56 protein-coding genes, 3 pseudogenes and 1 CRISPR repeat array are annotated in these 82,912 nt (G+C 44.9%); of the genes and pseudogenes, 17 read left to right on the forward strand and 42 right to left on the reverse strand.

Annotated elements, in window-relative coordinates:
* Positions 1-435 (forward strand): annotated as a pseudogene (locus tag QUA03_RS09360) (IS701 family transposase); the annotation flags it as partial.
* A 15-nt stretch (positions 436-450) separates the two neighbouring features.
* On the opposite strand, the pseudogene QUA03_RS09365 reads toward QUA03_RS09360, so the two are convergent.
* Both QUA03_RS09365 and QUA03_RS09370 read right to left on the reverse strand, forming a co-directional pair.
* A pseudogene (locus tag QUA03_RS09365) lies at positions 451-1,518 on the reverse strand (filamentous hemagglutinin N-terminal domain-containing protein); the annotation flags it as partial.
* A gap of 65 nt (positions 1,519-1,583) precedes the next feature.
* Positions 1,584-4,478 carry a two-partner secretion domain-containing protein gene (locus QUA03_RS09370; RefSeq protein WP_333211515.1) on the reverse strand — a complete coding sequence of 965 codons (2,895 nt, stop codon included), beginning with the start codon at positions 4,476-4,478 and terminating at the stop codon, positions 1,584-1,586.
* 363 nt (positions 4,479-4,841) lie between these two features.
* Between QUA03_RS09370 and QUA03_RS09375 the strand changes: the two genes are divergently transcribed.
* Positions 4,842-5,414 carry a hypothetical protein gene (locus tag QUA03_RS09375; RefSeq protein WP_333211516.1) on the forward strand — a complete coding sequence of 191 codons (573 nt, stop codon included), beginning with the start codon at positions 4,842-4,844 and terminating at the stop codon, positions 5,412-5,414.
* Between the two features lie 247 nt (positions 5,415-5,661).
* Positions 5,662-6,402 carry an ATP-dependent Clp protease proteolytic subunit gene (locus QUA03_RS09380; protein ID WP_333211518.1) on the forward strand — a complete coding sequence of 247 codons (741 nt, stop codon included), beginning with the start codon at positions 5,662-5,664 and terminating at the stop codon, positions 6,400-6,402.
* Between the two features lie 6 nt (positions 6,403-6,408).
* Here QUA03_RS09380 and QUA03_RS29000 read toward each other — a convergent pair whose 3' ends face one another.
* The 15 genes and pseudogenes from QUA03_RS29000 to cas3 form a co-directional block, all read right to left on the reverse strand.
* Complete coding sequence (locus QUA03_RS29000) at positions 6,409-6,660, reverse strand: hypothetical protein (RefSeq protein WP_445304842.1); 252 nt, start codon at positions 6,658-6,660, stop codon at positions 6,409-6,411.
* Positions 6,661-8,721 (reverse strand): ShlB/FhaC/HecB family hemolysin secretion/activation protein, encoded by a 2,061-nt coding sequence (locus QUA03_RS09385; RefSeq protein ID WP_333211520.1) that lies wholly within the window; start codon positions 8,719-8,721, stop codon positions 6,661-6,663.
* Positions 8,722-9,351: 630 nt separating this feature from the next.
* Positions 9,352-10,359 carry a protochlorophyllide reductase gene (locus QUA03_RS09390; RefSeq protein ID WP_333038163.1) on the reverse strand — a complete coding sequence of 336 codons (1,008 nt, stop codon included), beginning with the start codon at positions 10,357-10,359 and terminating at the stop codon, positions 9,352-9,354.
* Positions 10,360-10,751: 392 nt separating this feature from the next.
* Positions 10,752-11,870 (reverse strand): alkene reductase, encoded by a 1,119-nt coding sequence (locus tag QUA03_RS09395; RefSeq protein ID WP_333211522.1) that lies wholly within the window; start codon positions 11,868-11,870, stop codon positions 10,752-10,754.
* A gap of 36 nt (positions 11,871-11,906) precedes the next feature.
* Positions 11,907-12,147: pseudogene (locus QUA03_RS09400) on the reverse strand (transposase); the annotation flags it as partial.
* Between the two features lie 114 nt (positions 12,148-12,261).
* A CRISPR array of direct repeats spans positions 12,262-17,162; the repeat unit is 37 nt; unit sequence GTTTCAATCCCTGATAGGGTTTTAGGTTGTTTTCGGC.
* A 254-nt stretch (positions 17,163-17,416) separates the two neighbouring features.
* A complete protein-coding gene (cas2, locus tag QUA03_RS09405; protein ID WP_333211524.1) occupies positions 17,417-17,689 on the reverse strand; it encodes a CRISPR-associated endonuclease Cas2 in 273 nt (90 codons plus the stop codon).
* Positions 17,690-17,704: 15 nt separating this feature from the next.
* Positions 17,705-18,709, reverse strand: a complete 1,005-nt coding sequence (gene cas1d / locus QUA03_RS09410; RefSeq protein WP_333211526.1) for a type I-D CRISPR-associated endonuclease Cas1d — start codon at positions 18,707-18,709, stop codon at positions 17,705-17,707.
* Between the two features lie 22 nt (positions 18,710-18,731).
* Positions 18,732-19,325 (reverse strand): CRISPR-associated protein Cas4, encoded by a 594-nt coding sequence (gene cas4 / locus QUA03_RS09415; RefSeq protein WP_333211528.1) that lies wholly within the window; start codon positions 19,323-19,325, stop codon positions 18,732-18,734.
* Positions 19,326-19,465: 140 nt separating this feature from the next.
* Complete coding sequence (gene cas6 / locus QUA03_RS09420; protein WP_333211530.1) at positions 19,466-20,299, reverse strand: CRISPR-associated endoribonuclease Cas6; 834 nt, start codon at positions 20,297-20,299, stop codon at positions 19,466-19,468.
* 91 nt (positions 20,300-20,390) lie between these two features.
* Positions 20,391-21,098 (reverse strand): type I-D CRISPR-associated protein Cas5/Csc1, encoded by a 708-nt coding sequence (gene cas5d, locus QUA03_RS09425; RefSeq protein WP_333211532.1) that lies wholly within the window; start codon positions 21,096-21,098, stop codon positions 20,391-20,393.
* Positions 21,099-21,103: 5 nt separating this feature from the next.
* Entirely contained in the window at positions 21,104-22,120 is a 1,017-nt protein-coding gene (gene cas7d, locus QUA03_RS09430) for a type I-D CRISPR-associated protein Cas7/Csc2 (protein ID WP_333211534.1), read from the reverse strand.
* A 68-nt stretch (positions 22,121-22,188) separates the two neighbouring features.
* On the reverse strand, positions 22,189-25,557 hold the full coding sequence (gene cas10d / locus QUA03_RS09435; protein ID WP_333211536.1) for a type I-D CRISPR-associated protein Cas10d/Csc3: 3,369 nt from the start codon (positions 25,555-25,557) through the stop codon (positions 22,189-22,191).
* 203 nt (positions 25,558-25,760) lie between these two features.
* Positions 25,761-26,780 (reverse strand): helix-turn-helix domain-containing protein, encoded by a 1,020-nt coding sequence (locus QUA03_RS09440; protein ID WP_333211538.1) that lies wholly within the window; start codon positions 26,778-26,780, stop codon positions 25,761-25,763.
* A gap of 143 nt (positions 26,781-26,923) precedes the next feature.
* A complete protein-coding gene (locus tag QUA03_RS09445; protein ID WP_333211540.1) occupies positions 26,924-27,061 on the reverse strand; it encodes a hypothetical protein in 138 nt (45 codons plus the stop codon).
* Between the two features lie 219 nt (positions 27,062-27,280).
* Positions 27,281-29,461 carry a type I-D CRISPR-associated helicase Cas3' gene (gene cas3 / locus QUA03_RS09450; protein ID WP_333211542.1) on the reverse strand — a complete coding sequence of 727 codons (2,181 nt, stop codon included), beginning with the start codon at positions 29,459-29,461 and terminating at the stop codon, positions 27,281-27,283.
* Between the two features lie 97 nt (positions 29,462-29,558).
* Here cas3 and QUA03_RS09455 point away from each other — a divergent pair, with 97 nt between their 5' ends.
* Complete coding sequence (locus QUA03_RS09455) at positions 29,559-30,425, forward strand: WYL domain-containing protein (protein WP_333211544.1); 867 nt, start codon at positions 29,559-29,561, stop codon at positions 30,423-30,425.
* Positions 30,426-30,598: 173 nt separating this feature from the next.
* On the opposite strand, the gene QUA03_RS09460 is transcribed toward QUA03_RS09455, so the two are convergent.
* Complete coding sequence (locus tag QUA03_RS09460) at positions 30,599-30,814, reverse strand: hypothetical protein (protein WP_172188518.1); 216 nt, start codon at positions 30,812-30,814, stop codon at positions 30,599-30,601.
* Between the two features lie 251 nt (positions 30,815-31,065).
* On the opposite strand from QUA03_RS09460, the gene grxC reads away from it, so the two are divergent.
* Positions 31,066-31,380, forward strand: coding sequence for a glutaredoxin 3 (grxC, locus tag QUA03_RS09465; RefSeq protein ID WP_333048639.1), 315 nt, complete (start codon positions 31,066-31,068; stop codon positions 31,378-31,380).
* Between the two features lie 44 nt (positions 31,381-31,424).
* Here the strand turns inward: grxC and menD are convergent, their stop codons facing one another.
* Together menD and QUA03_RS09475 are read right to left on the reverse strand one after the other, a co-directional pair.
* Positions 31,425-33,362 carry a 2-succinyl-5-enolpyruvyl-6-hydroxy-3-cyclohexene-1-carboxylic-acid synthase gene (gene menD, locus QUA03_RS09470; RefSeq protein WP_333211545.1) on the reverse strand — a complete coding sequence of 646 codons (1,938 nt, stop codon included), beginning with the start codon at positions 33,360-33,362 and terminating at the stop codon, positions 31,425-31,427.
* Between the two features lie 195 nt (positions 33,363-33,557).
* Positions 33,558-34,925, reverse strand: coding sequence for an IS4 family transposase (locus tag QUA03_RS09475; RefSeq protein WP_333211546.1), 1,368 nt, complete (start codon positions 34,923-34,925; stop codon positions 33,558-33,560).
* Between the two features lie 18 nt (positions 34,926-34,943).
* On the opposite strand from QUA03_RS09475, the gene QUA03_RS09480 reads away from it, so the two are divergent.
* On the forward strand, positions 34,944-35,228 hold the full coding sequence (locus tag QUA03_RS09480) for an antibiotic biosynthesis monooxygenase (protein ID WP_333211547.1): 285 nt from the start codon (positions 34,944-34,946) through the stop codon (positions 35,226-35,228).
* Between the two features lie 52 nt (positions 35,229-35,280).
* Here the strand turns inward: QUA03_RS09480 and QUA03_RS09485 are convergent, their stop codons facing one another.
* Positions 35,281-36,714 (reverse strand): isochorismate synthase, encoded by a 1,434-nt coding sequence (locus tag QUA03_RS09485; RefSeq protein ID WP_333163675.1) that lies wholly within the window; start codon positions 36,712-36,714, stop codon positions 35,281-35,283.
* 406 nt (positions 36,715-37,120) lie between these two features.
* Here QUA03_RS09485 and menA point away from each other — a divergent pair, with 406 nt between their 5' ends.
* From menA to QUA03_RS09505, 4 genes are all read left to right on the forward strand, one after another.
* Positions 37,121-38,017, forward strand: a complete 897-nt coding sequence (gene menA, locus QUA03_RS09490; protein ID WP_333211549.1) for a 2-carboxy-1,4-naphthoquinone phytyltransferase — start codon at positions 37,121-37,123, stop codon at positions 38,015-38,017.
* 133 nt (positions 38,018-38,150) lie between these two features.
* Positions 38,151-38,951 carry a 2-succinyl-6-hydroxy-2,4-cyclohexadiene-1-carboxylate synthase gene (gene menH / locus QUA03_RS09495; RefSeq protein ID WP_333211551.1) on the forward strand — a complete coding sequence of 267 codons (801 nt, stop codon included), beginning with the start codon at positions 38,151-38,153 and terminating at the stop codon, positions 38,949-38,951.
* Between the two features lie 11 nt (positions 38,952-38,962).
* On the forward strand, positions 38,963-39,997 hold the full coding sequence (locus QUA03_RS09500) for an o-succinylbenzoate synthase (protein WP_333211553.1): 1,035 nt from the start codon (positions 38,963-38,965) through the stop codon (positions 39,995-39,997).
* Between the two features lie 76 nt (positions 39,998-40,073).
* Positions 40,074-41,492, forward strand: coding sequence for a 2-succinylbenzoate--CoA ligase (locus QUA03_RS09505; RefSeq protein ID WP_333211555.1), 1,419 nt, complete (start codon positions 40,074-40,076; stop codon positions 41,490-41,492).
* 115 nt (positions 41,493-41,607) lie between these two features.
* On the opposite strand, the gene QUA03_RS09510 is transcribed toward QUA03_RS09505, so the two are convergent.
* The 4 genes from QUA03_RS09510 to QUA03_RS09525 all read right to left on the reverse strand — a co-directional run bounded on the left by QUA03_RS09510 (position 41,608) and on the right by QUA03_RS09525 (position 45,373).
* Positions 41,608-42,579 (reverse strand): putative 2-dehydropantoate 2-reductase, encoded by a 972-nt coding sequence (locus QUA03_RS09510; RefSeq protein WP_333211557.1) that lies wholly within the window; start codon positions 42,577-42,579, stop codon positions 41,608-41,610.
* Between the two features lie 226 nt (positions 42,580-42,805).
* On the reverse strand, positions 42,806-43,231 hold the full coding sequence (locus tag QUA03_RS09515; RefSeq protein WP_333211604.1) for a thioesterase family protein: 426 nt from the start codon (positions 43,229-43,231) through the stop codon (positions 42,806-42,808).
* A 152-nt stretch (positions 43,232-43,383) separates the two neighbouring features.
* Positions 43,384-43,830, reverse strand: coding sequence for a tellurite resistance TerB family protein (locus QUA03_RS09520; RefSeq protein WP_333211559.1), 447 nt, complete (start codon positions 43,828-43,830; stop codon positions 43,384-43,386).
* 238 nt (positions 43,831-44,068) lie between these two features.
* Positions 44,069-45,373: an ATP-binding protein gene (locus QUA03_RS09525; RefSeq protein ID WP_333211561.1), complete on the reverse strand. Its 1,305-nt coding sequence runs from the start codon at positions 45,371-45,373 to the stop codon at positions 44,069-44,071.
* Between the two features lie 125 nt (positions 45,374-45,498).
* Between QUA03_RS09525 and QUA03_RS09530 the strand changes: the two genes are divergently transcribed.
* On the forward strand, positions 45,499-45,822 hold the full coding sequence (locus QUA03_RS09530; protein WP_190735279.1) for a TMEM14 family protein: 324 nt from the start codon (positions 45,499-45,501) through the stop codon (positions 45,820-45,822).
* A 153-nt stretch (positions 45,823-45,975) separates the two neighbouring features.
* Here QUA03_RS09530 and QUA03_RS09535 read toward each other — a convergent pair whose 3' ends face one another.
* Positions 45,976-47,001 (reverse strand): hypothetical protein, encoded by a 1,026-nt coding sequence (locus QUA03_RS09535; RefSeq protein WP_333211562.1) that lies wholly within the window; start codon positions 46,999-47,001, stop codon positions 45,976-45,978.
* Between the two features lie 76 nt (positions 47,002-47,077).
* Between QUA03_RS09535 and QUA03_RS09540 the strand changes: the two genes are divergently transcribed.
* Positions 47,078-48,490 carry a hypothetical protein gene (locus QUA03_RS09540; protein WP_333211564.1) on the forward strand — a complete coding sequence of 471 codons (1,413 nt, stop codon included), beginning with the start codon at positions 47,078-47,080 and terminating at the stop codon, positions 48,488-48,490.
* Positions 48,491-48,740: 250 nt separating this feature from the next.
* Here QUA03_RS09540 and QUA03_RS09545 read toward each other — a convergent pair whose 3' ends face one another.
* Together QUA03_RS09545 and QUA03_RS09550 are read right to left on the reverse strand one after the other, a co-directional pair.
* A complete protein-coding gene (locus QUA03_RS09545; protein WP_333211566.1) occupies positions 48,741-51,242 on the reverse strand; it encodes a protein kinase domain-containing protein in 2,502 nt (833 codons plus the stop codon).
* A complete protein-coding gene (locus tag QUA03_RS09550) occupies positions 51,236-51,682 on the reverse strand; it encodes a hypothetical protein (protein ID WP_333211569.1) in 447 nt (148 codons plus the stop codon). Before QUA03_RS09550 ends, QUA03_RS09545 begins: the two co-directional genes overlap by 7 nt.
* A gap of 513 nt (positions 51,683-52,195) precedes the next feature.
* On the opposite strand from QUA03_RS09550, the gene QUA03_RS09555 reads away from it, so the two are divergent.
* Positions 52,196-53,428 carry a glycosyltransferase family 2 protein gene (locus tag QUA03_RS09555; protein WP_333211571.1) on the forward strand — a complete coding sequence of 411 codons (1,233 nt, stop codon included), beginning with the start codon at positions 52,196-52,198 and terminating at the stop codon, positions 53,426-53,428.
* A 158-nt stretch (positions 53,429-53,586) separates the two neighbouring features.
* Here the strand turns inward: QUA03_RS09555 and QUA03_RS09560 are convergent, their stop codons facing one another.
* The 11 genes from QUA03_RS09560 to QUA03_RS09610 form a co-directional block, all read right to left on the reverse strand.
* Complete coding sequence (locus QUA03_RS09560) at positions 53,587-55,863, reverse strand: FdhF/YdeP family oxidoreductase (protein ID WP_333211572.1); 2,277 nt, start codon at positions 55,861-55,863, stop codon at positions 53,587-53,589.
* A 356-nt stretch (positions 55,864-56,219) separates the two neighbouring features.
* Complete coding sequence (locus QUA03_RS09565) at positions 56,220-61,403, reverse strand: nSTAND1 domain-containing NTPase (RefSeq protein ID WP_333211574.1); 5,184 nt, start codon at positions 61,401-61,403, stop codon at positions 56,220-56,222.
* A 538-nt stretch (positions 61,404-61,941) separates the two neighbouring features.
* Complete coding sequence (locus QUA03_RS09570; RefSeq protein WP_333211576.1) at positions 61,942-62,301, reverse strand: hypothetical protein; 360 nt, start codon at positions 62,299-62,301, stop codon at positions 61,942-61,944.
* A 726-nt stretch (positions 62,302-63,027) separates the two neighbouring features.
* The gene (locus tag QUA03_RS09575; RefSeq protein ID WP_333211578.1) at positions 63,028-63,174 is read right to left on the reverse strand and encodes a hypothetical protein; all 147 of its coding nucleotides are present in this window, start codon (positions 63,172-63,174) and stop codon (positions 63,028-63,030) included.
* A gap of 106 nt (positions 63,175-63,280) precedes the next feature.
* A complete protein-coding gene (locus QUA03_RS09580; RefSeq protein WP_333080704.1) occupies positions 63,281-63,973 on the reverse strand; it encodes a response regulator transcription factor in 693 nt (230 codons plus the stop codon).
* Positions 63,974-64,148: 175 nt separating this feature from the next.
* A complete protein-coding gene (gene map / locus QUA03_RS09585) occupies positions 64,149-64,976 on the reverse strand; it encodes a type I methionyl aminopeptidase (RefSeq protein WP_333211580.1) in 828 nt (275 codons plus the stop codon).
* A 435-nt stretch (positions 64,977-65,411) separates the two neighbouring features.
* Positions 65,412-67,481, reverse strand: coding sequence for a response regulator (locus tag QUA03_RS09590; protein WP_333211582.1), 2,070 nt, complete (start codon positions 67,479-67,481; stop codon positions 65,412-65,414).
* 7 nt (positions 67,482-67,488) lie between these two features.
* Positions 67,489-68,214 carry a chemotaxis protein CheB gene (locus QUA03_RS09595; RefSeq protein ID WP_333211584.1) on the reverse strand — a complete coding sequence of 242 codons (726 nt, stop codon included), beginning with the start codon at positions 68,212-68,214 and terminating at the stop codon, positions 67,489-67,491.
* Complete coding sequence (locus tag QUA03_RS09600) at positions 68,168-68,995, reverse strand: protein-glutamate O-methyltransferase CheR (protein WP_333211586.1); 828 nt, start codon at positions 68,993-68,995, stop codon at positions 68,168-68,170. The genes QUA03_RS09595 and QUA03_RS09600 overlap by 47 nt, the downstream gene beginning before the upstream one ends.
* 151 nt (positions 68,996-69,146) lie before the next feature.
* On the reverse strand, positions 69,147-74,963 hold the full coding sequence (locus QUA03_RS09605; RefSeq protein ID WP_333211588.1) for a HAMP domain-containing protein: 5,817 nt from the start codon (positions 74,961-74,963) through the stop codon (positions 69,147-69,149).
* 292 nt (positions 74,964-75,255) lie between these two features.
* Positions 75,256-77,328 carry an FAD-dependent oxidoreductase gene (locus QUA03_RS09610; RefSeq protein WP_333211590.1) on the reverse strand — a complete coding sequence of 691 codons (2,073 nt, stop codon included), beginning with the start codon at positions 77,326-77,328 and terminating at the stop codon, positions 75,256-75,258.
* Between the two features lie 161 nt (positions 77,329-77,489).
* On the opposite strand from QUA03_RS09610, the gene QUA03_RS09615 reads away from it, so the two are divergent.
* From QUA03_RS09615 to QUA03_RS09625, 3 genes are all read left to right on the forward strand, one after another.
* Complete coding sequence (locus tag QUA03_RS09615; protein ID WP_333211592.1) at positions 77,490-78,002, forward strand: hypothetical protein; 513 nt, start codon at positions 77,490-77,492, stop codon at positions 78,000-78,002.
* 92 nt (positions 78,003-78,094) lie between these two features.
* Positions 78,095-78,859, forward strand: a complete 765-nt coding sequence (locus QUA03_RS09620) for an aldolase/citrate lyase family protein (protein ID WP_333211594.1) — start codon at positions 78,095-78,097, stop codon at positions 78,857-78,859.
* A gap of 201 nt (positions 78,860-79,060) precedes the next feature.
* Positions 79,061-79,729, forward strand: a complete 669-nt coding sequence (locus QUA03_RS09625; RefSeq protein WP_333211596.1) for a 2OG-Fe dioxygenase family protein — start codon at positions 79,061-79,063, stop codon at positions 79,727-79,729.
* A gap of 123 nt (positions 79,730-79,852) precedes the next feature.
* On the opposite strand, the gene QUA03_RS09630 is transcribed toward QUA03_RS09625, so the two are convergent.
* The 3 genes from QUA03_RS09630 to QUA03_RS09640 all read right to left on the reverse strand — a co-directional run bounded on the left by QUA03_RS09630 (position 79,853) and on the right by QUA03_RS09640 (position 82,032).
* Positions 79,853-80,341, reverse strand: coding sequence for a hypothetical protein (locus QUA03_RS09630; RefSeq protein WP_333211598.1), 489 nt, complete (start codon positions 80,339-80,341; stop codon positions 79,853-79,855).
* Positions 80,342-80,702: 361 nt separating this feature from the next.
* On the reverse strand, positions 80,703-81,116 hold the full coding sequence (locus QUA03_RS09635; protein WP_190657739.1) for a nuclear transport factor 2 family protein: 414 nt from the start codon (positions 81,114-81,116) through the stop codon (positions 80,703-80,705).
* Positions 81,117-81,192: 76 nt separating this feature from the next.
* Positions 81,193-82,032: a Uma2 family endonuclease gene (locus tag QUA03_RS09640; RefSeq protein ID WP_333211600.1), complete on the reverse strand. Its 840-nt coding sequence runs from the start codon at positions 82,030-82,032 to the stop codon at positions 81,193-81,195.
* 113 nt (positions 82,033-82,145) lie between these two features.
* Between QUA03_RS09640 and QUA03_RS09645 the strand changes: the two genes are divergently transcribed.
* Positions 82,146-82,724, forward strand: a complete 579-nt coding sequence (locus QUA03_RS09645) for a Uma2 family endonuclease (RefSeq protein ID WP_333211602.1) — start codon at positions 82,146-82,148, stop codon at positions 82,722-82,724.
* Positions 82,725-82,912 lie beyond the last annotated feature (188 nt).

The following is an 82,912-nucleotide window of genomic DNA, read 5'->3' on the forward strand; positions in this document are numbered from 1 at the left end:
GAAGTAGGTAATTTTTATGGTTTAAGAACTTGGGTAGAATATGGTTTGAAGCAAAGTAAAAACGAATTAGGATGGGCCGATTTTCGCTTAACTAATTATCCACAAATAGAAAAATGGTGGGAAATTATTTTTAGCGCTTATTTGATGGTTAGCCTCCACTCTGAACAACTGCTAAAATTACCACCACAATCTGAATCTAATTTTTCATCACATCCTTGGTGGGATCAAGGAAAGGGGTGGAAGAATATTCTTAACAACCTCCGTTTAATACTTCAACCATTTGTACTCTTTAACTTTATTAAACCTTGGCTAGAAGTTTTTACGGTTCCTAAGTTATCCGAGGGCTTTTTTAAACTTCAAATGCTTGTCAATAATTTAACTCCTTCAATTTTTCAAAACCTCAATATCCCTTATTTACACTTTTCCTCTGCGTAGAGTGACAAAAGAGGGATAGTTATCTAATCCAATTCCGTTCATTTCTACTGAGTCGGTAGCGCGGATGTTGACAGCGCCTGCTGCACCACTTCCTGCTGTCAGAGTGAATAGTTGCGCCCCACCTTGGACTCGAAAATTTTGGGCGTTAATGTCGATGCCCCTGCCATCGATATTTCCCAAAGTCAGTGCATAAATTCGCCCACCGTTAAGGCTGACATTTCCACCTCGAATATCAACTTTGCCGCCACCGATTCCACTGGTGTTGATCACTGAGCCGTTGATTATTTCAATATTACCAAAGTTGGAAATCTTGTCATAGTTTAAATTTAATCCAAAAGGCGTTGACCCCAATCCAACCATCCCCGGACTAGCGACGCTACCCAGCAAAATTTGTCCGGTTGATGCAGTGAGTGTTCCCTGATTTAATTCAATATCTCCGCCTACTAGGGCGATAGTTTGTCCGGGAGCAACTGAAGCGCCCATGTGATTGAAAATGGGCGGGATTCCAGCGGGTAATTGGGGTAAATTCAAGGCTGGCGCTGCTGAATAGTTAATGATTTTACCCGGATTTTCTCGAAAATTTAAACCGATAGGTATATTGACATTTAACAGCGGTACTGATTCTGGATTGCGGCTGCTGAATTGATAGCCATTATTGAAAACTACGCTATCAGCAGAACTTGCTAAAAATGAACCACGCAAATCTAACCGCGCATTGGAGCCGAAGACAATTCCTTTGGGGTTAATTAAGAATAAATTGCCGTTTCCCAAAACTCCCAGAGTTCCTAAAATATTAGAAGGGTTGCCACCAGTAACGCGGGTGAAGATGTTGGTGATTCCGCTGGGATTGGCAAAATAGGCTCCCCGTCCTTCACGGATGTTAAATTCGCGCAAGCTGTGAAATAGGTTAACGCCACGAGTTGCACCGCCTTCTATTCTGTCGGATGGTAAGTTATTAATCGTATCGGGCACTGTGCGCGAACTTTCTGCACCCAAGCTATTATCGGGAATGATTTGGGCGATCGCCGGGACAGGAAACAGCAGTAAGAATGCAAAAAATAGGGCATAAGATTGGCACTGCATCTTTTAAATCGGGTTAATTTAATATTATAAAAATAGCGAGGGATTAGCTAAAACATGAAGAGTACCTATCGAGGTACGCAAACACCCGTCGATTTCGGACTGCGAATAGATGCACCACCACCTGAATTATAGGCTACCAGCGTTACTTGTCCTCGATCGTCCATTACCCAACCTTGAGCGGGCATAATTTCTGTTGGTCGAACTTCTATGGATGCTCTTTGACCTTCTATGTGCTGACTTCCACCTACCGCTGGTTCCACCCACGGCAACGGTTCTTCTGCGCTGCTGAGAACCTCGTGAGGGCTTGGTGGCAATCCCCCCCGCCCCGTCACAGTAAACTCGTTCTCGGCCCCTTGGATGCAGGGATTTGCAGCAATTAACGCAGCCGGATTGACCACATTTTGCGGCAGTTCCACTAAACCTTGAACGGGATTCACTCCAACAGAACTAAATGTTACCGCCCCTTGTAAAGCCGCGCCGCCACTTTGGGAAATCGCCGCAATATCGCTGCTGGGAATTAGAGAAGTAGGACTTACTTGCAACGCTGCAAATTCGGCGTCACTGATCCCCAACCTGTTTCTGACTTGTTCGCGACTCGCTGCTGTAAACCCAAAAACATTGGGGACATTGATATTGACGCGGCCGCCGCCTGCTGTGCGCGCGTTGGCTGTGATGTCGCTGTTTTCTTGCGGGAGGGCGACAAGAATGTCGCTGTTGATGTTGATATTGCCGCCGTCAGAAGTGCCTGCATCCGTGGTAATTCTGCTGTTGCGGCGCAATTGGATATCTCGCGCTTGCAGGTTAATATTTGCTCCAGTACCGGATACAGTCGTGCCGTCAATCATCGCTTTGTTATCAAGAGCGATCGAATTTGCGACAATATTGATATTACCAGCGCGTCCGGTTCCCGTAGCCTGCACCGTCACTGTAGCTCCATCTCTGACAATTAGTCGATCGCGCGCATTCAGATTCAACGCACCCGCATTTGCCGTAGCATTGGGATTAGTACCGAATGTCTTGCCCACGGAAGCATCAATTGTACTGACAAACAAACCGTTATTTCCGCTGCCGCTGACTGAAATGCGATCGGCATTAACAGTAATATTTCCCACATCTCCAGAGCCCAAAGAACTCGTAGAAACTATCCCCCCATCCCGCACAGTCAGGCTTGGCGTATCAATCCGAATATCCCCACCCCGACTCGAGCTCAAAGTTCCAGAAGTCAGCGCGCTAGCATTCTGAATTCCGCTAGTCAAAACTTGGGAAATACCTGAAATTTCTACGGATTCAGTAGCCCTAACTGTTAAATTTCCTGCCGGTCCCCCCTCCTGAGAAAACAAAAACCTGCCCACTAAAACACCCGTTCCTAAAGTAAAAGCAGAACCTCCAGAAAGAGTCAACCGCTTCGTATCAACGTTAATATTCCCCGCCCTTCCGTTAGAACCGATACTCAGCGTGCTGATTCCAGTTGACACAACTGTTCGCGGGCCGGTGTTAGACAATTCTATTGATTCAGCAGCTTTAATATTGATATTCCCCGACGGGCCGCTGCTGTAGCTTGTGGTACCTAGAAGAGAACCGTCGCGCATAATTAATCTGGCGACATCAACACTAATGCTTCCTCCCGCACCACTACTTTCTTTAGCTGTTCCGTTGTTAATTCCCGAACCCACCATCTCAAAAGTATTGGCGCGAATGATTAAGTTTCCGCCATTTCCACCACCAAAAGTGATGCCGCTACCTACTACGCCATTGTTGAATAGCAGGCGGCCAGTATCGATCGTAATATCGCCCCCCGAACCAGCGCCAGCACTAGCATTCAACAGCACAAATAGCGGGTCAAACGGGTCTGTAGTTCCCGATACCAAATATTTAATTGCAACCTGTTGATAGCCCTCAACTCCCAGCCCGCTCATTTCTACTGAATCAGCAGCCCGGAAGTTAATATGCCCTCCTGCACCATCTCCTAGAGTCAGGGTAGAAAATTGCGTTCCGTTTTCCACCCGCAACTTTTGAGCGCTGATATCGATACCTCTACCATCAATATTTCCCAGTGTCAGCGCATAAATTCGCGCACCGCTGAGGGCGACATTTCCACCTTTTAACTCTACTCTGCCACCACCAATTCCGCTGGTGTTGATAAGTGTTCCATCGGATATTTGAATATTGCCGAAGTTGTGAATATTGTCATAATTAACAGTTAAATTCCCCTGCGGAGTCAGTGCCAAATTAACTAAACTGGGACTGGCGACGCTACCGAGTAAAATTTGTCCGCCGCTGGCAGTTAAATTGCCACCTTGGAGTTGGATGTCGCCGCCAATCAGTGCTAAAGTTTGACCTGGGTCTACTGCTAAACCAACTCGATCGCTAATCGGAATTGGCACAGCAGAGGCTGGCAGGTTTACCTTTCCTATAGCCGTCGATTGATTGACAATTGCACCGTGATGGTCTCTAAATCTTAAACCAACGGGAATATTAACGGTTAACAGCGGGGATGTTTGCGGGTTGGTGCTGCTGAATTCAAAGCCATTATTAAACACAATACTGTCAGCACTGGAACCGATAAAGGAACCGCGCAAATCTAACCTGGCATTCGGCCCGAAGACAATCCCTTTCGGATTAATTAAAAATAAGTTACCGTTGCCTAAAACTCCCAGAGTTCCTAAAATATTTGAAGAGTTTCCACCCGTAACGCGGGTGAAAATGTTGGTAATTCCGCTGGGATTTTCAAAATAAGCTCCCCGCCCTTCACGGATGTTAAATTCGCGCAAGCTGTGAAATAGGTTAACGCCACGAGTGGCGCCGCCCGTGATTCTATCTGAGGGTATGTTATTGATTGTATCGGGAACTGTGCGCGAACTTTCCGGGCCCAGGGTATTATCGGGAATGATTTGGGCGAAGGTTGTCGAGGGAAATAGCAATAAGAAAACAAACAGTAGGCCGGAAGACAGGCGAGACATAGCTTAAATCCTGTTAGATAAATAATATCGTTTCCGGTTCCATCAGAATTATATATTTGGATTATATCAGTGCGATCGCCCCAGTGTTCTATCGGCTCTCTTTCACCCCTAAAGTGGACTTTTCACTATAATAAAGATAGCTTTTTTCAGTGCGACGGCTTAAGTAATTGAGTCGAATCGTGCGGCGAACTAAATCGAGGAAAGGAGATTCTGATGGGGAGCAAGAAGGGGTTGAGATACCTCATCGATAGGCGGTACTTTTAGACTCTATACAGTATTGTACCGCAACCGCGATACAATTATAAGTTGTGCCGTCGCGCCTGCAACAGAACGCGCTGAGCATTTTGAAGGTACAATTACTTTATGAGCGAAGAAGATATTTTTACTGACGCATTAGTAGATATTTTGTCCCTTAATCTCACGTCTGCTCACGTAGCAAGGAAAATGAGCTTGTTCTACGACTTGTCGATAGATGAGCGTGGAGCCGTTCAGATGGGCGTTGATATAGATACAGGGGAGCCGATTCGAGGCAAAGGAAAAGCTTTCGAGCAAGACATCTTAATTTATGAGAAAGTGAATGAGGCACGTACCTCTATTGTGCCCCGAATAGTCGTAGAGGTGAAGTACACTCATGTCACAACACACGATGTCATCGTTTATTCAGAGAAGGCCAATCGTATTCGCAGAATTTATCCGTATATGCGCTACGGCCTGTTGTTAGGTAAATTCAAAACTGTTCCGGGGCGAGTGTTGAGACTTGGGCAAGAGTTCGATTTTATCTGCACATTACAGCATCCGTTCGTTGATGTACAAATTCAGGATTTCCGGCAACTCTTGATGGATGAGTTTCAAGTCTCCATCTCACTAGGTAAGTTGTTGACTGGCAACATTAAGACCTCAATGGTTCATAGAAAGCTGTTGCTCAAGGGCAGCTAAGCGCATCTTATCAAAAGACAACGGCACAACAAGGCGCTGCACACCGACACCCGGAAGCGCCGTCGTTGGTGCCTCACTCTGGCGCTTCCGGGTGCGGGTGAGCTTGGGCGTTAGGCTGCATTATTCCAATGAATTAGCAGGCACAAGAGATTCCAAAAACTGCAAGAATACACAAAATAGTCAACTGTTATGGCTAAAAAATGACTGGGATGGACTCAACGTTGATAATTTCAAAAGGTTTTGCACTATGAGCAGCTTAATTAAGAAGAAGCATTTTAGATACTTTCTTTTATTTTCCTCTCCCATTTTTACGGGTATTGTTATTGTTTTCAATCCTGATAGAGCTATGGGTGATATTTTAAAGCGGGGTGAAATAAGTTTAGAACTAGCTCAGGCTCCAAATACCTCTACTACAAACAGAGCTATCTGTAATTCGGATAAGAAAACTATTGAGGGACTACTTAAAAAAAGGATTGTAATCATTAGTCAACCTATAAATGATGATTTGGCAAGGACGGTTGTAGCTCAATTGCTTTACCTAGATTCTCAAGCACCAGGAAAAGATATTTATCTATACATAAATTCCCCTGGGGGTTCAGTAGCATCGGGTATGGCTATATATGATACTATGCAATCCCTTCGCTCCGATGTTGTAACAGTCGGTATGGGTCTGTCGGCTTCTATGGGAAGTCTACTGTTGGCTGGAGGTACAAAGGGAAAACGTTTTGCCTTACATCACTCGCGAATTATGATTCATCAACCTTTTGTGGGTGTTCAGGGGCAGGGCAGAGATATTAAAAATCAGGCAAAAGAAATTATCCATTTGAAAAGACAACTCAATCAGTTATTAGCAAATCTTACTGGTCAACCCTTGGAGCGAATCCTAGTCGATACCGCTCAGGATTTTTTTATGTCTGCCCAGGAAGCTAAGGCGTATGGGATTATTGATAAAGTAGTGGATAAACTACCTTTAAGCTGTCAAATATAGTCTCACTCAAATCAAATCCCCTAACACTTTCAATGTAGCTTTTTGAGCGTTTGTCAATTCCGTTGCCCCTCGAAGATTCATCCCTTCATACAGCCGATCGCCCATCAACGTCCTAATACAACATCCGGTTGCGACATCCCACAGCTTAATCGTGCGATCGAGGCCGCCACTTAATAAAATTTGACCGTCACCGCTAAAGATGAAAGTGTTGGGCGAAGCGAAGCGTAGGGTTCGATCGCGCTCAACCCAACCTACAATTTAAAACGCAAAATAATTAATCCGAAAGTATAGGCCTTTTTCCTGCAAAGTTCGATCGCCCGATCGAGCATTGATCAAAGGAATACCATAGTCTAGACGCACATTCAACCGATCGCCCATCTGCCAAACTAGGCCTAAACCCGCACCCAGCAGTTTATCCGACTCAGGATTGGCCTTTTCCTCCGACTGGTTCCACCCTACCCCAAAATCGATAAACGGAGCCACTTGCAACAAACCTTGGACTGCGGGGACACGCCAAACCGGGATTCGCACTTCAGCAGAGGCGATTGCACCGCTATCGGTTAACAGCAAATCTTGGCGGTATCCGCGCACGCTTTGAACGCCACCGATCCCAATTTGTTCGAGGGAAAGCAGGGGGCGATCGGCTAATTGAATGTCAGAACGCACAATCAGCAAGGTTTCTGGTGCTAGCAGCCGCACGTACTGGGCTTGTCCGCGCCACGCCAGAAAGCGACTGTCAGGGCCGCTATCGTTTGCAGTAGCGCCGAACAGATTAGTGCCGAGGGAGAATTGCGATCGCGCCGCGAACACTTGGCTGGAACTCCGCTGCACGTATTCTTGAAAAAAGCGCACAGCCGAAACCCGGGTTTCGCCACGCTCATTTGCTCCCGCTGAAAGCGCAAACTCTTTTCCCGACAGGAATGTATCGCTTTCTTGCCGCGAAAAACTCAGTCCCAAAGCCAAAGTGCGATCGGGCTTTTCGACAATCGGCTGGCGGTAAGTTAACTCGTAAGTCCGCGATTTACCCTCGATTTGTGCACGATCGAACGGTTCCTCGATAATGTTGGTGCTAGCAGCGCTCGCAGCGAAGCCAATCGTGCCGTTGCGCGCGTTGACGGGGACGGTGTAGCTGCCGTTAAATTCATTGCTGCCGTCGGTGTTAGCATAAGATACCTCTAATCCGTCGCCCAAACCGAGCAAATTTGCTTGATTGATGCGAACACCGCGCCGAAAACTGCCGACGCTGGGCGATCGGTTGTTGTCTGCGAACACTTCAGCGCTAAAGCTGTCTGCTTCTTTGACGCGCACTTCTAAGCGGCTGTTTTCCGGGCGGCTTCCGGCTTGCAATTCGGCGGAAATATTGGCAATTAAGGGGTCTAGTTGCAGCAGTTGCAAGGCTTCCAGCAACCGAGATCGGTTGAGGGGCCGTCTGGTGGCGCGTTCTAGGCGCGATCGCACGTAATTGGAATTTAAGCGCCTGTTTCCAGTAATCACAATTTCATCTAATCCGCCTTCTACAATCCGAATTTTCACCACACCTCCTTCTCTCGGAAAGGTTTGGTTGGCGAGAATTACAGCGCCGGAATTGATGTATCCTGCCGCTACATATTTTTGAGTGACGGCTGCTTCGGCTGCGATCAGTTCCGCAAAGGTGATTTCGCGCCCCGCAAACTGTTGCGTAACTTCTGCGAGTTCGCGATCGCTAAAAGCTGTGTTGCCCTCAAATTCAAAGCCAGCGACCTTAATTGTACCCAGAATCCCCGGTCTAATTTCGCTTTCAACGGGTGTTGGTCGGGTGGGTTGGAGGGGAGACGGCCCAGGCGGTTGTGGCGGCTCTGGAGCGGGTAATTCGGGTTCTCGCGGCAGAATTGGGTTGGGCAGTTGACTGAGTTGCGAGGGTCGATCGATACCCAAATCAATTTTTTTTCGGTCAACATTTTGTTCTAGTTTTTGATCTGAGTTAAAAAGCTCGGTTTCTTGAGTTTTTGTGCTGAATGTGCGATCGGCTGAATTTGCCGCTTCTGACTCTAAGTCGGCAGTTTCCGCAGGTGGGGATAAGGGTAGAGTTGTCGCCAAAGCCGATCGTTCTGATTCAGCGGGTAACTGCGTTTCCTCGTCTTTTACGGGCAAGTCTTCGCGTTTGTCAAAAGTGGTATCGGGAAGGAAAGCTCGATCGCCTCTGCTGCTAACTGCGGCCAAATCCTCAACATTTGAGGTCAAAATTTCAACTGTGCTAGCGGATGTTTTCGCTGGTTTTGCCAACAAAACTAACCCAAAAATACCAGCGAATAAAAATAGTTTTTGCGAGCGACAAGCCATAGAATCTAATTATCTCGAATAATTGGGTAAAATATTTTCCGCAATAGAGCACCCTCAAGTAAAAATCAATCTTAACAGCAAAAAAACGAAACAGCCGTCGCAGCTAACAGTTTCGGCGACGCTACAAACCAAAAGGTCGATCGACGGCTGTTGATTTCCCAAGACTTACGCTTCAACCGGGTTCTTATCCGAAAAAATATCGTGTAAGTCGATGGTAAACGGTAAAAAAAACCAAAATTTTTTTGTTGCAAAACCTACGCTTTCATGCTAACGCAGCGACCAGAACATTCCTGCACGCCAGGGTAAACCAGAAACCGGGTTGTGTCCGAAAAGACGCGCTACAACTGAGATATGGCACCCTTCTCAATAATCTTTTTATGAACAGGCAAGATGCCTGTTCCACAAGAGATAAATTTTCTTGTGGAACAGGCATCTTGCCTGTTCTTAAGAATAGTGCAAGATGTGAGTTACAGCCTGCAGAGCCACTAAAAAACCCGGTTTCTTTGATTTTGGTGCATCATACCAAATCCGACTTTAATACCCCCTTTATTGAGTCCGCGTCTACCCACATCCTGTGCGTAGACGCCGTTTCAACCGCCAAGCCTGATCAAGGGGATTTGTAACTTTGAATTATGCAGAGCGGCCCGCACTAGCCGCAGCACCCATTTGAGCTCCGTCAGTCAATCCCACCAACTTAGCGCTCAACTCCCACATCCGCTCGCCTTTTTCATCATCGCGGGCCTGGGGAGAAACCTTTTGCACAAAAGACTTACCATCTTTTTTCTGACGGTTCCCCCAACTCCAGTAAGCCCCAGATTGCTTGTATTCGGGATCAGCAACCACCATCGCCAGCCTTTCCCCCGCCAACTCCTGCGACACATAACCGCCGGTGATATTCTTCTGAAACAGCGGGAACAGCTTCTGAAACAAAGGATAGTGGTTGCGGAACAATGGCGTATCCGCCACGCATCCCGGATACAGCGAAGTGAAAGTAATCCCCGTGGATTCGTGAAAGCGGCGGTGCAATTCCCGCATCGTCAGCACATTGCAAACTTTGCTATCTTTGTAAGCCTTGACCGGTTCAAACTTCTTGCCATCAACCATCGAAATCGGGTCTTTGAAACCCGCTTCAAAACCCTCAAACTTGCCTAAATCCGGGCGCGGCGGAATCTTCCCACCCAACTCGTCTGGATTGTGAGTCACAGTTCCCAAAATCACGATTCTGGCATCGGAATAATAGGAAGGCTTCATATTTTCCATCATCAGGTTACACAGCAGGAAATGACCCAAGTGATTGGTAGTCATCGTCAATTCATAACCCTCCGGGCTCCGCAGCGGTTCCTTAATCAAAGGCATATAAATGGCGGCGTTGCACACCAAAGCGTCCAGAGGCCTGCCGCTGGCCTTAAATGCGCGAGCAAACCGGCGCACGCTCTCCAAATCGCCCAAGTCAATCTCCATGATGGAGAAACTGCCTTCAGGTATGCCCAACTCTCGGGCGGCGTCTCCGGCTTTTCGCACGTCCCGACAGGCCATGACTACGTGCCATCCCTTGTCTGCGAGAGCTTTCGCGCCGTACAAACCGACGCCGGAGGAAGCGCCGGTGATGATAACCGTGGATTTGTGATTTTGTGCCATCTTGTTAAAAGCGCTTCCGCTATTGATTTTTTTCAGGCACTCAAACGCTGAGCTAGCAGCTTGGATGTTTTGAAGTACCCTATGGTTATTAGGATATGAGGAAACGTTCTCGATCTCAACTGGGAGCCTCTCACTTTTGCCGACAAGCTAGAAATTGGAGGGCCGAGACTGCGAGGCAGGGGGCAGGAGGGCTGATACTGCGAGGCAGGAGGCAGAAGAAGTGTTTTTACAAATAATAAATACTCGCTTTCAACTGGCGATAAAAATCAAATATGACTCCAAATCCGACTCCTATTTTGAGAAATTAACCATACATCTTTTAGGGCGAGTTCACCATTATCTATGACGCACATACTCACTATTTATTGATAAACCCGCCCCAACCAATTTAACTAAGAAATAGCTTGAGGTTCATGATAGGTAGGGAAATCGATATAACCTTCAGGGCCAAAAGAATACCAGACGCCCATTTCAGCAGGCGGATTGAGTGGCCAACCATTAGTAAAACGCTCTACCAAGTCAGGATTGCTGATAAAATCCCGACCAAAAGCTACTAAATCGGCAAGTTTGCTGCTCAGGGCCGTTTCAGCCTGTTCTTGAGTATATCCGCAGTTGCCGACGAGCGGCCCTGCAAACACATCGCGAAACTCTGCTATCGTCATCGGCGTTCCCAATTCATGAAAGCCAAATGCTAGACCGTCCACCAAGTGAAGGTAAGCTAAATCATAGGCATTTAACTGCTCTGCGAAATACAGAAAATCTTCTCGATATTCTGGAGAACCCATATCATTAAAATTACCGTTGGGAGAAAGTCTAACTCCCACTCTGTTTGCCGGAAATACTGTGATAATCGCCTCGACAATTTCCTTAAGAAAACGGTAACGGTTTTCAACTGAGCCACCATAGGAATCAGTGCGGTGATTGGTTTGGGTTTGCAGGAATGTGTCAATGAGATAGCCGTTTGCCGCGTGAATTTCTACACCGTCAAAACCTGCCATTTTTGCTCGTTCTGCCGCCTTGCGATAATCTTCTACAACCAGGGAGATTTCATGGGTTTCTAGAGCGCGGGGAGTTTCGTAGGGTTCTTTGCCCACAGGGGTATGAAGACCTTCTCCGTTTATTTTGATGGCAGAGGCTGCAACTGGCAATTGATTGTTTTGATGAAAACTGCTGTGGGAAGCCCGCCCGCAGTGCCAAAGCTGCATGAAAATCGGCGTTTGGTGGGCATGAACCGCAGTCACAATTTGTTTCCAAGCTTCGCCTTGTTCGTCTGAATAAATACCGGGCGTATTGAGCCAACCATTAGCTTGAGTAGAAACCACGGTGGCTTCTGTAATGATTAAACCAGCGGAGGCTCGTTGAGTGTAATACTCTGTCATCAAGGCGTTGGGCATCCGCGCTTCACCGGCTCTGGCTCTCGTTAGAGGTGCCATGACTACTCGATTTTTTAAGGGTAAATCTCCGATTTTGAATGAACTTAGTAGGAATGGAGAAGTTGTTTGAGTGGTCATAATTTTGAGGTTTTGTCAACTGAATAATCTGGTAAATCACATATAGCAACTGCCCGTGTTAGGACGCAAGGCGCAAGACATCCAAGGGTCGCCAAAATGCAAGCAATCAAACTCATCAAGCTGTTTACGAATTTGACTTTTTAGCCAAGACTCTTCTTTGTTCAATTTTGTTAAACTCTGGAGAGTATGGCGGTAAATATAATAGTTTACACCCTGCTGTTTGAATCAATTCCTGAATCCGACCCCTTTTATCAAATGTGAGATTATCCATGACCACTACCTATGCTGTGACAAGTGTTGGAAGTAAATTTGTTTCCGGCGAAGAAAGAGTCAGGAGTCAGGAGTCAGGAGAAGAATACCCTCTTTCCTCCTCTGCTGAATACTTCCGAAGGTTTCAATCCCTGATAGGGTTTTAGGTTGTTTTCGGCCCTTTTACTCAAGTATGTAATTTGCTCTCTCAACTGTTTCAATCCCTGATAGGGTTTTAGGTTGTTTTCGGCTCGCAGGTTCAACGAGAACCGCTTCATGCTGACGTTTCAATCCCTGATAGGGTTTTAAATTGTTTTCGGCTCGGTCAAAGAGCCTCGATAGCTCCCTGGAGGCGTGGTTTCAATCCCTGATAGGGTTTTAGGTTGTTTTCGGCCTGCATTCTTGAGGAAATTCCTCTACCCGATCGTACTCGTTTCAATCCCTGATAGGGTTTTAGGTTGTTTTCGGCGAGAGAGCTAGAAAGAATGGAAATACCGCCGAAGTTTCAATCCCTGATAGGGTTTTAGGTTGTTTTCGGCAGTAGCCGGAACATCAAAAGAAGTATTTGTGTCTGTTTCAATCCCTGATAGGGTTTTAGGTTGTTTTCGGCAAATGCCATCCCTGCTTTCATACCCCAATCCATAGCAAGTTTCAATCCCTGATAGGGTTTTAGGTTGTTTTCGGCTATCAACCACCGCAACATCCGGCTACTGTACGAAGTTTCAATCCCTGATAGGGTTTTAGGTTGTTTTCGGCATGTGTCAATTTTGCTTTCAAGTCTAATTAAATGTTTCAATCCCTGATAGGGTTTTAGGTTGTTTTCGGCTGCAATTGCTCAGTAATCCCATAAAGCCATTCAGGTTTCAATCCCTGATAGGGTTTTAGGTTGTTTTCGGCTTGACCTCGATCCGATGTCGAATGTGATCGCTAACGAGTTTCAATCCCTGATAGGGTTTTAGGTTGTTTTCGGCTTGGAAGGTAATTTTGAGACTGCATCTTTAATGGTTTCAATCCCTGATAGGGTTTTAGGTTGTTTTCGGCTTTTCTGCGAACTACCCATGCCCAAATTCATTCTTGTTTCAATCCCTGATAGGGTTTTAGGTTGTTTTCGGCTTCGGCCCGGATTTGTCCGGTTGATGTCCCGATCTCTCGTGTTTCAATCCCTGATAGGGTTTTAGGTTGTTTTCGGCCTGGACGCAAGCAGAGACAACTCACTCCGTAGCAACATCAGTTTCAATCCCTGATAGGGTTTTAGGTTTCAATCCCTGATAGGGTTTTAGGTTGTTTTCGGCGGTAGGAAACCCCACGATAATAGCTGAAGCTATGGTTTCAATCCCTGATAGGGTTTTAGGTTGTTTTCGGCAAATAATATTTACAACGTTGAATTTATGCAAAATTTAGTTTCAATCCCTGATAGGGTTTTAGGTTGTTTTCGGCCTCAGCATAGTTTCTGTAGAGTGATTCGATGTGGCAGTTTCAATCCCTGATAGGGTTTTAGGTTGTTTTCGGCCTGATATTATCGGTACAATAAAAGGGAACTTTACAGTTTCAATCCCTGATAGGGTTTTAGGTTGTTTTCGGCTTATAAACAGCAGAGCTTGTAAGTCGATACGAGTTGGTTTCAATCCCTGATAGGGTTTTAGGTTGTTTTCGGCTAAAGGGAGGGTTTGACCGCTCGGATATGAATGTTTCAATCCCTGATAGGGTTTTAGGTTGTTTTCGGCTGGTAAGGTTGCCACCAACTCACTGCCTAAATAGCGTTTCAATCCCTGATAGGGTTTTAGGTTGTTTTCGGCGATAGGCAGCCCCAGAAACAGAAGCAGCACCCAGTTTCAATCCCTGATAGGGTTTTAGGTTGTTTTCGGCGATCGCTATTTTTTAGAGGTTTTTATTTATGGTTGTGTTTCAATCCCTGATAGGGTTTTAGGTTGTTTTCGGCGCGATCGTGGTTCGTCAAAGCTCAAGATTGCTTTGTTTCAATCCCTGATAGGGTTTTAGGTTGTTTTCGGCTGCAAGCGCAGCGGCTACCTGTCAAACTATCGGCGTTTCAATCCCTGATAGGGTTTTAGGTTGTTTTCGGCTCAAGTGCTGGAACTCCAGCGGCGGAAAGTTCCGTTTCAATCCCTGATAGGGTTTTAGGTTGTTTTCGGCGTGATATCCCCGCTGATTTGTTTACCGCACTTTATGTTTCAATCCCTGATAGGGTTTTAGGTTGTTTTCGGCGCAATATTATGAATCAAAATCAAATCAAATACTTGGCGTTTCAATCCCTGATAGGGTTTTAGGTTGTTTTCGGCTCTCCTTAAAATTCAGCATCATCAACGGGCAAAAGTTTCAATCCCTGATAGGGTTTTAGGTTGTTTTCGGCACTCAAAAAGCTCTTGAAGCTATTCAAAAATTGCGTTTCAATCCCTGATAGGGTTTTAGGTTGTTTTCGGCGTTTCGGGATAGTGATGAGCCAATACGGTACTGGGGGTTTCAATCCCTGATAGGGTTTTAGGTTGTTTTCGGCTTTTATAAGTTGGTGTGGGACAAGTGCGTCAAGAGGCGGTTTCAATCCCTGATAGGGTTTTAGGTTGTTTTCGGCATTAATGTGGGTAGTTGTAAATTTAATTGATGAGTTTCAATCCCTGATAGGGTTTTAGGTTGTTTTCGGCACAATTGCCTTGATTTTGTTGCAAATTTGGCAGGTTTCAATCCCTGATAGGGTTTTAGGTTGTTTTCGGCCTGGGAAGAGCCGTTAAGTAAACCTATTCCTTGTAGTTTCAATCCCTGATAGGGTTTTAGGTTGTTTTCGGCGGGCGGCAAGCACCCTCACGATATCCACCCCGTCCGTTTCAATCCCTGATAGGGTTTTAGGTTGTTTTCGGCAAGTCGTTTCGCAATTTGCCATGTACTGATAGGGTTTCAATCCCTGATAGGGTTTTAGGTTGTTTTCGGCTGGCACGTCGAGTTTGTGCGCCTCTTCATCTTCAGTTTCAATCCCTGATAGGGTTTTAGGTTGTTTTCGGCTTGAGGCAAAACGGCTACTTCAAGGTATTGTCTGGTTTCAATCCCTGATAGGGTTTTAGGTTGTTTTCGGCCATCTGCTGAATTACCGGATCGCTCAACAGATCGGCGTTTCAATCCCTGATAGGGTTTTAGGTTGTTTTCGGCGATAACCCCCGCCACCGCCGGGGTCGCCAATTCCACGTTTCAATCCCTGATAGGGTTTTAGGTTGTTTTCGGCGCCCGGTCGCCAATCTCGCGAATAAGTAAGGCTGAGGTTTCAATCCCTGATAGGGTTTTAGGTTGTTTTCGGCGCGTGCCGTCCAGTTGGCATAAATTTTTATTTTCCTGTTTCAATCCCTGATAGGGTTTTAGGTTGTTTTCGGCAGAAGATTTTGAAGGTAAGTTTAGCAAGAGACAGCAGTTTCAATCCCTGATAGGGTTTTAGGTTGTTTTCGGCAGCGGCCATTATGCTTTTAAAAGCTGGTGTTGTTTCTGTTTCAATCCCTGATAGGGTTTTAGGTTGTTTTCGGCGCCACGCCATAGATAAATCCCGCGTACTTGCCCAGTTTCAATCCCTGATAGGGTTTTAGGTTGTTTTCGGCTCCCACTCGCGATCGCCCCTGAGCAAAAATTCTTCACGTTTCAATCCCTGATAGGGTTTTAGGTTGTTTTCGGCATTTGCGAGTCGCTGGCTCAAGATAAGTCTGGCGTTTCAATCCCTGATAGGGTTTTAGGTTGTTTTCGGCCTGACGTGTCGGATTTGCGATTGAAGCTTGAAGCTAAAGGTTTCAATCCCTGATAGGGTTTTAGGTTGTTTTCGGCCGGGAAGCAGCGCAAGTTGCAAAAGCAGAAGCAGTGTTTCAATCCCTGATAGGGTTTTAGGTTGTTTTCGGCCCCGCAAAATCGTTAACCTGATCAAAAAGGATCTCAGCGATGTTTCAATCCCTGATAGGGTTTTAGGTTGTTTTCGGCCAGAAGCCGAATATAAAAAATACAAACAGAGTTTGTTTCAATCCCTGATAGGGTTTTAGGTTGTTTTCGGCATTCACCTGCTGCGCCTAATCCGAGTGTGTTTTTGTTTCAATCCCTGATAGGGTTTTAGGTTGTTTTCGGCACGGCGTTGACAAGTTCGTGAATGCCAAGCGGTTCGTTTCAATCCCTGATAGGGTTTTAGGTTGTTTTCGGCAGTTTGACAGCTTTAATTCAATCAGAATCGAGAAAGGGTTTCAATCCCTGATAGGGTTTTAGGTTGTTTTCGGCCTGATTAAAATAGTTGTCTTTGCCGTTGTGGGTTGTTTCAATCCCTGATAGGGTTTTAGGTTGTTTTCGGCTTTTGATCGCAAGTTTGCAGGACGCGAAGACAGCGTTTCAATCCCTGATAGGGTTTTAGGTTGTTTTCGGCTTGGTTAGTGTTGGAAGCTATTTAAAATTAATATGTTTCAATCCCTGATAGGGTTTTAGGTTGTTTTCGGCGTGCATGAACCATTCCAAAACACCTTGTGTCCTGTTTCAATCCCTGATAGGGTTTTAGGTTGTTTTCGGCAGGATGAGCAAGGGCGCGGCGGGTGTTATCAGTATGTGTTTCAATCCCTGATAGGGTTTTAGGTTGTTTTCGGCCGCCACTGCCGGAGCGACAAATCCCAGTACCTGTTTCAATCCCTGATAGGGTTTTAGGTTGTTTTCGGCCGATCACGGCACATCAGCGCATTTTCTCGGCGGCAATGTTTCAATCCCTGATAGGGTTTTAGGTTGTTTTCGGCGCATTAGCGAAGCCTCCGGCGCGTAGGAAACCGAGCAGTTTCAATCCCTGATAGGGTTTTAGGTTGTTTTCGGCCTTACAAGAAGCCGCTACCACTACCGCTTCCGAAAATGTTTCAATCCCTGATAGGGTTTTAGGTTGTTTTCGGCCTTGGGTCTGACTCCCTACGCCGGATTGTATGGCGTTTCAATCCCTGATAGGGTTTTAGGTTGTTTTCGGCCGTAAGATAGCTCGCAGCCGCAACAGTTATGGCTCCGTTTCAATCCCTGATAGGGTTTTAGGTTGTTTTCGGCTGCCGGGGTCTGGGAGGCTTGAAATATAAGGTTCTCAAGGTTCAGTTGCGTCTGACTGCAATCAATATACCGTTTCAGCGATCGCCCTGTCAAGGGGGCAAAATTCAAATAGACCTCAAACTCTCTCCCAGTAAAGCTTTCAGCATTTGCGTCTGACCCGCATGAGGTACAAACCACTGCAAACCCAGTCCTAGTAAAGCTTTCAGCCATTAAAATTCACCCCCTCCGTTCAACACCTACAGCCAGACGCAAAATCAAACCATAAAGATCGTAGTATCGATCGGTGCCCGGCCGCCAATCCGCTCGATCTTGCCCTGACAGCAAGCGCACAAATAGTGAAACAGGATGCTATCTTCTTCCGACTTAATCACCTTACTCAGACGTTGGCGCATCCGGGCATACTGAGTATCCGTCACCTCGCAATGAAACACCGAATACTGCTTCCATTCCCCATAAGACTTGAGAATCTTGTGAATCTTAGTGCGGCGCTTGTCCTCAGATATATCGTAGCAAACCAAAACAAACATAACTTAATTGCCTCCCTATTTCAGAATCAAAGGTGGATACTTATCAACTTCACCCATCAAATACTTAGCCATCAACCGCCCTTGAATTTCAAACGCTTCTTGATAAGTACACAACTTTCCCATCACAGGATGCTTGAACTTTGACTGTTTCTTTTGTTCGTAAAATCGCAAAAAATTGTGCAGCGCTTCTTTTGTTAAAGAAACCGCGCCGCTCAACGGTTCTGCCGTAAAATCATTAGGGGAAACTTTCTGCAAATTGATCGCTGTCAACACTACAGCATCAACTACCAAAGGTCGAAATTCTTCCATCAAATCCAGCGCTAAGGAAGGACGGCCATAGCGCTCAAAATGCAAATATCCCAAATACGGATCGAACCCCACAATATTCACCGCACTTTGAACATCGTGCCGCAGCAGAGAATATCCCAAACTTAACAGAGAATTTACCGGGTCAGTAGGCGGACGGCGGCGGCGAACTTCAAAGCTAAAATCTGGCACGCGAATCAGTTGATTGAAGCAGCCAAAATAAGTCGCACTACCCGCCCCCTCTAATCCTCGCAGAGAATTAATACTCGAAGTTTTGTCAATAGACGCGATGACTTGTTTCAATTGGGCAATGGGTTTTTCAAATTCCTGGGGAGAATATTTGCGCTGATATTCTAACAAAGAATTGCGGTAATTCTTGAGCTTTCCCCGTACAAATCCCCTAACTAAATGTACGGCTTGTTCCGATTCCCCAGCCGCTTGCCACTGAGCTTTTCGCACAAAGATGTTTTTCGTCATTTCCGGTTCCAACCTCCCCAAATAACGTCCGTTTAGCGTCAGAAAACTTAAAGGAATGTGACGTTCCAAAAGTTCCACAACCACAGCCGGCGAAACTGTAGCGCGTCCCAATGCAACAACACCATCAATCTTAATTAATGGCACGTCCAACAGATTTTTTTTGTCAGCTTTAACCGTCAGACGTTCATCGACTTTGCCAATAAAAGCATCTTCTTGAGTAATGTAAACTGTTCCCATTGTGAAATCTCCTATTTGCAGGTTAACTTGCTTCTTGATAGCGGTTGACTTTGGCCGCAGCTTGGGGCAGACATTGGGGAAAAAGACTGCATCCCGTACACCGAGCGGTGTAAACTGGTAAAGGGATATTTCCCGATCGCCAAAGAGCACCGACTTTTTCAATAGTTGCGATCGTATCCTGTCTCAAACCCTCAGAAATCTCGACTAATTGCCGCTGATGCAACTGCGCGTAATACACATATCCAGTCGCAATAGTTTTCCCCGTCATCTCCTCCAAACAAAGCGCTTGGGCGCAAACCTGCAACTCATCATTATCCCATTCCCCCTTCCGTCCCCGCTTATATTCCACTGGGTAAATCTCACCCTCAGCCGACTCAATCAAATCCGATTTACCAATCAGTTTGTAGCGCTCGGATTTCAGCCAAATCGCCCGCACCTGCCAAGTTTCATCGCGATTAATCTCGCCCATCGTGTGAACGCGATCGTGCAAACTTGTCCCTTCTATGGTATACTGATTATCGGTGAATTCTCCAGCACAAGACATTCGCCAACAGCGGTGAGGACAGTAAGAATACTGGTTGAGAGTTGCAATCGAAATGTAATCAAAATCATTCATAATTTTGATGGTTTGTAGGAAATTAGTAATTGGAATTAGCAACAGGCAAGATGCCTGTTCCACAAGAGTTTAGTGTTATTGTGGGGTGGGCATCTTGCCCGCCCAGGAAATCCGGAATCTTGCCCGCCCTCAAAATCCGTTTAACTCTTATTAACAACTATTCTTCGAGTCATTCCCATCCCCATCGGAGTTTTCCTCCCCACCCCGCAGTAAACAGCAAAATCAGCCAAAGCATTAATTTGCTTAATCACTAAAGGCTCGACATCTCCCAAAATCCGATAACTAACCTCCCCAACCATGCCCACAAAATCGCTTTGATAGTTGGTCAATTTTTCACTTCGGATATTGACAAATGTTGAAAAAAGTGCATCGAAGGAAAGATCGGGAATTGCGATCGGGCTGTACTTATTCCAGCGACTGAGGAGACTATTAAAAACGCAGTCTCTAGTAGGAATCACGGAATCAAATTTCCCCTGTCGAAAAGTTGTAGGAGTCGCAAAACTGAAGGCAATTAAACGATTGGTTTCGGAAGCGCGATCGTACAATTGAGAGTAATCGCAAGCATTAGCCCAAGGCTGATCTATTTGGGGCGTTCCGAGAATCTTAGTAATCATCAAATCGGCAGGCCCGAGATGCCACGGCTTCGAGGGATTGAGATTCAGCCAAAGCTGAGTTAACTTGCCAAATAAAGTGTCATCAAGCAGAGTAATCCGCCACCAACACAGCGTGTGTTCTGGAATCGATTCTGTATGTTCCCATTGCAGGGAATGGTGTTTTTTGAAAGGGCATTTTTTAGTTTGCAAAGGGCTGAGAGTGAAGGATTTTTGGGCGGTGGCATCGTGGAGGCGATCGCCGAGTTGTTTGTCAACGGAGCTCACGAGGGTGAGAAAGAGGGCGTGCAGGTGTCTTCCGGTGAGGTATCCGGGGGGAATTGGGGCCAGGGGAAGGATGTTGATGACTAGGCTGTGCGGCATATTGGGTTAATGGTTAATGCTTAAAATTGGTTTAATTTTTATCGTTCCCAGGTTCTACCTGGGAACGCATTTCTAGAGGCTCTGCCTCCTATTAATCTGCCCGAAAGCGGTATTCCATACACGCCGGAATTTTTAGTTTGTCAAACTCGTAATATCGCCCTAGCATTTTGACATTTTGGATGAGGCTAACCGGAGGCATATTAACCACATCGTAGCTAATCACTTGATGGGAAAACATCACATCTAAAGGGTTGAGAAGATAGGGAAAAATGAAGTCTGTTGCTGAGGGCGATCGCTTCACTTCCTTCTGTTCTACGATTTCGACTGCTGCTTTGCTCATCCACTTTCCCAGACGAATCCATTTCGCTAGTTTCAGAGACTTCTCTGAGATTATGAAAAATTCAAATTTGCTTTCCGGCGCAATTTCTTTGGTTCTTCCAAAACTAGGGATATTTTTCTGGGTTTTCTCCATCTCAACGTGATAGTTATTGTTGGCGTATTTCCAAGTGTTGAGAGTGGAGGAGTGAGAAATAGATCGGCCCGGAGTAACATAAATCCCCTGTTGGTTGAGCGCCGTTAAATGCGGCTCGTATTTAGGAACCTGTTCGGGACAGAAATAGCGATAAGAATGTTCTTCCGAAACGGTGGTGGAATAGATTTCGCTATCCACCAAACCGAGGGCGTAACAAAGCGCGTAATTGTGAATTACTGGCTCTGTTTCGTAAAGTCTCCCTATCTCGCGAGTTGCAAAATAAAGGCTATCATGCAACTCGATTTGACAGCGGTAAATAAAAGTCATGGTTGTTACTCCGCTGCTGCTGCTGTAGCTCCTGCCTTACCCTTGATATGCTTCTTCGCGTAAGCTTTAGCCTCGTCATCGGCTTTCTTCAACATTTTTTTGAGTTCATCTTCATTGCCAATAACAGCTTTAACCTCTGTCACTAATGGTGTAAACTTATCCCCAATAAAGTCTTCATGCACGATAAATTCCTCAGACAGTAATGTTTGGATAGCAGCCCTAGCAGCCATAATCACATCATCTTCATTGAGAGGGTTGTTGGAATTAAGTTTATTCTCAACCTGCAATTGGTCGTAAATTGCTTGCGTCCAGCGGAGGTTACTGGTAATTTCGCCGTCGGCAAATACGACACCAATTAACTCATTTCTGACTCGACCTGTGCGGGTGGTTTGAGCGCCATAGTGTCTGGTTCTGAGGATGTTGTTGAAAACATACAAGAAACTAGCTTCTGTAGGGTCTTTCAGTGTGACAATGCTAGGAAAGAAAATCTGGGGTTTGATGTGGTCTTGCTGATTGATGCGACTGGTAACTTCACCAACTTTTGAACCTGCTTCACCTTTGGATGCCATTGTGCCATTCTCAAAGGGAGCATTGAGGGTAAAAGTCTCGTGAGATTCATCAAAAGCGGTAATTGAAAATGCTGTATCAACTACGACTTTTGACTTCTCTGAACCCGACTCACCGATCGCAAATCCGTAGATAATGCAATCAGGGTTATTCATGGCAAACTTGAAATTGTATTCGCAGTCTTCAGCGGTCATAAAACCATAGTTACGCAGCAACTCGCGACCGACTAAACGTTCTGGTGTAGATTGCTTGCGCTTAAACATGGTCAGGCGGCTGATTGGTTTTTGGTCTTGAATTCCTGACCTCACCCGCGCTTTATTCAGTTCTCCATCGGTCTGAAATAGGGGATAAGATTCTGTGACGCGCACAGTCAGGAAATGTACATATTTACCCATTGGTTTGTAAGGGATGTTAGCGTGGAAAAATTTAGAGTCAACTGTTTTCAAGAAAGGCATGATTTGTCTCCTATGTAAAATGTGAGTTTTGTAGTTGGCGTGTAGCTTGTCAAACAAAAACGTCAGCTTTAATTGTCAGCTTCTTCTTGTGAATCTTCAGGAGATTGACCCTCTATAGGGTGATTTTCTTGGTCATTCTCTAAACGGTAAAGGAATTCACAGGTATCTCTAATTAGATTGATTTGTCGGCCGGCTAAACGAGCGCGATCGCCCGCAAATGATTGCTCAAATACCTCCTCAACAAAGTAGCGAGCAAACTCTAAAATTGCCTGTCGTTCTTCCTCCCGCTTGCTAAAAATCCAGCGTCCTTCCGCAGTAGAAGAGTGAACGCGATCCATGAGCTTTGAAACTTCAGCAGCAACTGTCAAGACTAAAGATTCACCTTGACAACTGCGATCGGCTTCAAGGATAGTTTTAGAAGCAATATCAATCGGTTTCAACACAGCATTTGCCTTGGGATTATATCGCTTACTTGCACGGTAAAATCTGCGATACAAATCCGTCAATTTTTGGGGGTGGTTTAAGCTTGATGCGGTTGTCACAATCAATCGTTCCTTTTCATGATTATAGTGGGCATAGGAGTCAAAGCAAGGGTAAAAATGATAAGCATAAAGCTTAATTTTTTGAATTGAGGCCGTTTCATTTTTCTGTTTGCGAACCCATTGATTTAGGTAGCTAAACACATAAAGCGGGCTGGTTTCAAAATCCTTGGCGAGCTCAGTTAATTTACCCCAGTTGGAGTCATAGCCGGACTTCCCCTGTTTCGCATTAACATCAAGATGAATAGCATAAGCAGCAGTTAAGACATTTAAAGGTGCAGGATAAGATTTGCCGTTTTCCTCCCAACCTTCCAGGATATAGTCGAGGCGGAAGCGATCGCGCTTGGTCAATACCCTAAAAGCTTGGGGTACACTGTCAAGAAATACGGTTTCTTCAAACTCTGCACCGTCGTTAAAAGGCGGAATTGGCGACTCTGAAACTACGGTTTTGACATCTAGAATCATGGGAAAAGCAAAAGCTAGCCAAGCTGGCATTACCCAGGATTCGGTATCAGTTGCATCTCGGCCGGGCGGAAGCGCCATGAAGTAAAATGTTAGGGGTTGGTCTTCGGGATAGGAAAGTTTGAATGTGCGGTCTTTTCCTGGTTCGATGTTTTCATCTATGAGGAAAGCATCGATGCTTTGGTAGCGATTGCGTCCAAAATCGGCTTGCAAATCCTTGCTGATAAAATGATTGCGAATGCTGGTATCAAAGCGGGTTTGGAAAATGCTAGTGTAGGCTTTTTGCAGAAACTTATTTGTTTCTGGGGTAAAGTAATATGTGGGATAAAAATAGAGATAGCGATATTTGCCATCTTCAAATTTTTTGCCCACAGCTTGAGTTTGATTCATTAAAATTTGCCTCAGCATCATTTCTAAACCTGCAATACTAGAAATATTGCGTTTGGCGTTAGAACCTCCCAACATTTGTTTGTTAGTGTAAACTTGAGGGGTGAACAAAACGGCTGATTCCATTTGTTCTGTCACCGTGTAAGCTGAATGGGAAATCGAACAGATTAACTGTCTGCCTCTACCCTGTTTCTTAGCGAGTTGGTAGCGTTCCAATTCATCTAAAAAGACGTCACTGGATGCTGTGTCCAATGGTGTATTTCTCGGTAACATGACAACCCGCGTTACCCACAGTCGCAAATCGTCCCAACCGTCGGGCAATTTGTACTGTGAAACAATCGGTTTAATCATTTGGGAAATGCGGGCGATCGCCTGTTCGCAAACTTCCCGCACATCCTCAAGGCCTGGGTGATGTTCTAGGTACTTTGCTGCTAAATAGTACCATTCGTAAGGAACGCCGCCTGTATTGCCTTTTAGTTTAAGTTCTTTGAGGCGTTCATTAATCCGTTGAATTTCTCTCAGGGCTGGCAGATACTCGGACAGGTTCCAAAACTTAGCAATTTCCTCGACAATATCTAGATGAGTTAGGGCGGGTAGTTTTTTGTCTTTCTTGCGTGCCGCTTCGATGGTATTAACCTGTTCTCCCCAAATCTTGCGACTCACTAAGTCGCCAAGTTCAGCAATCTGATCGATCCGAATATCGTCCTCAAAATTGAATTTATAATCAGCAGATAAAACATCCTGACGCTGAAATTTTATCAGATTATCGCTGCGACTTTTGGCAACAGAGTTTTTTCCTATTTTGAGAATGCGTAAAGTAGCATCAACAGCAACTAGCATCAACTCTGACGTATCAAAAAACAGGTTATAATACTCGGCATATTTCATGCCTTTACCATCTCGGCCAAAACCAGTTTGTCGCCGTTGCAATTGTCCGGCGCAGAGTTGTTTAATCTTGCTAACTACTCGTTTGGGTAAGTCTACAATTGAAATAACAGGAGCATCCGATCGAGCTAAGTAAATTACACCTGTTGGTAAATAAAGCAGTGGTTCGTAGTAGGTGCGGTCGTCGGTATTCAGCGCCGTATGCACTTCCATTAAAGCGTTATTGACGACGTTAGTAAGTACGCCTCTGTTTTCAGCGATGCTGTGATAAGTGAATTTTAATTGCCCGTCGCTGAGGCTGTGGATTAACTCGTTTAGTCTGGTATTTTCTGCATCTTGGGGATGTTTGATAATAGATGCTAGGGAATCTGCTAAACAGGTTAAGTCTGAGAGACTGCGGAGAGTGCGATCGCGCAAAACTGGATTTAACCCAAATTCCGAAAAATTCCAGTTAGTATCCCAACGCCGCTGAGCGTTGTAAGCAAGGCAGAGCAAGTCGTCAATGTATTCTCGATAAGCATCTGGATCGTCGGGATTGATGAAGCTATCTATTCCTAACTGTCGCACTTTTTCATCAATAATTTGACGGTGCTGTTCTAGCGGCAACTTGCGACAATCGTTGGGGACATCGGGGAATTTTTCAAAGTCGTGTAGAATAAAGCCAGCAATTACTAACCGCCGTTCTTTTTGTCCTACGGCTCGCCGCACGGTAGTATCGAGTTTTTCTAACCGCTGTTCAATTAAATTAGCGGGAAATAATCCATTTAGCAGATGAGTATTTAGGGACTGATCGCCTGCATTATGCCGTCTCACATTCTCTTTTCCTTGCTTTTTATCGAGTTCGTCAAAAAATTTGCCCCCTTTGGCTGTGACGCCAATGGCAACTCGCAGCAGATTTGGCAAGACATATTCTGCGAAGTCTCCCATGACGCGATCGCCTGGATTTTGACTCTGAATGGCTTCTCGCAAGAGTTTGAGGGTTAGTAAGTCGCGAGTTTGAGGTCCGATTGTGCGATCGGACGTTTGAAAGTTTGACCCTAATTCTTCATCTTGCAACCAGTCATCATCTGGATCGTCCGATTGTTTTGAGTTCAAATTAACTGGGATATCAAATAATGAGAGTTGTTGGTACTCTTCGTCTGGTTTTGGACGTTTTTTAGCCATTTTATGCCTCTACTCTAGGGACTCTCTGCGAACACTCACTTGTCTTTGAGATAATTTTTTGACAAAAAAGCTCTACAGGCTCTTATGTAGTTAAACTACTCCTTTAGAGCCGAACAATTTTTTTGGTACAAGGGTTCTACAGGCTCTCTTTGATTAACTAACCATGAAGAACCCTAATGCTAACCCGAATTTATAGCCTGAATTTAGTTAGATTTCTCCCTATCAGCACAACGGTAGGCAATTGCCCCTGGTGTTACGTTGTACCTCTCAGCTATGTCTTTAATAGGCATCCCATCTTTGAACAAGTTTCTGATTTCTTTTACTTGGTCTGGGTTGAGCTTCAGAGTTTTTGCTGAGAATAGCTTCTCAATATTCACGTCTTCTGGCTCAGGCAATTTAAACTTCCGTTTGGCTGTTTTGATGGCGATATCGTGTGCTTCTTGTAGATCGCCTGCATAAAGATCAGTCGTCATACGTTCAACAAAACCAACCGCTTCTAGTCCTAATGATTCGGCAATGTGATTTCGAGCAATTTGTGGAGAACCATCTATAGTCTGCCACTCCTCGCGCATTTCAGACGCAATTTTACCGAATAGATTTAAGTAAGTGTAGTTAGTCCAGTATGCTGGATTTTCATGAAGTTCGACGACACAACGGGCATAAGGTAGCCGTTCAGCTTTATTCCTCAACCGTGCTTCTAACCATTGATGCAGTTGCTCACTATCAGCTTTTGTGTAAGCTCCCCGAATGATGGTATATGCCTGAGCATAAAAACCTTCAATAGCAAACCATTTGAGAAAGTCTTTGAGCTTTTCCTTGCTTTGATAGGGTAGCCTGATATGAGTTAGAACTTCAAAACACAGATCGATGAACTCTGATGCCTCTATAACTTTGTGGTAATTTATTGTGAGGTTGCCATAACCAAGTTTGTAGTCGCTTTCATCAAATGGCAAATGATGGATTGCAAATTGTTTCTTGCTTTGTGGTAGTTCAAAATACTGAACTGTGTCAGTGTCTGCAAAATCTTCAGGATTTTTGCTCCGAGTTTTTCGTGTCCACTGCACAAATTTGTTGTGAGTAATGCCAGCACACCGTTCTCCCATGCTGAAATTTAGACCAATACTTGGTTTGTTATGCCCGAAAGCATGAGGATTAATGATGATAGCTTCCAATGCACGACCTTTGTACTTCAGGTTTAAACGTTGACCAGCTCGTAGTTCCATTTTTTTTTCCCTAACATGGGTTTGTAGATATAAGAGGGAAGCTCCTTAAGTGCCGCTGTATCTGAGATATGCTTAACGGTTTTATTTGAGCAAGAAGATGTAAGACCAAACCAGTCCTATAGTTATCCACAAACTAACTGCGACTAATAGATAACTTCTGGGGGCATGGGCGGCATATCCATGAACTCACACGCGATCGCTACTCTCAGGGACATAAGGCTTCCATGCTCTTCAGTATAAACAATTATCAGATGGATGTCAATTAGTCTCATGTAGTTCATGGTTATTTAACCAGCTAAGGTCAAATAGCCAAGTAACCAGTTGGCAGTTGACAGTATTCCATCAATGCTATAGTTTTGACACTAGAGGGCGCACCTTGCATACGTGTTAAGGTGTCTAAATCCCTATAAGGGATTGAAACAAATATCCATGTACCCACTGGCGCACGCTCCTCTACTATCTAACTAAGCCAGCCAAAACCCCTATCAGGGCTTGACCTTCTACGCAATCCATACTTCATCCCCCTTGCTCTTGAGCCAGTGGGCCAGCGTGTCCACCAACAGGGCCGACTGGCCAAAAGCTATAGAATAAGGTGCAGTCGCATCGTGGATACTGTACCGATCGCAAATCGGATAAATCTGAAAGTGTACCGGCAGTCGCAGGCGCGATCGCACTTCAGCCACCGGATAACGCAGTACATAACAAACCAATGCTTGCTTCTTCAAACGCTTGTTGATTTCCCCGATCCAATAATTCTCAGGTTGCACAACCTCAATCCCCGTCAAAACCTGAACTTTCCAAGCAGCAGCATTTTCCTCTAATTTTCCCGAATAAGTAAATTTCCAATTCAGTCTTTCCTCCCGATAACTGCGCAACTTCAAAAAAGCAAGACAATGTTTAAATCGACCTTTGGCAATTGGTTGCCCAAGGCGTTCCGATGTCTCGTTCAACATTCGCATAAAGGCAAATTCCGTCATCGGTTCGATTTCCAAGTTGCTCAAAATTCCTGGTAAATCGTAAGTTTTAAATTTGTCGGCCTCATGGGAATCGGTTAAATCGCAGATGCCGCATTGCAGGGGACTAGAACCTCGAAAACTGCTAGCATCTTCAACTATCGGATTTCCCGTCTTATTTCCCGATCGCTCTTGCCACTCTTTACCCCACTGTTTAATATTACCTGCCACTTTCCCCAAGCTAGTTTTAAATACTTTTTGAGCAGCTTCCTGAAAAGCCTTCTGACTTGATGCGTACTGCTGTTTAATTGTCCTGTGCCTTAATTCCCAACAAATTTGAACTGACTGCACCGCACCCCACCGCGAATAATATCCCTCAAAATTGTTGATTTGGCGGTACTTTTCGCGAATTTGTTGATAGAAAAAAGGACGATCGTAAATTCCGTTAGACTCTAAAGTGGCAGTATCACCGACAAACAAGCGTTCAACTAAGAAATTAGGGATGAGTGCTATGGCTGTGAAATTTTTAAACTGAATAAATTCTCCATTGCGATCGCAGCCATCGTGTCGCCCCAACCTTCCTAATCTTTGGATGAAGTTGCCCGCATCGGCGGATTCAAAAATCAGCAAATTGATTTTGAAGTCTACCCCGACATCAATGGTGCTAGTACCGAGAACTAAGTCTGACGAGAGCGATCGCTCTTTTTCCGTCTTTCCCGACAACCCGGTATTTTCGCCGACAACTAAACCGTGAGGCGCGAACAATTCCCGAAAAAATGGTGTCAGCCGCTTGACGGCCGCAATTGAATTCAGAATAATCGCTCCTTTACTTCCCGGATTGTGTTTAAAGTGAGTCAGGATGAGATTTGCGCTGTCCTTCAGCCAAGTTTCAGAAGCTTTTGAAGTTGGTTCTAGGGAAATAAAAGTCAGCGTACTTTCCCTCAATATCTGCCGCCAGGAGTCTGCTTTCAACTGTTCGATTTCAGCAGGGCGATCGGGAAACTGATATTTGCCTACTTTTAAAGGGTCGATAGTTTGACAGCGAAAACCTGCTATTTCTAGTCTGCTAATTAATTGGTCGTCAGGAGTTGCTGACAGGAATACAAACTTTTTTCGGCGGTTTGTATTGCGAATTAACAACATAGTATTGATGACGCTGGCAATCTGGGGAGATGCTAAAACATGAAATTCATCAAAAATGGATAGGTCAAAATCTTTGTCGATGCGACCCCACAGTTTATCGGGGCTATCTTCAGAGCTTAAATACGCTCCTCGGTGGAGATAGTGCAAGATATCAGGGTTAGTTAATAAAATCTCTGATTGACCTGTGCGAGATGCGATCGCGGCTGCTTTTCTAAGTTTTTCATTTTCTGCATAGATTTCTAATTCCGAGCCGCTAAGTCGGACAACGCGGGGTTGATGATCGGGTTGGAATTGTTCGATATAGCGCTGAATTTGAGTCTCCTGATCTCGCGCCAGTTCATTCGTCGGATATAGCGCCACTGCACAACAATTTGTCTGCAATGTTTCTAAAAAAGCGGCTAAACTTTTGCCATCGCTAGTTATAGCAAAGTTGAAAATGACATCAATATTTGGATCGCGAATTGCCTTTAAAGTTTCGGCTTGATGCCAAGAAAGAGTCCAACCTTCCGGTAATTTAACTCCCTTGAGAATTTCCGCAGCGGGACAGGAGTAAACGGATTTGAGAGTAATTTGGTAATCGGACATATGCTGAATCTGTGTCCGTAGAAAGTGGATATCCCCCATATTGACACCGACAATAGAGATAATCAAGCCTGTACAATGAGAAAGTGTCCGTATATTTATGAGTCGCAAAGGTCAATCGATCACCCTGTCGGTTTCTGAACGAGATAAAACTGAGTTGGAAGCCTTGGCCCAAGAATTCGGGAAGACGTGGGGCGATCGCCCGAACATATCCAAACTGATAGAAGCGATCGCCCGCCGCCAACTGACGATCGCCCCCAACCACGACTGGCCGGAAACCCGCATCCAAGCCCTAGACATCGCCCGACAGCAATTGCTTGACTTGGGCAAAATTGATGAAGCGCTGGCCATTGCCCAATTGTTGAGCGATCGCAGCGAACTGACTCTCCCTTTCCGGGCCCAAATCGATCAGTTTTTGAGCAACCCATTACCTACTTGGCGGCAAAAAATCGATAACTTTATCCACAGACAGCAAGCATTTCGCCTTTCCTATCGAGATGCAGCCGATCGCCTTTGGAGTTACACAGTCTTACACGCTCGGATTGTCCCTATTGAAAAGCGACAGTATTTAATGTGTCGCTGCGAAGAATCTGACGGAAATCAAGACGTACCGGGACTCGAACACAACTGGACGCTGCTGCTCGATCGCATTGAAGATGCTGCGGTGATGTCGGTCGATCGAACTTGGTTGCCCGATCTAGAGCGAATTTCCGTAGAATTTCACTTATTTGGCAGGCTTGCCTTTAACTACAGACGCAAGCAGGAAGATGAGGAAGTCAGCGAACCAGAAGGCGATCCGCCTATCAAGCGAGTGATTCGGAATATCTCAAATACCTTCTGGTTTTTTCGCGAAATCGCTCCTTACTGGGAAGATTGCGTCATTGTCTCTCCAGACAGCGTGCGCGATCGCTTCCAACAAAAACTGATCGACCTCTGCCGCCAGTACAACCTCGAAATCCGCGATTAGATCAAAAAAAAGCAGCCGGTAAAGGCTGCTTTGACAAAAAAACCGTTGTTGAGTTAGAGGAGAAAACTTTAAATCGAATTCAAATTACCGCTGTTTCAACTCCTGCCTGAGTTTCCACTATTTTCATCTACCGCTGACTCACCTTGCCTTCAGAACAAAACTTCAAATCCCGATTAGAATGCTGCTGAAAGTTCGTTGACTACTTGGACTCGGCCTCTGAGCACCGCCCGCAGCAGGCGGTTGACACAGCCTCTGTCTTCGTCATTCAGAGAGTCGTCGAAGGTGGCGGCCATCAAACCGTAGCGATCCGCCAGAGTCAAAACGCCTGTATCGGTTACAGAAGCGAGGATTTCAGAGATAGCGCCGGGGAGGAGTTGTACGGGGTGCATGGCAGTGCGCTTGAATTCGATATATTTATCATCTTCTGGTTTCCTCAAAAGATCGGTGATATTAATGAGGCCGCGAAGGTGATTGTCAGGGGTGAAAGCAAGTGATCCGAATAGAGTAAAGTTGTGATTTCGGTCACATGGCGATCGCCCGGCAGCTTAAAACCCACCTCTGGCAGATGCGCCCATACCAGCGGAATTTATACATTGGGTATGATTTCTAAATGAGTTCCACCCTTACCCCCGTACTAAAAATGCTTGATTTTCTCAATCCCATCTTGGGCCGCAAGCCCGATCGCATCAAAGCCAATGTGGAAATCTATACTTGGCAAACCTGTCCCTACTGCATCCGCGCCAAAACTTTGTTGTGGTGGAAAGGCGTAAATTTCACGGAATACAAAATTGATGGCGACGAAGCCGCTAGAAAAGCAATGGCCGATCGCGCTAACGGACGCCGCAGCGTACCCCAAATTTTCATTAATAACCAACACGTAGGCGGCTGCGATGATATTCACAAACTCGATGCAGAAGGAGAGTTAGATTCGCTGCTAGCTCAACCAGCAGTTTAAATTAATGTAGGTTGGGTTTCGTTCCACCTGCTCAACCTACAAATTTACAAATTTTTGGCAAATTTACTTAGATTATCTTGCCGCCATTTAGCATCCGATCGCCTGTCTGTTTGCACTTCTAAGACGCGAATCCCGCTATTTGGCAAAAAACTTAATTTTTGTTTGAACTGTTCCCAATCCTCAATTAGCTCGTGTTCCACGCCATAAGTTGCACACAACTGAGCAAAGTTGATATGCTGCGGGGTGGCAAAAAACTCTTCAAAGGGCGGGTCAAATTTGGCAACGGGCAACATTTCAAAAATTCCGCCACCGTTGTTATTAATTAATATGATTGTCAGATGACCGACAAATTTATTTTTAATTAAAAAACCGTTTGTATCGTGCAAAAGTGTTAAATCGCCTGTTAGCATGATGCTGCTTTGATTGTGGTGAGCAACTCCCAATGCTGTTGATAATGTGCCGTCTATGCCGTTAGCTCCGCGATTGACAAAAGTTTTTATTTCTAAGTTGTTTGGCTTCCAGAAAAACTCTACATCTCTGACGGGCATACTGTTGGCAATAAATATCGGTGTTCCAGGCGGCAAAATTTGGGAAAGCAGCCAGGAAACTTTGGGCTCGATTATGTTGTTAATTGTGGATAGTTTTTGGTCTATTGTTTGTCTGACTTGGATTTCGGTGTTGCGCCAAAGTTGGAGGTATTCGTTTGAGGGAGAGGTTAGAACCCCCCCTAACCCCCCCTTGTTAAGGGGGGGGACTTGAGTTGATTCCTCCTTGCTAAGGGGGGGGACTTGAGTTGATTCGTCCTTGTTTAGGGGGGGGATTTGAGGGGAAATAGCAGTGGTAGCAGGGGCTCGATCCCCCCCTAGCCCCCCCTTAATAAGGGGGGGGACAAGAGTTAATATAGTTGCGAGATTTTCAGGGGAGGTTCGCAGGTGAATTGTTTTGCCGTGTAGCGGATCGAAGTTGTGGTGGCTGGGGTCGATTATGTAGCGTTTTGGTTGGGTTTTGTCTAGCCAGTTTCGCAGTTCTTTGCTTGTGGGTAAGTCTCCGATTTGAATGGCGATTTCTGGGGTTAATTTATTTGCTAGTTCGCGGTTTCGCAGGATTAAATCGTAGGTGGAAATTAGATGGGGGTTTAGTTGGGCGTAGTTTCTGACTGGGGATAATCCTTCTGCTAAAACTGGCCAGTTTAAGGATTTGGAAATTTGGGCGATCGCACTACAGTATTTTTCGGCAAATTGGGGCTGTGCAACGCCGGCAATAATAATCCCTTTATTGCTTCGCTGCCATTGTTGCATGGTACTTTCTTCTCCCCCCCTTAACAAGGGGGGGCTGGGGGGGGTAGAGCTTTCTCCCGCGAAAATGGGTTCTAATCCTGCAAAAAAATCTTCGGGATTGAATTGTGTTTCTAAAGCTTCTACAGCTATGTCTGGAACGGGTACAAGCGGGTCGCGAAAGGGGATGTTGAGGTGGACGGGGCCTGGTGTTGGAAATTGCGATCGCTCCCAAGCATACACGATCGTCTGCCGCAGATAGTCTAGCATTCCTCTGGACGCAGAAGGTATCGCTAATTCGGCTTGCCAGTTCGGATAATTGCTGTATATTTTAACTTGGTCGATCGCTTGTCCGGCGTGACAGTCCCGCAGTTCTGGAGGTCGATCGGCGGTGAATATTAGCAGCGGAATTCGACTTTCTCTCGCTTCTATTATTGCAGGATAAAAGTTGGCAGCGGCGGTTCCAGATGTGCAAATTAGTGCGGTTGACAAATAGGATTTTTTGGCAATTCCTAATGCAAAAAAGCTGGCTGAACGTTCGTCGAGTATGGGAATAGTTTCTATTTTTTTGTTCAGGGCAAAGGCTATTGTTAGCGGTGCCGATCGCGAACCTGGACAAATCACGGCTGTAGTTAATCCCAGTCGTTGCAATGTCTCTGCTAATACGGAAGCCCAGACGGTATTTGTGTTGCGAAAATCTATTGGCATTGCTAAATCTGAGTAGCTCAACTCTGTATTGTGCTACGATATTATACCCAAATAATTGTCAGGATACATTTTTATGATTCTTGAGGCGGTTGTGATTAATGTCAAATCTGGCTGTGAGGGTGATTTTGAGATAGCTTTTAGAGAAGCCTCCAGTCTGATAGCGTCTATAGATCAATGGCACTGAAAAAGGCTTAATCACACCCTCCGTTTAGCTTTCAAGACAGAACGAGGTTCCTGCATTCGAGGATATGGTTTCGGCCTGCGTTTCAAAACTCTAGGTTCAGAACGCTCAGGTCGAATCGTGAGTAAATTAGTTGCCACCTGTTCCAAAAGTAATTGACGCCATTGTCGCTGTTGGCGTTTTCCTGTAGTTGCCAACAGCGTCAATAACAGATTAAACTGCTGCCTAGTTGATTGGAATGAGAGTTCAAAAACTGTATTTTTTGACGAAGATACAGCCTGCCACATAATAGTACGCAATAAAGTGTAAGCTAATAAGTGTGTCCAAATTTCTTTTCTTACCATCACCGGAGTTTTAGCTGTTAACATCTCCATTTTTAACGTGGTTTTGAGATAGCGTAAATTGACTTCTGCTGCCGACCAACGAAACCCATATAAAGAAGTCAATTTTTCAACAGTGTAGCGTTTGGCATCCACTAATGTTGTCACTATAATGATACGCTCAGCTCTGAAGCCACGGCGCTTAATTCGTAAGCATACTTCCCGGACGATGAAACTAGACGGCAATGCCTCGAATTCCTCAAAAGTCATGTGGTTGGGACACTGTTGGGGCTTATTCCAGATGACTTTGTGATCGCCAATTCCCAACTTTTTCCCCCGTCGAAAGTCAGTTTTGCGGAGATGATTTTTACGGAAAACAGCATCTGCTCCTTGCTGTTTCACCAAAACTAAATCGACATAATTACCATAAGCTTGATCTGCCAATATCACATCGTCGGAGACTAAATTTGCATAAATCAAACGGCTCATCACAATCTCACTCGTCGCCAAAGAAGCTATGCCAGCGGCTACCACAGCCCCAGTTAGTAATGAAAAGAGTACCACTATTTTAGCGATGGGAAATCCACACCCAGTTTTTTGATTGCTGTGTTGCGGATACTCAGCTTGATTGGCAGCAGTATCACTCATCAATACAGTTGTGCCGTCTAATACCCGCACCCGTCGTCCACACCATTGTTGTTCTATGGGAACTTGCTTTTCTAGTGCCTCTGCCACTATGGGTACTAACTGTTGGACAAGTCTTTCGGGTAGTCGCTTACGAGCTTTACTGTATGCCCCTGTGTCTGAAGAAGGAGACTTGACTCCGGCCGCACTCAGCCACGTACTCATCCGCTTCACGGCTTGACTCAAACTTTTGTCGGGATCGAGTACCTGGGATATCATCGCCCACAGGGTGACTATGGGTGTGTAGATGCTTTGGTAGTAGGTGATCTTCTCATTCGCTAGAAGCTCACCTACTAAGGAATCTGGCAGCAGCTTTTCCCAAGGTGAGGCAACGCTCTGCAAAAATTGTTGTTTGAGAATGCACGCACGATTTGGCATTGCCGGGAGAGAGATATTTTGGTTTGTAAGGCAATTATCTATGTATATCTTGCCTTACAGATTTTTTTTGGCTCACTTTTTCAGTGCCATTGGTCTATAGATGGATATTTATCTCACGAACTTCATCGCTGCACAGAAGTTCAAGGAAAATATCTATTATTGGTTAGGTGGGAAAATTTAGAAGCTCATACAATTAGATTTAGGAATTCCGCTGAATATCAAGAGTGGAAAAGAATGCTTCACCATTTTTACGCTCCTTTTCCCATAGTAGAACATTTTGAGGAAGTGAAAATTAAACATTAACACAGACTCAATCAATTAGCCCGACCACTCTAGATTCTGCAAATTAGCTGAATTAAACTAAAGCATTTAAAAGTGCCTGCAATTTGAGCTGAATTTCTGCTAGTTCTTTCTCAGGTTCGGAACCCGCCACAATACCGGCACCAGCATAAAGTATAGCCCGATCGCCATCGATTAAAGCCGATCGAATGCCGACGGCAAATTCGCCGTTGCCGGTGCGATCGATCCAGCCGAGGGGTGCTGCGTACAAAGAGCGATCGCAGCTTTCGCAGCCGCGAATTTGCTGTAGCGCAATATCTCGCGGTACGCCCGCCACCGCTGGCGTTGGATGCAGTTGAGCTAAAATCTTTAATAAATGAATATCACGGGGAATTCTAGCCCTTATGGGTGTCCACAAATGCTGAATGTTTGACAGTTGCAGCAGTCTCGGTAGTGGAGAAAAGTCGGGATTGATACCGAGACTCGACAGGCGATCAACTATAAAATCAATTACAACTCGATGTTCTCGAATATCCTTTTCGCTGTTGAGTAAACCTTTGCCTAAATTCGCATCTTCCGCTTCATTTTTTCCCCTGGGTGCCGAACCTGCTAAGGCATCTGTTACTAACTCATTTTTGTGAATGCTGATTAAGCGTTCTGGACTGGCCCCGATAAAATTTTGACCTTTGCCGTTACTGGTGGAAAATACGTAGCAACCGGGATAAGTAAGGCGCAAGTTATTTAATGAATCTATTAAACTAAAAGGGGTTTTGGAAATGACATTTATTGCTTGGGATAAAACAATCTTACTAAAATATTGAGAGTGGATCAAGTCTAAAGCTGACTTGACGGATTTTTTAAATTGAGTGGCATCATTCACAGGAATTTGTTTGAAAAATATCGAGCTGTTTCTAATCGAATTAATTTTTTTGTAAGGTGAAGACGAAATTTTATCAAAACTTTGCCAAATATTATCAGTGATGATTTTAACATTTATATCTCGGTTTATGATTGCATTGGCAACAAGTGTGCAGCTATCTTTCAGGCGAGTAATCTGCCATTTTGGTAAAAATACGGTACCAGGGGGGAAGTAAGAATTGGTGGCGACATTCTCATCAAAAAAAGCAAAGCTACAAAAAAAGTGCGGCCCGCTGAATGGCAAGCGTTCTGTACCGATGGTAATTGTTTTGGCAAGACAAGATTGAATAAAATTTTGAGCAAGGGCAAATCGATCGCTTCCGGCTACTGTTAGATGGATTGCCGAATCTAGGGCGGCGATCGCAAAACTATTGCCTGAAATCGGGTCTCTTTTTTCAAAGTAAAAGTGCCGCTGGCAAGGTTCGGAAATCTCTTGAAGTACAACTAGCGGATCGACGGGGGCAATCTCCTGAGAAATACTAACTATCTTGGTTTGATCTTTTTCGGTTAAAGACTGCTGGCAATCTAACAGAAACTGATGCAGTTGATTGCGGTCTTGTAAAAGATTAGCGCGGTGCGGTATTACTGTCATGAAAGCGAGAATAGCAGATTTGTCAGAAAGAGTGCGGTTTTGTCCCGCTAGAACCCCTATTTCGATCTAAGCACGGGAGGGCGATCGCAAAACATGACCTTTCGAGTTTCCCGGAAAGTTTGGGCTCAGCGGGGGGCAAAAAACAGACGATCTTCTTCGAGGACTTCGCCAACGCGCGATCAATCGAAACATTTAGACATAAAACTTTAAGATTGAGCGACTCAATCTCGAGTCTCATGCGATCAACCTTGCAGAGGTTTGCAGACGGGCATTACCGGACGCGCCTGCGCCCGCAAAGCCTCTCAACGGATGCCCCCCGCGCACTCAACCAGATACAGAGTAGAGTTTCTTCACCAATAAAATTGTAAAATTACTACGCTGCTATCAATTGAATCAAGTTTGTGTGATGACAACAAAGTTAATTGAACGTTCAAATAGTAAATTGTGGCTGGCGGCAATCAAGCCGCCCATGTACAGCGTTGCGGTGATTCCTATTTCAGTAGGAACTGCAATTGCTTTTGCCGAAACTCAAACGATTAATTCGTTAATTTTTTCGACATTTTTAATGTCAGCCATTTTGATTATAGCATGGCTGAATCTCAGCAATGATGTATTTGACTCCGAAACAGGAATCGATAAAAACAAGGCACATTCTCTAGTTAACTTAACCGGAAATAAAGCTTTAATTTTCGGGCTAGCCAATCTGTTTTTAGCAGTTGGAGTTTCGGGAATCTGCGCCATAAGCTGGTGGCAAAAAGACCCAACAGTAATTTTGCTAGTAGTTTTGTGCTGTGCTCTGGGCTACACTTACCAAGGGCCTCCGTTTCGTCTTGGCTATCAGGGTTTAGGGGAAATAATCTGCTTTTTCACTTTTGGGCCGCTAGCCTTGGCCGCTGCTTATTACAGTCAGACTCAAACTTGGTCTGCAACTAATTTTGCGGCTTCGGTAATCGTGGGAATTACTACGAGTATCATCTTATTTTGTTCCCACTTTCATCAAATTGCGGATGATTTGGCGGCGGGTAAAAAATCGCCAATTGTGCGACTCGGTACAAAGAAAGGTGCCCAGTTGTTGCAGTGGTTGTGCGGCAGCGTTTATGCTTTGACTGTGCTATTTGTGGCTGTGGGAATGTTCCAAATTTGGACGCTGTTGATTTTTGGGAGTTTGCCATTTGCGATCGACCTTTGCCGCCATGTCACAGGCTATCATGACCAACCGGGAAAGGTCAGCAACTCTAAGTTTATCGCAGTTACGCTGCATTTTTCGAGCGGATTGCTGCTGGCGTTGGGGTTTGCTTTGTAGATCGGGCGATCGAGAATTTCGGTAAAATGGAGGTATGGTTTGCTAAGTTGAGGGAGTTGGTGGAGTTGGGTGACTTCTCAAAATTTTCTTTAATTTAGCAATCCATACCTCATATTGAATCGTATAATTATATATGGAAAAATTTAATAATTATAACTTTCACTATTCCTTAACTGGCAACAAGAATCAGCCGAAACTTTTATTTTTGCATGGATTCACGGGCAGCAGTCAAGACTTTAGCAGCGTCATTCCCTTACTTCCTAACAGTTATTGCTGCTTAGCAGTTGACCTTCCCGGCCACGGAAAAACCCAAGTCAACGGTGACGAAAGTTGCTACAATATGTCAAATACTGCCCAAGCATTAATCGAGTTATTAGATGATTTACAAATAGACAAATGTTTGTTGTTGGGCTATTCAATGGGTGGGCGATTGGCACTTTACATGACATTACACTTTCCAGAAAGATTCGAGAAAGTAGTGTTAGAGTCAGCTTCTCCGGGATTGAAAACAGAAAAAGAGCGATCGCACCGCCTAGAATCCGATTTACAGCTAGCACAAAAGCTGGAGAATAGCAACATTAAAGATTTTTTATTAAACTGGTACGATCGCCCTTTATTCAAATCTTTAAAAAATTCTCCTAATTTCGACAAACTCATAGAAAGCCGCTTAGCAAACAATCCCTTAGAATTAGCCAAATCTCTCCGCAATATGGGAACCGGCAACCAGCCCTCTCTCTGGGAAAAACTGGCACAAAATCAAATGCCCATCCTCTTGCTAGCTGGAGAATACGATGATAAATTTACAACTATAAATACCGAAATGGCCAGCTTGTGTCCGGCCACTACTCTGGAAATTGTACCAAAAGCTGGCCACAATATCCATTTTGAAAATATTGATAATTTTGGATCAGTTGTGAGAAAATTTTATGATTAACTAAAAAACTAATGCTTCATCAATTCGAGTTTCGCACTTATCAGCGAAAATTTAAGCGTCCACTGCAAACAAGTCACGGCATTTGGGATATTCGCGAAGGAATTATCCTGCGACTTGTGGACGAAAACAATCAAATTGGGTGGGGAGAAATTGCCCCTTTGAGTTGGTTTGGTTCCGAAAGTTTTGAGCAAGCTTTATATTTTTGTCACCAGTTGTCAGGTAATATTTCATCAGAGATGATTTTTGCTATTTCCGCTGAATTGCCGGCTTGTCAATTTGGCTTTGAGTCAGCACTAAGCGAGCAAAATTCACCCCCCCCAGCCCCCCCTTGCCAAGGGGGGGAGAAAAGCGAAAATTTAACTTACCTTTCCCAAAAGGGGGAGAAAATGCAAAATCGGTTCAGCGGTTTATTGCCCGCAGGTGAAACAGCTTTGCAGGCTTTGCAAGTGCTTTGGTTAGAGGGATATCGGACATTTAAATGGAAAATTGGTGTTGCTGCAATTGAGGAAGAATTAAAGATTTTCCAGCAGCTAATCGAAGCAATTCACAATTTGTGCGATCGAGAATCTGCCTTTTTGCGGTTAGATGCCAACGGGGGACTGAGTTACTGGCAGGCTAAAACATGGTTGGAAGCTTGCGACGAGGTAAATGCAACTCCCGACTTTTCCGCAGACATTGAATTTTTGGAACAGCCACTGCCTGTAACACAGTTTCAGGAAATGGTAGAATTGAATGCTATTTATGCAACTCCGATCGCCCTTGATGAATCTGCTGCCAACCTCGATCGCATCCAAGAGTGCTACAGCCAAGGCTGGCGGGGCATTTTCGTCATTAAACCGGCGATTGCTGGTTCCCCATCCCAACTGCGAAAATTTTGTCAAACTCACAATATAGACGCTGTTTTCTCATCAGTATTTGAAACCGAAATCGGCAGACAGGCAGCCTTAAATTTAGCCAAACAATTGTCTTTAAATAAGAGAGCACTGGGCTTCGGCACCGATTGCTGGTTCGACGATAATAATTCGATTTTGGATTTTAGATTTTAGATTTTAGATTACTCCCACGACTAAAGCAAGCGGGTGAGGTAATTGTTTTGAATCGAGAAACTTGGTGAAAGCATCTATGGCAACAAATCTAACAGTAAATATCCTGGATATCGCGGCTAGCTTGTCCGATAATTGGCTGATCGGTTGTGACAGTCGCGAATTTGCCCGAATTGTCGATCGGCTATTTCAAGAAATCACCCAGAATCCCGCACAAAAAACACCCCCAAAAATTTGCCTCGCCGAACCAGAACCCGTGCAATTTCTGGCCAGTTTCATCGCCGCCCGCGCCGCCAAATGCCCGATTTTTCTGTGCAATCCCAACTGGGTAAAACAAGAATGGCAACAAGTCTTTGATTTAGTCCAACCCGACTTAATTTTGGGACAATACCCGCTTCCCAAAAATCCCCATATCCCCGTCCGCGAAGGCGAACTTCGTTTGTGTAGCCGCGAATTCCATTCGCCGACTAAAAGCGGTTCTGATACGATTATGATTCCCACCGGCGGTTCTTCAGGAAAAATCCGTTTTGCCATCCACACTTGGGAAACACTAACCGCATCAGTACAAGGTTTTCAACAATATTTTCAAGTTGACAAAATTAACTCTTTCTGCGTTTTGCCATTATACCACGTCAGCGGTTTAATGCAATTCATGCGATCGTTTACTACCGGAGGAAAACTGGCTATTCAGCCCTTTAAAGAATTAGAAAAGGGTAAAATATGCGACATCGAACCAGAAGAATTTTTCATTTCTTTAGTTCCAACTCAACTGCAACGGCTGCTGCAAAACCCAGATACAGCTAATTGGCTGGGACGGTTTCGTGCTGTACTTTTGGGCGGTGCTCCCGCTTGGCCGGAACTTTTAGAAACAGCTAGAAACTATCAAATCAAATTAGCGCCCAGTTACGGCATGACCGAAACTGCCTCGCAAATTGCTACACTAAAACCCCAAGATTTTCTCGCGGGTAATAACAGTTCTGGTCAAAGTTTACCGCACGCTAAAATAACTATTCGCAGTGCAAATGGGGAGATTTTGTGCGACAATCAAATCGGAAATATTGCTATAAATGCTAACTCTTTGGCGTTGGGTTATTATCCTGAAAATTTTGGCGATCGCGAATATTTCCAATTAGACGATTTGGGATTTTTTGATAAAAATAACTACTTAAATATTGTCGGACGCAGCAGCGACAAAATTATTACAGGCGGAGAAAATGTATTTCCGCCGGAAGTTGAAGCCGTTGTGCGATCGACTAATTTAGTGGCGGATATTGCTGTAATTGGCTTGCCAGACAAAGATTGGGGTCAAGTCGTTACGGCTATCTACGTTCCCGCTAATTCCGAAGTTACTGTCAAAAATCTGCAAGCGGCAATAGAAGATAAGTTGAGCAAGTTTAAGCGACCGAAATATTGGGTAATCGTCGAACAATTGCCGCGCAATTCTCAAGGCAAAGTTAATCGAGAACAATTGCAAAAAATTGCGCTCGAATATCAATAATTATTAGGCGATCGCAATCAATGCAGAAGGCAGAATTTATCATGCTTATTTCCGACTCCTGACAACAGCCAACAGTCAACAGCCAACAGTCAACAGCCAACTGTCAACTGACTAATTACGACAAACCTAATAGCCTTCTCGTCCTCTCTGCTTCTTGTCTTTGAACATCTAGAAACTTCAACATTCGGTAAAGTACCTCTATTTGGGGCAACTTAATACCTGCTTGCTGCGCCACCCATATCGGATTACCAAAAATCGCCTCAACTTCCAGAGGTCGCGATTCATCATAATCGATTTTCATGCTCGTGCGGTAAGGCTTCATTTTCTGAGTGTATTCAAGCATTTGTGGGATAAAGTCATCGGGAATAATGCGATCGCAACTTTTTGCTCCCGCTACCACTTCCCCCATGATTTCCTTAACTAAAATCAGAGTATCGGGATTAGCCATCAGTTCGTCAGTTCTCGCATCCAACACTACAGACAGCCCGTTATAAGGAATATTCCAAACCAGCTTTTTCCACCTTGATAATAGCAAATCTTCGCTCATTTTAATAGGAATATGAGCACGTTTAAAATCCTTAGCAATTTGGTGCAATCTATCAGTAATACCGATGGGCTTGTAGTCTTGGGCATATTCTCCCAGCGTAATAGTGCCGTAATCTAGGTGACAGATGTGACCTGGCCCAACTTTATAAGAACAGAGAAAACACAGTCCGCCAACCACTCGTTCTGCACCGACAATTTTAGCTACTTCCGGTTCGACATTTAATCCGTTTTGCAATACTAAAACTGCGCCATTATCCTTTAATAAAGAAGGCAAAATTTGGGGCAACAAGTGATTTTGAGTTGTTTTCAGCGCTACAATTACTACGTCGCACTGAGGCATTTTGTGCGCGTCGTGGTAGGCGCGGACGTGGGGGAGGATGAAGTCGCCTTCGGGAGACTCGACAATCAAGCCGTGTTTTTTGACCTGATCGTAATCGCTGCGTAGTAAAAAATTGACTTCTAAACCTGCTTGTTGCAGTCTAGCACCATAAAATCCCCCTAAAGCTCCCGTGCCTACAATGGCATAATTGCGATTTGACATACTATCAAAAACTCCGAAAAAGTTCTCAACCTAAAAGAAATTAGACCCCGCTCAACAACGGATACCGTGCCACGTACTTAAGTCGCGCTCAGTCCAAAATTTTAGACCAAAGTTGAAACTCCCAGATTCAATGCTGCAAGTAAATCTAAAATCTAAAATCTAAAATCTAAAATCTAAAATCTAAAATCGACTGACTGTCATTCCCTGTTATTATTTAAAGATATAACTAATCTGAAATCTCAATCTCAATTTTCCTCATCCACTGCATCAAGTCTTCAGATAGCTGTTTTCTAGTTCGGCTAACTGCATCGATGCAGACGTGCTTAGTAAGAGCTTTAGCAGCGCTTCTTCCTGCAACTTGCTCAGAAAATATTTGATAGGCAATTTCAAATTCATCGCCAGTAACTTGTTTGGGCGTCAATTGAATTATCAGCCGATCGCCCGCAAACATTGGGCGATAAAAATCTACACTAGCATGAATTATGGGAAAGGCAACCTCGGGATTGCTGAAAAATGCTTTGAGATTGATTGCAGATGCTGCTAGAGATGCCTCGTAAGCTTCGTGACACATCGCCAAAACGTTAGCAAAGTAAACGACTCCAGCAGCATCGGTATCTTGAAAGCGAACAGTGCGGGTGTAAGTGAAAGGCATTTGAGGTAGTAACGGCGATCGCAAATTGGATCGGAATTTTACCAACCATCATATCCGTAAACCCGCACTTTTGGAGAAGTTATTAGCTAAGTAAGTAGGCGCTAATTTTTTATATTGTAAAACTCGCCCTCCTCACTCCTTCCCCTGATTTCTTAACCTTTGTTCTTAATTAACATCACGTCTATAATCTTGAGGGCAATATCTTCGGAAAGCCCCAATGCACTGTAAAGATCGTTCAAAAGTTGTTCTTCTTCTTCGGAAACCTCGCCATCGGCTAAAGCGATATCAGTTGTCACAGCAAAAACGGTTTCTTTAAGTTCGTCTGGAAGCGTTGCTAAAGCCGCATTAAACAGTACCTCAACTCCTTGCCGTTGCAGAATCATCAGCAGGCGTTCGAGCATTTTTCTCATAACGTCATCCGGATAGCTGCGGAACAGTTGCATCCGAGATAGCGTCATGCTAATCGCTTTACTTTCGCTGTCATTGATGTAACCGTCGGCTGCTACGGCAATTAGCGCGATCGCCGCAAATGCTTCTGCCGGTCCTAACGTTACGTCCGTTTCTTGGCGAGTCTGCGATACTTTATCAAATAAACCCATGATATTTTCCTCGTTATTTAGTGGTCGATTTAGGGAGTCAGGATAGGTTCTGGCTCTGGAGGTTTCTTTGGGGATTTTGATAATTATATCAAATTTTGTTAGTTAGTTGTTATCAATAAAATTATGAAAAAATTAAGAATTTTTATTTCGCCCTTCGGCGCTGCAATGGCGGGTTTATTTAGATCCTGAATTACCTTGCCATATCTCAGGTAAAATCCGCCCTGCCAGCGCCGACAATCTACTTGTCAAAAAGGGCTAAATCTGCTTTCAGGAAATCAACAAACTGCCGCGCAGTCCTGCCCGATCGCCCATTGCGACGAGTTGCCCATTCTTTAGCTCGGTGCTCCAAATCATCGGCAGCGAGTTTTATTCCAGCAAGTTCTGCCAGATGCCGAACAATTGTTAAATAAGTGTTTTGATCGGCCGGTTCAAAAGTTAAAGTCAAGCCAAATCGATCGCTAAATGAAAGTTTTTCCTGCACAGTATCCCAAGCGTGAACTTCATCTCCGTCGCGGGGGCGAGGCCTGTCGTCAAAAAACTCTCGAATTAAATGTCTGCGGTTAGATGTGGCATAAACTACCACATTTTGAGAGCGAGCAGTGACATTCCCCTCCAACACAACTTTCAGAGCTTTAAAAGCATCATCATCTTCCTCAAAAGACAGGTCATCCACAAAAATAATAAACTTTTGAGGAACTCCCCGCAACTGCTCGACAATTAGCGGCAAATCTTGCAAATCCGATTTAGATACTTCAATCAAGCGCAGATGGCGAGATCCAAACTCATTTAATAGCGACTTCACCAAAGAAGACTTGCCCGAACCGCGGCTGCCGTATAGCAAGACGTGCAAAGCCGGATAACCTGCTAGCAAAAACTCCGTATTTTTCACCAAAGCATCCCGCTGCCAATCGCAGCAAACCAGCTCTTTTAAAGTTATGCCATCGGGATGCGAAATAGTCGCTAACTGCCCTACCCGCCACGCAAAAGCGCGATATTCGGCAAACAAACCAGTGCCAAACTGTCGGTAATAAGCTGCCAAAGATTCCGTAGCGCTAGACCATTTTTCCAGTTTCCCGTGCAGGGGCAAATCTCCCGGTTCTGCTACAGTTTCGGAATGCCAAATCGGAGGCACTGCGTCAAGTTGACCCGCTACCCGCACCCACTTGCTCAACTGTTCGCTGCTGCATTCGTAAATATTTTGCAGCACTTCTAAATCATGTCGGGCGGCCTCCACCAAAGCGGGGGGCAAACTTGCAAAATCTGTTTGCTGTGCTCGGCGTGAAAAGGGGTTTTCGTCTTTGAGAATTTCGGAAATCAGAGAATCTTTCCAGCTTAAATTTTTAGCAGCCTGAAGTTTGAACCAATTCCCGTAAGCTACCTGACATTCCAAACCGCTGACTTCGCTGTGGTGAAGGGCTTGCAGCAAATCGAGAAAGGCTTGACCGACAGGGCTTTTGAAAACAGATTGATACAGCAGCAGGGATGCTGCTTGGCGCTGGAGGTAACGGATTTGGGCGATCGCACCAGAAGTTAGGGCTGACATAATGGCAATTGTATAACAGTTACATATCCTGACTGGCTTTAATAAATTTTCTAACAATTCGTGACACTAATTGCAGGCCACGCTGTATAAATTTAGATGCACTTGTGAAATCGGGAGGATTAAAAATGAATTTAGGTACAGCAGCCGCGATCGGCTACGGCATTTTAACACTGGTTGGCGGCATCATGGGTTATATCAAGGCCAAAAGCCAAGCCTCGCTGATTTCCGGCTTGATTAGCGGTTCCCTGCTAATTTTTGCCGGCACCGCCCAGCTTATGGGACAAAGTTGGGGTTTAACATTAGCAGCAGCCATCTCCGCTGTTTTAGTAATAGTCTTTATTGTGCGCCTTGTTAAAACTCAAAAATTCATGCCCGCCGGGATGCTAATTTTAGCTAGCTTAGCGTCTTTGGGCGCGATCGTTTACGAAATCAGCGGTCAATATCAATAATCAGTTGACTGTTGACTGTTGACTGTTGACTGTTTTTAGTGGTCAGTGGTTATTTGTTAATTGTTAGTTGTTCGTTCTAATAACCAATAAACAATAACCAATAACTACTAACCAATAACCAGTGACCAATAACTAATGACTAATGACTAATGACTAACCACTAATGACTGCATCAATATACTGCTGAACTTCCCTGAGTTGCTGCCGCTGGCATTGGATCCAAATTTTTTCCGCAGATCGCTGTTCCGGCGTCTCTTTTTGATACCACGCCTGCTTCTCTAAAAAATTATTGTAGAATTTAATCGCTTTTTCAACTGTTTGAATTGCCAGTTTCATGCGCTCCTCAAAAACTGCTATGATTACATTATCCAGGATTAACCCAATCACTTTACAGGACTCTTCAAAATCGACCACACTGATTCCCATTTTGCTTTTATAAACCAGAGTTTCTACAGGTTCTTTCAGCGTTTCTTTAAAATTTTTCATATAAGAACCCGGCAAATATTTCAGTGGCTCCGTAAACTTCGATACAATCTCCCCGCCTATTGATTGTAGTCGCTCTCTAAATTTAGACTGACTGTTTAGGTCAAAGCATTCAATACAAAATTCAATTTTTTCTATATCAATAGATTGTAATTCTTTAAAAATTAAACTGAGTTCATTCTCCATAATTAAAATCACTCGCTCTGCCTGTGAATCAACTTCATTCCGCAACTCTTTGTGCAAATTATCTTTTTCAAAAAAACCAATAGTATCTCTTTGAAAGACTTGAGAATTTTTATCCCACAAAAACCACTGATTTTTTAGCTTGGTCGCCTTGTCGCTCCAAGATTTGCGAACTTTAGCAACAGCATCATATTTGCCATGTTTTCCTAAAGTGCGAATTCTCACATCGCATCCGCTTAGTTCGCCAATTTGCTCCCAGACATCAACAGGAGATGCTCCAGCAATTCTCGGCTTGCTATTCCAGACATCCTCAGCCTGAGATACATCTTTGAAACATACCTGAAGTAACACTTTGAGTCTGATGGCAGATTGCTTAATTTCGTCAATACAAGGTTCCACATCTAAGCTGAGTTGGGTAGCTGACTGTTTAATCTCCACGGATTGATATTCGTCTGCCAACAATCGATCGCTAAACTGGGTAATAGCCTGGAATGCCTTGAGATACTCATTCATTTCCTTTCTGCCTCGTTTCCCTAAACAGCATACAATACAAAACATCTGCCTTTTTGAATGGAAACTGAGTCACCACATGGATTATATATTCACCCCTGCAACTCAGGCGCGACTCAATAGTGGCAACCTTGTACAGCCTGGTGCCAAAACAGGAAAATTGCTCCCTGCTGCTAGAGATCCGGTGACAGGGGAGTTTGTGGAGATCGCAAAAATTTTTTATCAATCAAGAAGTGAAACTCTATCCTCGCGCGGAGTTATAGGATTGCTCGCACAGTTAGCCGGAGGTGGCCCCATACAGCCTCTGGTAGCTCCCGTATACGTGACTGTGGCGCCGTTGCAGGTGGCTCAAACTCATCAGGGGTTTCAAAAAATATACAGAATGCTTAACTCTCTGAAAATTAATTTGGCAGTGATCCAAGCAACTGCTGCTGTCATTGGTATTGGCACTGTATCGAGCACAGTTTTGTCAGCAGTAAACCTCAACCAAGTATTAAAAATCCGAGAAGAGGCAAAGCACCAGAAGCTAAAAATTAAAGACGGATTTATCGATCTCAGACACATCCTCAAAGATAGGGGAGTAGAGGTGATCCAGCAGATTTTCAAGGTGGCTCACGACTCTAGTTTTGAAATGCACCGCCAGAAACTGGTTAACGGTTACGAGATTTTTTCTAAAGCTATCAAACGCTGTCAGTCAGCCCTGACAGTGCCCGATCTTAAACTTCGGAATTCCGAAATTAATAGCGGGCGAGATATGCTGTTTGAAGCTTTAAAAATTTATGATAATCCCAGTTTGTTGGAGGGGCTGTCTTCTGCCGGACAACTCAGGCAAATGGAATGTGTTTGGGCGATCGAGCAGGCGATCGGGGTCACGTTTCACTTGCAGCGGGCCTACGATATGGTGAGCGATCGCCTCCTGGAACTCCAATCAAAAATTTGTCAAAATCTTCTAACTGTTGTTAAAGGATGTCAATCCGAACCAGAACTAGATTTTTTATTTCCTGAAGTTACTAGGATTCTAGGTCATGATTTAAGTGTAATAGAATTTTGGCAGAATGAGGTTGATTGGATGGAAACTTTGTCTCCAAAAGAGCAGCACCAGTTAGCTAGTTTAGATAAACTCACCGCCGAGACGTTAAAAAGCAGCGTGTACACTACATTCGCGGTATTAGCTGCGGAACCTTCCCTTTATGAAACTTTAAAGCAAAAGTCTCACTTTCTATCCTTGCGTGACCAGCTAACCTTCGCTGTGTCGCCGGAAATTCGCCGGAGATACGAATTTTATGTCAGCCAGCAGGCGATCGCTACTGGCTATCAAGCTTTAGCTGCCTCGAATTGGCAAGAAATATCCGATTTAACTGTGGCTAACCTCTACCACTTTTTTCAAATCCGAGAGAAATCGCCTGAAAATTATCCAACTGAGGACGAATTAGAAACGCCTTATTGGCACTTTCCCAAAACCTTAAAAAACGAGCTGAATTACAGCAATTAAATGACTAATGACTAATGGATACTGTTGACTGTTGACTGTTGACTGTTGACTGTTGACTGACTTCTTCCCTCGTAGATACAACTTTTCAATTGTTACACTATCTGTAGTAGTAAGGTGTGTACTGCCCACCCTACAAGTATAATCTGTGCGTCAAGGACTATTTCTCCTTCTTCCTTCTATCTTTTACATCCGTTACATCCGTTACATCCGTTACATCCGTTACATAATCCGTTGCCGAACTTCCTTCTGATTACCTCAACCACAACTTAATAGTATTATCTTTAGAACCGCTAGCAATAGTTTTGCCATCGGGACTAAAAGTCACTACATAAACCTCATCGGAATGTCCCGTCAAAGTATTAAGCAATTGTCCGGTAGCAAAATCCCAAACTTTAATAGTTTTATCCTTGCTCCCGCTCGCAATAAACTTCCCGTCCGGGCTGATAGCAACCGAGACAATATCGTCCGAATGTCCCTGGATAGACCGAATTAAATCTCCTGTTTCGATATTCCAGACTTTAATACTTTCATCGTAAGAACCGCTAACAATTGTCTTGCCGTCTGGGCTCACAGCAACCGACCTCACCGCGTCGCCGTGTCCCTCTATAGTTTTGAGCAACGCCCCTGTTGCGACATCCACCACTGTAATTTTTTTATCCTTAGAAGCGCTAACCAAACTTTTTCCATCTGGAGTGAAAGCAACAGAATAAACAAAATCTGTATGGTCTGGAAAACTCTGAATCAAACGACCACTTGCTGCATCGGAAATCTTTGTGGTTTTGTCTCCGCTGGCACTAGCCACAAGCTGTCCGTCGGGGCTGAGAGCGACAGACCAAACAGAAGCAGTGTGGTCGAGACTGCGAATCACTTGCCCTGTTTTCAAATCCCACAGCATGACTCGCCAAAAACCGGTTCCAGTCGCCAGTTTCGTACCGTTGGAGTCAAAAGCAACCGACCAAACGGTGGAGGAATCTCCTGGAAAAGTGCGGATCGACTTGCCTGTAGCTAAATCCCAAATTTGGATGGTTTTGTCTTTAGAACCGCTGGCTAACATTAAGCCGTCTGGACTGAAAGCAACAGACCCAACGGCATCGGAATGCTGAGCGAAATTTTTGACTTTGGCGTTCTTCCACAGCAGACCTGCTTGGCATTGTTCTTGTAACTCCTGAGCGGATGAATAGCTGCTGGAAGTGTTGGCAATTGTTGGTATTTGGCTGATGCAGCTTTCATAATTGCTGGCTTTATAAAGAGCTGCAATTTGATTGAACTCTTGGGATTCTTGCTGGGCTCGCTGCTGCCATTCTTGCCACTTGAGATATCCGTAAATTCCGCCGATCGCAGCTAAGATAGCCGCAATTGTTGCCCCGGCAAGATAAGGATTGAATTTGCGAGTTTCTTTGGGGACAAGTGCTGCTGGGCTGGATCTCGACAAATCGGTTTTTCCGTTCAGATTTACCTGCGAGGATACCGCCGGACTTGCCTGCAATTCGAGTTGAGGGGCACTGCTGGCTGGTGGCCCATTGGGGTTGCGGTGTCCCTCCAAAACTGTGGATATCGCCTTGTACAATTTAGCAAATAAAGATTTAGGAATGACTAATTCTTCGATTTTCGCGGCATCTTCGTCGGTAAGCCCTAAAACTTGCTGCAAGCGTTTTAATTCGTCGCGAGTTTCCAGAGAAAAGGGATATTCTTGCTGCATTGCTTCTTGCAGTGATTGTTCGTAGCGTTCGCCTTTTTCCCTGTATTTCCGGTAAGGGTTCAATACCTCATCTTCGATCGCCTCTGCTTCTTCTGGCAGCAATTCCAAACTGACGCGCAGTTCATCTAATATTCTCCGACCGACGACTGTAATATCACCCCGACTGCTGCTGCGCCGATCGACTTCTTCGCGATATATTGTTAGCTTGGGAATCCGCGCCCGCGAGCGATCGCCAATTTTCCTCAAATCGGCTAAAGCTTCCGCCGCCGACTGGTATCTCTCCCGAAAATCGTAGCGCACCATATTGTCCAAAACATCGGCCAGCGCTTGGGAACAGGTGGCTAAATGCCGCCAAACAATTTCGCCTTTATTAGAATTTTTCAAATCCCGCAGTTTCGGCAAGTCGTAAGCCGGCAAACCCGTCATTGCTTGGATGCCAATCATTCCCAAAGCGTAGATATCGCTGTTGAGTTGCGGGTTGTATTGAAATTGTTCGATCGGCATATATTCCAGAGTGCCAATCCGCACAGTTACCGGCGCTTGTCTTTGAGCGATGTGAATTTCTTTCACCGAGCCAAAGTCAATCAAAACTAACTTGTTGTCTGAATAGCGGCGGATTAAATTTGCCGGTTTAATATCTCGGTGAATAACTCCCTGCCCATGTACAAACACTAAAATTTCTAACAGTTCCTTCAGCAAAGGAATCATTTTTTCTTCAGTTAGAGGCTTGCCCGGTACAATCTCGGTTGATAGCGAGTGACCGGCAACAAAAGATTCAACTAAGAAAAATTCTTCATTTTCTTCAAAATAAGCGAATAGCTGAGGAATTTGGTCGTGTTGACCGAGCTTTTCTAGAACTTCTGCTTCTTTTTGAAAAAGACGGCGCGTAGTATTAATTAATTTTGGTTCGGTAGTACCGGGACGCAGGTGCTTGACAAAGCACTGCGGTTCTCCGGGACGGCGAATATCTTTGGCCAGATAGGTTTGTCCAAATTCTCCTGTTTCTATGACTTCAATGATTTGATAGCGTCCATCTAAAAGTTGGCTCACCATGATAATAACGCAGCCTTTTTTTGGTTGATTTTCGCAAGAAACAGTGGCAATGTTGAGTCAGTTGTATAGCCTTTTTCAGGTAAATTAGGTGTTCCTGGGCATTGGCAAAACAGGGCATTGGGCATTGGCAAAACAGGGCGTTGGCAAAACAGGACATTGGGCATTGGCAAAACAGGGCATTGGGTATTCGGAATAGTTGTTTCTTTCCTTCTTCTTTCTTTCCTTCTTTTTTCTTTCCTTCTTCCTTCTTCCCTCTTCCTTCTTCCCTCTTCCTTCTTTCCTTCTGACTTCTGACTTCTGACTTCTGACTGAGATATTGCACCATTCTCAATTACTTGTTGAGGAACAGGCAAGATGCCTGTTCCACAAGAAAAATTATTCTTTGTGGAACGGGCATCTTGCCCGTTCTTGACAATGGTGTAACATCTCAGTTCTGACATATTTATTTTTTCAACATCTGCAAAGCTTGATATCCCAAAAAGAAAAAACCCAAAGCGCCGAGTACCGCTATCGTGTTCGCAAACACATCGACTGTAAAAAATTCGCCCATTGCAATATCCTCTGAAAACTGATATCTATCCTCGGCTTTTCGGTCGCTGTCTGGGTGAGGGGTCTTGCCCCTCGCTGCGGGCGAGCCGAAAGATGCTCACAAATTATAGCAAAAGAGTTGGTCAATCGATTTTAGATTTTAGATTTTAGATTTTAGATTGAAGCATTGACCCCACGGATGAATCCGGGGGCTTGTATCCCGGATGCTTTCGGTCAATCGATTTTAGATTTTAGATTTTAGATTTTAGATTGAAGCATTGACCCCACGGATGAATCTGGGGGCTTGTATCCTGGATGCGAGGGGGTCAAAATAACTTTTCGGGCGATCGACTAGCTTTTTGTTTTAATATTTTTTAATATTTAGGGAGACAAATCCTGTACCGAAATTTTGAGGTCAGTTCGCTTTGATATTGTTAACCCTGCTAATTTTTTCTCTGATTGTAAGTAGAGCTTACACTAAGAATTTGCGCCGATCGGTCGAAAATGCGCCTCGAACCGACAGAAGTTTGGCGAAGCTGTCACCGGAGTCCGCCGCGCAGTTCCCTAAAGTTTCGGTAATCGTACCAGCATACAACGAGGCAGAGAATATTCGGGATTGCGCGATCGCCATTTTGGAGAGTACACCGCTGTCTGTGGACAACTTAGAGGTTTTAATTGTAGACGATCGATCGACAGACGACACGTTAGCGATCGGGCAAACCCTGCAACAGCATCTCAACGACCCCCGGCTTAAAATATTAGCAGGTCAGCCGCGACCAACCAACCAATATTGGGCGGGCAAAAACTGGGCCTGTGCCCAAGCTGTTCAAATAGCAACCGGAGACTTCTTATTATTTATCGATGCCGACGTGCGACTCAAACCAGGGGCGATCGAAACCGCTATCGCCACAGCCGAAACCGAGAAAATAGACTTGTTCACCTGTATGCCAGCGCTGGTTTGTGAGTGTTTGGCCGAGTGGTTAGTACAGCCGATAATGTTCAATCACCTAGCAGTTTGCTACGACTTTACCGCCGTCAACGATCCCTCGAAAACAGACAGTGCTTTTGCCGGCGGCCCATTCATGCTATTTAGGCGATCGGCCTACGAAAAAATCGGCGGTCACGAAGCAGTTGCAAGCGAAATTGTGGAAGATGTGGAATTAGCTAGGCGCATCAAACGTGCGGGTTTAAAGCTCGGGCTTTATTCCGGGTCAAATTTGGCATCCGTGCGGATGTATCGGTCTTGGAGCGCATTGTGGGAAGGCTGGACAAAGAATTTGTATCTCGGCGCTAACCGCAGTTGGGGCTTGATGGTTTACATGGCTGCAATTATGTTTTTTATTTATCCTATGCCGTGGATAGGATTATTCATTATTCTGAAACAAATAATTTCTGCCTTCCCTCTTTCTTCTTCCGTCTTCTCTCTTCCTTCTTCCTTCTTCCTTCTTCCTTCTTCCTTCTTAGTAATAATCGTAACTTGGCAGCATTACACTTTGCGCCGCTTGGGTGCCGAGATTTCGGAATGTCCGACGAAATACTGGTGGTTAGGAGGTTTGGGAGGTGCGTTAGTGGCCGCGATGGCGATCGGTTCTGCGATTAAAACCGAAACCGGTTGGGGGTGGACTTGGCGCGGTAGAACTTTGCAAATTAAGAGTTAATTAAGACTTGCATAGGGGCAGCCAAGATGCCCACCCCACAAAAAATTAACTCCTTGTGGAACAGGCATCTTGCCTGTTCTTAAAAATCATCGAAAATGTGAGTTATAGAAGACCGAAGGCAGAGCTAATCATAACATCCGTTACATCCGTTACATCCGTTACCGAACTTCCGCGTATACAAAAGCAGGTACGCGCTTGTAAGCAGGCGTGCCCGATCGCTTTTCAATCTCCGGGTGAAAAATCACATTAACTTCAGGATAAAACATCAAAGCAGCACCCTCACGAACCGCCCCGTAAATCACCTCGACATTTTCCATTTTCCCCACATTTCCCTGCACAGTAACCCGCTGATGTTCTTGAAAACCAGTGCTTTCTGCATCCGCGCGATTCATCAAAATGCAGTTGCGGTGCGGCATTCCCCGGTATTTGTCATCAATTTTGTAGACGACAGTATTATGCTGAGAATAGCTGCGTCCCGTCATCAAGGCCACAACAATACCCTGTGTTGACTCCGATACTCCAAATTCTTTCGCTTCCGGTAATTTCAGCTTAGGTAAAGGCGTGACAAACATCTTCGCTTTCCCAGACTCTGTAGGGAATTTAGGTTCTGTAAAAATGCGACCGCTGATGGTAAATTCCTCTTTGGTTTCATCAATTGTGGCTATTTTTTCATAGCCAGGAATAGTTTTAGCAATCAATTGCCGAACGTATTTTGTGTCTTGAAGTTGGCGCCAATCAACGGAAAAATCACCGTGAATTCGACTGGCTAATTCTGTTAAAAAATGCACTTCCGGAATCAAATCCGAATTCTGGAGATGAGTTTCGCCCTCATCATTTAAACGCACAAAATTATTCCCCGATTCCACCGTTGTTTTGTGGGGGTTTTCAAAGCGATTCAGGACGGGAATCACAATTGTATTGTGCTTGGCTAATCCGTGAAAATGCCCTAAATTCGGTTTGGTTGCGAGGTAGATAACGGTTTCAACATTGGCTAAAGCGCGTTTTGCCTGGGTTGAATCTGGATTCGCCCCATACAAATTACCGCCCAGACATATCAGCGTATCGACTTTGCCTGCATCTGCTGCTTCAATGAGCGATCGAGTTTCGTAACCCTTAACAGGACTGAGGGGACGATTTAATAACTTTTCTAAAGCTTGTTGAATTTCTTTTTTCAGCTTCACAGTGACGCCCATAGAGCCAAATCCTTGGACGTTTGAGTGTCCTCTGACGGGCATTAATCCTGCACCTTCTTTGCCGACATTTCCTGTCATTAAGGCAGTATTTGCAATGCTGAAAACGTTATCTACACCGTTACCGTGTTGGGTAATTCCCATCGCCCAACCGAATACAACCCGCTGGGATGTGCCGATAATTTTGGCGGCTGCCTCAATTTCTGCTTGGGAAACTCCGCAGGTTTTAGTAATAGTTTCCCAAGCGGTTTCGCGGGCGTGCTGTACTACTGATTCCCAACCTTCTGTATGAGCTTGCAAATAGCTTTCGTCCAGCAAACCTTGTTCGATTATAGACTTTTGAATTCCCACAAATAGGGCTGTATCGCTGCCCGGAATTGGTTGCAAGTATAGCGAGGAAATATCGGAACCGGGGATGAGCGACTTGACGGGAAATGCGGGAGAACCAAACTTGACTAAGCCGATTTCCATCACCGGATTGATTACAATTATTTTACCGCCTTTGTCGCGAATTTTAATCAATTCGTTCATCAAGCGGGGATGGTTGTAGGAAGAATTGCTGCCCGCGAGCACGACGCAATCTGCTTCCTTCAAGTTTTCTAGACTCACTAACGACGTGCGGGTGGCAAACATTTCGCTTAACCCGATTGTCGAGGGAGCGTGGCAGAGATCTGAACAATCTGCTAAGTTATTGGAACCCATCGCCCGCATCATCAATTGCAGCAGAAAAGCGGCTTCGTTGGAAGAGCGACCGGAACTGTAAGATGCCACTCGTTCGGGGGTTTTGCGAAAGGCAGCTTCGGCAATTTGATAAACTTCTTGCCAAGAAATGCGATCGTAATGAGAGGAACCAGCCCGCAAAATCATCGGAAAACTCAGCCTTCCCAACCTATCGGCTTCCATTGAAGTTAATTGCTGAAGTTGTGCAATACTCTGCTGTTCAAAAAATTGAGTTGAGATAGCCGGCTTGATTTCAGCGGAGATTGCTTCGACGCTTTTCATGCACCGCTGAAGTTTTTCGCCCTCTTCATTTGTAAAACCTCCTTTCTGCCCACCCGTGCCCCAAGAACAGGACAAACAAGCACTTTTGTGCAGCAAAGTTTTCCAAAGTTTTGGGCCTTCCGGGGACAATGTATGTTTTGCCCAATATTCTATTACAGGCAAACCGCCACCTATCTCTGGTGTTTCCTCGTTTGTCTCGTTGAATGGCGGGATTGGTTGGACATTTTGAGAATTGACATCCATGTGGTTTACCTTTTGTTTGAATTGCGGATTAGTTGAAGAAAGGCAGCCGGATCACAAGGCATTCGGCAGAATGAAATAAAAATTTTGAAGGCAAGAATTTTGTTGTTTTTCAAAGCGATTTTTTTGAGCGCACTGTACAATACAATTCTGCCGCAGACCGACTTACTTCTATTGACTCGGCGGGGAACCGCCAGAGGAGTTAAATTTATTACTCGAATTTTACCGCAAATTTACAACAGAAAAAACTACTCAACAGATAGATGTTTTAATCTGTATTCAAGAATAGGTTCGCAGTAAGGAGTTTAATCCTCATTCACAGGCATAGAGAAAACTGAAGTCCTCACTACAAACCAGGTTTACTTCCTCTTATTTAACGCCTGTTTCCCAAATCCAAGACAAAGCAGTCGATCGCCCTCAGCAACATTCGGGTCATTCTGCAAATAATCTCCCAACCACTCGCAACTCCGAGCAATGATATTATTCAGTTCCAAATTCTCCACAGGCAACAGAATTACATTCCTATCCCTACTAGCAAAACCCAGAGTTTTGCTGTCCGAACTAAAAGTAACGCTCAACACGCGATCGCTCGACTCCAAAGTCTTAGATAGCAGCGCCTTCTTGCCGTCAAAATCCCACAGCTTAACAGTATTTCCCCCACTCGCCGCCGCAATCAATTTGCCGTCGGGACTAAAACTCACGCTTTCTACAGTATCGCTGTGGTCGAGTTTTTCAGTTAAATTCGCCATTTTTCCATCAAACTCCCACAAGTAAACTTTTTTGTCACCGCAAGCAGCAGCAATAGTCTTACCGTCGGGACTAAAACTAACATTTTTAACGCTGTCTTCGTGGTCGATAGTTTTCAGGATTTTCGCCGATGAACCGTTGAATTGCCACAGGTAAACTCTCTTTTCTCCGGTAATTTCAAAAGCCTTTTTCTTCCCGCTTGCCTTGTCCTCAGCAGCGGTAGCAGTAGCAATAGTTTTGCCGTCGGGACTGAAGCTAACGCTAATTACTGGATTGCTGTGATCGAGTTTTGCAAACAAAGTTGCTTTAGAACCGTTCCAGCGCCAGAGGTACAATTTGCGATCGGCACTTGCGGCGGCAATTATCTTTCCATCTGGACTAAAACTCACGCTTCTAACAATGCCGCTGTGGCTGAGAGTATCTAACAGTTTGCCGTCTAAACTCCAGACTTTCACTGTTTTGTCATTGCTGGCAGAAGCAACAGTTTTATCATCAGGGGAAATGCTCACCCAGGTAACAGAATCCTTGTGATCTTCTAAGGTTTTGAATAAACTGCCGTCAGTGCGCCAAAGTCTCACTGTTTTGTCCCCGCTAGCAGAAGCAATTGTTTTGCCGTCAGCACTAAAACTGACTTTGTAAACCCAGTCTCCGTGTCCCGATAAAATCTTATTCAGCGGAGTGCTGTCCGGTTTCCAAATTTTCACTATTTTGTCCTTACTTGCGGAAGCAATAGTGCCGTCGCCGCTGAAACTTACGGCCCTTACGTCGTCTTGATGTCCTCGAAAAGTGTTGAGCAAAGTGCCGCTGCGACTCCAAACTTTCACCGTATCGTCTGCGCTGCCGGTGACAATTTGTTTGCCGTCGCGACTGAAACTCGCGCTGACAACTTCATCGTTATGTCCTTTGAGAGTTCTGATTTCCTCACCGTTTCGGTTCCAAATTTTGGCTGTGGTGTCGGCACTTGCTGAGACGAGTTCTTGGCTGTTGGGACTGAACTTAATGCTGTAAACAATGTCAGAATGTTTGGTTAATGTTTTGGGATTAATTCTAAATTTCTGGGTTTTATTTTCTCTGTTCCAAAGTTTGACAGTTTTGTCAACACTTGCTGAGGCTATTGTTTGGCCGTCGGGGCTGAAACTGACACCGAGTACCCAGTCTTTGTGTCCGGTTAAGGTTTGCAGCAATTTTTTGTTCGCAAGGTTCCAGATTTTGACGGTGTTGTCGTGACTGGCGGAAGCTAGGGTTTTGCCGTCTGGACTGAAACTGACGCTGGTGACGATATCGCGGTGGCCGGATAAAATGCCGATGGCACTTTTGTCGTTATTTACTTGCCAAATTCTAATTGTGCGATCGGCACAACCAGTCGCGATCGTTTTCCCATCGGGACTAAAACTAACACTCGTCACGCTATCTGGGTGATTGAAAGTTTTTAATAACTTACCTCCTTTGCTCCACAATTTAACAGTTTTGTCAGCACTTGCCGAAGCAACTGAATTGCCGTCGGGACTTACACTCACATCCAAAACAAACTTGCTGTGCTGCTCGAAACGGTTGCGTTCTTGCACCCCGGAAACTGCTTGTCTGAGTCTTTCAGCAATTTGATTTTTAGTGTCCACAGGCAGCGCTGTACTTTTCAGAGAATCACGACCAATTTTGATACTATTTTCCAACACTCCTAATTGATTTTTTTCATTAGAAATCACTAAAGATTCCGACGCCGAATTTAGGGCGTCAGTCCGACTTCTTTCTGCTTCTTGCCGCGCGCTTTCTGCTAATTTTGCTTGCTCGAATGCCATCGCCGAAACACCTCCGAGCACAAGCAGTCCTAGAACCGCTGCCCGCAATTGCCATCTCCGAGTTTGGTAAAGTTGAGCTTCCGCTTCGTGCTGTTTCTCTCTAGCTTCCGACAGCAAAGCATCTTGCTCTCTGTCTTTGCGAATTTGTTCAATTTCATCTCGGTTAATTTGGTTTTGCTTTCGCAGTTCCTCAAATTCTGCCTTTTTATCTAATTCTTGCTGCTGGCGAATGAAGCTAACTAAATAATCGTGAACGAGCTGATAAAGCTCTGCTGGCAGTTCCGTCCAGCGAAAAACTAAACCCGAGTTTACTAACAGTTCTAAAACTAGATCTAATTTGTCAGCTTCAGCAAATGTCGCTAAATTAGAGGCTAATTCTGCGCGGGTTTTTAGGGGACGAATCTGTTCTTCATCTGTGAGCAAATACAATACTCGACGCGCCGCTACTTCATTTTCTGGGCCGCAATCTTTAATGACTTCTTCGAGAAACCTTTCGACTAATTTTTGTTGCGGATTGTTGCCTAGTTCCTGATATTGAGTTAAAGTTCTAATATTCTCTTGTTGCAGTTGAGCGCCGACAAGTTGTAGTTCGATCGGGCGGACTTCTCCTAATTCTCCAGCTAAATCTTGGACTAATTCTTCGATCAGCTCCGGTTCTAAGTAAAACTGCGCTCGCTCAGTTAAAGTGCGAATTACCGATCGCGCATCGACCAGCGAAAAATTTCCTAAATAAAACAGAATGTTTTTGCTGAGGATGTCCTCTAAAATATCATTTTTAACGAATCCTGTCTGGTTTTTGGGTCGGGAAAATTCCAGCAAATAGTGTAAGTAATCTTCCCGCAAACACAGGACGACTTTTAAATATTTGATTTTCAAACATTCCCGCAAAAAATCAAAAAATATTTGCCTTTCCGCTGGCTCTTTCCACACGAAAAAAAATTCTTCAAATTGGTCAAATATCAGAACAGTCACTAAATGTTCGGAATTTATTTGCAGCTCCTTGAGAATATTTCCGTATTCGATCGCCTGTTGTTGTATGATTAATTCTACTGGCTGTGACTGCTCCCTTTGATCCTGATTATTCCCACTCGCTCCACCGTGAAATCCCGAAATAAGATTTCCCTTGACTGCACCTGTTTCTAGGGTCAAATCTACCGGAGCAGTTTCTGGTAATGTTTCGGAATTTTCCGGATCGAATATTTCAGCTTTCCCAGCAGATAACTGTCTGGTCAATTCCCGCGGCCAGTTGTTGTAAACTTGCAGCACTACGGGCAGAACAGTCCGCATTTCTATTTTTTTTTGTTTGAGAGCTGGTACTAATCCTCCCGTGACTATTGAACTTTTGCCAACTCCAGACTGACCGTAAATTACTGTCAGTTTGTCGGGGGTATTGTTCATTCTATATATCAAGCGGTTGAGGTCTTCCTCTCTACCGGAAGCAGTAATTTCGTCAGCAATAGTAGCAGCGCCGGCAATAGTTTCGGCGACGGAATTAACCGCTTCTCTGTGCGGCTGCAATTTTCCGGCTCCAATAAAAGCTCGGAACCGATAGGTGTGTTCCACCGCTCGATAATCTTGCTTAATTTGAAATGCTTCGAGATATTCTCCCCGCTGAAAATAGAGCGATCGCAGCATTTCTAAAACCCGCAAATACAGTTGCGGGTTGTAGCACGCTTCGGTTTCCGAGCGCGCAACCTCTAAATGTGCGATCGCCTCCTGTACCTCACCCAAGTGACTCTGGGCTTCTGCTAAAATTAACAGATACAAGCCTAGATGCTGCGACTTTACATGGGTTCCCTGTCCCGTCGCTTCTAAATTTGAGTTGAGAACGTCTAGAGCGATTAAAGCCCATTCTTTCGCCCCTGGCCAGTTCTTTTGCTCTAAGGCTACTCTAGCCAAAAAGCCGTAATCTTGAGCCAAATTAACTGCTGAATTTTCCATATTTTCATGTAACCTCCGAGCTTTGATAGCTAAATTCCAGAGTGCATCCCAATCTTCTAAATGCTGCAATACTTCGCCAAGTTGATTGATGAATATACCAACGGCATCCGGCCGCCCCGCGCGTTCTAAAACATCAATACATTCCTGAAAATAATTCTTAGCTTCCGTCCAGTAAGGACGGTTGCCGCTGCGATGTTGTTCTGCTTGGAAGCGGTAGCAAAGACCTATGTGGAATAGCAGAATTCCCTCTAACACTGGTGCTGGGTGAACGGTAAATAACAAATCGCTAAATTGTGTTTTCGACCCAATAAACGCTACTTGATGCTTCCAAAAACTGAGACTTTTTTGATACAATTCAATGGCGGCCGGGATGTGGTGACAAGCATATTCATGCCTACCGCGAATAAATTGCAAACTTGCTTCAATAGCGGGTTCTAACCTGATGTTGCAAGTTTGCAAGTCTTGGCTAGCTGACTCTAGTTCACTCAAAGAATTGGCTCCGAGAATGGCAGAATTAGTTAAACGCCAATTGCCACTTTCTAAAATGTGGGAAAAAATGCGATCGGCACTTTTGCCTAAGAACTCCACCAAGTCGTCGGGGCCAATCACAAATTCAACACTTGTCGTCCAAGTTTCGATATCTGTTACTAACCGAATCAGTTTTTTTAAGATTTTGTCTGTCACCCACAGCACCACCGGAAAGGGAAAATTATTCCGAAATTCTTCCCTCACGTAGTTGGTAGAAATTAGTACCTGATCGATCGCACTTACCGATTCCAATCCCAACACCATTAAAGCTGAGGGATGGCTGCAGGAAACTTTGGTTTCTATCGTCGTGTAAAGAGTTTTAACAGATGGCGGGAGGACAATTTCTCGAATCTCGATACCAGACTCCTCCCGCAATTGCCGTACAATTTCCTCTCTCATGGCACTGTAATTGCACCGTACCAAAATCAGCGAAAATTGCCCCTGAGACATCGATAGAGTCCGGGAGAGAGTTTGCAGCGAACTTTTGTTTTGCTGTGCTGCGGTGTCTTGCTGGCAGTGCGAATTAATCATAATTAATATTTGAAAAATATTCTCAGGATAGGTGCTGTCAACTGCCGAAAAAAGTAAGTTCGGCAACGGATTTTTTAACGGATGTAACGGATGGAAGTTCGGCAACGGATTTTTTAACGGATGTAACGGATGTAACGGATGTAACGGATGTCAGGAATCGACCGCAGGGGGAAAGTGCAATTAAGAAATTCCTAACCGTTTTGGCGGTTGCTCTAACTAAGTTTACTTTTACCCGTTGTTACGTTTGCCAATCACAGCGAAGAATCACATGATTAATTTTATTTCTGCCCTTTTTGGCGATTTCCCATCACTGGGAACTATCAATTAATTAAGTTTATTTCAGCCTGCATACTTATTATTTTAGCCGATCGCAATTAAAGCATACCCAAAAAAAATACATACTCTGTTATTCCCATATTCCCAGCAAAATCAACCGAATTTTACTGAAATCTTGATAATTGCTCAAATTCTACCCAGCAAAAGAGTCTTTGTTTGCGGGGTTCCCAGCCATCGCCCAAATCGCCCAAATCCAATTCAGTTATTCGCATATCGCTGAAATCCGGCATTCCTTGCTTGACTGACCCCTTGCATCACTGAGATAAACTACTGGCGGCGGCTCATCAATTACAGCTTGAAGATTTTTTGTCATAAATTTACTAATCTCCATATCTAAAGTAGCTGTAAAATCAGGTTCATCCCAATCCTCGCTTTCTTCAATGCTGATGGTTGGTGGTGGCCCTATATCAAAATCTAGCTCATCGCCAAAATCCGAAACTTTCTTAATTGGCTCTATTTTCTGACCGGTATCAGTGGCAAAAGCTTGAGTTGTATTGGCTATTAGTACGATCGGCAGTGCTACTATGGCACTTATTGTTGGTCGCGCCGTGATTTTCCTCATCGTATCCTCCTGATATAAACTAAACTTTGGTGCTGCTCTACATTCAACTTCTGCGGCCACTTTAGAGCGCTGTCAGTCGATTTTAAATTTTAGATTTTAGATTTCCTCCACAGATGAATCGGAGAGCTTTAACTAGGGTCTAAAATTGGGGGCTGCTTAACACTCCGGCAGTTCGCAAGTATCCGTTTTTGAGCAGAGTCATTAATTAATAGTGGCTTGTTTTTCCACAGGATATAACCTTATCTGTGACTGTTTGTGGCAAGTTTGCTTAACGGAGCATATCCGGTCAACTGTTTGCCTTTCTATTTACTACGTGAAAACTCTTAAACAGTCAGGTTTTCCCGTTAAGTAATTCCCCGGCGTTTGCGAGTGTTCATCAGAAAGGTGGGTGGAAACCCCGTCGTTGTAGGACGGCTTTATATTAAACTATAGTTTGGTCAATGACCCACCCGCGACGATGGATTCAGACAGCCTAACGAGCGAAGTCCAGTACAACTGGCGGCGCAGACAAATCGGTAGACCGGGAAAAGAGGATAGGGCAATGGTAAACATCCCTGGAATCAAAACAACAGATAAGAATTCCTTTTAGGTATTCGACGCATAAAAACCGCTGGGCTAGCGGGGCTAGTCTGTGGAGCGAACATAAGACCAGAAAACTCCTTGTGGGTGGAGGCAGTTGCGATGAAGCAGAAACTCAAATCGTGAGGTTTGGGAATCACCGTGGCTTTAGCCCGGTGAGAATGTCAACTCAGACTCAAAGCAAAGTGTGTGAGAAGTTCGATCGCACACCAGTTTTCGCACACCAGTTTTCGCACTCCCGCGCTGCCACCAGCAAGCTGATGTGATATACCACAGCCACCGAATATGTGTCAATACTTATATCTTAACATTTCTAAGTTGTTGCATAATTCTCGTTACCAGGAAGAGCCTGGTAACGCAGCTCGGCGAGGCAGAGCCTCCAGCCAAGTCTAGAGGACTCCTATTTCGTCAAGCCGTGTTCGAGAGCGAAGCGAACCAACTCAGTACGGCTGTTAGTACCCGTCTTGCTAAATAAACGGCTGACGTACTTTTCCACATTACGCACGCTAGTTTCCAAGCGGCGGGCAATTTCCTTATTCATCAAACCTTGAGCAACCAAATCCAAAACACTTTGTTCTCGCGGAGTCAAATCAATTTTAATCGGCGAAGGACTTTGGGCGATCGAACTCCGCCCACTCAGCAAAGACTCAATTCTCGCCATTTGGCTTGTCAAAGCAGCAATATCTGGACTTTCAGCATTTTCGCTTGTCTCCTTAGCAGCCGCGCGGCGGGCTAGCAAATTGGTTACTATTGCTACTAATTCGTCGGGATCGAAGGGCTTAGAAAGATAAGCATCGCAGCCTGCTTGATAGCCTTGAATGCGATCGCTCGTCATCCCCTTAGCCGTCAAAAACACCACCGGCAAAGCTTTATAGCGAGGATCTTCCCGCACTTGCTTGAGAAACTGATAACCGTCCACCTGGGGCATCATAATGTCTGAAATCACCAAATCCGGATTAGTCTGCTGCAAGATTTCCCAGCCGTCGCGAGCATTACTGGCAACCTCAACCGCAAAATCGCTATCTTCCAAATAAGCTTGTACTGCTTCCCGCAAGCCCGGTTCATCATCTACCAATAATAATCGTGCTGACATCTCTGTTACCTTCTTAATAGTGTAAATATTGTAGGTTGGGTTGAGGAACGAACCCTACACTTCGCTCCGCCCAAATCTTCATTTTAAATAAGGTGTTGGGTTTCGCCATCGCTCAACCCAACCTACAGAATAAAAACTTTAGCTCAAAACTCAAAACTATTGTCTTTTTTTCCCCTTAAACTTTGGAACGATCAGTCAAAATTTCATAGCCAGTTTCTGTCACCAACACAGTATGCTCAAACTGAGCCGACATAGCATTGTCAACTGTTACAGCAGTCCACTTGTCAGAAAGCGTCCGAGTGTACTTAGAACCAGCATTCAGAATCGGTTCGATCGCCAATGTCATACCGGCTCGCAATTTCACGTTCGGCATTTCGCGGGTGCGGAAATTGAAAACCGACGGTTCCTCGTGCAAATTTCGTCCGACACCGTGGCCGGTAAACTCCTCAACGATACTAAAACCGTTGCTTTTGACATGATCTTCCATCGCACCAGCCAGATCGAGCAAATAAGCTCCAGCCTTCACTTGTTCGATGCCTTTGTAGAGAGCTTCTTCTGCGACTCGGATTAATTTGGCCGATTCGGGAGTCACTTCCACAACTGCGATCGTAATGCAAGAATCGCCGTGAAAACCTTGGTAATATGCCCCCGTATCTACCTTGAGAACATCTCCGGCCCGAATTACCTTTTTGGCGCTGGGGATGCCGTGAACAACTTCGTTATTAATACTAGAGCAAATCGATCCAGGGAAACCGTGATAGCCTTTAAAACTCGGAGTTGCACCCATTTCGCGGATACGTTTTTCGGCATAAGCATCCAAATCAGCAGTAGTCATTCCCGGTTTCACCATTTGGGAAATTTCTTTAAGTACCGTTGCAACGATTTTTGCTGCTTGCCGCATAATTTCGATTTCGCGTTCCGACTTAATTTCAATGCCTCGACGCTGTTTTTTGACTTGGGGTGCTTGAGTTGGACTAGAAAGCAGACTGCTAAAAATATTCATGTATTGATCGGCGGGTAATTTTGTACTTTGACGGCAGGTTGAAGCAAAAAACGGCAAATATCCAGCTTTTTGTGGAAAAAGGGGTGTCTTGTTCCGAACTGTCGATCGCGTGTCCTTTAAGCTAGCTTAATATTTTTCTCAGTAATCAGCACGGGATTGGGGGGTCAATCGATTTTAGATTTTAGATTTTAGATTTTAGATTGAAGCATTGACCCCACGAATAAATTCGGGGGATCCTTTATCGGATACAGGTTTTGTATTTCTGGGTCCTGAGTCTGCTTTCGGAATGAATCACGTGGCGGGTATCCTGGATGCTTGATTGTCAACAAAGCGGTTTTAACCGCCGAGTCCGTTGGAAATCACCGAATAGCACTATTGTCAATCAGCCTTCACGGACGGCCTCTCCTGCCCAACCCCTACTCCCCACAAGAAAATTTACTCTTTGTGGAACAGGCATCTTGCCTGTTCTTGAGCATGGTGCAAGATATCAGTTGGAGCGGGATTTCCGAGCCTTCCTGTAAGGTTACCAATTGCGGCAATTAACTTAGTTATGTCAACTGGTTTAGATAAGTGCATCTGGAAACCAGCTTCCAGCGCTTGCTTGCGCTCTTCCTCTCTGGCGTAAGCCGTCAGGGCGATCGCAGGCATCTTTCCACCCCTGATCACTTCCAGTTCTCTCACGCGCGCGATCAACTCATAGCCGTCTGCTCCCGGCATTCCAATGTCGCTCAGCAGCAGATCGGGCCAATAACTCTCCAGTGCAGCTAGAGCCCCGGCCACCGATGTCGCCGATCGCACCATAGCTCCTTCGTCCTCGAGTAAAGCAATCAAAAACTCCCGCGTGTCATCGTCATCATCCACCACCAGCAATTGCAAATTAGCCAGAGTGGGGAGAGTCTCTGTCGCGTCATTGAGTTCCGACCAATCATCCCCTGCACCTCCGGTCTTCCTTTGTGCAAGAGGTAAAGCCACCGTAAATTTCGCACCTTCGCCCGGATTATTCTCTGCATGCACCTTACCGCCGTGCTGTTCCACCAAGTGACGGACGATCGCCAATCCCAGCCCCAAACCCCCGTAAGACCTAGTTGTGCTGCTATCAGCTTGGCGGAAGCGATCGAAAACATAAGGCAAAAAATCAGGAGCTATACCAATGCCACTATCAATTATCTGAATGTGAGCCTCATCGCCAACTGACTCTAACCGCACCTCTACTTTACCCTCTTGCGGACTAAACTTAATCGCATTTGACAGCAAATTCCACACAATTTGCTGCAAGCGATCAAAATCGCCGATAACTTCACCTACATTTGGGCTGCACGTTAATTCTATGACTATTGATTTTTCCTCGGTCAGCGGCTGCAAAGAATCTATTGCCAGCTTGATCGCAGATTCCAACCGAATCGGATGCATATTTAAATTTAGTTTCCCCCGCAGAATCCGCGAAACATCTAAAATATCTTCGATGAGTTGAGCTTGAGATTTAGCATTGCGCTCAATTGTTTCTAGGGCTTTCTCAATAGTGTCTTGGTCAAAGGTTTTGGTACGAAGCAGCCTAGACCAGCCGAGAATTGCATTTAAAGGAGTACGGAGTTCGTGAGAGAGAATAGCTAGAAATTCATCCTTCATCTGGTTAGCTCTCTCCGCTTCTTGTCGCGCCACTTGTTCGCGGATTAGTCTGCTGCGTTCTTCCTCTGCTTGCTTGCGGTCTGTGACATCTCTAACCGTACCCACATGACCGATCAGTTTTCCCAAATCCGAAAACATTGGCGACGACTGCACATTAATCCAACGCACAGTTTCGCTCCCAGCTAATCGAAACTCATTAGAATATTCGTGACCTTCTTTAATCCAAGCTAACCAATGTGCTACTACGCGATCGCGATCTTCTTCATGAACTTCCCGCTTCCAAATCTCTGCTAAACTTTCCTCCAAAGTTAACCCGCAAATCGCTTGACAACGGGGATTGATGTAAGTACAGCGGCCTTCAACGTCAGCTAAGTAAATTCCCAGTGGTGAACAAGCACACAAAGTGCGAAACCGCTCTTCACTTTTACTTAGTTCACTATTAACCGCAGCTAACAGTGTTGCTTGCTGCTTCACCTCGACTGTTTTTTGGAACAATTCCACAAATACCTGCACCTTCGAGGTCAATATTTCCGGTTCCAAGGGTTTGAACAGGTAATCCACCGCACCCAGAGAATAACCTTTAAACACGTGGGTGTCATTACTGCTGAATGCTGTGATAAAAATAATCGGAGTCGCTCGCGATCGATCTCTAGAGCGAATCAATGTTGCTGTCTCAAATCCATCCATTCCCGGCATCTGCACATCAAGCAAAATTACTGCAAAATCTTCATTAAGCAGACATCTCAGAGCCTCCGCGCCCGAACTAGCTTGTACTAGATTATAAGAGGGGCTGTTGAGAATAGCTTCTAGAGCTATCAAATTTTCTGGGCGATCGTCAACTAAAAGGACATTTACTCGATGGGGGGACTGCTGATTCATAATTTTTTTAATCTTTAATTCTTAGCAAATTGACTAAACAGGGAGCGATTTTAGAGAGGGGTAAAATCCAGTCTACTTTAACATTTGCGATCGCCGATGCTGGCATGGTCGGGCATAGAGCTGAAGCCGGTTCCTCCACGAATGTCAATCCTCCCTCAGCTTTAATTTTTGCCAGCCCTTTACTACCATCCGAATTAGCTCCCGTTAAAATTATGCCGATAACTTTCTCCCCAAAGGCATCCGCAGCAGACTCAAACAGCACATCGATTGAGGGCCGCGCATAGCAGACAGGAGCCTCAGTTGATAGTGCAAACGTAGGAGTTCCGCGATTGCGGATTGGGGAGTTTGAATTATGGATTGACTCCACTGCCACGCTCCCCCATTCTGTAAAGTCGTTTTCATACAGGATAAACTCCTCGTCAGAGGGCGATTCTATTAGCAAGTGATAGTCAGCAGGAGCCAAGTAAACCCGTCCAGGTGCGATCGGCTCTTTGTCTTTTGCCTCTGTGATTTGGAGAGAGCTTTGCTTTTGTAAAAAATAAGTAAGCCTATTCTCAGAACTCTTATGGCGGTGTTGGACAATAACTACAGGCAAAGGAAAGCTTTGGGGCAAATCTGCCAGCAGCACAGTCAGAGCCTCTAGCCCTCCCAAAGACGTACCCACAACCACTATTTCAAAATTTTTCTTATTTAATTCTCCGGTAGAGTTTCTCACTACTTTCAATTGGTTCATAGTATTTTTCATAAGGTGTAAAAGTCAGAGACTCCTGATGTCCTAGTCCTAAAACTCCAAACATTCCCAGGCTCTCATAAAAAAGCTTGTGTACCCGCTCTTGGAGGTGTGAATTGAAATAAATCATCACATTACGGCATAAAATAACATTAAATTCATTAAAAGAATTATCCGTTGCTAGGTTGTGGTGAGCAAAGACAATATTATCTTTAAGTGAAGAGCGAAAAATCGCATTTTCATAGGCAGCAGTGTAATACTCAGAAAACGCTTTCTTGCCCCCCGCTTGGTGGTATAGTTGCGTATATTCTTGCATTTGTTTCAGCGGAAATATCCCTGTTTTGGCTGTTTTCAAAACTAATTCATTCATGTCCGTAGCGTAAATCCGACAACGGTCATAAAGTCCTTCTTCTTGCAGCAAGATTGCCATAGAATAGACTTCTTCGCCCGTTGAACATCCAGCGTGCCAAATCCGAATAAAAGGATAAGTACGCAACAGCGGCACCACTTTATTTCTGAAACTAATGTAAAAGCTGGGATCGCGAAACATCGCCGTTACATTGACAGAAATATCCAGCAGTAAACGATCTAGGTAAGCAGGATTGTGAAGTACCTTTTCCTGAAGTGCAGAGACAGTGGTGAGCCGTTCCGAGCGAATAGTGTTCCTAATACGGCGCTTGAGAGAGGCAAGAGCATAATTACGAAAATCAAATCCGTAATAGCGAAACATTCCCTCTAGTAGGAGTTGAATTTCGATTGTTTCAAGTTCATGACTTTCGGACATTTTTAATTACTAATTGGGAATTGGGCATTTTTGACTGTTGACTGTTGACTGATGACTGTTGACTGTTGAATCCTGACTGCTGACTGTTGACTAATGACAATTAACAACTGACAACAATCAACAGTCAACTGCCAACTGACAACTGACTTCATTATCGATAAAGCCAGACACGCAGCAGCGAGAGCAACTGTTCCGTATCAACAGGTTTGGTAATGTAGTCAGACGCACCAGCTTCGATACATTTTTCCCGATCGCCCTTCATCGCTTTCGCAGTCAGAGCAATCATTGGCAACGAAGCAAATTGAGGCATATTACGAATTGCTTGCATGGTTTCGTAACCGTCCATCTCTGGCATCATCACGTCCATCAACACAATATTTATCTCAGGCGTATTTTGCAATTTAGCAATGCCCTCTCTGCCATTCTCAGCATACACAACTTCCATTTTATGGCGCTCCAGCATACTTGTGAGGGCGAAAATATTCCGCATATCGTCGTCAACAATCAAGACTGTTTTGCCCGCCAGCGTCGAATCTGTTTGATACAATTGCTCTAGCATTTGGCGCTTTGGTTCGGGCAAATTTGCTTGCACTCGGTGCAAAAACAAAGCTGTTTCATCTAACAGGCGCTCAGGCGACCGCACATCTTTAACAATGATTGTTTCCGCCATGCGCTTGAGTTGAGTTTCTTCGGATCTTGTCAACTCTTTGCCCGTATAAATAATAAGTGGCAGACTTTTCAAAGTAGCCTCTTGCTTGATCTGCTCTATCAGTTCAAAACCAGTCATATCTGGTAGTCCCAAATCGAGTACAACGCAGTCAAAATGCCCCGATTTCAAAATTTCTAGCGCCTCTGCACCACTCCCCACAGCCGTGGTAGAAACATCGTGATTACCGATTAAATCCACAATACCTAGACGCTGTGTTTCGTCGTCTTCCACGACTAGCAAATTCTTCACTGGTCGCTCCACAAACCCCTTAATATCAGTCAAAGCTTTGCTCAATGCTTCGCGACTGACAGGCTTTTGTAAGTAAGCGATCGCCCCTAACTGCAAACTGCGCTGCCGCCCTTCTTCAACTGATACAATGTGAACCGGAATGTGGCGCGTACTTGGGTCGTGCTTCAAGCGATCGAGCACTGTCCAGCCATCCATCACAGGCAAATTTAGATCCAGCATAATCGCAGTTGGCTTGAACTCTCGAGCCATCGCCAAACCGATATCGCTCCGCAAAGCCACCAAACCTTTAAAACCCTGTTCCTGCGCCATATCCAGCAGAATCCGAGCAAAGTTTACATCATCTTCAATAATCAACAGCACGCGATCGTCACTCTCAATATTTTCTCGATCATCAAAGATTAAAGGTGAGGGGTAAGGTGCGATCGGCAAGTGGAAATTCGGCAAAGGAAGTGCGGGAGAATTAGCAGGGGGTAATTGAGGCGTTTGCTTGCCCGTTCCCGAACCCGTATCATTCATTATTCGCGATTCTTGGTAAGTTTGTGGCAGATAAAGCGTGAACCTACTACCCTCACCAGGGCTACTTGTCAATTTAATTTCTCCACCTAACAAATTAGCGATTTCTCTACTAATTGACAAACCCAAACCCGTGCCCCCGTATTTGCGGCTAGTGCTACCATCTGCTTGTTGGAAAGCCTCAAAAATAACCCGGTGTTTTTCAGCAGAAATCCCAATCCCGGTATCGCTAACTGAGAAAGCCAAAACAGTAGGGGAACTCGTTAAACTTTCTATTTCTAAATTCCACCCGGTCCGCGCTACTTCGACACGCAATTTCACCTCACCCCGTTCTGTAAACTTAAACGCATTAGAGAGGAGATTCTTCAAAACTTGTTGCAGTCGTTTAGCATCAGTATAGAGACCTTTTGGCAACCCAGACTCAAGCTCTAATTGAAAACTCAACTTCTTATCTTGGGCGATTTGGCGGAAAGTCCGATCCAAATGATCTCGCAAGTCCGTAAACAACACTTGCTCAATTTCCACTGACATCGTGCCTGATTCAATCTTAGCGAGATCCAAGATGTCATTAATCAGCCCTAACAAATCTGTTCCAGCCGAGTAAATTGTGCGCGTGTATTCAACTTGCTTCTGAGTCAAATTGCCCTCAGTATTGTCAGAAAGCAATCGAGCGAGAATCAACAGCGAATTCAGCGGAGTACGCAACTCGTGAGACATATTTGCTAGAAACTCCGACTTATACTTAGAAGTTAGAGCCAACTGTTCCGCTCTTTCTTCCAACAACCCCCTCGCCTGTTCAATATCTCGGTTTTTCCGCTCAACTTCCTTATTTTGCAGCGCTAGCAATTCAGCTTGTTCTTCTAATTCTTCATTCGTTTGTTGCAACTCTTCCTGCTGACTCTTCAACAGTTCCTCAGATGCGCGGAGAGACTGCGCTTGTTGTTCGAGACGCTTGTTAGTTTCCGTTAGTTCCTTTTGCTGAGTTTGTAACTCTTCCGCCAAAGACTGCGACTGTTTCAGCAACTCTTCCGTTCGCATACTCGCCGCAATTGTATTTAAGACAATGGCGATACTTTCTGTAAGTTGGTCGAGAAATGTTAAGTGTATTTCGCTGAATCGCCGGAACGAAGCTAACTCGATTACTGCCGTCACTTGTCCCTCAAAGAGTACGGGTAAAACCACAACATTCAACGGCGTAGATTCTCCCAGCCCAGATCCAATTTTAATGTAGTTCTCCGGCACTTCAGTCAACAGTATGCGTTCCTTTTCCAGGGCGCACTGTCCTACCAAACCTTCGCCTAAATGGAATCTATTTCCTAACTGTTTGCGTTCGCGGTAGGCGTAGGTACTTAACAGTTTGAGAAACGGATCGTGTTCCACAGCTTCCATCATAAAGAATACGCCATGCTGAGCAGAAACCAGCGGCGTCAATTCTGAGAGAATTAGTTTAGAAACAGTTTCTAAATCTCGCTGACCTTGTAGCATTCGAGTGAACTTAGCGAGGTTGGTTTTCAGCCAATCTTGCTCAGTATTCTTCTGCGTCGTCTCTCGGAGATTGGCAATCATCTGGTTAATGTTGTCCTTAACAATGGCAACTTCTCCTTCCGTGGCGACGGAAATTGACCTCGTTAAATCGCCTCTGGTAACAGCAATTGCCACTTCGGCGATCGCCCGCAGTTGAGTAGTCAAATTCGCCGCCAATTCATTCACATTATCCGTCAAATCTCGCCACGTCCCCGCCGCGCCGGGAACCTTTGCCTGGCCGCCCAATTTCCCTTCAATTCCCACCTCCCGCGCCACTGTAGTAACTTGATCGGCAAACGTCGCCAGCGTATCAATCATCTCATTAATCGTATCTGCCAGAGTTGCAATTTCTCCCTTAGCTTCCAGCATTAATTTGCGCTTCAAATCGCCATTCGCCACCGCCGTCACAACTTTAGCAATACCTCGCACTTGCGCTGTCAAATTCCCCGCCATCGAGTTTACGTTGTCGGTTAAATCTTTCCAAGTTCCTGCAACTCCTTTCACCTCAGCTTGACCGCCCAATTTACCCTCAGTTCCAACCTCCCGCGCCACCCGCGTTACCTCAGAAGCGAAGGAATTAAGTTGATCCACCATCACGTTAATAGTGTCTTTCAACTCCAGAATTTCGCCTTTAACATCTACTGTAATTTTCTTAGACAAATCGCCATTTGCCACCGCTTTCGTCACTTCCGCAATGTTCCGAACTTGCGCCGTCAAATTCCCCGCCATCAAGTTAACATTATCAGTTAAATCTTTCCAAGTTCCCCCTACACCCCGCACATAAGCTTGCACACCTAATTTACCTTCCGTTCCTACTTCCCTCGCCACCCGTGTTACTTCAGATGCGAAGGAACTCAACTGATCCACCATGATGTTAATCGTGTTTTTCAGTTCGAGAATTTCCCCTTTCACATCTACTGTAATTTTCTTAGACAAGTCGCCATTTGCCACAGCGGTTGTCACTTCCGCAATGTTCCGCACTTGTGCTGTTAAATTACCCGCCATCGAGTTAACTGAATCCGTTAAATCTTTCCAGGTGCCGGCAACTCCTTTAACTTCCGCTTGCACGCCTAATTTCCCTTCGGTTCCCACTTCCCTAGCAACCCTGGTTACTTCCGATGCGAAGGAATTTAATTGGTCAACCATCGTGTTGACGGTGTTTTTGAGTTCTAGAATTTCCCCTTTAACATCTACAGTAATTTTCTTTGATAAATCGCCATTTGCCACAGCAGTCGTAACAGCCGCAATATTCCGTACTTGCTCTGTCAAACTACCCGCCATAAAATTAACTGAATCCGTTAAATCCTTCCAAGTTCCTGCTACGCCTCGGACATCCGCTTGACCGCCTAGTTTACCTTCCGAACCCACTTCCCTAGCAACCCTGGTTACTTCAGATGCAAAGGAATTAAGCTGATCCACCATCACGTTAATGGTGTTTTTCAGTTCTAAAATTTCGCCTTTAACCTGTACCGTAATTTTTTTAGATAAGTCACCGTTAGCAACAGCCGTCGTCACCTCAGCAATGTTGCGGACTTGTGCTGTTAAATTCCCGGCCATTGAGTTAACTGAATCCGTTAAATCTTTCCAGGTTCCTGCTACTTCCTGCACTTCAGCTTGCACGCCTAACTTCCCTTCCGTTCCCACTTCCCTAGCAACCCTGGTTACTTCCGATGCGAAGGAATTTAACTGGTCAACCATCGTGTTGACGGTATTTTTGAGTTCGAGAATTTCCCCTTTAACATCTACGGTAATTTTCTTAGATAAATCGCCCTTTGCCACAGCGGTTGTCACTTCAGCGATGTTCCGCACTTGTGCTGTCAAACTGCCTGCCATGAAGTTAACGCTATCCGTTAAATCCTTCCAAGTTCCGGCAACTCCTTTAACTTCTGCTTGACCGCCGAGTTTGCCTTCGGAACCCACTTCTCTCGCCACCCGCGTTACTTCCGATGCGAAGGAATTTAACTGATCTACCATGATGTTAATCGTGTTTTTCAGTTCGAGAATTTCACCTTTTACATCTACTGTAATTTTTTTAGATAAGTCACCATTTGCCACAGCCGTCGTCACGTCGGCAATGTTCCGTACTTGTGCGGTAAGATTGCCAGCCATTGAATTAACTGAATCCGTTAAATCTTTCCAGGTTCCTGCAACTCCCCGCACTTCAGCTTGCACCCCTAATTTGCCTTCCGTTCCTACTTCCCTAGCAACTCTGGTTACTTCAGATGCGAAGGAACTCAACTGATCCACCATGATGTTAATCGTGTTTTTCAGTTCGAGAATTTCGCCTTTAACATCTACTGTAATTTTTTTGGATAAATCGCCATTTGCCACTGCCGTTGTCACTTCGGCAATGTTACGCACTTGTGCTGTTAAATTCCCCGCCATCGAGTTAACTGAATCCGTTAAATCTTTCCAGGTTCCAGCAACTCCTTTAACTTCTGCTTGCACCCCTAATTTCCCTTCGGTTCCCACTTCCCTAGCTACCCGCGTTACTTCCGACGCAAAGGAGCTCAACTGGTCTACCATTGTGTTAACAATTTGCGCGGTTTGGAGGAATTCTCCTTTGAGGGGTCTGTCTTCTATTTCTAACGCGATAGTTTGCGATAAATCTCCTTTTGCTACGGCGCGAATTACTCTGGCGGTTTCAGAGGTTGGTTGCACTAAATCTGTAATTAGGGTATTGACAGAGTTTACGCTAGCTGCCCATGACCCCTCGGCGCTGCCGATGGTTGCCCGCTGGGCAATTTTGCCTTCTTTACCGACAACTGTGCCGATGCGATCGAGTTCGGCCGCCATTCTCTCATTGAGCTCGATAATGTCGTTAAGTTCGTCAGCAATTTTCCCCGCTAGACCGGTCTGGTCTATAGGCATCCGAACTGAAAAGTCCCCTTTTTTGACAGCTACTAAGGTTCTGAGTAACTGTTTGGCATAACCATTACTGGAATTGGCGCTTGTTATCTGTGCAGTTGACATGACCGTTACCTTTGACGAGTTTGAAGGGGAAGGGGGGAATATTTTTGAGATTATTGATATTATCCGACTAAAGCAGTGTCTGATTGCTTCTATCGAAAGATGGATGACAAATTGCTGTTTATCAGGTATTTTGTTATTGGTTATTTTATACTGGTTAGCAAACTCTTCTTGCTAACCAGTTAATTGTCGGGTGTCAGGAACAGGCTCGCAAGCCTGTTCCACCCTGTTCCACACAGAGTGAATTTTATTGTAAGGCGGGCAGGATGCCGGCCCTACAGATTATCAACTGCGATTATTTCCAATTTTGCCACGAACTATTGAAAATAGAAGTACCCGGAAAGGCGATCGGATTGGCATTTTGTTGCAACCGCAACTGCAACACTTCCAAGTTGGGCTCGCGGGACGGCAATTCGTCCACTAATTCATAAGGGAGAATCCCCTTTTCTAGGGAAAAAGCAGCCGTAACTCCCGCCGCCGCACCGGCAGACCATTCAAAAGAATGCACTCGATAAGCAGCGGCCGCTGTGTGGCTAACAGCAATACTTTTACCCGCCACTAACATATTGTCAATTTTCTGGGGAATCATTGCCCGCAGCGGAATTTGGAAGGGATAAGCTTGCCCTTGACCTTTGCGAGTACCTTCCCGTTCGGTATTTCCTGGTGCTTCCGGCGGACTGTTGGTCATGCAGGGGTGAAAGTCGATCGCATAATGACCGATACCCACAGAATCAGGATAAATCGTAGCGCGCGATCGCGATTTTGTATCCTCAACAGATTGACTTCCCACAGCCAAAGCCGGCGCATTCAAACCACCCACAGCTAACCACAAATTGCGATACTCTTCCTCCGACAAATTCTGGCGGTAAAAATCAGCCGTAAAGTCAGTGCGAGACATATCAACTTCCCACACCGTAAAACCTTGAGGCTGATTGAAACTCGGTCGCCCAATAATGCGCCGGCCCTCCCGCATATAAGGATATTTAGAAAGTCCGTGCACCGTCCCCATCGGCGAATCCAACCCGCTCAAAAAACGATTGTTTGGATTAGGCTTTTTGACTCCCTCTCCTAGCTGCGAGTCAGTAGTTCCTGTTACCAGCCAGTAGAAAAATCCTTTGGCATTTTCCTCTCCCTTTCGCAAAGTTTCGGTTCGCAAACCGCCCATCCATCCCCCCGGTTGCAGTTGACCTGCTGCCTCCAACTGCTCGCGAGAATAAATTAAATTATCCTGGGCAGAACCGGGACGATAGTCATTGCCCCAAGTCCAGTTTTGCATCGAAATATCCCCCGGATAAATCGGGAATTGCTTCGGGTCGGAAGGTCGCTTTTCATCCGGTCTCATGCTCCTGATTTGGCGGTAGGTGAAAACTAAGGGAAAGCTCGCCAATCTCTGCAATTCGTAGCTGTAGTAAGGAGCGTATTGTTGATAAAAAGACGGCATTTGATGCTGTTGCGGTTCCTTCGTTGCCTCCATCGCAAAGGTGTAGGTAAAACCTTGAGTGCAGTAAGCGTCGCCGGTGGGGCTGGCAGAAGAAGGTTCGAGAGGGGAACGCGGGTCAATTCCGAGGCGGTAGGGAACATCCGCAAGTCCGATCAATTCTCCTGTTTCAGTGGCATCTACCACATACCACTCAGCAGGTCTAGGTTTTGAATTTGACTGGTTAGGTGGTTTGGGAATAAACCGAATAATAGTTTTGTTAAATCGCGGAGAATTTTCGTAGCGATAGGCATCTTCGATCGTCTGAGAAAGAGTTTCGGTGTTGATTGGTGGCGTGTTGGCGGCGGGTTTGTGTTGAATGGCGATCGCACTTTTAATTTGTTGACCCCCTACCGCATTCCCCGCCACAGCAGGAGTAATTGCTAGTTCTTTAATAACTGTATTGGGAAACCATTTCAGCGTGCCTTTGCCTTTTTTAGCGGCATCCTGCAAGATGTTAAATAGAATTTTGTGACCGTCGTATGGCATAAAACACGAATAGCTAACCCAACAGCCTCCGGGATTTAGCCGGCCGTAATGTTCCTTGATCCGCTCCCGCAATTCTAGGTAGCCACGGGGGTAAAATAAGAGCGATCGCTGAGTATCTCTTTCATCGAGTGCGGAAGTTCCCTGGGAGGAAATTTGACCGCCTACCCAATCAGTAATTTCAGTGAGGCAAACTGTGCGCCCCGCCAGCAAACCTTCGTAAGCGGTAGCAGCCCCTGCGAGACCGCCGCCTGCTACTAGAATGTCGCAAGTTTCAGCAGTGTCGGGATTGCGGGGAGGTGCGGCAAATACTGGCGAAATGCTCCCCATCGCGGAAATTATGCCGAGGGTGAGGCTAAGGATCGATCGACCTTTGAGCAAAAATAGATACTGTCGAAGTTTCATCGGAGATTGTGGAATTAATTTTGACATAGCGCGAAAAACACTCATCCCATTTAAATGTTTATTTTGCAGTATACTGGTATTTCGCGCTGTTGTCAGGGAAAACTTTTTTAGAGAAGAGGCATTAATACCAGCAACAACTATTGAACAGCCGGATGAACCTTATGCTCAAGATAGTCAAATTTTTTAGGTTATTTATTCCTTTTGAGACTTTAACAATTACCACCAGTTTAACTTATTCGGAAGTTTTACGCAGGTTGGACGAAGTTGTTACTCCTCCCAAAGTTTTTAGAATAATTATACCCTTTTGTCAGCCCCCTGCGAAACCCTATGAAGGAACGATTGATGGCCAAACCTTCAAAATTAATCGCATCATCATCGGCAGACATTTATTGTTCCCAATTATACAAGGATATATACATAATCAACAGTTCGGTTGTTCCATCAGGATTAGGATGAGTTTACATACAACAGTTATAGGATTTCTGATTCTGTGGCTGTGGACAACTGGCAGTATTGGAATGTTTTCTTTATTTGCTTGGTTAGTCGAACCATCCGTGGGAGCCATATTTTTACCAATTTTAGGAATGTTTATTTTTGGCTGGCTTTTGTGCTTGATTCCATTTAAAATAGAGGCAAAAGCAGCTATAAAATTCTTGTCTATTCTCTTAACATAAAGTAATTGATTACGACCATATTTGAGCTGTATTATTAAAAACAATCGGGCTTCATTTGCAGTAAAAAAAAACTAAACTTTCCGGGATTACCCATGCGTAAAAACCAACTCAAACAAAAAATTAAACAAGGCGAAACAGTCCTCGGTTTATTTATGAACTGCGCTTATCCCGCATTCATGGAAATCTGCGGTCACGCTGGATTTGATTTCGCCGTTATCGATATGGAACACGGCCCCCTGAACCCGCTTGCTGCTGAAGATTTGTGTCGCGCCGCCGACTGCACCGGAATTGCACCGATTGTTCGTGTCCGCAAAAACGACGGGCCGCAAATTCAACGAGCTCTCGACATCGGCAGTGCAGGAGTTCAAGTACCTCAAATTGAAAGCAAAATCGATGCCGAAACCGCTGTCAAAAGTGCTAAATACAGTCCTCTGGGCACGCGAGGCCTTTCCTTTGCTACGCGGGCAGGACTTTACACCGCTGCAGGTACAAATATCACCGATCGACTCAACGAAGAATCCTTAGTTGTGATTCATGTCGAAGGCAAATGCGGCATCGACAACCTGGCAGAAATTGTTACTGTGCCAGAGGTGGACGTGATTTTTCTGGGGCCTTACGATTTGTCACAGTCGATCGGCATTCCCGGCCAAGTCCGCGATCCCCGAGTCATCGACATGATGCAAGAGGCAGTCCAAACCATCCGCAAAGCAGGCAAAGCCGCCGGTACTTTTGCCGAAAACCCCGAAATCGCCCAGCAGTGGATTGATGCTGGCGTTCAGTACGTCGCACTTGGGGTCGATGTTGGCGTTTTCCTGCGGGCCTGTCAGTCGCTGGTGAAAGCAGTCCATCGATTTTAGATTTTAGATTTTAGATTTTAGATTGGGGATTTTGGATTAAAAGAAGAACCAGCCCCCAATTCATCTTGTCGTCTTTACGATATCTTTGCAATTTTTGTAGTGTCTTTTACGACACATACAAAAATCCTGCGCTAGAGTAGAAGCATACACCTCCTCCAGGCAAAATTAGGGAGGGGAGCAAGGCTTCAGGGAGTAAAATCTATGAAAACCGTATTAGAATCCATTCATTTGGATTATGCCTTCATGTTTACTTTCAAAAAAGTAAACTCGATTAAGCTAGAAGGCTTCAAGGAATTTTTTGACGATATGCCTGTCGATCCGTATGTGAAAGGTAAGTATCGTTCGAGAAGATTATCGCGGTTTGCAGTCAACGGAAATGAGTTAGTTAAGCTACCTCACGGCTATTTGTATCAAAGCAAAACATACAATCCGCTAGTGGGTGATATCAGGCGGGAATTTGCCGAATTGGACGATCGGCTAATCGCCCTCGATAATTTCAAACAGATGATTTTTGCTTTTTTCGATTCCTGCAAAATTCACCCGGAAGCTGAAATCGGCATCCATCAAATCAGAACGACTTGTTCGCCAAACAATTTCGGCAACCCCGCACCGGAAGGCATTCACCAAGACGGTACTGACTTTATCGGGATTTTCTCGGTTGACAGAACTAATATTGTCGGCGGGGAAACGCATTTGTACTTGGCTAAAAAAGAGAAGCCTGTTTTTAATAAAATTCTGCAACCAGGAGAATTGCTGTTAGTTAACGACCACGAGTTTTTCCACTTTACTACACCGATTAAACCGGAATCTGAAGGAGTGGGAACCAGGGATGTCTTTGTGCTGACTTCTCCGAGTTTGCTTACCGATTGAGGATACAGTCTGGGACGAATAACCTAATGATGTAGGGTGCGCGCAGCGCACCTTACTTCGATTACCCATTACTGCATCCCACAGATCACCTTTTGGTTGCGCCCCTCCCCATTTCAATGATGGTTAATGCTTGGGAAAATCGATTCCTGAAATTGATATTCCTTCCATCTTCTGCACATATCGTCCTTGCGCCGCTACACATTCTGCCATTTTTTTAGCTTGTATGGGTTGACTCCTGGGATCGGGGGAGATACCTCTATACTCCCATGTACCGCGAATGTCGCCAGAGAATGCTTTTCCATTGTTTTTTAATACTAGCTCCGTGCCAGTTGCATCAATATAGTATTTCCCATTTTCAACAGACACGCTGCTAATTGTGATAGATTCGACTCCTTTGTAGGGATTTGCAGGGCCATCAACGATCTTGATGCAGATTCTATTGTTTTGATGTGCAATCTCTCTACGGGAGTTATTGAACATTGTTCCTTGAGCGTAGTAAGATCCTGTGGGTAGAATTGTAGAGCCTTGTTGATTACTTTGAGCAGAAGAAAATAATGAGATTGACAGAAGGATAGAACTAAAAATTAGTGTTTCGATCGCCAAAAATTTCATTTGCAACAAAACTCCATTAAAATTGTTTTTTCAGATTCTACACGATCGCAAATGCTCTATAAACTTCTCTAGAGTTCTTGCAAAAGTCAAATTCACCTCCAGCAAGTCCCCCCTTATTCAGGGGAGCAACAAGAATAATCTTGCTTCTTCCCCTGATTCAAGGGCAGGGTTGGGGTGGGTGCTTTGTGTTTTTACAAGAGTTCTAATCATGACTCAAGTCATTACTACAAACCTTTCGTTAGTAGTGAGGACTTTATTCGTCTTTCTGGCGTTTAGTCAATCATGACTCAAGTCCTGACTACAAACCTGCGTATTTTCCTAAAAAGCCAGGTTTATGCCTCTAGCAACTCACAGATAAATCTTATCGAAACTTCCGTTCAGACTCTTGAATCGGAACATCATTAATACTAGCTTCACGTCTTCGCATTAACCCATTTTCGGCAAATTCCCACTGTTCATTACCATAGGCGCGATACCAGTAGCCAGAATCATCGTGCCACTCATACTCAAATCGAACAGAAATCCGATTATCTGTAAAACTCCACAGTTCTTTCTTTAAACGGTAATCTAATTCCTTTGCCCATTTTCGTCTTAAAAAAGCCTTGATTTCTTCCCGTCCGCTGAAGAATTCGGCACGGTTTCGCCACTGAGAATCTTCCGTATAAGCTAAGGCTACTCGTTCTGGATCGCGGGTATTCCAGGCATCTTCAGCAGCTTGAACTTTGGCTTTAGCCGTTTCTAACGTAAAGGGCGGTAGAGGTGGTTTAGTTTCCATCAGCTTTGTTTTTTGTGATTATAAAATATCAGGTGCGGGATGCTCGCGCTACAGAGAGAGTTTTGGGAATTTGAGATCAATCCTCAGCATCGGGATCGATTCCCATTGCTCGCAGTCGATCGGCTAACTGGGTAATTTTTCGCTCTGCTTGTTCGGCTCTTTCCCGTTCTTGTTCGGCTCTTTCCCGTTCTTGTTCAGCTCTTTCCCGTTCTTGCTCGGTTCTAGCCCGCTCAATTTCAACTTGTTCGGAGCCAGTTAACAGCAAATTTCCCTGCGAATCCCACCACCGCAGCCAAAGCAATTCTTGATTTTGATAGCTTCCCTGCCACAGTCCCAATTCTACATCTAGTACAGGAATGGGATAGTGACCGCGTGCGTTTGGCTGCATCCTTTGATACACAAAATCTATCAGGTGATAGACTTCTAAATTGCCAGTTCTCATTTCATAAATGCCGTAGTAAGGAATGCGAATAATTCTCTCGTACACCCAAAACTTACCCGGTTTAGTGGTAGTACCGTCAGCGGCCACAGTCAAGGGAGTACGATCGCGCTCTTCCTCTCCATTACCGCTAGCAAATTCTAAAGCAATGAACGGAGCCATGTGTTCCCGCCAAAGTACATAAGAACGGCGAAAACCGTCAAGTGTTGCGGGTACATTCGGCACATAAAACCAATCCGGTGCTTCTGCGCCTCGCTCTGGCGGGTCAGTTTCTCGCCAGTAAATGCCGCAATCTTGCCCGATCGCATATTGTCCATCTGGATGCAGCCGCTCTACAACCGGCCCGATCGAATCTGTCAGAATGATGCTCTGAGGATGCTCCTGAAAATTTTTCACAAATGTACCGTCTTCGTCTGGCAATTGGGTATGATCGGGGAATGCAGGAGGCAGACCTGTAGCAGTTATTATCTCAGTCATCGTCTTTTCCGTGCAGTTATTGTTAATTGTACTGCGAAATTTTAGAGCAATCTGATTTGAAACTTTAGCTAATATTCGCTAATATGGAAAAGCGATCGTAAAAGGTAAGTCAAATGGTTGTCGCAATTTCTAAAGCGGGATTGGGTACAGGTGCGGCTTTCCTGTCAAACGTGACATGGGAGACTCTGGAAAAATTGGATGCTGATTTGGCAGACACTGGGGCGCGCTTAACTTATTTGGATGGGTGTTTAGAAATTATGGCCCCTTTATCTGATGCTCATGAAGAACCTAAAAATACTTTAGGTCAGGTTTTAGAAGTTTATATGCGGACGAAGGACATTCGTTTCTACGGACGCGGCAGTACAACCATCGGGATGAAGGAGTTGGGTGCACGGAAAGAACCGGACGAGTCTTATTGTTTGGGTACGCGCAAGTCGGTTCCAGATTTGGCGATCGAGGTAACAGTGACGAGTGGTGGAATTGATACGCTGGAAATCTATCGTCGTGTGGGAGTGCAGGAGGTTTGGTTTTGGGAGGATGGGGTAATTTCGGTTTATTGCTTGCGTTCTACGGGATATGAGTTGGTGAGTAAGAGCGAACTTTTGCCGGAGTTGGATTTGCGATCGATCGAGTTTTATTCGCGGATGGCGGATCAATATGATGCGGTGAATGCTTTTATGCGATCGATGTAGAAGTTGAGAAGTGCTACTATATAAACTGATTGATGCAGGTGAAGTTACAAGACACAATAAAGCCCCCTTAAGAAAACCAAACACAACAACTGCTGGCATTCAAACAAGCTTTTAATTAGGGCTTGCTGAATAATCGATCGCACATCAAGAATAAGAGCGATCGATATCTTCAAGCCGAGTTAAATATA

The sequence above is a fragment of the Microcoleus sp. S36b_A4 genome, assembly GCF_036700645.1.
Lineage (GTDB): Bacteria > Cyanobacteriota > Cyanobacteriia > Cyanobacteriales > Microcoleaceae > Microcoleus.

Coding starts and splice junctions, on each gene's coding strand:
- QUA03_RS09505 (WP_333211555.1), top strand. CDS start 40,074: ATGGCAACAAATCTAACAGTAAATATCCTGGATATCGCGGCTAGCTTG.
- QUA03_RS09550 (WP_333211569.1), bottom strand. CDS start 51,682: ATGTCAGAACTGAGATGTTACACCATTGTCAAGAACGGGCAAGATGCC.
- QUA03_RS09580 (WP_333080704.1), bottom strand. CDS start 63,973: ATGTCAGCACGATTATTATTGGTAGATGATGAACCGGGCTTGCGGGAA.
- QUA03_RS09600 (WP_333211586.1), bottom strand. CDS start 68,995: ATGTCCGAAAGTCATGAACTTGAAACAATCGAAATTCAACTCCTACTA.
- QUA03_RS09535 (WP_333211562.1), bottom strand. CDS start 47,001: ATGAATGAGTATCTCAAGGCATTCCAGGCTATTACCCAGTTTAGCGAT.
- QUA03_RS09525 (WP_333211561.1), bottom strand. CDS start 45,373: ATGTCAGCCCTAACTTCTGGTGCGATCGCCCAAATCCGTTACCTCCAG.
- QUA03_RS09605 (WP_333211588.1), bottom strand. CDS start 74,963: ATGTCAACTGCACAGATAACAAGCGCCAATTCCAGTAATGGTTATGCC.
- cas5d (WP_333211532.1), bottom strand. CDS start 21,098: ATGACTTTTATTTACCGCTGTCAAATCGAGTTGCATGATAGCCTTTAT.
- QUA03_RS09455 (WP_333211544.1), top strand. CDS start 29,559: ATGAGTCGCAAAGGTCAATCGATCACCCTGTCGGTTTCTGAACGAGAT.
- QUA03_RS09590 (WP_333211582.1), bottom strand. CDS start 67,481: ATGAATCAGCAGTCCCCCCATCGAGTAAATGTCCTTTTAGTTGACGAT.
- QUA03_RS09645 (WP_333211602.1), top strand. CDS start 82,146: ATGGTTGTCGCAATTTCTAAAGCGGGATTGGGTACAGGTGCGGCTTTC.
- QUA03_RS09625 (WP_333211596.1), top strand. CDS start 79,061: ATGAAAACCGTATTAGAATCCATTCATTTGGATTATGCCTTCATGTTT.
- QUA03_RS09615 (WP_333211592.1), top strand. CDS start 77,490: ATGCTCAAGATAGTCAAATTTTTTAGGTTATTTATTCCTTTTGAGACT.
- QUA03_RS09440 (WP_333211538.1), bottom strand. CDS start 26,780: ATGGAACTACGAGCTGGTCAACGTTTAAACCTGAAGTACAAAGGTCGT.
- map (WP_333211580.1), bottom strand. CDS start 64,976: ATGAATATTTTTAGCAGTCTGCTTTCTAGTCCAACTCAAGCACCCCAA.
- QUA03_RS09610 (WP_333211590.1), bottom strand. CDS start 77,328: ATGAAACTTCGACAGTATCTATTTTTGCTCAAAGGTCGATCGATCCTT.
- QUA03_RS09635 (WP_190657739.1), bottom strand. CDS start 81,116: ATGGAAACTAAACCACCTCTACCGCCCTTTACGTTAGAAACGGCTAAA.
- QUA03_RS09540 (WP_333211564.1), top strand. CDS start 47,078: ATGGATTATATATTCACCCCTGCAACTCAGGCGCGACTCAATAGTGGC.
- cas1d (WP_333211526.1), bottom strand. CDS start 18,709: ATGGGAACAGTTTACATTACTCAAGAAGATGCTTTTATTGGCAAAGTC.
- cas6 (WP_333211530.1), bottom strand. CDS start 20,299: ATGCCGCACAGCCTAGTCATCAACATCCTTCCCCTGGCCCCAATTCCC.
- cas7d (WP_333211534.1), bottom strand. CDS start 22,120: ATGCCTTTCTTGAAAACAGTTGACTCTAAATTTTTCCACGCTAACATC.
- QUA03_RS09595 (WP_333211584.1), bottom strand. CDS start 68,214: ATGAACCAATTGAAAGTAGTGAGAAACTCTACCGGAGAATTAAATAAG.
- QUA03_RS09395 (WP_333211522.1), bottom strand. CDS start 11,870: ATGACCACTCAAACAACTTCTCCATTCCTACTAAGTTCATTCAAAATC.
- grxC (WP_333048639.1), top strand. CDS start 31,066: ATGCTTGATTTTCTCAATCCCATCTTGGGCCGCAAGCCCGATCGCATC.
- menD (WP_333211545.1), bottom strand. CDS start 33,362: ATGCCAATAGATTTTCGCAACACAAATACCGTCTGGGCTTCCGTATTA.
- QUA03_RS09565 (WP_333211574.1), bottom strand. CDS start 61,403: ATGATTAATTCGCACTGCCAGCAAGACACCGCAGCACAGCAAAACAAA.
- QUA03_RS09475 (WP_333211546.1), bottom strand. CDS start 34,925: ATGCCAAATCGTGCGTGCATTCTCAAACAACAATTTTTGCAGAGCGTT.
- QUA03_RS09530 (WP_190735279.1), top strand. CDS start 45,499: ATGAATTTAGGTACAGCAGCCGCGATCGGCTACGGCATTTTAACACTG.
- QUA03_RS09545 (WP_333211566.1), bottom strand. CDS start 51,242: ATGGTGAGCCAACTTTTAGATGGACGCTATCAAATCATTGAAGTCATA.
- QUA03_RS09390 (WP_333038163.1), bottom strand. CDS start 10,359: ATGGCACAAAATCACAAATCCACGGTTATCATCACCGGCGCTTCCTCC.
- QUA03_RS09375 (WP_333211516.1), top strand. CDS start 4,842: ATGAGCGAAGAAGATATTTTTACTGACGCATTAGTAGATATTTTGTCC.
- QUA03_RS09460 (WP_172188518.1), bottom strand. CDS start 30,814: ATGCACCCCGTACAACTCCTCCCCGGCGCTATCTCTGAAATCCTCGCT.
- menA (WP_333211549.1), top strand. CDS start 37,121: ATGACAACAAAGTTAATTGAACGTTCAAATAGTAAATTGTGGCTGGCG.
- cas4 (WP_333211528.1), bottom strand. CDS start 19,325: ATGAATGATTTTGATTACATTTCGATTGCAACTCTCAACCAGTATTCT.
- menH (WP_333211551.1), top strand. CDS start 38,151: ATGGAAAAATTTAATAATTATAACTTTCACTATTCCTTAACTGGCAAC.
- QUA03_RS09380 (WP_333211518.1), top strand. CDS start 5,662: ATGAGCAGCTTAATTAAGAAGAAGCATTTTAGATACTTTCTTTTATTT.
- QUA03_RS09500 (WP_333211553.1), top strand. CDS start 38,963: ATGCTTCATCAATTCGAGTTTCGCACTTATCAGCGAAAATTTAAGCGT.
- cas10d (WP_333211536.1), bottom strand. CDS start 25,557: ATGGCTAAAAAACGTCCAAAACCAGACGAAGAGTACCAACAACTCTCA.
- cas2 (WP_333211524.1), bottom strand. CDS start 17,689: ATGTTTGTTTTGGTTTGCTACGATATATCTGAGGACAAGCGCCGCACT.
- QUA03_RS09560 (WP_333211572.1), bottom strand. CDS start 55,863: ATGGATGTCAATTCTCAAAATGTCCAACCAATCCCGCCATTCAACGAG.
- QUA03_RS09510 (WP_333211557.1), bottom strand. CDS start 42,579: ATGTCAAATCGCAATTATGCCATTGTAGGCACGGGAGCTTTAGGGGGA.
- cas3 (WP_333211542.1), bottom strand. CDS start 29,461: ATGTCCGATTACCAAATTACTCTCAAATCCGTTTACTCCTGTCCCGCT.
- QUA03_RS09570 (WP_333211576.1), bottom strand. CDS start 62,301: ATGAGGAAAATCACGGCGCGACCAACAATAAGTGCCATAGTAGCACTG.
- QUA03_RS09520 (WP_333211559.1), bottom strand. CDS start 43,830: ATGGGTTTATTTGATAAAGTATCGCAGACTCGCCAAGAAACGGACGTA.
- QUA03_RS09620 (WP_333211594.1), top strand. CDS start 78,095: ATGCGTAAAAACCAACTCAAACAAAAAATTAAACAAGGCGAAACAGTC.
- QUA03_RS09445 (WP_333211540.1), bottom strand. CDS start 27,061: ATGAACTACATGAGACTAATTGACATCCATCTGATAATTGTTTATACT.
- QUA03_RS09370 (WP_333211515.1), bottom strand. CDS start 4,478: ATGTCTCGCCTGTCTTCCGGCCTACTGTTTGTTTTCTTATTGCTATTT.
- QUA03_RS09630 (WP_333211598.1), bottom strand. CDS start 80,341: ATGAAATTTTTGGCGATCGAAACACTAATTTTTAGTTCTATCCTTCTG.
- QUA03_RS09515 (WP_333211604.1), bottom strand. CDS start 43,231: ATGCCTTTCACTTACACCCGCACTGTTCGCTTTCAAGATACCGATGCT.
- QUA03_RS09640 (WP_333211600.1), bottom strand. CDS start 82,032: ATGACTGAGATAATAACTGCTACAGGTCTGCCTCCTGCATTCCCCGAT.
- QUA03_RS09485 (WP_333163675.1), bottom strand. CDS start 36,714: ATGACAGTAATACCGCACCGCGCTAATCTTTTACAAGACCGCAATCAA.
- QUA03_RS09385 (WP_333211520.1), bottom strand. CDS start 8,721: ATGGCTTGTCGCTCGCAAAAACTATTTTTATTCGCTGGTATTTTTGGG.